A 93,976-nucleotide genomic window follows, 5' to 3' on the forward strand; every position below is an offset into this window, starting at 1 on the left:
CCGCCGAGTAGCCGTTGCCGGCCACCATGCCTTCGATGACCTCCTCTTCTGTGAGCTGCAAATGCTCGGCCAGCTCATTGATGGTGGGGTCCCGGCGCAGCAGAGTGGACAGCTGCTCCGTTGCCCGGGAGAGGTCGGCACGGAGTTCCTGCAGGCGGCGCGGGACGTGGACGGCCCAGCTGGTGTCGCGGAAGAACCGCTTGATCTCCCCGAGGATGTGCGGGATGGCGAACGCAGCGAACTCCGTCCGGCGTGAGCGGTCGAACCGGTCGATGGCCTTGATCAGACCGATCGTGCCGACTTGGACGATGTCCTCCATCTGGTCACCGTGGCCTCTGTACCGGGAAGCCGCATAGCGCACCAAAGACAGGTTCATCTCGACGAGCGTATTGCGGGCGTACTGATACTCGGGGGTGCCCTCTTCGAGCTCCCCCAGTCGCTCGAAGAACAGCGGCGACAGAGCCTTGGCGTCATGGGGAGCTACGCTCCCGGCGTCCTCGATGCGAGGAAGCGTGGTGGCGGATTCTCCGGTGCGCGGTGACGGCCCGTCAGGGGCCCCCTGCAGTTTCGCGTCCGATACGTCCTCGAAAACCGCGTTCATGATTCACCTCCGGAATTCAGGTCCTTTGAGCACGCCCATTGCCCGACGTCGCGGCTCTTATGCGTGCTGGCCGAACAATCACCCCGCTGAGTGGCGCAGCCGGTGTACGGGAGGACGTCAGCCGCGAATTCCCGGATATTTCCCGCGGAGTACGACCGGCGCAGCGTGGCATTCCGCGCGAGAGATCCGGCGTCGTGCCGGAGACGCTTCGATGACCTGTCGGCGGGCCCCGTTCCGGGGGGAGGCCGTCGATTGACCGAACGGGAGACCGCCTGGAAGCCGTGCCCGAAACTCGTGACATGCTGGCGCCCATGTACGTCCATACACCGGCCGTGGTGACTCATGCCGTCGAGGACGAGGTCTTTGTCGTCCGTGTCAGCGGGTCCCTCGATCACGACAGCGCCCCTCTCCTGGAAGAGGCATGTGCGCTGGCGAAGGACTCCGGCGCTCCACGTACCGTCATCGATCTGTCCCTCACCGACTTCGCCGACTCCACCGTGCTGCATGTGCTGCTCGCCGCTCAGCGTGCCCACGACCGGCAGGAGCGCAAGCTGATCGTCGCCGGCCCGTTCCACCGAGTCATCCGTCGGCTCTTCGATGTCACGTGCACCGCCGGGTACTTCACGCTTGCCGACAGCGTGCCCCGCGCCCTCGAAGCCTGAGTACCCCTGCGCCCCGCGTCCACCGGCTTCTTTGTCCTGCGGGATGCGTTCCAGCAGCCCTCGCAGGTCATCCGCGTGCTCTTCCTCCTGGGCCGGCAGATCTTCGCGATTGCTGTCGCTCCATCACCTCGCGTCCGCCTTGCATTTCGGCGAAGAATCCCACCTGACCACGGTCAGCAATGCGGCATCCCTGCTTTACGGACCCCTGCCCGCGCAGTGGGTGCCGGGGGCGCGGAGAGCGAGTGGCGGCTCAGCCCATGAAACCGTCCAGGCTCGTGGCCGCGCTGATCAGCGCGAGATGGGTGAATGCCTGCGGGAAATTCCCCAGATGTTCGCCCGTCATCCCTATCTGTTCCGCATACAGACCGAGGTGGTTGGCGTAGGTGAACATCTTCTCCAGTGCCACCCTGGCCTCGTCGACCTGACCGGTGCGAGCCAGCGCCTCGACCCACCAGAACGAGCAGATCGAGAAGGTCCCCTCGGTGCCGTCCAGGCCGTCGGGAGACTCCATCGGGTCATAGCGAAAAACCAAGCTGTCCGTGACGAGACTCTTGCCGATCGCCCGCACGGTGGAGCGGAATCTCGGGTCGTTGGCCGAGAGGAATTTGACCATCGGCATCACCAGGAGCGAGGCGTCCAGAATGCTCTCCGGTGGCTGCTCCGGGTCGCCACTGAGGCGTTGGACAAAGGTCTGCTCCTGCGCGCTCCAGCCTTGGTCCATGATCTGGTGGTAGATCTTGTCGCGTTCCGACATCCAGCGCCCCAGATCGCCCGGCAAGCCGCGTTGGCGGGCCATTCGGATCATGCGCTCCACCGCTACCCAGCACATCACCCGCGAAGAGGTATGGCGCTGGGGTCCGGCGCGGGTCTCCCAGATGCCCGCATCGGGACCGTCCCAGTGCTCCAGGAGCCAGTCGAGGATGGTGCACAGGTCCATCCAGCTCTCGTGGGAAATACCGGCACCATGCTTGTTGAACAGATAGATGGAGTCGAACAGTTCCCCGTAGATGTCCAGCTGGAGCTGGCCGGCGGCGCCATTCCCCACGCGGACGGGGGCAGACCCTCGGTAGCCCTCCCAGTGGTCGAGAATCTGCTCGGGCAGCTCGGCATGACCGTCGATGGAATACAGCACCCGTAGCGGGCCGCGGTCACCGCCGCGTACACCGCGCAGGCAGTCGGTCAGCCAGCTGATGAAGGCTTGTGCCTCACGGGTGAATCCCAGGCGCAGCAGGGCGTGGAGGGAAAAGGCCGCATCGCGAATCCAGACGTAGCGGTAGTCCCAATTGCGTTCCCCACCGACCTGTTCGGGAAGCCCGAGGGTCGGTGCGGCGACGATGGCGCCGCTGGGCTCATGGGTCAGGAGTTTGAGGGTCAGCGCCGAGCGGTGCACCACTTCGCGCCAGCGGCCGGTGTAAGTGGACTGGCTCAGCCATTGGCGCCAGAACCGTACGGTGGACCGGAACAGTTCCTCGGCAGCCTGGGCATCGACCAGGTCGACGGTCGGCTCGGCACAGGTCGGTTCGGAGGACTCCAGTACAAAGAGCACCGACTGCCCTTCGGTCAGGTCGAATTCGCTGACCGCGTCCTGGCCCTCGGCATGGAGGGTCACGCTTGCCTGGAGCGAGAGTTCCAGCGCCTCGCTCGTAAAGCGCACACCGTGTGGCTGGGATTCCACCTTGTGCGGGTCCCGGCCGTAGTTCATGCGCGGTGCGATGACTGCTCGGATACGCGCACCGCCCCGCACGCTGACCACCCGACGCACCAGACGTTGCCGATGATTCCGGTCCCCCTCCGTCCGTATCGGCATGAAGTCCTGGATCTCGACGATGCCGTTCTCGGTCAGCATCCGCGTCATGAGGATGTTGGTTTCAGGGAAGTAGTACTGCTGCCGTTTGGCCACCTCCCCGACGGGGCTGATGTGCCAGTGCCCGCCGTTCTGTGCGTCGAGCAGCGAGCCGAAGATACTGGGCGAGTCGAAACGCGGGGCACAGAACCAGTTGATGCGGCCATCGGTCCCGACCAGTGCGGCTGTCCGCAGGTCGCCGATCAGCCCGTGTTCGGCGATGGGGAGATACCCCTCGTTCCCCGCACCACCCGCCGGTGCTTGACGGCCGCTCACGCGGAATGCACCAGCCCGCCGCATGCGACCTCCTGCGGGCGGAGCGGCGCTCGGCACCCAGTTGCTGCGGGCGCCGGCGCGGAATCAGCCGCCCGGAGAATTCTGCCGCCGGCACCGTCCCCGAATCCCTCTCCGTCCGGAGGGGATATCGCTCCGTGCAGGACGGACGCCGCTCCTGCCGTGCGGTCGTCTTTCATCAACTGCCTCTCTCGGCAATGCGGCTGTCTGCCGCTGCGCCGCTCGGCAGGGCCCCCACCGACCGTATGCATCGACGGCTACGGGAGGGCAGTTTGCATTCCTGGGCGCCTGGTCCTTTGGGCCGGCCCGTCATTCACCGGTAGGTACGCGTCTCCTCGACGTCGACCACCGGAGCTCCGGGAGACGGCGGCTGGACACGCCGCCGCTTGAGGATGCTCACATAGGTCGCCAGACCGATCACTCCGACGGCCATCATGATGAGCCCGACCAGGTCGAGATTGACCCCGGACAGGTGCCAGTCCACCGCGAACGTCAAAATGGCACCCACCGCGATAAGCCCGATGCATCCGCCGATACCCATGATCGTCCTCTCCCTCCGGTACGCAAAAGCTGCTGAACTCCCGTATGCCCCGGCGGAGCACATTCATGAGTCGAGGCGCTTCCGCGTGACCGGAGGGTCGCCCTGCCGGGTACGAACGACCATCTTGCCGCTCGTTGCCGGAGCCACCGTTCTGCTCCAGGTCATCCACGAACTTCGCGGAGAGCGGCCTGACTTGGCGCTGTCGCGCTCCTATTACTCCGCCTTGGCGTCCTGATGGGCACCGGCCTGGCCGCGCGCGCCTTCAACGACACCGGCGACTCGCTCGGTGGCAAGTGGAGTTGACGTCCGAGGTGAACGCGGGTCTCCTGTTGCGATGTCTGACCTTCGCATCCAGCAGCCGGACGACGACGCCACCCTCAAGGACTGGCAGCACGTCCACAACGTGATCATTCCTACCCACCTCCTCTCGCTGGATGAGGTGCGGGAACGTGCGCAGCGCCACCACTTGGAAGTCGCGTATTTCGGTGGCGACCTCATCGGGTGCAGCACGGTGCGCGCGCCTACGGACGACACGCTGACGGTCACAGTGATCGCCCGAGTGCTCGCCGCTCACCGTGGTCAGGGGTTCGGCGAGGAACTCTATGCGCGCGGACTCAGCCGGGCGCAGGAGCTCGGCGCCGAAGTGATCGAGACCGTCGTGCTGTCCTCCAACGAGGACGGTCTGCGGTTCGCACGCAAACACGGGTTCGTCGAGACCGAGCGATACCTGCTGCCGGGCGACAGCATCCCCTGGATCGACTTGCGCCTTTCCCGATCCTGACTCTCCTGGAGCTCGTTGCTCCGGGCAGGGCGACAGTCGAGCAGCTGGTATCGGATGCGGAGTGGGGGTTCGACCCGGGCGAACCGTCCCGCTATCCGCTCAACAGGCCCTCGAACGCCTCCTGCCAGTGGGCAGGGTGAAGCCTGGTCCGCCTGCTGTCCGGCGCCCGGCCCGGCCGACGCACGACGGCGGGGTGGGGGGAGGGCATCAGACCTGGGCATCAGACACGGGCATCAGACGAGGCCATCAGAGGGGCAACGTCACACGGATGGTCTTGCCGGTCACGGTCACGGTGATGTCGATGGTGCGGGCCAGGCGTTGTATCAGGGGCCAACCGCATCCTCCGGTCGCGTCAGGGGCACGAGGCGCGGAAGCGGTGGGGCAGCGGTCGCTTCCGTCCTCGACCGCCACCTCCAGGTATCCCTCGGTGATCCGCGCGGTGAACCCGGTGAGCCCTCCCCCGTGCCGCTGGGCGTTGGTGACCAGCTCCGTGGTCACCAGAAGGGCATCGACGAGAGCCAGGTCATCGACCGGGCTGCCTGTCCTGTGCAGCATGTCGTGCACAAAGTTGCGTGCCTCGGCTGCTCTTACAGGTACTCCCCGCATCACACTCTTCCACCTCAATGCGCCCACGCCGTCCTGGCAGCGCCGTGTCCCGGGTCCGCCTGCCCGACGGGCATTGCCGGCCGGGGCCTTGTCGCACGGCAGGACGGCGGGACGGCAATACTCTCAGGCCCCCTTGCCGAGACCGCAGCGGGTACGGGTGCAAGCGGCGGCACACCGCCGACCAGGGTGAAGTGCCCGGCGGTGTCACACCGGCCAGGACCCCGGCCGTAGATCGTGAGCTTCATGATCGGTTCGCGGCTTGTCGGCGGCCATGGCCGGCCTGGGCACGGGCTCGGTGGCGGCGTCGCCCATCGGACCAGCTGAGCCGGTGGGTCAGGTCGTGGACCTGCTGGCTGATGAGCGTGGGGGTGAACAGGCGCTGGATCTCGTTGCAGCCGAGTCGAATCAGGCCGTCCGGTCCGGAATGTAGGCCGTGTTCGTCGGCTCGGACGGCGGCGAGGAAGGCGTGGACGAGCATGGCGAGGGTGACCAGCGGGTCCAGGACGCGAGGCGGGGACCTGGTGCTCGTCGAGTCCGGCCAGGCCCTTGGCGGACTGGAAGGCTACCGCCATCCGCCGTCTTCACACCGGACTGCGCAGCCACCATCACGATTTACGGCCGGAGTACTGGGACATTATTCGGGCGCGCGGTCGAAGGCGATCGGAAGGGTAACGGTAATGGCCTTACCGCCCGCCGTCGGGATGGTCAGCGCTGCTCTCGTGCCCATCCCCCTCGAAGGCGGGCGCGTCCTTGATCTCCTGCCTGGTGCGGCCGACGTAGATCTTCTCCTCGCCCTGGTCGATACCGGTCACCGTGCCGGCCGGCAGCACGACCCGCCTCGCGAGGATCCAAGGGCCGGTGTCGACGACAAGGTGCGCGGAATCGACCTCATCGGAATGCTTGTCGACCTTGCCGATACTCCCGTCAACGGCTTCGACGCTGTACCCCGCGAGGGCCGTGCCCGCCCGGTACCCGGAGTCGGGAAGGTATCCCCAGACATGGGAACTCATGCGAAATCCCTTCAGCGCGACGCGACAGCAGGCTCATCCCGCCCCTGTTCCTGCTCATCAACAAAGGGGAATTGTGACGGGCTCTTTCCAGCATGTCGGTCATCCCGACAGTGCTCTGCTGCCCCGAGACCTGTATCCAAAACAGCGGGCGAAAGCGCGGAGACCGGAGCCGTCCGGTGCCGCTCACCAGCAGATGCGGGAGCGGACCGGCCGGTTTTCGGCGAACGGAGTACCACGCAAAGGACCGGAAACGCCGCGCGCCTCCGACCGCACGTCAGCCCCCGTTTCGCCATGCACCCCCGCCCGCGGCAGGCGGACTTCGACCGACGCCGCACCGGGCCTCATCCGAGGGCGACGAGTCGCTCCTGAATGTCGCGGGTCAGCTCGGCTTCCTGGGGGATGAGGTAGAAGTGCCCCCCGGGAAATGCGCGCGCGTCACAGCGGGCCGAGGTCAGCTCCGCCCACGCCCGGACGTCGTCGGGAGCCGGATCGGGGTCGTCCGTCCCGAAGTAGGCGACCACGGGGATGTCAACGGCAGGTGCCTTGGGTTCCGCCACATACGCTTCGAGCAGCCGGTAGTCCGCACGGATCGTCGGCAGGAACAGCTCGCGCAGCTCGGGGTCCTGCAGGAACTCCGCCCCCGGACCTCCGAGCCCGCCGACCCTGGCGAGCAACTCCTCATCGGTGAGGTCCCCCTTGCCGAGGCGCCGCAGGCGATGGGGAGCGGCCCGGCCGGAGACGAGGAGCGCCGCCGGGCCCGCGACCCCGCGCCCGGTGAGCAACGCCGTGACCTCATGCGCCACGGATGCCCCCATGCTGTGACCGAAGAAGACCGTGCGGGGCGTCATATGGGGTGCCAGCCCGTCGGCGATCCGGCCGGCGAGTTCCGTCATGCTCGTGATGCCGGGCTCGGCCATCCGCGCCTCACGGCCCGGGTAGCACACCGCGCTCACTTCCCAGTCGGACGGGAGGTGCCGGGGCCAGGAGCGGAAGAAACTCGCCGAGCCGCCGGCGTGCGGGAAACAGACGAGCCGGAGCCGGGGTGCGGCCACCGCCTGGTAGGTACGCAGCCACGGCGTGGAGAGCGGGCCGGAAGAGAGAGGCATGCGGGGAAGCTTAGGTGCCGGACCTGGGTAAGTGCCCGGGCTCGCATACACCGAGCGGCCCCGGTACGCGTACCGGGGCCGCTCGCCTTCTTCCTTCCCGCCGTCGGACCACCCCCGTAGGCCCTACGGCAGATTGAAGAAGATCATCGGGTTGTGGTCACTGACGCGGACCGGCTCGTCCAGGCCCAGCCTTTTCTTGACGGCGGCGAGCTCCGCCGTCACCTGTGGGGCCTTGGCGGTGGAAGGCGTGAAGAACTCGATGCCCGTCTCGGCCAGCCATTTGACGATGACCGAGCCTTCGCTGAGCGGCTTCGGGCGCCGTCCGTGGAAGACGTCGTGGACGCTGGTGGGTGTTCCCGCGGGGACGGCGGGAAAGAGGTTGTCGATGTACCAGTGGGCGAAGCGCGCCCCGTGGTCGGCATCGATGAAGAGGTAGTCGGTCCTGGCGGGTATCTTCGCCAGGTTCTCCCGGACGTCTCCCATGGTGAACGTCCATCGCTCCCCCGCGAGTTCCGCCGGAACGTTGCGCACGACGTTGTCGACGATGTCGAACGAGTGGAGGTGACCGTTCCCGTTGTCGCGAAGCGCGCTCAGGATCCACCTCGTCGACCAGCCGTAGAAGGTTCCGATCTCCGCCACGACATCGGGGCGCAGCTCACGCAGCAGCAGGTACGTGATCTCCGCTTCGTAGTCGTCGAGCTGGGCCTTCATCGACTTGCCGCGATCCCGGAGAAACTGCCGCTGGGCGTCGCGCACCTTGCACAGGGAGTCCTGGTATTTCACATACAGGGCGCCGACGTATTCGGTCGTCATCGCTTGCATTTTTTCCTCCGTCGCAGCAGCGGGCACGAGGTGATCTGTCATGTCAGAGAGGTTCTGCACGCGGGCGGTTCACGGAACCTGGTTCCGGCTGCTCCGCGCGTCGACCTCCACGTGCTGGAAGGCTCGGCACAGTGCCACCAGCAGCAGGACGAACACGGGCACCCACACCAGGCGGGCCAGGACCCAGGCCGACGCGTCGGGGGCGGTGTGGAGGCCGAAGAGCGGACCCGTCAGCGGGAGAGTGACCGCGGTGACCGAGAGCATCGCGGTCTGGTGCCAGAGGAAGATCGTGATCACGGAGAGGTTCATCAGGGCCACCGCCGCCCAGGCGAACTGGCCGGGTGTGGCGGTCCGTTGCCCGCCGGGCGGGTGCTGGGCGGCGGACCGCGGCTGTCCGACCAGGCGCCGCAGCGGGCCGCACAGCAGGAGGGCCGCACCGCACTGGGCCAGGCCGAACGTGACAGCGGCGAGCGAGAGCGGGTTGAGGTTCGACAGGGCGGCGCCGGGGACACCGACCATGCTGGCGGGATAGCCGCCCCACACGATGAGTGCGGCGGTCGCCAGGACTCCGGTGACCAGCAGGCCGGCCGCGTGCCGGCGTCGGGCGAAGCCACCGGCGGCCCACACCGCGCCCAGGCAGTACGGCACCAGCCAGCCCGCGAGGACATTCACATTGCGGACCGTCTCGACCCAGGCGACACCACCGCTTGCGAAATGTGCCACGTCCAGCACGGCCACCACGGCACCTGCCCCGACGGCGATCCGCCCGGGTGCCCGCCGGACGAGGGGGGTGGCGGCGGTCAGCACGATGAACACCAGCAGGAACCACAGGGGCGAGACCACCAGGTTCAGAAGCGTGCTGATCGTCTCGTGAGCGACACCGGCGGCGGCCAGGCCGAGCACCACCAGCAGCCACAGGAACAGCAGCGTTCCCACCGGCCGCAGCAGCCGGCGCAGCCGCCGGGCCAGCCAGCGGCCGTGGTCCGGGCGTGCGGACCGTGCGGTGGCGTAGCCCCGGGCCGCGACCCGTCCGCCGACGAAGAAGAAGATCGCCAGCGGCTGCAGCACCCAGGACACCGGCGTCAGAGCCGGCAGATGGCGCAGCGGGCTGTCCCCCACGAGGTGGCCGTCGGCTCGCAGCGTCACCGCGGTCACCAGCCAGTGGCCGAGCACGACGCCGAGGGCCGACAGGGCCCGCAGGACATCGATCGCCCGGTCGCGGTCGGCCGGGGTCGCCGCGTCGATCCGGAGTACCAGCGCGTGCAGTCGGCCGAAGAGCGGCGGCGGACCGGCGGACACGCTACTGCCGGATATCGGCGCCCTGCTGGGCGGGGCCGCGGGGCGGAGGGGTACGGCGGGGCGGAGGCGTACCGCGGGGCGGAGGCGTACGTCAGCCACGGGAGACCTCCGACGTCCGCCCCGCGGCGATCAGCGCGAGGTTGCGCAACGGGAGACTGCCCGGCGCGAGATAGTCGCTGTGCCCGCCGGTCCCCGCGTCGAAGAGCTTGGCACCGAACGGCCGGGACACCGGGTCGGCACCGAAGCCCAGCGTCCCGCCGAATGCGGGCAGGCTGACGTGCGGGGCTCCCGCGATCCAGTCGTTCGCTCCCCGCCCCGCCCACACCGGGATGCCGTGGAACTCGGCCACGGACCCCACACCCATGCCGGGGCTGCCGAAGACCGCGAGGCCGGCGAGGGACGAGGGCGCCGCGCGGCCCGTGCCGCCGACGGCGCTGCCGCAGACCACGGAACCGTACGAGTGGCACAGGAGCGTCACACGTGCCGCGGGGCTCGCCGACCGCAACTCGTCCAGCAGCCGCCGCAACCGGCTGCCGCCCTCGGTGGCGCGTGCGGTGCTCAGCACATCCCGGCTCATGGTCCGGGGCGCGCGGTAGCCGTACCAGGCCACCACGGCCACCGGGGTGGTCGAGACCCGGCGCAGCTCGTCGTGGAGCGCACGGGCGCCGCCGCCGAGCGAGGCCCGGCGCGAGCCGAGGTGGTCGAAGGTGTCGATCGTGGTGTCCGACCCCGGCACCACAACGGCGATCCGGCGCGCCGCGGCGAGATCACCGAGAACCTCCACCGCCTGGCCGTCGCCTGCCGCCCCGAAGGACAGGAAGTGCCTTCCAGACGCGGCCAGTTGGTGCAGATAACGTTCCCGGTCGCGGTCCCCGATCCGGTGCGCGGCGCGCTCGGCCGCGGCGATGGAGGCCCGGTTCACGGCGTAGCGCGCGTCCAGCGTCCCGGCCGTGACCGCGGGAAGAGGTGGCGGTGAGGGCGTACCGGGAACTGCGGACCGGGCAGCGGCACTGACCGACAACACAATGGTTGCGGCAACGGCCACCAGCAGCCCACGTCTCCCCCATTTACGTGCTCGCATTGACAGCCGTTCCTTCCCGTCATTCGCTCAACTGACTGGAAGGCTAGGATTTTGCGATCGGGAAATCGTCACACTCAGGCGCCAACTGCATTTGTGGCTCTGAGGTATGACTGCCCCTCGTGAATCAGCAACAAGAGCTACTGATTCAACACCGGGCCGAGGACCACTGGAGTGCAGGACCGGCGCCCGGACCGCCGTCGTTCCGCATCGTCCAGGAGGGGCGCTGAACAGCGCCCCTCGCCGTACCACGGCTGCCAGGTCGAGAGTTCGAGCTATCCTGCGACCGGACTGACATCCGCCTACGTGTTTCCCACGACCCGGCAACCGGTGCGCGGCGTCAGGTGGGGAGGGGCACGGCGTGTTGGGTACGAGAGAGCGGGCTTCCGCACTGGGCGGCACTCTGGGGAGCGAGCCACGAGAGGACGACTGGTCCGCAGTCACGGCTTCCCGGCCCACGAGCGAGGGTGAGGGCGCATGACGATCCGCGTACTGGTCGCCGACGACCAGACCCTGATCCGGGAGAGTTTCGGCATCCTGCTCAATGCACAGCCGGACATCGACGTGGTGGGCGAGGCCGTGAACGGCGAGGACGCGGTCCGCCAGGTCGGGGAACTCACCCCGGACATCGTGCTGATGGATGTACGGATGCCCGTCCTCAACGGCCTGGAAGCAACGCTGAGGATCACCGAAGACAACCGGGACGTCAAGATCATCATCCTCACGACCTTCGATTCGGACGAGTACGTCTACGAGGCCCTGCGCGTCGGGGCGAGCGGCTTCCTCCTCAAGGACTCCTCGGCCCATCAACTCGCGGACGCGGTACGCACCGTCGCCCGGGGCGGAGCCCTGCTCGCGCCGACGGTCACCAAGCGCCTGATCGAGGAGTTCTCCCGGCTGCACACCCCCCGCCTCCGTAGCGAGCGCGTCGCGGACCTCAGCGAGCGCGAAACCGAGGTACTCCGCCTGATAGCCCAGGGCCTGTCCAACTCCGAACTCGCCGCCCGCCTGGTCATCGCCGAACAGACGGTGAAAACCCATGTCAGCCGCATCCTGGTGAAACTCGGCCTCCGCGACCGCACACAGGCCGCCGTCTTCGCCTACGAGGCCGGCCTGGTCGTCGCGGGCCAGTAAACCCCTGGACCTGTTCCTTCCGGCGTGGCCCCACCAAATCCCCGTGGAATGCGACCGGCACACAGCCCAAAGAGTCTCTTCGTGACATCGCCCGCACCGATGCTGTTGCGCCTGCCCCGGAAGGCATTATCTGCTGACCGCTGGCCTTTCAATGGAGCTCGGACCTGCCGGCGACGTCCGGCTTCCCCGCTGACCGCCGCGATCCACATCGATTGATGTGCCATGGGGTTCAGCTCGACGCGTGGCTGTGACGAGATGACGATGGAGGTGCCGACCGGCAAGGTGCTCGGTTCCGCCCTGAAGCTGCCGCGCAACTACTCGGGCAGCGTGCGGTGCCGAATCGACCCCGTACGTGAACCCCAGGTGCATTCGCTGGACGAGCCCACCACGGGCCGCCTCGGTCCCGAGCAACCCTGTCGAACTGAGGGAAATAGCCGGTCGTTGATCACCAGGGCCGAGCGTTGCGGCCTTCATCTTCATGCCAGGGTCTGCCAGTTGCTTCTCCGCGGTCTCATTTGTCAATTCGATGAGACGAATCCGGGAAGGCGCTCTAGCCTCTCAGACTATAAGTTGCCCCAGCACTTAGACTCGCCGGAGTGATTCAGTCGAAAAACTGCTCCTCAAATTCCTCCTCTGCCCGGTCCAGTTCCCTGTCAGACAGGGTAGCCGGGGTGAAGTTACGCCCCCTCACATGGTCGATAAATTCATCCGGGAGCTGCACCCCGTACTCCTGCACAAAGTATCCCCAGTATGCAGGCCACACCCATTCCCCATCGGTGCAGTACCCGAAAGGAACAACTGCCCCTTTTTCCGCATTCATCGGATCTTGAATATTTCCAGCCGCAAGCAGAGAGTACGATCCGGACAAGTACATTGCCAACGGCTCACGCAGGGCAGGAGCCAGATGCCCCGCCAGCTGGCTGAGCGAGGCCCGCTGGAACAAGCCTTGATTCTCCGCTTGAACTTCCTCAAAAACCGGAAGCATCTTCATAGGGCCCTCAACCAACCTCCCTAATCGGCAGCCCAGTCGGACCGTCCAACTTCTCTACACTACCGTCGGGGTTGTACCGATAGAAAACGCCAGGCAGGTTTCGAACCTGACTAGGGCAGACCTTGTAGTTCAACTCACGATCAACTCCGAACCACCCATGCCGACTGCTGTAGAGATATACATCCGGCGCAACAACCGGTGCTTTAATGTAGTGCGCCAGTCGGCGTGCAAAAGTCCCATCCGCGTGTCCCCTATTACAGGAAAGCAATCTGACCGGTGTTCCTGGCAATATAGTCGGGTCGTCGGCGGACGACGGCGAGTCGGTCACTTCAGCTCAATTCTCTTCGAGGGCGGCTCCTCGAAGAGAACCGAGATCACTCCTCGTCCAGAGCATTCAAACTCTTCTCATCGAGGTCGAGCGGAACCCGCTCCAACGCGTGCTCGATACTGCCCTTGGGGATTGCGGCGGTACCGACCTCAATGTGGCCAATGCCATCCAGACTGAATGCCCCACCCCGTTCATACATCTGCACAAGCGGCTGGAACGGCGAAGGGAGGTCCACGAGGTCCGCGCGGATGTCCGACAGCACGGCGAAATTGAGGGCCCACTCGATGGTCTCGAGGATTACCGGCTGTTGCAGGCCGATCTTGCCTGCAAGAACCTCCAAAATGTCGGCATCGATCCGAGCTTCGGGATCGATGTGGGCGGCGATGTCGAAGAACGGCCACTCACCGGCCCTCGTCTCCCCTGCCCAAAGAGCAGATCGCCGCATGAACTCACGCATGAGTGCCACACGCGAACGGGTCCGATCGAACGAGCCGTCCCAGTCGACTCTTTCCAGCCTCTCAGCAAGCATCAGCGCCGAAGCCGTCCTCATGGCTTGTTCCTCCGAATGTACTCAATAAGGTCGTCCAAGTTTGACAGATCGGGCAGGGGCTCGAACGGAGGCGGATCCATACCCAGTGTCCGCCATGCCGCATAGGGGTTGCGATGCGTCTCGTGCGGGCACACCTCATGTGCGCCGTAGTGTTCCCGAGTGAACCAGTTGACTCCGTCAGCGTCGTAATTCATGTCCCTGTACGGCATGCCTTCGGCCATGAGAACGCTCTCGACGGCTTCATGGATCATCAGTCGTCTGAAGGCGACTTGGCCTGCTTCGTCGAGCTCTCCCCTCTCTGCCTCCTGCCAAAGGTCGGCGATATGCGCCATGGGAGCCACCCGCCCGTTCCGGACTTGTCCGGGGCCGATAGGGAAGTCCTGGTGAACGGTGAAGAACAGATGTTGCTTCACCCGGTCCAAGACTTAATTGGAGATACCAGTGTTCTCAGCTATCCGTACCGTGTCACCTTCGTTGGCCCGGATCATGTCGTACGCCTCACCGGCCTTGGGCTGCGGTTCGTCCGCGTACGGCACGCCGTCCGAAGCGAAGTGCTCGGGGGGAACCGTCACCACGTCGGATCCGCCTGGCAGGTCAGGTTCCCGGCAGAGATGCGTCACCCGGACCCCCGGTCTCAGAGGCTGGGGGCGTCTCCCCTCCGCCTCCGCTGGAGGGGGTGTTGTCTCCGTGGCCGCCCGCAGTCGTGACGTTGTCCGCTCCACCAGCGCCTGGTGTGTGGGACGCGCCCTCGCCGCCGAGGGCGTTGTCACCAGGACGGCTGCCGACCGAATTGTTGTCCAGGCTGTTCGTTGCCTGCGCTGCCGCCCCCGGCGCCGTGGTCGCCCGCGTGGCCCACGGGGGTATTGTCACTCGGGCCGCTGCCGCCATGGCCAACGTTATTGCCGGCGCGGGCCGGTTCGGAGACGTCCGACACGACACGCGTGAAGTCATCGCCCCGTCCGCCGACGCCGGCCGGGACCGGCTGGTCCTGATGGACCGGGGTTTCAATCCGTGAGTTGTCGGCACCCGTGGCGGGTGGGGCGGGCTTGCCCTTGGGGGCGTCCTCGGCGCGCTGGAAGAGGCTTCCGTCCTCGTTGTAGAGATCACCTCTGCCGCCCATGTACTTCCCGGTGTAAGGGTCCTTCACCGTGTGCGGTGGGAGGGTGACGGTGCCCTTGGGCAGCTCGATGCGGCCGTCCGGGAGCTTGATCGCCCCGTCCGGAACTGCAGCACCCTTGGGCAGTTGCACCGTGCCGTCCGGCATCTTGACCGAACCCTCGGGCAGGCTGAAGGCGCCCTCGGAGATCTTCGGGGTCTCGATGTGGCCGGCGTCCTTGAGGTGGGCCATCACGTCGCCGATCTTCGACAGGCCCGCGCCCGCGCCCTTGAAGACGTAGGTCCTCGGGTCGATGGCATGGCCCACCTTGCGGGCGAAGGACAGGGCCCTGGCCGCTGCGCCGGCCTTCCCCGCGCCCTGCACCGCAGCACCGCGGCCACGGGCGAAGATGGCGGTGATGACGTTGAAGGTGTGCCATTTCGTCGTCCGTCGCCTCTGTCACGGTCGGTGAACCCTCGGCCCCTCGGCGATCACGCGCCGACCGTCAATCCTAGGTGCAACCGTATGACAGCCGCACTTTCACGTCAGTCACAGCACAGTCAGCTCATGATTCACCGTCATACGCCGTGCACATGCCTCCGGTTCCTCGGGGAGAGAGCCCCTTGTCGCCGCCCCACACAACATCCGTTGTTCGCGTATGACGCACTTCGTCGAGCCACCGCTCTCTGAGCACCCTGCCCTCAAGGGACCCGTGCAGCCAGACGTCAGTGACCAGTTCGTCGTCACTTCCCCCACGCACAGATGCCGTCACTCACCACTCCTGGCTTGCCGGGTCCGGCTGTGAAAGGGGAATACGCATCCGCGGGAACCCCGCGGAGCTCCCCACCGCCAAAAGTGGTCGGGAGCTCCGTCGTTTGTGGGGTGGAGTGCGTGGCCGGTACGAGGCACCGGGGAGCCCGGGCAGGCGATCTACCACAAAGAGGCCATGAACCTGCTGGGCGTTCCGCACACGTGGATGAGCAAAACCGCTCAGCACCACGAAGCTCCCGGCGACCTGCCACACGGAAGTAGTCAGCAGACCGTCTGACCAGCGACGCACTGCACCTGACGCCCCATCAGGAAAGCGTCAAGATGCCCGGAGAGCGTCATTTCAGCGTCAAGATATCGCCCGTAACGCCCACACCGCACACCACGCGCACGGGCGAAAAATCGCAGGTCAGGCGCCCTTCCACGCCTTCTCCAGGATGACCACACACTCCACATGATGCGTCATAGGCAGCAGTGGCTCGACCGGTACTTCCGCCGATTCCTCGGCACCACCTCCCTCCAGATCCACGACTGGACCACCGGGCACGCCGACCTGCACTGGGCGAACGTCACCCACGCCCCGCTGGTTGTCCTCGATTGGGAGGGGTGGAGCCTGCTACCGGTCCGCTACGACCTCGGCCTCCTCCACGCCTACACCCCGACCGCGCCCGCGACCGCAGCCCGGCTGAGGCAGGAGTAGCCAAGGTTCTGACCAATCCCGCGGGGCGGGCCGGGGAACTCGTCGCGGTTGGTCAGCTCCTCCAGGCGTGCAGCAGAGGCGTACACTCCCACCTCACCCCGCTCATCGCACAACGCGCCGAACACCTCACCGGCACACCCGTCCCCACGCCCTGACCAGGGTCCGTGGCGAGATCGACCAGCACGCTCGATCGGCCTTGACTGGCGAGTTCCTCCAGTACCGGCAGCAGGGTCTGCGCGTGACGGGATGGCCAGGAAAGCGCCACCAGCTCAGACGCGGGCACGGCGGAAGGGGTCGGAGTGCCTGCGAGACGGCTGTCGGGACGGATAGTTGTGAGCTTTCGCAGCCGGGCGGAGCGCTCCGGGTTGTACGGCGCCGGCGCACCAAGGGCATACGCGACGCCCGACCAGGTGACGGTATAGGCGCGGTACTCGCGGGCACTGCTGTCCCGCAGCCCAAGCAGCCCTTCGCACGGAGCAACGGTCACGGGCACGGGGGCCGCGGCGAACTCGGGCCACGCGCTCAGCACCAGGAGTTTCCGCACCAGCTGCGTGATCAGACGCCGTACGGGAACGTGCTGCACGTACAACCACGAGGCGCCACCCGGCGTCTCGGCGCGCCGCGAGCTGTACGCCTCCAAGGCGGACATGACGACGCCACCTCCGTCTTTGTCCTGCCCCATGCCGAAGCCGTCACCCGGGTCAGCCGGGACGAACAGCGCACCTCGATTCAACGAGCCATCGACCTCACCCGCTGGCTGGCCGGCCAGGGACTTGAGGTCACCGAACCACTCGCCGTATCGCAGCCCTTGGACATTCACGGATACGTGATCACCCTGTGGCGGCACTACCCGCAGCCCGATGGCCCGCCCCCCGGCCCGGAACACCTCGGCCGTTTGCTCAGCCGCCTGCACCGGCTCCCCGAGCCCCCCATCGAGCTGCCCGCCTATCGCCCCCATCTGGCTCTGCGTCCTGTCGTCGAGTCCAGCACTGCCCTTTCACCCAGCGATCGCGGCTCGGCTGCTCCGACGAACTTTTGGACGCCTACGCGCATCTCGACTTCCCCCTCGGCCAGGGATTGGTCCACGGTGACGCCTACCCGGGCAAGACTCTCCGGGACGGTTCCGCCGCCACGCTCGGCGACTGGGACGAAGCAGCGATCGGGCCGCGAGAGACTGACCTCGCCAACACCTTCCAGGGCGTCCGCTTCGGCCGCACGCCTGCCCAACTGCGCGCCTTCTCGGACGCATACGGCTACGACCTCGCGCGCCAGCTGGCCGCCGCACTCTTCGACGTCGAAGGCGAATGCGCCGACGACGCGTTCGACACTGCCCTTCGCTACGCTCACGTCGCGGGCAACGCCGCCCTTGGTGCGAACGTACTCGCCTTCTGGAGCGCCGCCGCCTACAACACCGGCCGTCTGCACGATGCCGCAAACATGGCCTCCACCGGACTCACAGCCGTACGCGGCCGAGCAACCCCCCGCGTCGGGAAACCGGCGGGGTTTCGTCGCGTCACCAGATCTCACACGAATCGCACAGACCCCAAAGACGCCTCCGCATCACAAGGCTCCGAGCTGGACTTACGCACCCCGCCCTGGACTCGCTGGACGCACTTGGACGGTTCCTACGACATGTGTCAGGTGGTCCCGAGCGCGGCGCCCAGTACGAGTACGGGGACGTCGTCGGGACCGTCGATCCGGTGCTGCAGGGCCTTCTAGCTACCGGCTCTCCGACGCGGTCCTGACGCCCGGGTCAGGAAGAGCCGCCGGGGTATGTGCCGCCGGTCGCGGCCGAAGCGAGGTACCCACAGGTCAGAGCCTCACCTTGGAGACGACGCAGACGACCGGGCGATCCGGCTCGTCGTGGCTCACCATGATCCTCTGGTACGGATGCAGCGCCACGCCCTCGGTGATCAGGGCCGGGGACTTTCGGCCCGGAGAAGCGGCGTTGCGGGGTCGGCGTCGACATCTCACTCACGCCCTGCACGCTCGAATCTCACCATTTCTCACATGCCGGGTCAAAGCCCCGTGCAAGCCATCCCATGCCGTGGCGGCTTCGCGAAGATCTTCCACGTCCGGCTTGACGTACCACCGCTTGGTGGTCTTCACGTTCGTGCTATGACGCTGACACCTTCCCACTCACGGAATCCTTAGGAAATTTTTCAGAATTCACAGGCTCGTCCACGTCGGGTTCACTGATCATCTGATGGTGCACCTTGGGAGAATAGAACCACAAGCCGATTCCGAGAAGAATCACAAGAGAGCCGATGATGCCGAAGTACGGTCCCGAGGTAGTCGCGCTGTAGTACTTCGAAACTTGAGCGATCAGCCCCTGTGCTGCAGAGTCAGAAGCGTAATTAAGACCTACGACCTGCGAGGCAAATGCGATGGGCGCGAGCTGTGTAGTGGCAGACAGTCCGACAGGGTTGACGAACAATTCGCCGATCGCAATCAAGCCAAGACTCGCCAAGAGCCAAGCCGGATTTGCGGGAGTGTGCGGCCCATCAAGGAACCAGGGCAAGAAGAGGAGGGCGAATCCGGCACCCGTGAGGATCAGGCCGACAGCGAACTTCTGCGGGGCTGTCGGCTGCCGGCGAAGCTTTGTCCAGAGGGAAGCCAGTACGGGTGCGAAGGCCAGCATGACAGCTGGGTTGATTGTCTGCACCAGCGTCGGGTCGAGATGGAACCCCCAGGCATTTAGGTCTGTTTGCTGGTCAGCGTAACTTGCCATGACAGTGAATTGTTGTTCCTCGACGAACCAGAACACCACCATGGCAATGAATAGAGGTATAAATGCCTTCACACGTCCACGCTCGACAGTCGTGACCTTGCTACTGCGCAGCATAACAATGAAATACATAGCTGGCACAACGAGCGCGAGCACGCTGACCGAGTTGACAATACCCTCGGCACTCAGATGGTCACTGACCACCAATATGACGATTATTATCGCCAGGACGAGGAAAGCGCCCCCGAGCGCCCCGTATACGCGGGTTCGATGGTGGACCTCTAGAGGGTTGGGAGCGTGCATACCAGCGTCACCCAGAGTTCCGCGGGCACGCAGTAGGTATTGAAGGAGGCCGATGGCCATACCGACCGCGGCGGCGCTGAACCCCCAGTGAAAATGATTTCCTTGCGAACTCGCCTGATTGGGGCTCGTCAAGACGTCCCCGACTATGATGGGAGAAAGGAAGGACCCCATTTGCACACCCATGACGAACAGAGTGAATCCGGCGTCACGGCGATTGTCGCCCTTTTCGTAAAGATCACCAACGTTCTTCGTGATGTTCGGCTTCAGTAGGCCTGTGCCCACGACAAGCAAGACCATGGAGGCATACAGGGCCAGGGGACCCCCACCCGGTATCGCCAGCGCGACGTGGGCACACATGATGAGGACGCAGCCCCATGCAATAGAACGACGAGCGCCCAGAATCCGGTCGGCTACCCAGCCCCCGGCGATGCCGGACATATAGAGAGCCGCGCCATAAATAGAGACGAGACTCATGGCCAGATTTTTATCTAATCCCAAGCCGCCGTGGGCAGCCTGGTAATACATATAATAGAGCAGAATTGCCTTCATGCCGTAGTAGGAGAAGCGCTCCCACATCTCAGTCATGAAGAGCGTGGAGAGTCCCCATGGGTGCCCGAAGAATCTCTTCTGCGAGTCTTCAACGATGTTGGGCTCGGGAGTATCTACTGCCACGGAACCTCTTTCCCTGTCAACCATTCACGCGGATCGGCATTAGGACCCGCGAGTGCTGCACAGCACCTGTCGCATCACCGCACCCTCAGAGGCCAAAACATAAGCGGCCCACGAGGCAGTCTACTTCGGCATGGAATCCATCCGTTTCATCCGGAGCCGCAATAGAGCGGTTCGAATCACCCTAAAAGGGTCACCCGCCATTACTTCATACGGATGCGGAGGGGGATTTTCCCCACGTTGCGTTGCACGATAGACATCCAGAATATGCTGCAGACTGGCAGACACAGAAACCCCCTAATTGCATACAACTCGCCTCCATTCACTTATGCGATCACGCCGCCATCGAAGTAGTCAAACTGACTTGCTAAAAACAAGCCAATAGCAGAAGCTGAGCAAGCTGGGCTGTTCGGCGCATATCGCCCTGTTCGAGCTTGAAGCGCTACGCGTGACCGCCGCCCTACAATCGAGCCCGCCCGAGGGGCAATCAACCAAGCAGCCAGCAGTAGCAAGTATCTCTAACCTCGCGCTTTCATAAAACGGGCGGTCCGATGGGTGATCGCCAACGCACGAAGTGCTCCTGACCTGCAATGCCGGTGAGTTAGGCCCGTGCGGGGGAAAGTGCGAGGAGTATTCACGCTTCGCACCGGCCGAGTAGGGCCAGCCTGGTGAGTTCGGCTTTGTTGCCCGCGCCGAGCTTGACGCGGATTCGTTTGACGTAGGTGTCGACGGTGTGCGAGCTGATGCCCAGCCGTGTGCCGATCTGACCATGGGTCAGTCCCTGCGTGATGTGCCACAGGACCTGCTTCTCGCGCTCGGAGAGGTGGAATGCGTCCACCGGCACCGCATCGGTGTCCGACCGAGCGGTGCAGCCGCACTGCGGCACGGCGGTCCGGGAGGCGACGGCCTTGACCGCCTTGACGATGCAGTGGCCCGACTCCCACCTGCCGAGTACGGCCGAGGCGCCCGCCATCAGGTACGTGGCGGCCTGTGCGGGGGCCTCGTGGTTCACGACGAGGACGGAGGTGTGCGCGGCCACGTCGGCGATGCGATGAAGGGCATCGGCCGAAGCCGCCTCCGCGTCGATAAGGAAGACGTCGGCGTGTGAGAACCGTCTTTCATCCAGGGTGGTCTTGGCCGCGAGCACCATGATGCCGACGTCGTTGAGGACCTGGACCAGCCCGACGAGATAGACCGGGGACCTTCCCCAGATTTCCGTGCGGATCACGCTGCCCCCCGTGCGGTTGGTGAGTTCCGGCATCAGGCTGCCAGAGGAGGGGGCGGCGCGGGGTCAACGAACGTGATCAGCAAGCTGCATGGCAGGCTGCTGCCTTTTCCCGGTGCCGGTGCGGCCGTAGGCGGGGACGGCTACCAGAGCGCCGGCCGCCGTTCGCGCCACGGCCGGGCGGCCTCCAGCTGCGCCGACAGGGACACGAGCGTGGCGTCGTCGCCGTAGCGGGCGGCGAGCATCATCCCGATGGGCAGGCCCGAGGCGCTCCAGTGCAGCGGCACGCTGACGGCTGGCAGGCCGGTCGCGTTGTACAGCGAGGTGAACGGGCTGAACGCCAGTTGGGCCGCGAACTCGGCGGCGGGGTCCTCGTCGTTCCGCAACCCGCCGATCATGGCGGGAGGCTGGGCGAGGGTCGGGCTGAGAATCACGTCGTACCACGAGAGAACCACGTCCGCGAGGTGCTGGCCGAGCGCGCGGAACGTGTGCAGGGCGTGGGCGAACTGCGGGCCGGAGACGGCACCGCCCCGTTCCCGCAGGGCGCGGGTGAGCGGCATCAGCAGGTGCTCCTGCCCAGGTCCGACGGGGAAGGTGCCGGCCATCACTTGCCACACGGTGACGAAAGCGCTGCGCAGGCTCCCGTCGACGGGGAGCTCCACCTCGTCCACCTGGTGACCCAGATCCCGGAGCAGTACGGCCGCGTCCTCGTGGGCTACCCGGCAGTCGGGGTGAACCTCGGCCTCCGGCACGGGCGGTTGCAGCACCGCGGCCACACGCAGGACGCCCGGATCGCGCCCCACGTATGTGGAGAAGGACTCGCCGGGCGGCAGCGAGGGCGCAGCGTAGGGGTCGCCCGGCATCGGTCCGGCCAGAGCGTCGAGCAGCGCCACCGCGTCTGCCACCGTTCTGGCAAGCGGGCCGTGGGTGCTGAGTCCGGTCACATCATGCTGCACCGGCCCGCCGCTGACCCGCCCCCGGCTCGCCTTGAAACCGAACAGCCCACAGGCCGATGCGGGGATGCGGATCGAACCTCCGCCGTCGGTACCCTGCGCAAGGGGGGCCAGTCCGCTCGCGACCGCCGCGGCCGCGCCACCACTCGATCCGCCGGCCGTACGCCGCGGGTCCCACGGGGTGCGGGCGGGCGGCGCCAAACGGTTCTCGGTGTGGCAAGGCAGGCAGAACTCGGGGGTGTTGGTCTTTCCCAGCATGACGGTGCCGGCCCCGCGGAGCCTGGTCACCACGTGGTCGTCGATGTCCGCCACGTGGTCCGCGTACGCCGCCGAGCCCATCGTGGTGCGGACCCCCGCCACCAAGTTGATGTCCTTCACCGGGACGGGCACTCCGTGCAGCGGCGGCAGTTCCCGGCCGTCGCGACGGGCGGCGAGGGCTTCGGCTTCGGCCTTCGCTGCCTGGTCGCGGGCCAGCTCGGGCGTGACGGTGAGGAAGGCGCCGATGGTGTCGTTCAGCCGGTCGATCCGGCTGAGGTAGTGATCGGCCAGCTCGACGGGGGAGACCGTGCCCGTCCGGATCGCGGCCGCCTGCTCCAGTGCCGTCAGATCGTGCAACTCGGCCATAGCCGCCACCCCTCGTCGATCGCGCAGTTCCCGCTCAATGCGCACCTCCTATGCGTTTTCTCGCCGATTGCGACGCCTTTTCCGTCGCTGCGGGGGAGGTTTTCTCCCGCGTTGCGTCTCGTCTTCCCGCGCGCCAACGGGCCCAGGTGCCCAGGGACATGGCGGCGGACAGGATCACGATGCCGACGAGAGTGTCCTGTGACTGGTGCAGCCGCGGGTCGAGGAACTGGGCGACGTAAGTGATCACCAGATTGGTGCCGAAGAGCATGGACACGGTGATCGGTTCGGTCCGCATGATGCCCTGTTGGAGCAGGTAGAGCGAGATGATCACGCCGAAGACGCTGATCGCGAGTATCGCCCCGATGCTCTGCGGGGTGTAGGACCCAAAGCTTCCCCGCGCGAGCATGAGGAAGAAGGTTGCGATGATCAGCAGCACAAAGCGCGAGGCCAGTATCTGCGGTACCGCCATTCCCGCATCGCCCAGTCGTTTCGTGTAATACGTGATGCCCGCCAGCGACGCGGACGCGAGCACGCACACCACGACTCCGAACACCAGCTCACCGCCCGACACGCTTCCGATGGCCGACGCTCCGCGCAAGGCCGCCGACAGCAGGAAGCCCATGGCCGCCAGGATCGCGGCGGCCGCCACGATCTCCAGGGGCAGCGCCTTGGTCCCCGGACGCAATTTGAGCCCGAGCAGAATCGTGAGCGCGGGCACCAGGCCGTTGATGAGCGAGTTGGCCACGGCGGGCTCGAAGACCGTGAAGGCGTAGAGCACCGCGATCCAGCAGACCGCGCTGGAGATATTGAGCATCACGACATTGGGCAGGTGCTGCCGGATCGCGTCCTTGAGAGCCCTCTTGTCCCTGAGCGTGAAGAAGTAGAACGCCTGGGCTATGACGAACGAATTGAAGACGAGGAACTCCGGTGACAGGTTCTGTACCAGAGAGCCTTCCAGTACCGACTTCATGGAGTTGAGGACGCAGTACCCGAGGACGAGCAGCGGTCCCACCAGGGCGGCGCGGCGGCTGAGTGACATCCTCACTTCCACCCCGGGAAATACGGGTCCACCCGGAAGCGGGGAACGGGCTCGGCGTTCTCGGGGTCGAGGGCGTTGAGGACGTGCAGCCACGCGCGCTCGTTGTAGATGATGCCGGCGTGTTCGCAGAGGTCCTCCGGGCAGCCGTCCTGGAGCAAGATGTTCGTGACCTCGTCGCCGTCGAGGAACGCCTTCTTGTACGGCGTGACGATCTGATCGTGCTCCGTCATGATCACGGTGTACTGCGGTCCCGGCCGGGTATCGCCCGCACCGTAGATCAGGTCGATCATTTCGGAGTCGGGCGCTCCCTGGTCACAGAGCGGAAACAGCTTGCGGGCCAGCACGTGGTACAGGCCGGGGGCGGCATTCCGGAAGACATAGGTCAGCGTGCTGAACGAAACGCCGTGGTTGGACGGGGCGATCGACACCGCCTTGTCGATGTTGGTGTACCCCTCCAGGACATTGAGGTAGTACTGCATCAGCAGACCGCCGCCACCGGAATGCCCCACGAGATCGATCTTGGGGACGCCGGTGAGCTGCTTGATGCGCTCAACCTCCGCGGCCAGTTCCGCTCCGGCGTCCCGCAGGTCCGCACACCCGTGAAAGGGCAGGTTCCACTTCTCCGCCCACGCCGGCTTTCCCCAGTTCATGGTGAACACGCAGTAGCCGTGATTACGGAGAAAAGGCGCTCCGGCCTGGAAGTTGAACGACTGGTTGGACATGAACGCATGCAGGAGGAGCACCGGCCGCGGATGATCCTCCGTCGGCCTGACATGCGGGTCGTTGGCGCCCGGTGGCGGTGTATTCGGGGTCCAGTAGGCGCGCACTCCTGCCCGCATGTCCCACGGTACGGGCAGCGGACCGTCTTGTGACGTGTGCAGCGACATCTGCTTCGGTTCCCTTTCTCGGTGCACGGCAGGGGTCTCTCGGCGGCGATGGGCCGTCGCGGGTTTCGGCGGGGCGTGGGGGGCGTGGCCGGCTCAGGCCGGAGGGTCGTAGCGCATCGGAGCGACGATCTGACGGTGTACGACGGAGCTCGGTGCATGCCGTAGGACGAGATTGCGCAGGCCCGCGGTGAGCGGATGCCCGAGCTGTTCCAGTCGGCTCAGGCGCCGTGCGGCCGACACGAGCCACCGGGTGCGGTCCCGGCGCGCCCTCTCGTACCGGCGCAGTGCTGTGACCGGCTCGGGCCCGGCCGCCAGGTGGTGGGCAAGCGCGTGGCCGTCCTCGATCGCCGTGCCGGCCCCCTGGCTCAGGCTCGTCAGCATCGGGTGGGCCGCGTCCCCGACCAGCGTGACGGGCCCGATGCCCCACGTTTCGAGGAACGGCCGGTCCTGGGCCGGCACGCTGATGACGGCCTCGTCCTCGGTCAGGGAGATGGCCTGCCGCACCTCGTCCGCCCAGCCCTCGTAGGAGTCGAGAATCCGGTCCTTGGTGCCCGCCCACCGCAGGGGACGGCGGGACGGAGTGTTCTTCGTCCCCCACCAGTAGGCGCGGCCGTCCCCGATGTCGATCAGGCCGAACCGCTGCCCCGTCCCCCAGTAGTGGGCGGCGCCACCGGTCGGCAGACGGGGGTGCTCGAACGGAACGGTCGCGATCCAGCAGACGTAGCCGTACTCGCGGACCGGCTCCCGGGCCGTAGACAGCTCGCGGACGGCGGAACGGATGCCGTCCGCGCCGACGAGCACCTCACCGGTGTGCGTCACGCCGTCGGCGCAGGTGATCGCCACGCCGGCCCCGACGCGGTCGCAGCGGGTGACTTCGGCGCCGTAGTGAACGGGGGTGTCGGCCAGCGCGTCGCGGAGCCGGGCGAGCAGGTCGCTGCGGCGCACGTTGACGACCGGAGAGCCCAGCTCCTCGGCGATCGGTCCGAACGGTATCTCCCGCATCGGCCGGCCGCGCGCGGTACGCAGAAAGAGCCGTTCGCAGACCCGCCCCACGCCGTCCTCCGGCAGGTCGAGGCCCAGAGCGCTCAGCACTCTCGTGGCGTTGCCGGCGATCCCGAGCCCGCCGCCCGACGTCGACGGCCCCGGCGCGGACTCGAACACCTCGACGTCGATGCCCCGCGCGCGCAGCGCGACGGCCGTCGTCAGACCGCCCACACCGGCGCCGGCCACCAGCACCTTCATCGCGTCCCCTGCTGACGGCGGCCGGACGGCACCGCGCGCACCGTGGTGCCACCGCGCGCGCCCGCGGCGGCGAACTGCCGCCGGATCACCGCGTCCAGGGCCCGGTCCGGCAGCAGCCGGGCCGCTACCGCGGCACCCCACGCGTCCGGTCCGACCCGGTAACGCGTACGGGGCCGGCAGGCCGTCATCGCGTGGCCGATGGCGCGCGCGATGTCCTCGGGGCGGGTCCTGCTGGCCTCGGCGCGCCCCTGGTTCAGGGCGACGAACTGCTCGAACCGCACCCGGTAGGAGTCGGCCACCTCGGCCGGGACCGCGTCGAGCACACGGCGCGCCCCCTCGGCGACCTTGGACCATATCGGTGTCATCACGGCTCCCGGCTCGACGACCGAGACGCTCACTGACCGCGGCGCCAGCTCCCGGCGCAGCGCGTCCGACATGCCTTCCTTGGCGAACTGCGAGGCGGCGTACGGGCCGAGGAAGGGTGCAGCGACGCGTCCGATACCCGAGCTGATGTTGACAATGCGCCCCGCCGGGTTCCCGGGAGGCGTCGTCGCCGGCCGGGTGCGCAGCAGCGGCAGGAACGCCTGGGTCACCGCGACGGTGCCGATGAGGTTGACCTCCAGCTCCGCCCGCAGATCGTCGAGCGGCACGCACTCCAGCGGCGCCGACACACAGATCCCGGCGTTGTTCACCAGGCCGTGCAGGCCCGCCCCGTCCGTTCGCTCGCGCACCTCCTCGCGGGCGGCGGCCACCGATTCGCCCGACGTGACATCGAGCGGCAGCGGGCGGATCGCCGGGCTCCGGCGGGCGATGTCCCGCACACCGTCTGCGGACCGCGCCCCCGCGTACACGGTGAATCCGGCGTCGGCCAGCGCCAGGGCGGTGGCCTCGCCCAGCCCCGACGACGCACCGGTGACGAGGACCGCGCCTCGGCTGTTCGACATGATCAACCTCTCGTTGTCGTGGTGCCCGGCACGATGGCCCGGTCCGGGTCCGGTGTGAGCGTCCCGGCGGGCCCGAGGCCCGACATCAGGGCGCGCACCGCTCGATGCGCGATCCGCTCGGCCCGGTCCCGGGGGACGGCGCCGTCGATATGGGTGAAGTTCCAGTGCAGTGAGCCGTGGCTGGTGTTCACCGTCGCGACCAGGTATCCGCTGACCGAGATGCCGGCGACGAACTGGGCGCCGGACAGTTCCCATCGCCCGGCCCGGTCGGGGAAGCCGTAGCGCCCGATGTTGGACAGGCAGGTGTTCCCCGGCCCCGACCTGTCGACCAGGGCAAGGACACGGGCGCTTCGCCGGACCGAGCGCGGCGCCATGAAACGCAGCAGAGAGACCAGCGCCAGGTGCTGATGGAGCCGCTTGCGGCGCCGTAGGTCCCGGTGGGCGCCGCGTGCCACGGCCCACAGGCCGCCGGCCGCGCCCACCTTGATGTGTGACGGCACGGTGGCGACGTAGGCGCCCGCGTCCCGCGTCCCGACCGGCGGGACCAGATCGGCACGGAAGTCCACCGGGGAGCCGACGGTCACGCGCGCGCCGCGCCCCGCCGGCCCCGCCGTGCCGGACACGGCCAGCGCCATCGCCGCTGCCAGCGCACTGTGGACCGTCACACCTTCCAGGCGGCACCGCCGCACCAGAGCGTCCAGCTGCGCGGCGTCCAGTTCGTGCCGGATGAGCCGGGTACGCCGCAGTGCGGGCGGCACCGGCGTGGCCGGCCACAGCCGGCGGGGCCGGGCCAGTGCCCCGGCGATCCGGTCGGCGACCAGCCAGGCGACGAGGTGGACCGTGCGGGGTGCCCCGTTGATCCGCCTCGGCAGCAGTGCTTCCGGTGGCGGCAGCGGCCTTCGCGGCCTCGGTGCGTCGACCGCCGGTGACGTGGCCGAGACGGCCGCCAGCTCCACCAGGCGGCGCAACAGCTCCATCAGGGTGGTCCCGTCGGCGATGACGTGCGACACCGTGAGGATCAGGTCATGGCATTCGCCGGCGGCCCCGGGAGTGCCCTGCGCGACATCGACGATGCGGGCCAGCGGTCCCTCGCGCCAGTCGAGCGAGGTCACCAACTCGACTTCGTCGACCTCCCGTTCCCACCGCTGCGGATCGGGCTCATCGCAGCGCACGGTGCGCACCGGTATCCGCGTGTCCTTCGCCGCGACGAAACACGGGCGGCTGTCCCCCGGGCCGGCGGCGACGGCGACGCGCAGCAGCGGATGTTCCGCGGCCAGCAGTGCGCCCGCCCGTGCGAGGGCCTCCCCGCTCACCGCACCGGTCACCTGCACCCGGGCGATCACATTGAGCGGGGAGATCCGGTCGCAGATCCAGTACCAGCGTTCCATCGGGCTCAGCGGCCGGCGGATCTGCCCCGCCCCGCCCCCCGCGGTCGCCGTCATCGGCCCGCTCCGCCGCGGTCCGCGGCGCGCTTGAGGACGTCGCCGAGACGGTCCGCCACGACACTCACGTGCGGGGCGGCCATCATCGTCAGGTGGTTGCCGGGGACCTCCACCGTCTCGACCCCGTCCTGCGCCCAGCGCTGCCAGCCGTTGTCGGGCCCGGCGCACATGGTGCCAAGGGTGCGGTGTGCGGTGGCGAAGCCGGACGGGAGTTCGTCGGCCGCCCGCAGCACGACGAGGCGCTTGCGTATCGGGCCGACGCGATAGTCCATCGTCGCCCGGTAGTTGGCCCGGAACACTCCGTACAGCCGGCGCAGTAGCCGCGGTGAGCCGTCCTCGGGAAGGATTCCCCGCTCCACGGCCTGGCGGAAGATCGCGTCGAACAGCTCCTGCGGCTCCCAGCCGGACGGATCGAGCGCGTCGTCGGACTCCGTCTCGCCGACCGCGTACCAGAGCAGTTCCCGGAAGAACAGGACGAGGAGCTGCTGCTCGTCAAAGAGCTGCCGTGGCCCGTCGCCGAGCGCCATGGTGTCGAGCAGCGTGAGCGTGGCGACCTCGGCCTCCCCCAGCTGACGGGCGATCTCGATCGCCACATAGCCGCCGAAGGACCAGCCGGCGAGGTGGCAGGGCCCGTCCGGACGCACTCGGCGGATCGCCGCGATGTACGCGCTCGCCAGCTCCTCCACCGAGGTCAGGGGCTGGGTGCCGGGCTCCGCGCCTGCCGCCTGGAGACCGTACACCGGCCGATCGCCGGCGAGCCGGTCGGCCAGTTCGCGGTAGCACAGGACGCTGCCGCCGATCGGATGGACCAGGAACAGCGGCTCGCCCTCGCCCGAGGTGCGCAGGGGGACCACGGGGTCGAAGGCGGGGCGGGCGCCGCGGGCCCGGATGACCGCCGCGAGCCCGCGAGCCGTCGGTGCAGCGAGGAACGTCCCCAGCGGGAGTTCCACCCCCCAGCGCCGGGCGATGGTCATCGACACGCGTACGGCTCCGATCGAGGTCCCGCCCGCGTCGAGGAACCCCGTCTCGGCGTCCAGGTCGTCGACACCTGCGAACTCCGCCAGCACGGCGGCGATTTCCTCTTCGAGGCCGCCTCCGGAGTCGCCGCCGGCCGCGGTGACGCCACCGGATCCGTGCGCGGTCAGGGCCCGCAGCGCGGCGTCGTCGCGCTTTCCGCTCGGTGTCAGGGGCATCGCGTCGATCCAGCGGTAGTGGGACGGCACCATGTACGACGGCAGCACGCGGTGCAGCTGCGACCGCAGCGCCTCGGTATCGGTCCGCTGTGCGTCACCGACGAGGAGGGCCTCCAGTACGGCGTCGGATCCGCCCAGGTCGCGTGGTACCACCGCCACCTGCTCGATGCCGGGGTACGTCGCGCCCAGACCGAGCACCGCGAGTTCGACCTCGGCGCACTCGACGCGGTAGCCGCGCACCTTGACCTGACGGTCCGCGCGGCCGAGGCACACGATCTCGCCGCTCGCCAGGGCGATGCCGATATCGCCAGTACGGTAGCGGACCTCGCCGTCCGGGCCGGTGACGAAGCGCTCGGCGGTCAGCTCGGGCCGCTTCTCGTACCCCAGCGCGACGCCGGGTCCCTGGACGTGGATCTCGCCCTTCACGCCCGGTGGGACCGGCCGCATCCGGTCGTCGAGGAGGGAGACGACGGTCCCCGAGACCGGGGTGCCGACGGGCGGCAGCGGCGGATGGTCCTCGGGAGGGCCGGACAACTGGTGTGCCAGGACGACATGGGTCTCGGTCGGGCCGTACTGGTTCTCCAGGACCGCGTCCGGGTTCGCGGCGCACAGCGCGCGGATCTCCGGGGTGATCCGCAGCTGTTCGCCCGAAGAGATGACCGCCCGGAGCGAGCGCGGGTACGTGCCGGTGGCCGCCGCCACCTCCGCCAGTGCCTGAAGGGCCACATACGGCAGGAACAGCCGCTGGACTCCGCCGTCGGCGACGGCCTTGAGCACAGCGACCGGGTCCTGGCGCGCGCTCTCGGGCACCAGGTGCAGGGTCCCGGCGCCGCACAGCGTGGAGAAGACCTCCTGGAAGAAGACGTCGAAGCTGAGGGGCGCGAACTGGAGGGTGCTCATTCCGGCCGCACCGGTGGCACGCCGGTTCTGCCACTCGATCAGGTTGGTCAGCGCGCGGTGCGGCATCACCACGCCCTTGGGTTCACCGGTGGATCCGGAGGTGAAGAGCACATAGGCGACGTCGTCGGCGCGCAGTCGCGGCAGCGGGGTCTCGTCGGTGCCGTCCGCTGCGGCGACGCTCCTGTCCGGCGCGAGAAGCGCCTCCGGGGGGAGAATCCGCGCCGCCCCTTCGAGCGGCGGGCCGGAATCCGGCTCCGCGACGACGAGCCACGGCCCGGCCGTCCGGAGCATCGCGCGAAGGCGCGCCTGCGGATAGTCTGGGTCGAGCGGGACCACGGCCGCCCCGGCGCGCAGCACGCCCAGCACCACCGCCACCAGCTCGGTCGACCGCCGCATACGGATCGCCACGCGGGCGCCGAACGGCACTCCTGTGCGCAGGAGTTCCACCGCCACGGTGTCCGCGGCATCGGACAGCCGGCGGTAGTCCCAGCGCTCCGCCCGGTCCGCGCCGCCGACGACCGCATTGGCCGTCGGGTGCTCCATGGCCACCCGGGCGACCGTCTCCGTGACGTCGCCGTACCGGATCTCCCCCAGGTCGGTCTCCTCGTCGGGGTGCCGGACGATCTCCCCGAGCACCCGGACGAAGAGTCGGCCGAACTCCAGGCACTGGGCCGCCGTGAGCGCGTCCTCACCGGTGCTGACCCGGACGGCGAGGCGGCCGTCGCGGGGGTCGACCAGCGCGGTGGTCAGCAGCGTGAAGTTGGTCTGCTCGCGCACCCCGACATCCACGAGTTCGATCCGCCCACCGTCCAGAACGCCGCTGAGCGTGTGGTAGTTGACGAAGTTGAACGCCGTCTCGAAGGCCGGCGCGCCCCGCTCGGACGTGAGCGCGCTGACGGGGAAGCGCCGGTGCGGGAAGGCGTCCCGCTCCCAGCGGACCACGTGTTCGACCGCGTCGCGCCAGGTGCGCTGCCGCCCGTCCAGGCGTACCGGCAGGGTGTTGAGGAACAGGCCCGCGCACTGTTCGACGTCGGCGCCGTCCGGCCGGGTGTGTGTCACACAGCCCGTGGTGACGTCGTCGGCTCCGGACAGCATCCGCAGCGCGAGGCAGTGCGCCGTTAGCAGGACGGACTTCATCGGTACGCCCTGCCGCCGCACGAACTGTCGCACGCTCCGGTCGAGCCACGAGGGAAGCGGCATCATCCGGTCGCCGTCCTCGTCGGCCGGGCGCACGACATGGGCCCGCTCCGACTCGATCGTGGTGGCCTTGGCCCCCTCCAGCGCCTCGTTCCAGAACCGGCGCGCGGCCTGCCCCCCGCACGAGGCGCGCTCGGCACGCACGTGTTCGGCGAGCAGCAGCGTCGGGTGCGGCCGCGCCGCGTCTGCGGGCGGGCGACCGTCGGCGACCGACAGGTAGTCCGTGAGCAGTTCGCTCATCAGGTGGGCGACGCTCCAGCCGTCCAGGATCGCGTGGTGGAAGCTGAACACCAGGTCCACACCGTCCGGCCGCACGAAGACCCGGGTGCGGTGCAGGGGGGTGGCCCGCTCCGCCCCCGCGTCGGCCGGCGGGTACTCGGTGCGGTGCATCCGCTCCGCATAGGCTTCGACGTCCTCGGCGCCCGGGGCGTCCACCGCAGTGATCTCCAGGGCGTCCGGGGCCTCCGGGAGGACGAGTTGCAGCGGTGTCGACCGGCCGGTGAGATCGAAGACCGAGCGCAGCGCCGGCTGCCGACGCACCATCCGCCGGTACGCCGCACGGAACGCGTCCTCGTCCCAGGGCATCCTCAGGCGGTAGCGGAAGACGTCCTTGTACAACGGGGAGTCCGCGCTGTGCAGGCTGTGGTACAGCATGCCCAGCTGCATCTGGGAGGCCGGAAAGGCATCCTCGACGGTCCGTAGTGAAGCCCGGTCGATCAGCGGTACGAGGTCGAGCGGGGCGGACACCCCCGCGCTCGGCGCAGGGGTGCGCTCGCCGGCCGACACGTGCGCGGCGAGGCCCGCGAGGGTGGGGCGGGCATGGAACCGGTCGAGGTCGAAGGAGAGTCCACGCTTCTCGGCCTCGGTCCGCACACGCAGGGCCAGGATCGAGTCGCCGCCCACCGTGAAGAAGTCGTCGTGCACGCCGAACGCGCCCGACCCGAGCACCTCCCGCCAGATCGCGGCCAGCTCCCGCTCGACAGGGGTGCCCGGCCGGTCGGTGCCTGCGCCGCGCTCGCGCCGTCCGAGCCCGGGCAGCGCCCGCCGGTCCACCTTGCCGCTCCGGGTCAGGGGAAGGTCGTCGAGCCACTCGAAGTCCGCCGGGATCATGTACGAAGGCAGCAGGCCGGCAAGGGAGTCCACGACGGACTCCGCGCGCGCGGACCGCGTGTCAACGGCCGTGCCGTCGTCCGCGACGACATAGGCGACCAGCCGCGTTCCGGCGCCGGTGTCCTCGGCGGCGACCGCCGCCGCCACCACGCCCGGGCACCGGGTCAGCGCGTTCTCGACCTCGCCGAGCGTCACCCGGTTCCCGCGGACCTTGACCTGGTCGTCCAGGCGGCCGAGGTATTCGAGGGTGCCGTCCGCCAGCCAGCGCGCGAGGTCCCCGCTGCGGTACCGGCGCCGCTCCGGAAGGGATTCGTCGACGACGAACGCCTCGTCGGTCAGGGCGGGTCGGCCCAGGTAGCCACGGCCGACGCCGACGCCCGCGATGTTGAGTTCGCCCGGCACACCGACCGGGCAGCGCCGGCCCGCGCCGTCGAGGACCATCAGGGCGATGTTGTCGAGGGGCTTGCCGATGGGCACCCGTCCGACGGGGCCCTGCTGCGGAATGTCGAAGGAGGAGACGTCGACCGTCGCCTCGGTCGGACCGTAGAGGTTGGTCAGCCGCACATCGGCCCGTCCGGCCGCGGCGAACACCGCGCGGAAGCGCTCCGCCAGCGCGGGTGAGAGCGCCTCGCCGCTACAGAAGACCCGCCGGAGCGTGCGGATCTGCGCGGCCGCCTCCGGGTCGTGTGCGAGGTGATCGAGGAACGCGGCGAGCATCGACGGCACGAAGTGCAGGACCGTCGTGCCGTGGCGGGCGATCGCGGCGCCCAGCTCCCGCGGATCGCGCTCGGCCCCCGCCGGCGCCACCGCCACCCGCGCGCCGGCCTGGGCCCACCACATGAGCTCCCACACCGACACGTCGAATGTCGCGGGCGTCTTGTGCAGGACGACGTCGTCGTCCTGAAGCGGATATCGGCGCTGCATCCAGGCAAGACGGTTGACGACCGAACGGTGCTCGATCATCACGCCCTTTGGAGTGCCGGTGGAGCCCGAGGTGTACAGGACGTAGGCCAGGTCCCTGGGACGGGACGCGGCCGGAAGACCGGGCACTTCGACGGGCTCGGCGTCCGCGTCGGAGGCGTCGCCCCGCACCGTAGCGGCGGCGGCCGGCACGGGCCGGATGCCGAGCGGACCGAGGAAACCTTCGGACTCCTCGTCACAGATGGCCATCCGTCCCCCGCAGTCCGTCAGCACGGACCGGACGCGCTCCCACGGATGCTGCGGGTCGACGGGTACGTAGGCGCCCCCCGCCGCATGCACGGCGTGCACCGCGATCAGGTACTCCGCGGACCGCGGCAGCAATACCGGCACGCACTCCTCCGGCCGCAGCCCGGCGTCCCGCAGCCGCTGTGCGAGCCGGGAGACGCGGCCGAGGAACTCCGCGTAGGTCAGCGTGTGCGTCCCGCCGTCGGCATCGGACCAGACGACTGCCGGGCGGTCCGGCGTGCGGCCGGCCTGCGCCGTCATCAGCCGGTCGAGGGTCGCCGTCTCGTCGAGTTCAGCCGTGTGCGGGCGTTCGAACGCACTGATGCGGGCGGTTTCGTCGGGGCCGAGCATCGACAGCGTACGCAGCGGTGCGTCGGCCGATCGCAGGCCCTCGTCGAGGAGCCGGGCGACATTCCCCATCGCCGCCTCGACACAGAAGGTGTCGTCGAAGACGTCGTCGGCGTAGAAGACGTCCACGTCGAGCGAGCCGTCGCTCTCGTGTTCGCGCACGACGATGTTGACGGCGTCGAGCGCGTACCCGGAGGAGAGCACGGTCAGCTCGACGTCGTCCCGCCGGTCGAGCGGATTGTCGGGGACGGTGATGTACGAATAGGTGACGTCGAACAGGCCCTGCGCCCGGTGGCCTTCATCGCGCAGCGCACCGAGCAGATCGCCCAGCGGAAACCGCTGATGGGACGTGAGGTCCCAGACGTCCGAGCGGATCCGGTGCGCGAGGTCGAGCAGCGTGCTGTGCTCGTCGACGGGCACGTGGAGGGGCAGGATGTTCGCGACGTCCGACATGGTCGCGAGGTCTTCCGGCGTCTGCCGGTTGAGCAGGGGGACGCCGAGGACGATGTCGCCGTCGCGGTGCAGCCGACGCAGGTAGCCGGCGAGGGCGGCCGCGGTCACCGCGAAGATCGAGCACCCGGTGGCCCGGACACGGTCGGCGAGGTGGGCGTCGACATGCACGGACCGCCGCAGTCGGCGGTGGCCGCCCACCGTCGCGGTGCGGGCGAAGAGCGCGGGCGTCAGCCCGCCCACCGCTCCGACCAGCGCGTCCCGGTCGGCCTGCCGGTCCGGCGAGGCGCGGTAGGCGCGGTCCGCCGCGACGACGTCAAGGCAGCTGGGCGCCGGGGCCGACGCGTCCGGAGCCCGGCCGTCGTGGGGCTCGAAGTCCTCGCAGATCTCCTTGAGCATGAGGTTGATGCCCCAGGCGTCGGCCACGACGTGGTGGAGACGGCAGTACACGATCAGCGAGTCGGCGTCGTCGATGAGGATCGTCGTCTGCACGAGGGGTCCGTCCAGCGCGATGACGGTCTCGGTGGTCCGGTCGATCCACCGGCGACAGGCGTCCCCCGGATCCGGGGAGTCGCGGAACGACACGACCTCGACGTCCGGGTAGTCGGGCAGCACCCGCTGCCGCCACTCGTCGCCGTGCGGTTCGAGCCGTAGTCGCATGGCGTCGTGCCTGCGCGCGGTGCGCAGGATCGCCGCCTTCACCCGGTCGACGTCTGTCGTGCGGCGCAGACGGAGGTAGCCGCTGGGCTGGGCGACGGGCCGGTCGGGGTAGGTCAGCGCGGCCGTGACGACGTCCTGCTGGTAGCCGCTCAGCGGCCACGTCGTCCCGGCTGCCGGAGTCCGTTCGGCGCTCGGTCGCGGTGCCGGCTCCGCAGCCCGGGGCGGGGCGGGCGGTGCGGCCGGAGCCGGGCCCGGCAGCGCGGCCGTGGCAGCCTGCGGCAGCAGGGCGAGCAGGTGCTCCACCAGCGCCGCCGGGGTCTTGTGCTCGAAGACGGCGTTGGTCGAGACGGGCAGCCCGGCCGCTTTCTTGAGCCGGTTGCGGAAGGCGACGGCGCCCAGGGAGTCGAAGCCGAGGTCCTTGAAGTTCACGTCGTGGCCGACGGCCTCCGGCGTGTCGTGCCCCAGCACGGTCGCGGCGACGCTCCGCACCAGGGTGAGCAGCGTCGCGCGCCGCTCGTCCGGTGTCATGCGTCCCAGGCTGTCGCCGAGCCGTGGTGTCTCGTCCGCGCGCCGGCCATTGCCCGCCGCGCGCAGTGCGGGCCGTACGAACCCGCCGAGGACCGAGGGCCACTCCCCCGCGCCCTCGGGCCCCCGGGACCGCCCGGACGGCAGGGCGAGACGCGCGGGGAGCAGCAGCGGACGACCGCTGCGCAGCGCGGCGTCGAATAGCGCCAGCCCCTCCTTGGAGGACATCGCCGAGAACCCCAGTCGGCGCAGCCGGGCATGATCGGTCCCGCTGAGGTGGCCGGTCATCCCGGTCTCCTGCGCCCAGACGCCCCAGGCGAGGGAGGTCGCGGGGAGCCCGCGCTGGCGCCGGTGCTCCGCGAGCGCGTCGAGGAACGTGTTGGCCGCGGCGTAGTTCGCCTGTCCGGGCGACCCCAGGATGCCGGCCGCGGACGAGAAGAGCACGAATGCGGACAGGTCCGCCCGGCCGGTCGCCTGATGCAGGTTCCAGGCCGCGTCGAGCTTGGGCCGCAGCACACGGTCGAGCTGGGCCGGCGACAGCGCGCCGAACACCCCGTCGTCCAGCACTCCGGCGGCGTGGACGACGGCGGTCAGCGGGTGCTGTGCGGGGACGTGGGCCAACGCCTCGTCGAGCGCGTGCCGTTCTGCGGCGTCGCAGGCGACGATCCGCGCCTGGGCGCCCAGCGCGCGTAGTTCGTCGCCGAGCTCGCGCGCCGCGGCCGTGTACGGTCCGCTGCGGCTGAGCAGCAGCAGGTGCCGGACGCCGTGGGCGGTCACCAGATGGCGTGCGAGCAGCGCGCCGAGCACACCTGTGCCACCGGTGATGAGCACGGTGCCCGCCGGGTCCAGAGCCCTTGGCAGGGTGAGCGCGAGCTTGCCGGTGTGGCGGGCCTGGCTGAGGAACGTCAGCGCCTCCGGCATCTGCCGGACGTCGCGCACCGAGACCGGCAGCGGTTGCAGCACGCCGCGGTCGAACAGCGAGCCGAGCGCGGACAGCGTCTCCCGGATGTCGTCCGGGCCCACGCGCGTGAGGTCGAAGTGCCGGTAGCGAACGCCGGGGTGGGTCCGCGCCATCTGCTGCGGGTCGCGGATGTCGGTCTTGCCCAGCTCGATGAAGTGGCCACCGTGCGGCAGCAGCCGCAGTGAGGCGTCGACGGACTCGCCCGCGAGCGAGTTGAGGACGACGTCGACGCCGGCGCCGCCGGTCGCTTCGAGGAACGCGGAGGCGAAGTCGCAGGTGCGCGAGTTCGCCATATGGTCGTCGCCGAATCCCAGGTCGCGCAGTGTGCCCCACTTCTGCGGGCCGGCGGTGGCGAACACCTCGGCTCCCCAGTAGCGGGCCAGTTGGATCGCCGCGAGGCCCACCCCGCCGGTCGCGGCGTGCACCAGCAGCCGCTGCCCCGAGGTCAGGGTGGCCAGGGTGCGCAGGCAGTGGTGGGCGGTCAGGAACACCGCCGGAGTGGCCGCCGCCTGCTCGAAGGACCATGTGGCGGGGAAGCGGGTGAAGTACCGCTGGTCGCGAACCACGCGTGGACCGACACCGTAGAACATGCCCATCACGCGGTCGCCGGGCCGCAGCGTCCGCACATCGTCGGCCACCTCCACGACCACGCCGGCCCCTTCATTGCCGAGGTCGGCGCCGGGGTCGGGGTAGAGCCCGTACCCGATCATGACGTCGCGGAAGTTCAGTCCCACCGCGCGCACCTCGGCCCTGACCTCACCCGCGGCCAGCGGCCGGGCGGCCTCGGCCCACGGCATCAGGGCCATGTTGCTCGCCTCAAGCGCGCCCTCGCCCCGCGTGCGCAGCTGCCACTCGGGCTCCCGCAGCCGGTCGAGCCCCCCGATGCGGGACCGCTCCGCCCGTACGACACGCGGCACCCGGGCAGTTCCCTGCCGGAACGCCAGCTGCGGTTCGCCGCTTGCCAGCACGGCAGGGACCAGTTCCCGCCAGCCGGTCCAGTCGTCGACGTCGGCCAGGACGATCCGGCCGGGGTTCTCCGTCTGCGCGCTGCGCAGCAGCCCCCACACGGGGGAGTGCACCAGGTCCACGACATCGTCACCGGCGCCGGTGGAGACGGCACGCCGGGTGAGGACCACCAAGGTGGCGTTGTCGCGGGCCGGGTCGGTCAGCCAGCGCTGCGCCACCCGGAGCACGTCACCGAGTGCCTGTCGCGCACGCTGCGGGAGCTGAGCCCCGGGCCGGTCGTCGACGGTCTCGCAGCGCAGCACCGCGGCGGCCGGGGTGCCGGATGCGGACACCGTCTGCCATTCGGCCCACTCGGTCAGGGTGGCGGCCGTGTCCGGAGGGGGGAGCTCGGTCCAGTCGAGCCGGAACAGCGCATCGGACGTGCCGGTGCCGGCCGCGAGCAGCCGGTCCCGCGTGATCGGCCGCAGCGTCAGTGCCCCGACCGTGCACACCGGCCGGCCGTCCGGGTCGAAGAGCACCAATGCGTAGGTGTCGGGCCCGGTCGAGGTAAGGCGCACGCGCAGTGCGCAGGCGCCCACCGCATGCAGCCGGATCCCCGACAGCTCGAACGGCAACCGCACTTCGCCGGGGGTGACTTCGCGGTCGAGCTCGACGTATTCGAGTGCGTGCAGGGCCGCGTCGAGGAGCGCCGGGTGGAGGCAGTAGCCGTCGCCCTCGATGCCGTCGGGCAGGGCGACCTCGGCGTAGACGTCGCCGCCCCGGCGCCACACCGCGCGCAGCCCCCTGAAAGCGGGCCCGTACTGGTACCCGCGCGCGGCCAGCCGCCGGTAGGCGTCCGAGACCTCCACCGGCTCGGCACCGACCGGCGGCCAGACCGCCGCGTCGGCACCGGCGTCGGCCGGCGCCGTACCCAGGAAGCCCTCGGCGTGCTTCGTCCAGGCGGGCCGGGCGTCGAGCGGCCCGGGGGATTCGGTGCGGGAGAAGATCCGTACGCCGCGTCCCTCGTCGGACTCGTCATCGACGACGACCTGGACCTGGACGGCGGCGTGCTCGGGGATCACCAGCGGCTCGTGCAGCACGAGTTCCGTCACGGCGGAGCAGCCGATCTGCTGGCCGGCGGCCAGGGCCAGCTCGGTGAGCGCGGCACCAGGCAGCAGGACCACCCCGTTGACGGCGTGATCGGCCAGCCAGGGGTGGGTGGCCGTCGCGAGGCGGCCGCTGAACTCCAGCCCCTCGCGCTCGGGGTGGTGGTGCACCGCGCCGAGGAAGGGGTGATCCGGCCCGCCCCCACCGGGCGGGAGTACGGCGGTCGCCCTACCCGCCGTCGGCGCCAGCCAGAAGCGCTTGCGCTGGAAGGCGTACGTGGGCAGATCGACGCGCCGCGCACCGCGGTCGGCGAGGTGCCGATCGACGGCAAACCCGCCTCCCGCCACGTGGACTTCCGCGACCGACGCGAGAAGCCGGGCGAGGCTTCCCTCGTCGCGTCGCAGGCTGCCGACCACCAGGCACGGCTCGACGGCGCCGGGTCCGGCGGCGTCCTGTAGCGACTCCTCGACCCCGACGGTCAGGACCGGATGCGGGCTGACCTCGACGAAAACGCGGTGGCCCCGGTCGTACGCGCTGCGCACCGCCTGCTCAAAGCGCACCGTCCGGCGCAGATTGCGGTACCAGTAGTCGGAGCCGAGTGCGTCGCCCGCCATCGGCTGTCCGGTGACGGTGGAGAGGAACTCGATGTCGCAGGGGGCCGGTTCGACTCCCGCCAGCGCCTCGTGCAGGTCCTCGCGGAGTTCCTCGACGTGGCCGGAGTGTGAGGCGTAGTCGACGGGTATGCGGCGCACCCGTATGTTCTCGGCCTCACAGCTGCGTACGAACGCGTCGAGTGCCGCCGCCTCGCCGGACACCACCGTCGTACGCGGCCCGTTGACGGCGGCGATGGCCAGGCGGTCGTCCCAGCGCTCCAGGTGGGGTGCCACTTCATCGGCGCCCAGCGCCACGGATGCCATGCCGCCCGTACCCGCGATGGCCGCGATGGCCTTGCTGCGCAGGGTGACGATCTTCGCCGCGTCCCGGAGTGAGAGCGTGCCGGCGATGTGGGCCGCGGCGATCTCCCCCTGCGAATGCCCGATCACCGCCCCGGGCCGGACGCCGAACGCCTGCCAGCAGCGCGCGAGGGAGACCATGACGGCGAACAAGGCGGGCTGGACGACGTCGACGCGGTCCAGGCCCGGCGCGTCGGGCCCGCCCCGCAGGACGTCGAGCAGCGACCAGTCGACGAACTCGGCGAAGGCGCGGTCGCACTCCTCGATCGCCGCTTCGAACACGGCGCTGGTACGGAGGAGTTCGTCCGCCATCCGCGTCCACTGCGAGCCCTGTCCGGGGAACACGAAGACGACGTCCCCGGCCGCGCCGGCCTTTCCCGTGACCGTGGCGAGGTGCGGCCGGCCCTCGGCGAGTGCGGCGAGCGCCTCCAGGGCCTGCTCGCGGCCGTCCGCCAGCAGGACGGAGCGGTGGTCGAGGCGGGCCCGGCCGGTGGCCAGGGTGTGGGCGACGTCGGCGAGGCGGAGTTCAGGGCGCTCGGTGAGGTGCGCGAGCAGCTTCGCGGACTGTGCTCGCAGCGCCGCCGGGGTCTTCGCCGAGAGGACGAGCGGCACGACTCCCCGGTCCTCCGGCTGCCCTTCGCGCGCGGCGTCCGGGTCCTGCTGCGGGGGCGCCTGCTCCACGATGATGTGGGCGTTGGTCCCGCTGATGCCGAACGATGACACCGCTGCGCGCCGTGGGCGGGGTGTCGCGCATTCGCCCCGGGCCGGCCAGGGGATGGTCTCGGACGTCACCCGCACGGATCCCGCGGACCAGTCGACGGCGTCCGTCACGCGGGACAGCAGCGTCCCGGGTAGCTCGGCGCGGCGCAGCGCCTCGACCATCTTGATGACGCCGGCGACGCCCGCCGATGCCTGGGGGTGGCCGATGTTCGACTTGATCGACCCTACTAAGAGCGGGGCGCCGGCCGTCCGGGCGACTCCGTAGGCGGCGATGAGGGCGCGTGCTTCGATCGGGTCGCCGACCTTCGTGCCGGTGCCGTGGGCCTCCACTGCGTCGATGTCGGCCGGGGTCAGTCCGGCGTCGGCGAGGGCGTCGCGTATCACGCGACGCTGGCCTGCCTCGCTCGGGGCCGACAGGCCCTCGGACGCGCCGTCCTGACCGATCGCGGTACCGGGCAGCAGCGCCAGTACGGTGTGGCCGTGGCGCCGCGCGTCCGAGAGCCGTTCCAGCACCAGGACCCCGGCCCCTTCCGACACGCCGAACCCGTCGGCCTCCGCCGAGAACGGCTTGCTGCGGCCGTCGGGGGCGAGCGCCCCGAGCTGCCCGAATCCGACGAAGATGCTCGGCGCGCAGACCACGCTGGCGCCGCCCGCGAGGGCCAGCGAGCACTCCCCGGCCCTCAGCGCCCGCACCGCCAGGTGGACGGCCACGAGAGAGGACGAGCAGGCGGTGTCGACCGTGACGGCCGGCCCCTCCAGGCCCAGCGCGTAGGAGACACGCCCCGAGGCCACGCTCGGGGTGGTGCCCGTCGTCAGATGCCCGGCGTGGTCCGCTTCCCCGGCGAACACCCTTGGGCCGTACTCCTGGGCAACGACGCCGAAGTAGACCCCGGTGCGGGTGCCCGCGAGCCGCGTCGGATCGATCCCGGCCCGTTCGAGCGCCTCCCAGGAGGTCTCCAGAAGGATCCGCTGCTGCGGGTCCATGCCCAGCGCCTCACGGGGGCTGATGCCGAAGAACGACGCATCGAAGTCGCCGACACCGTCGACGAACGCCCCGCCCCGCGCATACGTCGCCCCGGAAGCTCCCGTGTCGGGGTTGGTGAGCGTCCGCACATCCCAGCCGCGGTCGGTGGGGAAGTCTGGGACCGTGGCGCTGCCGCCGCGCGCGAGGAAGTTCCACAGCTCTTCCGGTGAGGAGAGCGACGGGGGAAAGCGGCAGCCCATTCCGACGACGGCAATCGGGTCCGCGGACGAACGAGGTGTCGGCATGGCTGCGACACTAACCATCGCGATCAAGGCTGTGATGTCCCTGGAAGAAGGGACACCCGGTGTGGCCGGACGTCAGCGGGAGAGCTGCTCGCCGACCGCGGCCAGCGCGTTGACCGTGGCCTGTACGGAGGGGCGTACCGACCCCTCGGCCCGCCACACCGCATAGACACGGCGGGTCAGCTCCGGCTCGACGGGCACGACTCGGATGCCCGCGGGGAGCGGTGCGAGCCCGAGGGAGGGCACCATGGCCAGTCCCACCCCCGCCGAAACGAGGGCCAGTTGCGTGGGGTGTTCGTTGACCGTGTGCACGATACGCGGCTCGGTGCCCTGGCCCCGCATGGTGAACAGCAGCCACTCATGACACGTCGAGCGCCGGACCCGGCTGATCCACCGCTCGTCGACCAGCTCGCCGATCCGCACCGTCGGCTGGTCGGCAAGCCGGTGGTCCTGGGGAAGAGCCACCTGGGCCGTGTCCGTCATGAGCAGCTTCTTGCGGACCGTGTCCGGCCAGCCGATCGGTACGTGGTCCCAGTCCTGGACCAGCCCCACGTCCAGGTCCCCGCGCTCCACCTGGATCAGCGGTGAGTCGAAATCCATCTCACGTATGTGGAGCTGGAGTTCCGGGGCACGCTCGGTGAGCAGGCGCAGAGCGTGTGGCACCAGGCCGCGGGCTGCGGTGGGGAAGGCGCCGAGCGTGAGCTCGCCCAGAGGCGCGCTGCGGTACGCCTGGAGCTCGGCCTCGGTCTCGTCGACCAGAGCGAGGATCTGCCCCGCGCGAACGGCCAACAGCTGGGCCATGGAGGTCAGTTCGACCCCGCGGCCGCTGCGTTTCACCAGTTGGTGCCCGGTCTCCTGCTCAAGCTTGCGGATCTGCTGGGAGACGGCAGAGGTGGTGACGTGCAGGACCTCGGCAGTACCACTGACCGAGCCGTAGGTGGCGATTGCCTGCAGGGTGCGGAGACGTTCGAGGTTGAGCATGTTGAAGCAACCCTACAGCGAGATCTCAGTTTTTCTCGCTTGTGCTTCGATGTAGCTAACATCAGAGTTCTAGCCATGGACTCGCTCCCCCCTGTAGCCGAGGGAGGCGGAGCCGTTGCTCCCTCCCTCCCTCCCCCCGCAGCCCGTTCCGGCACTGCACCTGTGCCGGCACCCGGACCGCGCTTCGACTGGCGGTTACGCTTCGCGCTCCTCGCACTGCTCTGGGGGCTGAGTTTTCTCTTCGTCAAAATCAGCGGTGAGGCGTACGCCCCTCTCCAAGTGGCTTTGGGCCGTGTCGTCTTCGGGGCACTGACGCTGCTGGGTGTGCTCGTGTACAAGCGCGAGTCGCTCCCGAAGAACCTGCGGCTGTGGCTGCATCTGGCCGTCGCCGCCTTCCTCCTCAATGCCCTGCCGTTCACACTCTTCGCCTACTCCGAGGAACGGATCACCTCGGCGCTCGCCGGCATCTGCAACGCCACCACCCCGTTGTTCACCCTTCTCGTGGCAGTGAGCGTGCTGCCCGGCGAGCGCCCCAACAGGAACCGGCTCGCGGGCATGGCCATCGGATTCCTCGGTGTGCTGGTGGTCTTCGGGATCTGGAACGGCGCGGACGTCGGCGACCCGCTGGGGGCCGGCATGGCATTGGGCGCCGCGCTGAGCATGGGTGCCGGATGGGTCTACGTCCGCCGTTTCCTCACCGACTCGGGCCACTCCAGCGTGGCGCTGTCGGCCGCCCAGGTCACCGCGGGCGCCGTCGAACTCGCCGTGGTCACCCCCTTCCTCACCTCGGCGCCCGCACACTTCCCCGTCGTGCAGACGCTGTCCCTGATCGTGCTCGGTGCGCTGGGGACCGGTGTGGCCTTCTTGATCCAGTACGGGCTGGTGCGGGACGCGGGCGCCACAGTGGCGTCCATGGTGACCTACCTGGTCCCCGTCGTCTCCACCGCCGCGGGTGTGGTCATCCTCGGCGAGGTGCTGAAGTGGCATCAGCCGGTCGGCGCACTCGTGATCCTGGCGGGCGCGGCACTGGCGCAGCGCTCGGCCTCTCCTTCGGCCGCGAAGAACGGCGGACGAGGTTAACCGTCCGATGGGTACGAGGCCGTGCGGCCGGCTTCGGCGCACCTGCCGTGATGAACGCTGCCGCCGGTCGGGCGGCAGCCCCGCCATGCCCTTGGGAAACCGTGTGGCGACACGACCTTGACGTTATTTTTGCGCCCGGCAACGCGACGGAAACATTCGGGAATTCAGAGCGGACACATAGTTCCACTACGACGGATTACCGACCCGGTGAATGCCGAATGAGATCTATCCCACGTCTAAAGCATTTGACGGACCAGCTTGGTCGACTCTAGCTTGGAAAAGCCCTCAGGTGCCTTGAGTGGTTAACCTTGTTCACTTTCACACGCCATCTTGCGCGCACATTCTGCTGCAATCCCGCTTCCCGAATTTCCGATTTCGGGGGAACCGGAAAGGCTATTCCATGTCCATTGCAGACACCATCAAGAACATTCTTGTCGCCCATGTGTACGTCGAGGTTCCGATCGACCAGATGGGCGAGCAGGACAGCCTGCGAGACGTATTGGGCGTGGACTCCCTGGGCTTCGTCGAGCTTCGGGTGCAGATCGAGGAGGCGTTCGAGATCGCCATCTCGGACGACGACTTCACGCCCGAGCACTTCGCCACCATCGCGTCCCTGACCTCGCTGATCGAGCGTCAGCAGGCTACGGCTTCGGCTGCCTGACCCCGGAGTGACGCCGGCCGTCCGACACCGGACGGCCGGCCTCGTACATGACAGCGGCGTCCGGCTGCCCGGTGCCGCCGGACACCGCGATCGATCGCATCGCGTTCCACCCAAGGGGGAAACGGGGATGAATAACTTAATCGAATCTGCCCCACCGGACTCTTGCTTAGTCACCGGAATGGGCTGGGTCACTCCGCTCGGGAACTCTGTGAGCGAGGTGTGGAGTGATCTACTGAAGGGTGAATCCGGCGTGCGGGAAACGCCGTCGGATATTCCGGTCCGCAGTAATCTGACAGCCGTCGTGCCGACCGTCCCACTGAACGAGAGTCCGCACCTGCGCCAGCGTGAGTTCACGGTTTCCGCGGTGAATTCCGCGCTTACGGACGCCGGAATTTCCCTGGCTGCGGACGGCGTTGAACTTATTCTCGGCACGAGCTATGCGGGAAACCTCGACGACCCGGAAGTCCCCTCGCTGTACGAGTGGGCCCAGCAGGCCGCGGCGCGGCTGGGGTTCCCGCGAGCGCCGCTGTGCGTCACCACTGCTTGCTCCGCCGGATCGGACAGCATCCTCATGGGGGCCGAGCTGATCCGCTCCGGCCGTCGCACCGTCTGCGTCTGCGTCGGCTCGGATGTGGTCACGCCCGCCAAGCGGCTGGGGCACTCCTTGCTCGGAACCATGACCGACGAAGCGCTCCGCAGCTTCGACAGCCGCCACAACGGCATGGTGCTCGGCGAAGGCGCCGGCGTCATCGTGCTCGAATCGGCCGCACACGCCCGTGCGCGTTCGGCTCCGGTGCACGCGATCCTGCGTGGCGAGGGGTCCGCCAACGACGCTGCGGGGATGACGGCCCCGGACCCCAGCGGGACCAGCGTCGTGCTCGCCGTCGAGCGGTCCCTGGCCGGCAGTGGGATGTCGGCGGACGACATCGCGGTGGTGAGCGCGCACGGCACCGGCACGCCCGTCAACGACGCGGTCGAGGCCACCAGCCTGCGGAGGCTGTTCGGTTCCCAAGAGCACGGTCCGGTCGTCTACGGCACCAAGGGCGCTCTCGGCCACAGCCTCGGTGCCTGCGGAACCATCGAGGCCATCACCCTGATCAAGGCGCTGGAAGAGGGGCTGGCACCTCCCGTACAGGGACTTCAGACCCCGATGGACGACTTCCCGCACCAGCTGGCCATCGGCTCACCGACCCCGGTCCCTGGATCGTCGGGCCTCAGCCTGACGCTGGGATTCGGCGGCTTCAACACGGCACTGCTCTTCTCACGTCCCGGGGGAAGCCATGAGTGAATCCCGCGCTATGGCCACGATCTCGCGCCATCCCCTCGTCGCGGCGGGTTACGGCGAAGTGGTCACCACGACACCTGCCGGCCACTCGCGCAACGGCTCGTCCCTGTTCGCGGACCCGCTGGCATGGCTCATGGCCGAGGCGGTGGAACGTGCCGCCGATGACTGCGGCACGGACCTGTCCGCCGTCGGCGATCAGGTCGGCATGGTCGCCATCAGCGACGCCTGCACTTTGGAGACCATGCGGGCCATCGCCAAGGCCACGCCCCGAGGACGGCTCTCACCGTTGAAGTTCGCCGGCGCCAACCCTGGTTCCGTCGCCGGACTCCCCTGCATCCGGAACGGCTTCCGCGGCCCGACGCTGACGCTGTCCATGTCCCCCGCGCCGGCGCTCCCGTCGGCCCTCGCCATGGCGGAGGGCTGGATCGCCCGGGGAAGTGCACGCTACGTCCTCATCGGATCCCATCGACGCGACGGGGACGTCCACGGCGCCCGCTGCTATGTCCTGCAGTCCTCCCCCACTCCGGAGCCGTACACGGAGCCCGATCTCTCTCGGCTTGCGGCCCCGGTCCACATATCGGCCACCGCGGACCTCTGAAAGAGGAGACCGTCTGCCACGCTTACCGAAACCCTGGCCCCGGCCCTGGGTATCAGCCGCGACGACGTCGTCGCCCTGCTGTCCCGCACCACCGACCTCAGCCGCCCGGAAGGTGCCGACGCCGGCCCGGCCTTCGACGATGTCCTCGCCGACTTGCAGCGGCTGAAGCTCGCCGAGGGAACCCCTGTGGTCATCGCCCTGTCCAACGGCGCGCACCTGCTCAAGCAGTACTTCGCCGTACTGCTGAACGGCTGTGTCCCCCTGGCCGTGTCACCCTCCACCTCGTCCGCGCGGATCACCGCCCTCGCCGGGCACCTGAAGGCCGGCGCCCTGATCGCCGCCCGTATCGACCCCAACCGCTACGGCGCGAGCTTGGTGCACCAGGTCGGTGCACAGCAGGCCGTCAGCCTGTCCATGGGAGGCCCGCAGGGCGCCTACCGGGCGGGCGAGGTGATGATGCTGACCTCGGGCACCTCCGGGATGTTCAGTGCGTGCCTGCACCGGGTGGACTCCCTGCTGCGCAACGCCCGCCGGCACAGCGCGGCGGTCGGTGTCGGCGCCGATGACCGGCTGCTGATCAGCCTGCCGCTGTACTACTCGTACGCGATCGTCGCGCAGGCCATGACCGCGCTGGTGACGGGCGCCGGGCTGGTGATCTCCGGCCCGCCCTTCAACCCGGCCGCCTACCGCGCGACCATCGAGCGCCACGGCATCACCTCCTCCTCCATCACCCCGACCATCGCGCGGCAGCTGCTGGAGATCGGCGACGCGCTCCCCGCCCCGCTGCGTTCCCTGGCGGTCGGCGGTGACCGGATCACCCCCGAGCAGGTGTCCGGCCTGCTCGAACTCAACCCCGGCGGCGAGCTGTATCTCACGTACGGGCTCACCGAAGCCGGCCCGCGGGTGGCCACCTTGGCGGCCCACCGCGAGCCGGTGCACCGCCACACATCGGTCGGGCTGCCGATGGACGGCGTCACCGTTAGCCTGCGCAACACCGATGCCGACGGTGTCGGGGAACTGGTCGTGGCCACCGACACCGCGCTGCTGCGCAAGATCGGCCCCTCGGCGCGCCAGCCCCTCCTGGGCCAGGGGCTGGTGGCCACCGGCGACCTCTTCAAGCGCGACGCGGACGGCTACCTCTACTACCAAGGGCGGCTGTCGGACTTCGTCGTGATCCGCGGCGAGAAGGTGTCCCTCTACTCGATACGCCAGGCCGCACAGACGATCCCCGGCGTCGCACGCTGTGTGCCCAGGGTCGGCCAGGACGACGACGGCGAGAACTGCATCGATCTGGAGATCCACGCGCCCGAGCCCGTACTGGTCACCGAAGCGATGGTCCACGATGCCCTGCGCCCCCTGCTGATGCGCAGCGAACGCCCCCGGCACGTCACGGTTGTTCCCCTCGCGGCGACCGCTCAGCACAAGTGACCGCACAGATGCGAGAGAGGAACGGCACCGTGCCGAACACACCACGCACCCAACTCTTCTGCGTGCCCCACGCCGGAGGCTCGGCCGGAGTCTTCCGCCCCTGGCAGCGCAGCTTCCCCAACGACATCGAGGTGATTCCGCTGGAGCCCGCAGGCCGCGGAGTGCGCCGTGGCGAGGAGTTCTTCACCGACCTTCCGGCCGCCGCCGCCGATCTGTCGGCCACTTTGCTGGACCGTCTGGAGGGCGATGACTTCGTCATCCTCGGCCACTGCATGGGGGCGCTGCTGGCGTACGAGATGGTCTGCCACCTTGAGCGTCACCAGCTGAAGACCCCGCGGATCCTGATCGTCTCCGGCCGTAACCCTCCGCACCTCCAGACCGCCTGGGGCAAGCGGGTGGCGGGGCTGCCCGACGACGAACTCTTCGCGGAGCTCTCTTCCGTGGGGGGCGTCCCGAAGGGGCTGAGCCGCGCCATGGCCGAGGGCTTCCTGCACATCATCCGCAACGACCAGCGCATCGTGCACGGATACCTACCGGCGCAGCCCGTACACCGCATCACCACTGCGGTGCATGTCCTGGCAGGCCGCGAGGACGAGATGACTCAGGCGGACCAGCTGCCCGGCTGGTCCGGCTACACCACCGGCCCGGTCGAGGTCGAGTACCTGACCGGCGGCCACTATTTCCTCTACGACTGGCCGGAGCACGTCGCCTCGCGCGTGGCCGGTTCGACGGCGCCGGGGGTCGCCACCGTATGAAGTACCGCTATCTCGGCACCACAGGTGTGCGCGTCAGCCAACTGTGCCTCGGCACGCTGATGTTCGGGTCCTGGGGCGGCAACAGCGCCGATGACTCCATCCGGATCATCGAACGGGCGATGGGCGCAGGCATCAATTACCTCGACACCGCGGACTCCTACTCGCGCGGTGAATCCGAGGAGGTCGTGGGAAAGGCACTCGCCCAGTCCGGCAAACGCGACCGCGTCGTGCTGGCGACCAAGTGCCACGCCCCGATGGGCGCCGACCCCAACTCCCGGGGAAATAGCCGCCGTTGGATTCACCAGGCGGTGGAGAACAGTCTGCGGCGGCTGGGGACCGACTGGATCGACATCTACCAGATGCACCGCCCGGACCCGCACACCGACATCGAAGAGACGCTGGGCGCGCTCACCGATCTCGTACAGGCGGGAAAGATCCGATACCTGGGCAGCTCGACCTTCCCGGCGCATCAGATCGTCGAGGCGCAGTGGGTGGCGGAGCGTCGCCACCGCGAACGCTTCGTCAGCGAGCAGCCGCCGTACTCGCTGCTCGCCCGCGAGATCGAGGCGGATGTGCTGCCGGTGTGCCAGAAGTACGGAATGGGCACGGCGACCTGGAGCCCGCTGGCCGGCGGCTGGCTGACCGGCCTCTACCGCAAGGGGCAGGAGATCGCCCGCACCCGCCGGGCCGGCCGATGGGGCAAGCGGTATGACATGTCGCTGGAGGCGAACCAGCGCAAGCTCGACGCGGTCGAGCAGCTGGCCCTGCTGGCCAAGGACGCCGGGATCACGTTGATCGACCTGGCGCTGGCCTTCGTGACGGAGCACCCGGGCGTGACCTCGGCCATCATCGGGCCACGCACGATGGAGCAGCTCGAAAGCCAGTTGGGTGCCGCGGACATCCGGCTCTCCCAGGACGTGCTCGACCGCATCGACGAGATCGTGCCGCCCGGCCACACACTGAATCCGGAGGACGGCGGGTGGACGGCACCGGAACTGACCGATGCCGCGCTGCGACGCCGTGGCCACCACGCGAGTGGAGCGTGAGATGACCACGAGCGAAGCACACCAGGCTCCGGCCGACCTCAACGACCCGGCGGCCGGGTTCTCCCTGGTCAGCTGGGAGTCGATGGGTGAGCACCGCTTCGAGGTCAGGGCACGCTATACACACGGACGGCAGCCACTGGCCCTTGCCCACGCCGTCCGGCAAAGCGCCCTGCTGGTGGCGCACGAGGCGTACGGCATTCCGCGCGGGCACCACTGCGTCTTCCGGTCGGTGTCGTGCATGATGCCGGCCGACGCTGCCGGACCGCCATCCGCCCTGGAACCGGGGGTGGAGGTGTCGCTGGGTCTGCGCCTGGACCCGGAGCTGCGCCGCGGTCAGCTGGTGGGCGCCAGGTTCCGGGCCGACGTGGTCAACGGCGCGTCGGCGGTCGGCCGGGCCGAGGTCGACTTCGCCTTTCTCTCGCCGGCGGTCTACCGGTTCGTCCGTCGTTCCGCCCGTGACGGAGGCGGAGAGGAAGCCCGCGAGACCGGCGCGGCCGCCCTTGAACTGAAGGTCACCGACGAGCAGTTGACGTTCCGTGGCCTCACGGTCGACCACATCCCCGGCATGGTGCTCGCCGGTGCGGCCCTGGAAGCGGCCGCCCAAGGGCCCGGACCGGTCAGGACCCCAGTGGGCCTCACCGGCACGTTCACCGGCTACACCACCCCTGACGAGCCCTGCGCCTTCTACACCCGCCCTGCCCCCGAGCCGGACGCGGCCGACGGCGGGCAGCAAAGCACCACCGAGGTGTGGGCGGTCCAATCCGGCAGGCGCGTCTTCGAAGGGACCGTCCGCACCCCCCAGAGGTAGGTGAACCCACCCCCTGTCGAGGTTCCACTCGACATCGGCGTGCAGCCGGAGCCCCCGGGACAGGGGGCTCCGGCTCCTGCCGTGGTGTCCCTGGAACAAGGGACAGCGGGCACCACGGAATTCGCGTTAGATCGGGTCGCGGGAGGTCGCACACATGACGAAACGACAGGAAGGTCCGGGCGACACCGAGAATCTGCGTCTTGTCGCGATGGACACCTCGCACTGGTTCGACACGGTGCTCCGATCCTTTCCCCCGCGGGCCGGCGACCTGGCCGCCCCGCCGGCCGGCAGCGGCCTCTTACCGGTGCGCGGGGACCGCGGACTTCCCTTCGTGGGATTCGGCATTCATACGCTGCGCTACGGCCCCGCCTATCAGCTGCGACTTCTGCGCCGTCATGGACCGGTGTCGTGGTGTCAGGCATTCGGCCGGAAGATCGTCATGGTTTCCGGGCCCGACGCCGTACAGGCGGTTCTCGCCAACAAGGACAAGGCATTTGCGACCGGGTGGCCCGATGTCATCGGGCCGTGGTTCGACGGCGGTCTGCTCGCGATGAACGCGCCCGAACACCTCGGGCACCGCAGGCTCCTGCAGGCCGCCGCCTACGCACAAGAGGCACTCGACGGCTACCTCCGGCGCATGGCCGAGGACGCGCACACCGCCCTCGAACGCTGGCCCACGGGCCGGCGTTTCGCGGCCGTCCCCGCTCTCCGCGAGCTGTCGGGGCAGGTCACGACGAGAGCGATCCTCGGTGTGCCGTACGAGCCGGCGGGCCGGCGGATCATGCGCGCCGTCGAGGAGTGCATCCGCGCCGAAACCGCAGCGCTACGCCTCAGGCTCCCCGGCACCCTCTGGCACCGGGCGCACCGGGCGCGCCGGCGGCTCCTGGCCTCCCTCACCCGGGCCGTGCCGGGGTCCGGGGTACGCGAGGGCGACGACTTCCTGTCGGTGCTCAGCCGGGCCGGCGGGGAAGACCAGGGCCGGTTCGATTCCCGGCAGATCGCCGAGCACACCCTGTTCACGCTGATCGCCTCACACGACACCACCGCGGCCGCCACCATTGCGGCGGTCTACTTCCTCGGTCGCCACCCCGAGTGGCAGAAACGGGCGAGAGCGGAATGCCTCACGAACAGGGAAACGCCCCACACCGCGGCGGCCTTGAACCGGCTTGAGACGCTCGATCTGGTCATCAAGGAGAGCATCCGGCTCGTCTCGCCATCGCCCATCAATATGCGGGTCACCGTCAAGGACACCGAGGTCCTGGGCCATTACCTGCCCGCCGGACAACTCGTGTCGGTGTGCACGGCGGTCAATCAGCTCCTCCCCGAACTCTGGCACCGGCCACAGAAGTTCAACCCGGAACGCTTCGCGGAAGGGCGCAACGAGGACCGCGTCCACCGTATGTCATGGGCACCGTTCGGCTCGGGACACCACAAATGCATAGGGATGCATCTCGGCATGCTGAAGGTCAAGGCCACGCTCGACGCACTGCTGCGCGGATTCGAGTGGCGCTTTCCGGACGGTTATGAGGCCCCTTGGCGCTTTACGTCGCTGCCGGCGCCGTCCGACGGGCTGCCCCTCGTGCTCCGGCCGCTGCGAGAGTGACCGGAGCGCGCCGGGCGGCGTCTGCACGGCAGCCAGGAACCGGATCGGACCGGTGTCAGTGAGTGCCGGACAGCAGGGAGTGGAAACAGTCCGCCCCGAATTCGAGGGCGGAGACGGCGAGGCGTTCGTCGGGGCAGTGCAGAAGGTCGCGGTAGACGACATCGGGGTCGTGCCGCAGGGGCATCCAGCCGAAGCACTGGATCCCCAGCCGGCTGCTGAAGAGCCGGGCGTCAGTGGACGCCGTGGTCACCATCGGCAGGGGAATCCCCTCCGGGTCCTTGGACCGGAGCACCGCGGCGAGCCTGTCGTAGAAGGCGTCGAGCCGCGGCGGTGGGCTGGTCTCCCCCTCCACGAAGAGCTCCATGTCGAGATCCGTTCCGACCTGCTGCCGCAGCAGGGTGAGGAAGTCCTCGGTGGTGAATCCGCCGGGGAGGACCCGGCCGTCGAGTTCGAGCGTGATCTCCGTCGGGTGCACATTCGTCCCCGTGCCGCCGTGCAGCACGGTGGCGCTGACGGTGTGCTGCACAAGGGAGCGCAGGTAGCGGGCCGTGGTCTCTTCCAGACCGTCGAGGACACCCGGGTCCGTGGGATCGCTGCGGAAGGCGTCGATGCGCTCCCCCAGGCCCGGGGGCAGGGCGTTGGCCAGCTCCTTCAGCATGCGGTCGACCACCGGGGTCTGCTGTATGCCCAGGCCGCCGCTGGAGAGCGACTCCAACACCCGTCGCAACCTGTTGACGGCACCGTCGTCGGGCGCCACGCGGGAGGCGTGACCGCCCGGCCCCCGCAGGGTCAGCCGCACCCAGCACGTGCGTTTCTCCGCGACCACGACGGGGTGGATACGGGCATGGCGGCCGACTCCGAGCTCGGCCCCTCCGTCCTCCCCGATCGCGTACCGCACGCCGTTGAAGAGCTCCGGATGCCGCTCGACGAGGAAGCGGGCCCCGACGTCACTGCCGGTCTCCTCGTCGGGCACGACGGCAAGGATGACGTCCCCCGCGGGCACCTCACCGCGCGCCTTCATCCGCAGCAGCGCCGCCATCATCATGGCGAGCTGGCCCTTCATGTCGACGGCGCCGCGCCCCCAGAGCTCCCCGTCGACGATCTCCCCCGCGAAGGGCGAGCGGGTCCACTTCTGCCCCTCCACCGGCACCACGTCGACATGCGCGTGAAGGAGCAGCGGCGGTTCGAGGCCCCGTCCGGGTAGCCGGGCGATGAGGTTGGGACGGCGCGGGTCGCGGGCCACGATCCTGGTCTCGATACCGGCCCCGTCGAGCACCCCGCGTATCCATTGGACGCATTCGGCCTCGTCGCCGGGCGGGTTTACCGTGTTGAACCGAATGAGCCGCTGGGCCAGCCACACCGGGGAGTGGCCCTGGGCCGGCGAGCCCCCCGGCCCGGAGGCGTCGGGGGCGCGCTCCGGTGCGGTTTCCGTGATGTGCATTGCTCTCTTCTCCTTGAGCGAGCGGTCCGGTTCGCCGCCCGCGCAGCTGTCAGACCGTTGGTGAAAGCGCCCATGCGTCACGCAGCCTCGTCAGCGCCTGACCCATCCGCGCCTCGTCGTGGACGAGCGCGATCCGTACGTAGGGGGTACCGGGATTCGTTCCGTCCGGGCCGTCGGCGGCGAGGAACCGGCCCGGCATGACGGAGAGGGCCTGTTCGCGCCACAACCGCCTGGCCGCCTCCTGACCGTCCGCGACGGGAAGCCACAGGAAGAATCCCGCTTCGGCGCGGCAGTACCCGGGCACATCCCGCAGGAGTTCGTCGGCGAGCGCCCAGTTCCTCGCCAGCGCCCGCCGGGCGGCGACCACATGCGCGTCGTCCGCCCAGAGGCCGGCCGCGACGGCGTTGACAGGGGCGGCCGCCGACACCCCGCAGGCGCGGTTGAAGCAGGCGTAGGCCGATACGCTCGCGCTGTCGCCGGCGAGGAACCCACTGCGCAATCCGGGCATTCCCGATCTCTTCGACAGGCTGTGGAGTACGACGTGCGGTACCGGCTCCACACTGCCGTCGGACACACAGGACAGATAGCCCGGCGGGGCCGAGGTGTGCCACACGTCCGTGTAGCACTCGTCGACGATGAGCCACGCCCCCGCCGCCGCGGCCAGCTCACTGAGCCGGGCCAGGGAGGCGGAAGGCAGAATCTCCCCCCGGGGATTGCCCGGATTGCACACGATGACGGCCGCCGCCCGGCCGCCCGCCGCGCGTACGGCGGCCTCCACGGGCGACACATCGTCGGGATCGTCCAGCGTGTAGTAGGCGGGGTGCGCCCCCGACGCTTCGGCGGCCGCGCGGTATGTCGGGTAGTACGGGTTGGGCATGACGACGGCGGGAGTGTCCGCCCCGCGGTGACGCCCCACCGCCAGCGTGATCGCCGCCGCGACCGCCTGCTTGGTGCCCGGCGTCGGCTCGAAGCGCACGCCGTCTTCGAGGAGTCGGTCCCGCAGCCGGAACCGGCGCTCCAGCCAGCCGGCGTAGGCGGCCCGCAGCTCGGCCGAACCGCCGAGCTGCGGATAGCGGGTCCAGCCCTCCGGCTCGGCCAGCGGCGCCGTGTCCATCGCGGGGTTCGCCAGCCGGGACTCCCCGAGGTGCAGCTGGACGGGGTCGAGACCGTCCGGTGCGGGTACACCGTCGAGCAGTTCCCGCAGCCTGGCGAACGCACTGCGGACAGGGGTGGTCATCGCTCAGTCCCGCACCAGGTCGTTTAGCGCGGTCTTGCCCCGGGTGCGCTCGTCGGCGTATTTGACGATCACGGCCGCGTACACGGAGATCTCCGGCCGGTTGCGGTCGGTCCGCGCTCCCGCGACGACCACGGCGTTCTCCGGCACCTCGCCGTAGAACACCTCACCGCTCGCCCGGTCCACGATCGCGGTCGAACGTCCCAGGTAGACACCCATGCCGATCACCGCACCGCGCCGGACCCGGACGCCCTCGGCGATCTCGCTCCGTGCGCCGACGAAGACCTCGTCCTCGATCACGACGGGGTCGTCACCGATGGGTTCCAGTACGCCGCCCAGACCGGCGCCGCCCGAGATGTGGCAGCGCTCGCCCACCTGCGCGCAGGATCCCACGGTCGCCCAGGTATCAATCATGGTTCCCGAGCCGATGTGGGCGCCGATGTTGACGAAGGAGGGCATGAGCACGGCGCCGGGCGCCACATGGGCTCCGTACCGGACCACCGCGCCGGGAACGACGCGCACCCGCGCCTTATCGAAATCGCTCTCCTGCCAGTCCTCGAATTTCAGGGGCACCTTGTCGTAGCTCTGCGGCCTACCGGGGCTGGGCTGCGCCGCGGCGTTCCGGTGGGTGAGGAACGACAGCAGAATCAGCTTCTTGACGAAGGTGTCGACCTGCCAGGATCCGTCTACGGGGTGCGCCGCCCGCAGCTCACCGCGGTCGAGAGCCAGCAGGCCGGTCTCGACGTGCGGGGTGAGGGCGCGCACTTCCTCCTCGGTCAGCTCGGCACGCCGCTCGAAGGCGTCCTCGATCAGTTCTCTCGTCTTCGCACTGCTCATTTCGCTCCTTCTGCTTCGTGTGCCGGGTGGGAGCCGCAGCCCCTCACCACGGTCCGCGGCTGCCACCGCGCAGTGGCCAGATAGTCGTCGAAACTCTCGGCGCGCCGGATTTCGACGATGTCTCCGCTCTCGGTCAGGAGGAGTTCCGCCGGCCTGAGTCGCCCGTTGTAGGTGAATCCCATGGCGTGCCCATGGGCACCCGTGTCGTGGATGAGCGCGATATCGCCGACCGCCGGGTCCAGCACGGTGCGGCCGATCGCGAATTTGTCCATGTTCTCGCACAGCGCGCCCACCACATCGACCTCCACCTCCGGCCGGCCGGCGGCGAAAGGAAGGCTGAAATGGTGGTAGGCGCCGTAGAATCCGGGCCGCATCAGGGCTGACATCGAGGCGTCCACGCCGGCCATTTCACGGGCCTTGTGCATGCGGTTGATCACTCTGGTGACGAGAACACCGTGCGGTCCGGTGACATAGCGCCCGCACTCCATCAGAATGCGCGGCCTGCTGTTGCCGAAGCAGCGTCTGCGGGCCTGCACGATCGCATCCGCGTAGGCTCCGAAGTCAAGGGGCTTGTCCTCGGGGCGATAGGGGATGCCGAGGCCGCCGCCGACGTTCACATAGTCGAGCTCGATGCCCGCTTCGGCGGCCACCCGGGCTCCCAGCTCGATCACATCGACCGCGGCCCGGGAGGCGCGTTCCAGGTCCAGCTCATTGGCGCAGATCATGCCGTGAACACCGAAGCGGGTGGCGCCCCTGCGTCGGGCCTCGCGATAGACCTCTACGAGTTCGTCCGCAGGGACGCCGAATTTGGTGTGCGCGGCATCACCCATGAGCGTCGAACCGGCCGCGAGACCGTGCGGCGCGATGCGGAACGACACGGTCTCGGGCAGGTTTTCCACGCGTTCGAAGAACGCCCGGTCGTCGAAGGTGATCAGGGCTCCCACGTCGAGCGCCTGGCGGTACTCGGCCGGGGAGGTGTTGTTCGAGGTGAACACCACGTCGTCCGCGCCCGCTCCCAGCCGTGCCGCCAGTTCGAGCTCGATGGGTGACGCGCAGTCCAGGCCGCTGCCCTGCGCCAGAAGGAGGGACAGTACCGCGGGGTTCGGCAGCGCCTTCACCGCGAAGTACTGGCGGTAGGGCTCGCCCGCGAAGGCTTCCACCATGCCGCGGTAGGTATCCGTGATACCGCGGGCATCGTAGATGTGGAACGGCGTTCCGTACGCTGCGACGATCTCTTCGAGAACCGGCAGCAGCCGGCTGGCGAACTCATCCGATATGGGCACTGCGCTCCCTCTCCTTTCGCCTTACGGGACGCGTACGACGCAGATGGTGCGGTTGCGCAGGCCGCTGATCGGGCGCTGGTAGGGGAAGTAGTAGCTCTCCACTGAGGAGAAGCCGAAGGCTTCCAGGCTCTCCCGGAGGTAGTCCTTGGAGAGGAACCAGAAGTCCTTGACCCGATGGTGCGGTTCAAAAGCGGCCGCGGAGTCGAACGGGGCGTCGTTGGAGAAGACAAGCCGCGTACCCGGCTTCAAGCCGAAGCTCGCCAGCTTTTCCAGTGCCGGACGGAGTTCGTCCTGCGCGTCGAAGAGGTGCCCGAGGAATCCATCGGCGTACACCGCGTCGGTGCCCGCGAGATCCGCCGCGGTGAGTTCGTAGTAGTCGGTGCGGAAGGCGTCCACGCCTTTCGTCCGGGTCAGTTCGACCGCCTCTTCGTTGAAGTCGATCGCGCGGACCGCGCGGCCGAGGTTCGCCAGATCCCCCTCCACGAAGCCGTTGCCGCAGCCGAGCGAGAAGACGCTGGCGTCGTCTTCGGTCAGTGACATCAGTTTGAGCAGCATGTGGGACCGGTACTCGGGCACATACGTCGAGGGGGTCACGGAGTCATTGAATGCCTCACCGCGTTCCCAGATGGCGTAGATGCTCTCCTCGTCCTGGCTGACGGAGCGCTGCGCGGTGTAGTAGTCACGCACCACGCCGAGGTCCTGCTTGGTCTGCATCATCGTTCTCTCCTAAGCGGCAGAAGTGCCCGTGACGTGAATGTGCTCTTGGGTGTACTCGACCGATTTGGACGGCCGTTCGCGAAGCTGGTCGACGCATGCCCGCAGCGGGCTGCCCGTGGCCGGGCCGAAGTTCCGGTGGAATGCGGTCGCGTCGTCGGCCTTGTCCGCGAGCAGGGTCTCGGCGAGCACCCGGGCCAGGGACCGCAGACCGGCCAGGACGGTCTCGGAGGTGCCGACCAGTTGCTGTCCGTCCCGCTCTTCAACGGTCAGCGCACCCAGCTGGACGAAGTAGGACAGCTGTAGGAACATGCCGTCGCTGTCGGGGAAATGGCCGAGGCCGCGATCGACGTAGCGCAGGCATTCCGCCAAGTAGTAGGCCACGACATCGCCGGCTTCCAGACCCAGCTTCTCCGCCCAGACATCGGCGAGGATCAGGATGCCGAAGACATCCGCGGCGACTTCCTGGAGCACGACCGAGGCCCAGCGCCCCTCCTCGTTGAGCCTCTTGTAGTCGGTGACGGGGCGGTGCACGAAGTGGCCCAGTTCGTGGCTGAGGACGCCCAGGATAGGAATGGCCTCGAAACGCCGGTCGGCCGGGTCGAATGTCACGCCGGTTCGGACGTACCGCGCCGCCAGCGGCGCCGAGATGCTTTCCAACAGTGCGCGGTGCGTGTTGCGGAAGTAGAACGTCTTCTTGAACGGGGAGTACTTGACGCCCTCGTCCTCCGGCAGGAAGTAGGCGATGTGTTTGGGGTGGAGATTCCCCTCGCCGGCCATGTGGAAGAGGTTGCTCACGCCGAACGCCGGCAGATCGCCCAGGCGGAGATCGGGGTGGAGCCGGCGCAGATAGCCCTCGACCTCGCCCTTGTCCTCCAGGGCGCGCTCGACGTGGGCCTGGCCGTGCTCGTCCCGACGGCAGGCGAGGGCCGTGGGCAGGCCCCGGACCTCCTTGCCGTACCAGGTCGAGATCTGGCCGGCCACCACCGTGAGATCCTCTTCGAGACCCTTGAGTTCCTCCAGGATCTCGTCGGTGTAGCCGTTCTCGACCGCGTCGGACCGCAGGGTGAGGGCCCGCTTGTCCGCCTCTCCCGGCAGATGCGGAATGATCGCGCGCATGGCCGCGGCGATGGCTCCGGGGTCATTGAAGCGACGCCGGGCCGGGATGCCTATCTCCTTGACCGTCTGCCACTCGGCTTCCACCGCGGACTTCAGCGCGGCGAGACCGCGGAGGAAACCGGGCCCGAGGTCCGGAGTCTGCAGCGCCAGGTCGAGGCATGACACCTCATAGCCGGACACGGGTGGCCAGAAGCTGCCGCGGTACTTGCGGTAGCTGCCGGCCTTGGGAAGGTTGTGGGCGTAGTCGAAGCGATCGACATGGTTTTCTTCAGACACTGAATTCCCCTTCTGAAGAAGCTTTTCCTGATGCTGCTGAATTCGCTTGCAGTTGCGGCTAACCGACCGTGAAGAGCCGCCCCTTGCCCTCCCATTCACGTACGGTCTCGTAGTCACGCTGGAGGACTTCGGTATCGGCATGCGTCATGAAGACAATGCCGGGGCTGGAGAAGAGATCGGTCGTGACGCTGACCGGGTCACCCGGGGACGGCGCCTTCTGTAGCCAGGTCCGGCTACTGAGGGTGGCAAGCAGCTCGGCGTAGCAGGACTCCTTCACCACACCGGCCTGATCGGAGATGAACTGCACCTGCCACAGCGGATACCGGTGGACACGCGAGGTGTCGAGGAAGCCGCTCACATACGACGGGCCCTCGTCGACCAGGTTCGCCAGCAGGTCCAGCATGCTGATGCCGACCGCGTGGTCGGCGGCCGCGCGGTTCAGCCCTCCGGAAAGGCGCCCGGCGCACTCGATGAGCGTCGGACCCACGTCGGTGACCATGAGTTCGGTGTGGTGCGCACCCCACTGAACACCGAGGGCGTCCAGGACGTCATGGACGTAGCCGACGATGTCCTTCATCTCCGGAGTCGTGGGATCCAACAGGACACTGCGGTCGTAAATCGCTCCCGCGCCGGGCACGTTGACCTTTTCCGTGCGCCAGATCTCCGTGATGACATGCCGGTCGTTTCCGCTGATCCCGTTGATGAAGTATTCCTGTCCGGACAGGAACCTCTGGGCGAGCACCGCTTCGTTGCGCTCACCGATCTGGTTGACGGCTCCGTGCAGCCGGTGGAACGCCGCACTCAGTTCGGCCTCGTCCTTGCAGAAGGTGACCGAGTCCGTACCCGCGCTCGCCTGCGGCTTCAAAACCACCGGCCATGCCCCGGAGTTCGCCCAGGAAAGCAGCCCCGCGAAGTCGTGGGCAAGGTAGTGATCCATACTGCGCAGGCCCGCCGCCTTGAGGCGGTTGTGCATCTCGTACTTGTCACGGAGGGCGTTGCTGCGATCCGGGGCGTTTCCCGGAACTCCGAGCTCTGCCGCGAGGAGACTTGCGACGATGACGCCGCTCTCCGTGCCGGGAACCACCGCGGACGGGCTGTGCCCGGCCAGTTCACGAGCGAGGCCGACGACATCGCCCGCATAGCTGAAACGGCCGATGTATGCGTCCGGGTCGAACGTCTCACGATAGTAGTCAGGAATGTCGGGGAGCGCGGACACATGAATGCACTGCCAGCCGCGTTCCGCCATGACCCGTGGAATCTGTGAGCCTGATGAGTACCCATCAACGACGACCAGCACTTTGGGTGATGCCATAGTCATGCGAGATTTCCCTTGTGGGTGATGCGTGTTCCGAAAACCGTGAATACTGCCACCACGGCACATCCGACCGCCGAAAGAGCGGACCAGTGCATTCGTGCGTCAAACCCTTGGAACACGTAGGTCAAAATGGGGGCCAGCGCCAGGAGCGCCGCGACGGTGAACGGCTCCGAAAGGATGATTCCGCGCTGTAGCGGCCAGAGCGGGGCGATGACACCGAGTACGGTCGCCACCGCGAGCAGACCGGCCTGTGACGCCCCGTCGACCGCCAGGCCGGGGCCACTGAGGGCAAGCCCGGCAGCGATGACGAGCAGCAGGTAGAAACGGTGCGTCATGATCCTGGTGGCGCTCCACGCGCGGTCGGCCAACTGCTTGGTCGCCACGGTGTTCAGCGCCTGTGAGACACCGCCCACCGTCGAGGCGAGCAGCCCGATAACGGAGGCCGTCACGCTGATCTGAGCGAGTCCGGACTTTCCCATCAGCGAGGCCCAGGCCAGCATTCCGGCGCCGAACAGCACGCCGGCGGCCGGCACATACACCCGTTTGGGGAAGCGTCGCTTCCGCAGAAAACGTTCCAGCACGATGGTGACGAGCGGGCCGAGCCCGCCCATCATTGCGCTCACGATGGCCGGCTCGATGAAGTGCAGGGCGTAGAAATAGCCGATCCAGTTGAAGGCGGTGGTGCCGTTCAGGATCAGCAGCGGCAGCGCCGAACCCCGTTCGATCTTCAGTGCAGCGAGCCCGTTCCGCGCGACCAGCACGATACCGAAGAACACCGCACTGACGAAGAAGCTCCAGAACAAGAACGTGAACGGATGCATGCTCTGTAGCAGATTCCCCGAGAACACCGCATTGGCATTCGCCAGTACCAGGAAGGCCGAGACATAAGCGATACCCGCCCGGGCAGGACCTCGGACTTCCGGCGAGCCGGGTGTTTCCACCCCCGCATGCCGGGTGCCCGTGGCGTTCGCCGGGGCGCCTCCTGCCGAAGGAACCGCGCCTTCCCGGTGATCCATCTGCGCGTCACTAGTCACGCGGCGCGCCCCTCGCGGTGGTCCTCCAGAACCATGGCCGCGCCCTTTTCGCCGATCATCAGGCTCGCGGCATTGGTGTTGCCCGAGACCATGGCCGGCATGACCGAGGCGTCGATGACGCGCAGCCCCTGCACACCGCGTACGCGCAGCCGCTGGTCCACCACGGCGCCTTCATCGCTGCCCATGCGGCATGTGCCGACGGGGTGATAAGAGGTGTCACCGTGCTCACGCGCGTACGCGAGGATCTCCTCATCGGTCTGGACATCACGCCCCGGCACCAGTTCGTACTCGCGGTACGGATCGAGGCCCGGGCTCTCGATGATCTTCCGGGCGATGCGCATGCCCGCTACCAGCTTGGTGCGGTCGAGCTCCGAGTCGAAGAAGCGTGGCCGGATGGCGGGTGCGGTCAACGGGTCGCGCGACCGGATGTGGATGGATCCCTTGGACTCCGGGCGCAACGGGTAGACGCCCAAGGTCATTCCGGGGGAGGTGTCCAGCCGCCGGCTCGATCCTTCTCCGTAACTGGCCGGTGCGAAGTGGAACTGCAAGTCCGGACGGGTCTCCTCCTCCGAGGACCGGACGAAGCCGTGCGCCAGGGCGATGGGCAGGCTGAGCAGCCCGTGCCGGTCGCGTGCGTACCTGGCGACCTCGCGGACGAGGCCGAACCCGCGGGAACGCTCGTTGAAGGTGATCGGCTGCCGCACCCGCCAGCGCAGCCGGGCGGCGAAGTGATCCTGGAAGTTCTCGCCGACGCCGGGCAGATGGTGCACGAGGGGCACCCCGCTGTCGGCGAGTACGCTTGCCGAGCCGATCCCGGAGAGCTCCAGCAGCTGCGGGGACTGCACGGCACCGGCGCTGACGATCACGTCATGACGACTGGTTGCCTGCTGCGTCCGGCCACCATGGCGGAAGTCGACACCGATGCAGCGCTTGCCCTCGAAGCGGAGTCGGCCGACGTGCGCCTCCGTGAGCAGCGTCAGATTCTTTCGCTGGCGCGCCGCCCTCAGATATGTGCCGGCTGCCGAGGAGCGGCGCCCGTACCGGTGGTTGACCTGGTAGTAGCCAAAACCTTCCTGGTCACCGGAGTTGTAGTCAGGGTTCTGCGGGTAGCCGGCCTTCACGGCTGCCTTGAGGAAGGCGTCGCACAGTTCGTCCCGGTCACGCGGAAGGCCGATCGAGATCAGACCGTCGCGGCCGCGGCTGTCACCGCCGACCCCGGCCGCCTCCAGGCTCTTGAAGTAGGGCAGAACATCGGCCCAGGCCCAGCCCGCGTTGCCGAGCGCCGCCCAGTCGTCGTAGTCCTCTTTCTGGCCGCGCACATAGAGCATGCCGTTGATGGAATTGGACCCGCCCAGGAGACGGCCGCGAGGAATCCGCACACTGCGGCCCTCGATCGTCGGGTCGGCGTCGGTCTCGAAGCACCAGTCGTACTTCGGGTTCCCCATGAGGACCGTCTCGGCGGCCGGAATGGAGAGCAGCGGGCTGTGCCGTTCGCGGCCCGATTCGAGCAGCAGCACGCTGATCGACGGATCCTCGGTCAGCCGGCCGGCCAGCACACAGCCCGCGGCGCCGGCACCTGCGATGATGTAGTCGTATGTCTTCATAAACCCTGCTCAGGCCGCAGAGGCGACCGAATGCCGCCCCGCGATCGTGGTCCGATGCATGACGCGGGTGTGGGCGACATGGTCGTAGTACGTGGCCCGGTGCATGGCGCAGCGGTTGTCCCACAGGACGATGTCGCCCGGCTGCCACTTGTGGCGGTAGGTGAACTGCGGCTGGACCGCGAACTCCTGGAGGAAGGTGATCAGCGGGAGGCTCTCCTCCTCGGACATCCCCTCGATCCGCCACGGCACGTTGCCGCCCACCATCAGCGCCTTGCGTCCGGTCTCCTCGTGAACGCGCACGATGGGGTGGCTCACGTCCACCCACTCGGCCTGCTCCTCGGAGGTGGGGGCAGGGCGGTCCGGGTAGTTGTACGGACGCGACTGGACGCGGCTGATGATGACCTTCAGGTCGGCGATCCGCTCCTTGACGCGTTCGGGCAGCGCGTCGTAGGCCGCGTACATGTTGCCGTACCACGTGTCACCACCTACCGGCGGCACCTCGCGGGCGTACAGCATGGAACCCACCGGAGGAGCCGTCAGGAAGTGGCCGTCGCTGTGCCAGACCCGCCCGCTGTAGGCCGAGCCGATCGGCTTCCCGTTCTCCTTCTGGTTCGAGAGGATGAGGATTTCCGGGTGGTCCTGGTAACTGAAATTCGAGCGGGTGTAGGTGTAGATCTCACCGAACCGCCGGGTGAACTCCACATGCTGGGCCGGCGTCATGGTCTGCCCGCGGAAGACCAGAATGGTCGTGTCCAGCCAAGCCTGGTAGATGCGCTCGAAGTCACCGTGGGAGATGTCGGTCGTGACATCGACCCCGCGGATCTCGGTGCCGATCAAATCGGTGATGGGTATCAGCTCAAGCATGAGTGCTCCGTCTGGATTGCTGTGGACGTGACGGCGGCCCGTCCCGGTCAAGGCAGCGATACTCCGTACTCGTCGACCCACTCGTGGAGTTCCACGAGCTGGATGAGGAGCGCCGCCTGGTTCGACCCGCCGGGAAGTTCCACGTTGACGGCGTTGCTGCTGATCTCATCGATCAGTCCGTTCAGCCGTGGCGTGTCGAACAATTCGGCCAGAGGTGACGATCTGTCATTGGCAATCCGTGTCGCCGCGGCGATGAGCGTCTGGTCGTAGGACGGGTTCTGAACGTGCGGGTAGGCACTCTTCTTCCGGTTGACCGTGCTCGGCGGCAGGACATCGGCCATGGCCGCCTTGAGGAGGCCCTTCACACCCCCCTGCGACTTCACCGTCCAGGGCACGTTCCAGACGTACTGGAGCAGGCGGTGGTCGCAGAACGGAACCCGCACATCAAGACCGACGGCAGAGCTCATCCGCTCCTTGCGATCGAGGATGACCGACAGGGGGCCGGAGAGACCGAGGTAGAAGATCTCGCGCATGCGGGCGTTCTCGGCGTCCTCTCCTGGAAGACGCGGGACCTGCGAGATCAGCTGGGAGTACCGGGCGTGTTCGTCTTCCTCCGGGTTGACGAGCGCGGTCACTTCGGGGGCCAGATACCGTGACAGCTTGGGCCCGTCGCCGAGCCAGGGGAACGCCTGCCGCTCGACCACGTCCCGCTTGAAGAAGTACGGGTATCCGCCGAATACCTCGTCCGCGGCCTCACCGGTCAGCGCCACGGCGGAGTTGCGCCGGATCTCCCGGAACAACAGGTACATCGACGCGTCGAACTGCCCCCAGCCCGGCAGATCACGGGCCCGGCGGGTGGCCGGGATGACGTCGAGGAGATCCTCCACCGCGGCGGTCAGCGTGTGGTGCCGAGTTCCCATGAATTCCGCGGCGGCTGCCGCATACGGCGCGTCGACGTCCGGCCGCAGCTCGGTTGCGACGAAGTGCGCAGGGTCGCTCTCGAACTGCACGCAGTACGTGTCCAGAGCACGGCCCGGCTCGATACCGCGCAGTCGCCCCATGGCCAACGCGGCGACCGAGGTCGAGTCGACACCGCCCGAAAGCATCGCGCCGAGTGAACCATCCGTGGTCATCTGCCGGCCGACGGTGTCGTCGAGCAGGTCCCTGACGCGGCGCGCGGTCTCGTCGAAGGAGTCGCTGTGGGGTTCACTGGTCAGCTGCCAGTAGCAGTCCCGCGTCAGCCCCGACTCCGTGAACGTCAACACATGGCCCGGCGGCACCTCTCGCAGCCCTACGAGCGGGGTCTCCCCGGGCAGGGCCAGACGGGGCTGCAATGCGACCGGGAGCGCTTCGGGATCGAGCCGCGCCGTGAAGCGCGGATTGGCCATGATCCCCTTCGGTACGGAAGCGAAGACGATGCCACCGGCGTATTCGTAGTAGTAGAGCGGCTTGATGCCCACGCGATCGCGCCCCAGCACGATGCGCTGCGTCCGGCCGTCCCAGATCGCGAATCCGAAGACTCCATTGACCCGCTCGACGAATCGGTGGCCCCACAGCAAGTACGCCTTCAGGAACAATTCCGCAGCGTCCTGACTTCGGAGCTTTCCACCCGCGCCTTCGATTTCGGCAGCGAGTTCCCTCGGGTTATAGACGCTGCCCGCAACGGTGACGGTGACCGAGGTCTCGCCGACCCGGAACTCAAGGGGCTGCGCTCCGTGAACCGGCGAGGCGTCCAGACCACAATGCCCCAGAGCGGCATTCTCGGAAATCCACGTGCCGTTCGTATCAGGACCGCGGCTTTGTATCGAGTCCGTCATCCCCTGGATGACGTCCCCCTCCCTACTCAGGTCCTGGCGGAAGTCAACCCAGCCCACCAAGCCACTCACTAGATCATCTCCTGTGGCACGGCCCGCCCGTCCGCTGCAATCATTTACGGCGAAGCAGAGCGGGAAATCTAACTGTCGAAAGAAGGAATCCGGCTGCGTTACCGGTAGCAGCGGTGTGCTGAAGAGCGGTGCAGTGACGTCAATTGCAGGGATCAGCTCTCCGGGTGCGATGAAGACGACCTTCCCACACGGGACTGCGCACATCAGCTGTGCACTCGATCAGCAAGCTGCGTGACAGCTTGGTGCCTGCGGAACCAATCGAATTGTCCGATACAAATCACCTATAGGGCGTCAGATCGCCTCTGTAGCTTGCCGGTCGGGGCCTGCCGCCCTCCCGTTGCAGCCTTGCGAAACACCACCGACCCACCCCAGAAACTTGCCGGTAACAAGAGGGACAGGTTTCCTCGCCGCGTCATTGAGGCCGCCCATACGAATGGGCCGAGAAAGATCCAGCAAGACGCAGGGCCGCTCACCGACCAGCGATCAAAACACGCCAAAAGGATCTCTTCTAAAGGAAGTGGCGTGTGCCCTCAACTCGCATGGTTGCTCACTGACGAGCGATCAGAATGCGCCAAAATGAATCTCTCAGGATGTGGACGGGGCTGTGCACCCGGCCGCCCATGCGTAATGCTGTCCGAAAGGGCTGCGCTAGTGGCAGTGGAGAACAGGGGGACGAGACCACATGAACCGGGAAGCAATCGAGTGCGACACGCTGCACCACCTATACAGGTACGCCCTGGCTCATGGCGCCGGCAGCGGCGTTGCGCTTACCGAACTCTCCGCGGCACTCGTTCTCCCTTCGTCCGAAGCCAAGGCCGCGGCGGACCAACTGGTCACCATGGGGCTGCTGCGCAGCCAGCAGGGAGAATGTTTCGTCGCGGTGTCTCCGGAGGAGGCGGCAGAGGCCGCCCTCGGCCCGTCGGAGCGTGACATTCGGCTGCGGCGCTTAAACATCGAAAAATCACGCAAGCAACTCATGTCGTTCGCAGCGGACTTCGAGTCGTTTGTGACCCCCACGGACGAGCATCACACCCAGTTCCAGGTGCTCGACCAGCTCACTGAAATACGTGCGGTCATCGAGGATCTCACCCATCAATGCCGTGAGGAGATCCTCACGGCCCAGCCCGGTGGCCGGCGTGAGGAGAGCGTCCTCGAGGAGGCGATGCCGCGCGACGAGGCGGCCCTCAAACGGGGCGTCCGTATGCAGATCCTCTACCAGCACACCGCGCGGTTCAGTCGCGGCACCACCGTCTATGTGGATCACGTGACGCAGCTCGGGGCTCATGTGCGCACACTGGACGACCACTTCACCCGACTGCTGGTCTTCGACCGGAAGACCGCCCTGATCGCAGTGCCCGGCAAACCCCAGGCCGCCGCCTTCATCCGGGAACCTCATGTGGTGAACTTCGTGACCGAGACCTACGAAAGGTTATGGCTGTCCGCCGAGACCTTCGAGGGTAGTGCGGCTACACGGACAGTGATCACCGATGACCTGCGGCAGAGCATCATCCGGCTCCTCACCGAAGGCATGACGGACGCCTCGATAGCCAAACGGCTGGGTATGTCGGTGCGCACCTGCCGCCGCTACATCGCGGAAATCATGGCCGAGCTGGGCGCCCAGAGCCGATTCCAGGCGGGATATACGCTCGCCGCCCGGGCAGCCGTCAACACCTGCCCCCCGGACAAGCCCTAGGCGTCCATCGGTTCATGCGCGCTCTCCGGAAGCCGGAGGTAGACGATCCCCGACACCAGACAGAGCGCAGCCACGTACCACGGAAAAGCCTCCGCCACCCCCATGGCGTTGAGAGCCGTCCCTACATAGGGGGCCGTCCCTCCGAAAACGGCCACTGTGATCGAGTACGGAAAGCCGATGCCGGCCGCGCGGACCTGCGCCGGAAACACCTCGGAGTTCACCGCTGCCGCAATCGAGGTGTACCCCGTGAGCAGCAACGTTCCCGCACACTGCACAAGGAGCAGCGACAGCACGGACCCGGAGGTGATGAGGCCGAGAAGCGGCACGCAGAGGACGGCAGTCCCCACCCCGAAGCCCACCAGGAGTGGGCGCCGGCCCACCCGGTCCGAAAGGATTCCGCCCAGCGGTTGCATCAGGGCGAAGAAAACCAACGAGACAGTACCGACCAGCAGCGCCTGCCTCTTGTCGAAACCCTCGTTCACCTGCGCGTATGTAGGCAGATACGAGGTCCACGTATAGAAGGCGATGGTTCCGCCGAGCGTGATGCCACAGATCAGGAACGACTCCCGGGGATGCTTGCGCAACGCATCGAAGAGGCCGGGACGGTTCTCCAACTGCCACTTTCCGCGTGGCTCCTCGGCGCCACGCCGGATCCAAAGGCCCACAAGGCTGAGTGCCGCGCCCAAAAGGAACGGCAGCCGCCACCCCCAATCGCGCATGGCTTGCTCGGAGAGGGAGAACACGACCAGCGTCGCCGTGCCTGAGGCGAGTATCTGCCCGACCGTGGCGGACAAGTAGTGGAAGCTCGAAAACAGGCCGCGTCTGCCATGCCCCGCAGATTCCACCAGGAACGTGGTACTGGCGGTGAACTCGCCGCCCGCCGAGATCCCTTGGAGCAACCGTGCGACAACCAGCACGATGGGCCCCAGCACGCCCGCCATGGCATAGGTGGGGGTCACCGCGATCATCAGGCAGCTGACGCCCATCAACAACACCGTCGTCGTCAGCGCGATCCGACGGCCGTGCCGATCGGCTATGGCGCCGAGCAGCAGCCCGCCCAGGGGCCTGGCGAAGAAGCCGACGGCGAATACGGCGAATGTCGAAAGGAGCGGCACCAGCGGATTTCCGGCACCGTGCGGAAATATCTCATCGGCGATGTAAACGGCCAGAAACGTGTACGCATGCCAGTCGTACCACTCCACCACGTTGCCCACGGTGCCGGCGATCAGTTGCCGGACCCCGCTGGCGGGGGGACGCGTGATGGGGGTGTCCGGCACCGGCGACCAGTACGTCATATGCACTCATCCAATATGCGCTTCTAGTGGGACTCATTCGGCCGGCACGCCAGGCGTACCGAGCCGGCCGCGGGAGCGTTCGCGAGCATGGACTCGGCGCCGTACACAGAACCATCCGCCGGCAAGGGCAGCCGCGATCAAAGGAATCACCATGACGGTCTTGCGTCCGACCTCCGGCTCACACCACATCAGCGCCAGAATTCCCAGCAGGAAAACGATGGTGGAGATCTGCGTAATGGGCGACAGAGGCAAACGGAACGCGGGGCGTTCCACCAGACCGGCCTTGGCTCGTCGGACGAACGCCAGATGACAGAGCATGATGATGCTCCAGGTGCTGACGGCGCCCAAGGAGGAGATGTTGAGGACGATCTCGAAGGCCCGCTGCGGTACAACATAATTGATCCACACACCCAGCACACAAACCGCCGCTGTGCAAAGTATTCCGGCATAGGGAACCTGACTGCGGCTCATACGCTCGGCAAATCCGGGAGCGGAGCCGTTCATCGCCATGGACCGGAGAATGCGCCCGGTGGAGTAGAGCCCGGAGTTGAGGCTCGAAAGGGCCGCCGTCAGTACGACGAAGTTCATCACATCACCGGCGGCCGGCGCTCCCACCGCTGTCAGCACGGTGACGAACGGGCTCTCATTGCCGCTGTACTCCTGCCATGGCATGAGGAGGACGAGCACGAGTACAGCCCCGATGTAGAAGAGCGCGATCCGCCAGATGATCGAATTGACGGCACGCGGGACGACCAAATGCGGCTGCGCGGTCTCGCCTGCGGTGATACCCACGAGCTCGACGCCCGAGTACGCGAAGACGACACCTTGCATCACGAAAATCACGGGAATGACACCGTTGGGGAACAGCCCGCCATGCCCCAGCATCGTCGCGGCCCCGGGCGTATACCCGCCCACCTCGTGTTGCTTGAGGAGCAGGAAGACGCCTACGACCAGGAAGGCGGAGATGGCCACGACCTTCAGCAGGGCGAACCAGAACTCCAGCTCTCCGAAGATCTTGACCGAGATCAAGTTGACGGAGAGCACGATGGCGAGGGCGAGCAGTGCCAGCACCCACTGCGGTATGTCGGTGAACATGCCCCAGTAGTGCGCATAGAGAGCGGCAGCGGTGATGTCGGCTATGCCACCGGTGGTCCAGTTGAGAAAGTACATCCAGCCCGCGATGTACGCGCCCTTTTCCCCAAAGAATTCCCGTGCGTACGACACGAAGGACCCTGAAGAAGGGCGGTACAGGATGAGTTCGCCCAGCGCTCGGACGACGAAGTAGGCGAAGAGTCCGCAGATCACATACGACAGCAGCAAGGCCGGACCTGCTTGTGCAAGGCGCCCGCCTGTGCCCAGAAACAGCCCGGTGCCGATGGCGGTTCCTATCGCCATCATCTTGATGTGCCGCGCCTTGAGCCCCTTGCGGTAGCCCTGGTCACCGCTATCGGTCGTGATGTCGAAAGGTGCGGACCGACTACTTGTACCCGGTTCGGATGCAGGGTCATGGACGAGTTGGTCGCTCACGTGTCATCTCACTCACATTCGTCGTCCGAAGAGACCCGCGACGCCCCCGGATAGAAAGGACCAGCGCAGGCAGTGATGTCGACGGCGACACCACTGCCTGCGGACGGGAAGGAGCTTTGGGGTGCGCTCTGGGCTGTCCTGCCTCATACCGGGAAAGGCGCCCCGTCACCCCCAGCCGGTGTCCTCACCCGAATCCATACCGCCCAGGCCGATCGTTGGGCCGCTCACAGCAGCGGTGGCAACCGCTCGGCCCCGACCGATGTCATCCAGAACTGCGGAAGGCGGTTCTCCGAAGGCCGCAACGGCCAGAAAGAATCCGGCGAGCAGGGGCTTACTCAGACGACTCACAGCATGTTCCTCACACATCGGTGTTTGTTCGTATCGCGTACCGCGATGTCCGGCCAGGCTGATTGCGTACGAAGCGATGCACAGCGGCAGGCGTGCATCACACTGCCAGGAATTGCAGGAAAATGGGATCCGCGAGGCGATCAACAAGCTGCATGGCAGCTAGTTGCAGTACGAGAAACCCCGGGATGACGGCACTGTTGATGCCCTCTTGATAATCGCCGAACCAGCAGAATCGAACCCTGATTTCTCTGGCCGGGGAAGCACCGGCGCAAAGAATTCCCCTGTTCCGGTTACGGGGGCCGAGCCGCCAGGGCTCGCTGTGTGTGCCCCGAATTCTCCGCACCAGTGGGTCACACCGATTCCGCCGTCGCGGCCCGTCCTGCGACGCGCAGACGCAGGGCTGTCTGCGCCCGGTCAAGGGCGGCATGGAGTTCCCGCGGAGATGAGGCCACCGCGGTCGCGAAGGCGACGCGGCCATCGATCAGGGCCTTGCGAGGCGGGGAGACCACATCGCCGGGCGCCACTAGTGGCACCAGCAGGTCCATCTCGGCGGGCAGACCGGCCCGCTCGAAGTCGACCGACTCGATCAGTGAGTCGTTGTGCGGCGGGTAGAAGAAGCGGACACCGGCCACCGCTTGCTTCGAGGCGGCCGTTCGCGGCTCCCCGCCGCAGGCCACGGTCGCCGCGGCAAGGCCGGGATCAATTCCCGAGGCGCGCATCCCCAGGTACGGGATGAGGTCGCCGCCCAGTCGTCCGTTGACCTCGATCACCTTGGGACCCTGCGCCGTGAGTTTGAGTTCGGTGTGCGTCCATCCGTCCGTATAGCCCAGCGCGGTGTGCACTGCTTGCAGCATGTTCCGGAAGCCCGGGTCGGCCAGCAGCGGTTCATCGCTGTCGACGGTGTGCCCGGTCTCCTCGAAGTACGGCGCGAAGCCCACCTCCTTCCGGGCCAGGAACAACGGGGTCACCCGGCCCGCGCGTACCACCGAGTCGACGCTGACTTCGGGACCCTCCACGTACTCCTCGACCAGCACGCCCTGGTCGAAGACGGGCGTATGCGGGACCGGGACGTCGCGGGTTGCGGTGAACTGATCGCCCAGCTGCGCGCCATCCTGCACCAGGACCACGCCCTGGCTGCCGCCAGCGGCCCGCGGTTTGATCACCACCGGGTAGCCCAGTCCGTCCGCCGCGGCCAACGCCGCATCGAGGTCCGAGACCACGTCGAACGCCGGCTGGGGCAGGTTCTGGGCGGCCAGCGCGGACCGGGTCGCGAACTTGTCACGGCACCGCCGCACCGCATCCGGCCTGGTGCCGGGCAGACCGAGTTCCTCGGCCACCAGGGCAGCCTGCACGATGTGCTCCTCGTGCCAGCTCATCACCCCACTGACCGGCTGCTGTGCCGCGATCCGCCGGGCAGCGGCCCGCACGGCGTCTGCGCCGGTGTCCGGTACCTGTGTGAAGCCTGCCAAGTAGGGCCGTTCCCAGGTGGGTTCGGCATTGTTGATCAGGTGGACGCAGTAGGAGGTGGATATCGAGCGCAACAGGTATTCGCGATATTCACGTAACCCGTTCGTGACGAGCAGCAGCAGCGGCATCTGGTCAGGCAGTGTCATGTGAAAGCGTCCTTCGTCTGCCGGAATAGTGGCGAAGTGGTCAAGACAGGCATTAATTGAGCTGCCGGCGGACGACCGGTGCGGCGGTTTCCGGCGCCGGTTCAGCGGCCGCCACCCTGCGCGCGCACACCAGACTCAGCAGGCCGGGCAGGGCGGCAAGCGCCATCATGACCACCACCATCGCGGTGTAGTTGCCGGAGTCGAGCAGGGGTCCGGCGATCACCGAGCCCACCGGCAGCGCGCTGAGCATGAGCGTCCGCATCAGGGTCATGGTGCGGCCGCGCAGCTCTTCCGGGGTGTGCGCATATCGCACGGTCTGCGATGACACCGTCACCATAGCGTCGGGCAGGCCGAAGACGGCCTGCCCGAGGAGCACCAGGAGCGGATGGGCGCCCAGCAGCAGCAACAGGCCGGCTGCGGCGGTCAGTTGAAGCAGACCGATCCGCCGCATCGGGCGCGCCGCGGGCCGGATGACGCCGGCGATGACCGAGCCGGCCAGCTGGGCTCCGGCCAGGACGCCCGCCAGCGCACCGAGCATCGTCGCGCCGCCGGGCAGCCGTTCGTGGGCCAGCCATGGCTGCGCCACTGTCAGCATGCCCAAGGAGATGTTGAACAGCGTGAAGGTGACCGTGATGACCAGCATCACCTGGTCGCGCCGGATGAAGGAGACCACCGGCGCCCAGGCGGTGGGACGGGCCACGGCCTCGTCGTCCACAGCACGCTCCGGCCGCGCCAGCCGGGCCTTCATGCTCAGTACCGTCAGGGCGAAGGCGAAGTAGCTGGCCGCGTCCACGGCCAGCACCCAGTTGGCGCCGATCAGCGGAACCAGCGCCCCGCCGACCATCGGGCCGAGCAGACCGGCCGCGCCGGTGGCCGCCGCTTCGAGCGCGACCGCGGTGCTCAGGTGGGGTGCAGGTACCAGGTCCGGGATGACCGTGGGGATGATCCCGATGGGCAGGATCTTGCCCAGACCGTAGACGGCGGCCACGACGTACAGGTGCCAGAGGGCGAGTTGGCCGAGGACGGCGAGCAGGGGGATGCAGAGCATCACCATCCCGCGGATCACACAGTCGGTCACCAATAGCACGCGCCTGGAGAACCGGTCGACGAACTTTCCCGCCAGCAGGCCGCCGACGATGACCGGGGCGAAGTAGCACGCGCCCAGTATCGTCAGGCTGCCCGCGCCCCCGGTGGACACCGAGAGCCATGACATCGCGATCCAGCTGGCGCCATCACCGATCAGGCTGACCACCGCGCCCAGCCATAACTTGCGGTAGTCGGCGATGCGCAGCACCGTCAGATACGCCTTCACCGTTCGCGCCTCGGAACACGCTCGGCACCGATCCCGACGAAGCACATCAGCGCCGGCCTGTCACCGCGGTTATGCCAGTTGTGGCGGGTGCCCTGCTGCACGACGCAGGTGCCCGGGGTCAGCAGGACCTCCGCACCGTCGTCGAGTTCCAGGTATAGCTCGCCCTCCAGGCAGATGGCGTAGTCGAGAGTGTCGGTGGTGTGCATGCCGGAGCCGTCCGGCTCAAGGACGTCGATCAGTCCGGGTAGTTTCGTGGACACCTCGGCCGCGAGCCGGCCCGGGTCCCCCAAGGGCTCGGGTGTGGTCGACTCCGGTGCATAGCGTGCCAGCAGGAACCGGGTACCCCCCGTACCGGCGAAGAAGGGAAGCGTCTTCGGCTGCTGTGGCTCATTGCCGACAATGGCGTGTCCGTCGTCCGTCCCCCACAGCAGATAGAACTCTGAGCCGGGTATGGCGCCGACGGCAATCGGTTCCACTTGCTCGTCACGGAGCACCATGGAGCTGTCGTCGGGGCGACGACCGGTGACGACGAGGCGGGGTTGAATCGTCATCCTTTATCTACTCCTGCGTGAGGGATGGCGGGGGAAGGGCACGGCACAGCGGCGCGTTCGTCGACACCGGACGGCGCCGACCGGCCTGCTCACGAACCCGGCTGGCAGCCTGTCTGACCGGTTCTTGGGGGCAGGCGGAATCCGGCCACTTTGTTGCGTACCCGGCTTGTAGGGAAGGCCCACCGGCCCGGCGTCCGTCGTGCCGCCGTCGTGGCGGGTGAAGACCTCGCATGGGGTCAAATGCACGAAACCGCACGGCCATTCACAGGCTATGGGGCATTGATCACCGCTCTCAAGGTAGCGCATGTCACAGCACGGCGATGAGCGGGAAGGGGGAAGGGAAATAGGCAGGGTAGCGATCAGCCACAGGACGATTGCAACCGACCGGCGGGCGGTTACGTTGGCTCCATGACCGCCCTGGATGATCTCGCAGAGTCCTACGTCGAAGAGTTCGCGCGCCTGGACCCGTGTCAGGCCGCGATGATGGGCGTTGCCGGGCAGGAGTCGGCGCTGACCGACTACTCGCCCGACGGCTGGGCGGCCAGGACCGATCTGGCGCGCCGCACACTGACCGACCTCACCGCCCTTCCGGTGGCCGGCGAGCGGGAGCGGATCGCGGCGCAGGTGCTGCGGGAACGGCTGGAGCTGGAGCTCGCGCTCGCCGACGCCCGGATTCCCGATGCGGACGTCAACGTCGTCGACGGCCCGTTGCAGCGGCTCCGCCAGGCCGTCGAGCTGCTCGACCAAGGCGACCGGACGGCCTGGCCGGACGTGGCCGCCCGGCTCCGCGGCGTCCCGGCCTCGCTGATGGGCCATCAGGAGAGCCTCGCCGCCGCGCGCCTGGACGGCCGGATCGCCGCGCGACGGCAGATCGCGGGCACTGCGGGGCAGTGCGCGGAGACGGCCGGCTACTTCACGGAGCTGGCCGGCCGCTGCCCGGTCGCCGGCCATCAGGAGGAGGTGCGCCGGGCCGCGCTGGCCGCCGGGCAGGCCCTCGCCGGCTTCGCCGGCTTCCTCACCCGCGAACTGCTGCCGCACGCTCCGGCCCAGGACGGCGTCGGCAGGGACCGGTACATCATGGAAGTCCAAAAGCACCTGGGCAGCAGCGGTCTGGACCTGGAAGAGACGTATGCCTGGGGTTGGGAGGAACTGGCCCGGATCGAGCGGGAGATGCAGAACCTGGCCGGGCAGATCCTGCCGGGCGAACCGCTCACGGCCGTGTTCGCCGCGCTCGACGCCGACCCGGCCCACCAGGTCCACGGCACCGAGGCGTTCCGCCACCACCTCCAGGACCTGGCCGACCGGGCCCTGGACGAGCTGGACGGTGTGCACTTCGACATTCCGCCGGCGCTGCGCCGCATCGAGTGCCGCATTCCGCCCACCGCCGCCGGTGGTATCTACTACCTGGCCCCCACCGAGGACCTCTCCCGGCCCGGACAGGTCTGGTGGACCGCCCCCGGCCCGAACGCGGCGATACCCACCTGGACCGTTCCGTCGATCATGTACCACGAGGGGGTGCCGGGCCACCATCTCCAGCTGGGGAGTACGGTGCTGAACCCCGCGCTCACGCGTTTCCAGCGCGTGGCGTCCGAGCTCCATGTCGCCCACGCCGAAGGGTGGGGTCTGTACGCCGAGCACCTCATGGCCGAACTGGGCTTCTACCCGTATCCGGCACACCGGCTGGGCGCCCTCGCCGCCGGCCAGCAGCTGCGCGCCGCACGCGTCGTCTTGGACATCGGCCTCCACCTGGCACTGAAGATCCCGCGCGGGACCGGCTTCCATGAAGGAGAGCGCTGGAACCGGGAACTGGGCCGCGCGTTCCTGGGCAGCCGTGTCCCCGAGGCGGACACCGTCCTGGACTTCGAGATCGACCGCTACCTGGGGCTGCCCGGCCAGGCACTGGCCTACAAAGTGGGTGAGCGCGCGTGGCTGGAGGCGCGGGAGGCCCAGCGGCGGGCCAAGGGCGCCGGGTTCGACCTGAAGGCGTTCCACCAGGCCGCGCTGGATCTGGGCCCGATGGGTATGGATCTGCTCGCCGTCGAACTCGCCCGGCTGTGAACCTTCTACGCGTCGCCTGGAAAGCGTGACGCGGGCTCTGGCGCGGCCCGGACACCTCACCGCGGCGTTTCCCGGCCCGAGGGGCCGTCCGCCCGGCCCTGGCTCGCCCCGACGGCCCGGCCGCCCGGCACGCGCACCTGCCGGTGCTCGTCCGGCGGGCCCATGCCGTCCTCCGGCTTGGCGAAGTACCGTACGAGCGGCCCGGTCATCACGGTCGTGACCACGGCCATGACGACCATGACCGCATAGAGCCAGCCGTCCAGCAGCCCGGTCTCCAAGCCCACGCTCAGCGCGATGAGTTCGGTCAGTCCGCGCGTGTTCATCAAGGCGGCCAGCAGGGCCGATCTCCTGGGCGTCAGCCCCTGTGACCTGGCGCCGAGCCAGGTGCCCGCGAACTTCCCGGTGACCGCCACGACGAGGATGAGCGCGAAGTCCCACCACCCGGACGAACCGACCTGCGAGAGATCGACGTTGAGGCCCGCGACGATGAAGTACACCGGCAGCAGCAGCGTGGTGGGGAACTGCATACGGTGCAGGAGGGCCGCGCGGAACCCGACGTCATCCCTGCGCGGCATGACCAGGCCGAACAGGAACGCACCGATCACGAAGTGCAGTCCGAGGGCCTGTGTCACCGCTGCGGAGGCCAGCACCCCGATCAAGGCGATCGCAAGACTTCCGGTGGAGTTCGGCCCATGCACCCCGTTTCTGCTCAGCACCCTCTCCAGCAAGGGTCTGACACAGGTGAACAGCACCACCGCGTAGGGCATGGCCAGCAGTACTCTCCAGTGATCCGCTCCCCCTCCCCCGGCGATGACCTGCACAGCGGCGAGGGTGAACCAGGCGGCGAGGTCACAGACGGCCGCCGCCGACAGCGCGACCGTCCCCAGCCACGTGCCGCTCATCCGCCGTTCCGCGAGAATGCGGGCGAGTACGGGGAACGCGGTGACCGACACCGCGACCGCGATGAAGAGGACGAAACCCGGACGGCTCGCGGGGTGCCGGTCGCGGAGGAGGTGGAGCGCGAGCACCGAGCCGAGGACGAACGGCACGAGCGTGGAGCCGATGACGGTGCCCACGGCTATCCGGCCGCTTCCCCGGATCCTGCCGAAGTCGCATTCAAGCCCGATGGCGAACATAAAGAGCACCAGTCCGAGATTGGCGAGTGCGCTGAGGTAGGGCCGCACGTCGACCGGGAAGAGCGTGGTCGCCACGGCGCCGTGGAACAGCGTCGGGCCCACGAGGAGACCGCCGATGATCTCGCCGATGACCGCGGGCTGGCCGAGTGCCTCGGCGACCCGCCCGGTGACCCGCGCCATGAGGAGGATCAGGGCGATATCCGCCAGCAGGATCGCCGTATGGAATTCGGTCACCGCTCCCCCGGGCGCACTCCGTGGAGCGTCCGCAGCAGGTCCACCAGCTTCTCCTCGGTTTCCTTCAGTTCGAGGGCGGCGCACCGTATCTGGCTCACGTCCACGGTTCCGGTCACCTTGCCGAGCAGCAGCTGGTTCTGCACGCCGAGGGCCTGGGCCACCGCTCGGCCGGCCAGTGCCTCGGCCTGCGGGTCACCGGACATCCGCCGCACGTAAGCCTGGAGCAGGGTGCGCGAGCCCTGATAGAGCGCGAAGGCGTCGTGCAGGAGCGCGATGGCCCTCTCCCGCGCGATCCAGGGGGAGGTGAGCAGGTCCTCGATGTCCGAGAACAACGCACGGCTGTCCCGGTGGTTCCGCAGGACCTCGGTGAACGACTCCCTGGTGCCGGGTTCGGCCTCGGATGCCTCGAACGGCCGGCTGGTGAGGTACCGGACGCAGCGCAGTTCGCCGTTGTCAAAGCCGCTCGCGATCGTCTGCTCGGGATAACGGTACCGGCACAGCAGGCTCGCCGGATTGTCATCGATGATCGACCACTCCGCAGTGTCGGCGTGGTACTCCCGCAAGATGACGGTGTGGGTCAGGTGCTTGGTACGGAATTCAGGGCAATGCGGCCAGTAGAAGACGTCCCCCACCATGGCCACGCACCCTTCCGTGCGTACGGTTTCCAGGATCAGGGGACGGGCCTCCGCGTACGTCTCGAAGGTGACTTCCTGCGGGGCGAACCCGATCCTCGCCAAGTCTTCGGGGGCGAAGTAGCCGCTCTGGAAGGCGAATTTGGGACGCTGCTGCCGAACGATCTGGTCGAGGATTTCGTCCGTGCTGACGAGGCACCGGTGGAACAACTGATGGAGCCGCGGCGAGCGTTCGGCCAGCATCACCGAGGACTGCCGCTGGTGGCAGTTCAGAAAGAGCCGACTGTACAGCTCCCGGTCGTAAGGGTAGATGGCATCCTTCATTCGCTGCGCCCTTCCGGTGTGGCAGCACGACGGGTACGGGCGCGGATCACAGCGTGCGGGTCATGAAGACGCTGTTGGGGTCCTCGCGATACTCCGAGAAGGGCGGGCAGTAATCGAACCCGAACTTCTTGTACAAGGCGCGGGCAGGTTCGAAGGGCTCGGTCGATCCCGTTTCGAGACTGAGCCGGCCGTAGCCCATCCGCTGGGCTTCGGAGATCATGTGCGTCAGCAGTTGGGAGGCCAGACCCGAGCGCTGGCATGCGGGCGCGGTGCGCATCGATTTGATTTCGGCATGTGTGCCGTCCAGCCGTTTGATGGCGCCGCAACCGACCACGGTCCCGTTGTCCCACCCGGTCCAGAACGTGACCTCGGGCCGCCGCAGCCCGTCGAGATCGAGGGCGTGCTTGCTCTCCAGCGGGGTGATGAGCCGCATCTCCCGGACATGGTCTTCGAGGAATTCGGCGATCTCGGGTCCGGACAGGTCGTCGACTACGATGTGCATTTCCGCAAGCCTTTGTTTGGTTCGATGGATTTGACGATCACTGCGCCGGACGACCGGTGGTTCATGTCGTCATGCTCCTGCGAGGAGCGCGCATGCCGAGAGCCCCGGGGCCGAGGACTGGGCCAGGTACGTCTCTCCCGCATGAATTCCCACCCGATGCCGGTAATCGACGAGGTTGATCAGCCAGTCGGAGTTTCCGCAGTGCCCGTAGGAGCGCAGCGTCTCCGTGAAGTGCAGCTTCTCCCTGCCGATACCGGCGGCCATCGCGCTGAACAGCGTCACCGGTTGGTACAGGTTGGTGGGAAAGACCTTCGTCACGTCCTCGATCTGCCGGCCGCTCCCCCGCAGGACCTTGTCGAGCGCCTCGTGGGCGACCTTCTGCCGTGAGGCGAAGGAGTCCTCGCCGATGAGGCCCAGGGGGTCGGTGCGGGCGTCCGAGGAGAGCAGCCGCAGAGCCCCGGGGTGCACACGGCTGATCAGGCAGCTCACGACCGCGTCACTGAAGAGCGCGAAGGATCTGACCCGGGCCCGGTCGGAGGGGGTGAAGTCCAGTGACACCAGGACGACGTTATTAATTCCCGGGTCGGCGAACAGGTCCCAGCCGTACTTCAAGGCCGTCAGGGAACTACAGCATTGCCGGCCCGAGAGGATCAACGGGGTGCAGTCCGTCATGCCCGCGGCCGTGAGGACCCTGACGGCGAAGTCGGGCGCGAGGGCCCCGAGTACCGCGTCGCTGGTCGCGAATACCACCTGGTCGACGTCGGCGGCCGGCACCGCGTGCTCCTGGAGGGTCTGCCGTAGCGACTCGACGACATATCCCTCGACGGGGCCGGACATCTTCCGGAACGTGCCGCAGCCCATCGCGCCGAAATCCGTGTCCGGGGATTCCGTCTGCCATAACGCCTCGAAGTCCGGTATGTCGTGAGGCTTCACTTCCAGATCGCCGAACGTGCAGGCAAAGGAGCCTACGCTGACGCTGTGCTGATCAGGAGTCATTCTTTCCCTCGCGCGATGGAGCGGCCGGGTCGGGTTCGGTTGCTATGCGGACGACGCCGCGTGGAATTCCTCGTCTATTTCCTGGAACACCGATAGGATGCCGTCCACGTCGTTCAGCCTGGACACCCAATCCGGCTTGAGCACCACGGTGTTGCCCGCGTGCTCCTTGATGTAGTTCGCGACGATCAGGATCATGTTGAGCGAGCTGATGCCGAGCTCGTCCCTGGTCTTCGCCTGAGCCACATCGTCGTACGTCACCTCGCGGGCCACGGGCTGGGTGCCCAGGAAGTCGACGAACTTCCGCAGGTTCGCGTTGTCGGACACGGTGGGCTCCAGATCGGCTCGCTGATCGGTGCTCATCAACGACCAACCTTCCGGAAGGGGAATCCGTTCAGATTCTTCTCGTGGATCCGGTTGTGCCCGTACCGGTCCTCGCCGGAGACCAGCACGCTCCCGTGGTAGTCGAGGTTGATCGTGTCCCCGAACTCGTTCAGCTCACTGACGTTCTCGTACACCTTGACCGAGGGGGAAACGTACCGGGAAGCGAATCCCAACCGGGTCGTGTCGCTCACATTGGGCAGCGACCCATGGATGCACTTGGCCAGGAAGATGACGAACTGCCCCGGCTTCATCTCCATGTTGACGATGTCTTCCTGGTCCGGATCCCAGTCCTTGTCGAGCTGGAGCTCCGAGTAGTCATAGCCGAAGAAGTCATGGGACTTGCTCTCCACGTTCCTCGTCAGGCTCTTGCTCTCGTCGTAGTACCACTTCTTGTGGCTGCCCGGGATGAACCGCAGGCAGCCGTTCTCCTTACTGGCCGGGGAGAATGCCGTCCACACAGTCAGTTCCTGCGTGAGGTACGTGCTCTCCTCGGTGTACTTCAGGGAGGGCGTCGCATCCGTGGTGGTCTCGCCGACCACGAACGTCTCGACCTGGTGCCAGCCCGTGCCCGTGGCTCCCGGCTCCTTCTGGAAGATGTTGGTCTTCCAGGACAGGATGTCGTCACCGATGAGGCTGCGTAGCTTGTGTACGATCGCCGGCTGGCTGACGTGTTCGGACAGCGTGTTGCAGTCCAGGTGCCGGTCGTAGTTGATGATCGTGGAATCGTGTGGCTTGTTCTCGGACATGACCATCTCGATCATCGCCTGGTTCCAGAGCAGCGGCGCCTGCTCGGCCGGGTAGAGATCGAACGGTCCGACGAAACCGTTCTCCTTGAAGAACTCCACCTGCTCGTCGGTCAGTCCCAAGGGGGTGTTGTCAGTCACCTTCGTGCCCTTCTGTGGTCGGCGCTCCGGATTACCTCACCGAATGCGCGAACGGACTTGGACTTGCACTGTGAGATTCACGCAGCGAGCACGCACTCTCGCGATTGTTCGGGTTCCGGCATGCGGGACAACGCATCACGCGGACAGCGGACGGCGCGCAGGGACCGGTCCGCCGGGAACCGACGTCATCCCGCCGTGTCCGCCGACGACTTCAGCTTGTTCTTGCCCAGCAGACGTTCCGCGTTCTTGAAGAAGAACAGATCACGGTCCGCATCGGACATGGTCTCCGGGAACGCGCCCTCTTTGGTCAGCTTCTCGACGAGGTCGACCTGGCGGCCTTGGAGACGGAAGACCGGCCAGTCCGTCCCGAAGAGGATCTTGTGATTGATTCCCCGTCGGAAAAGGGTGTTCAGGGCCGCGGTACCAAATGCCTCGTAACCACTCACGTCCACATAGACATTGGGCCGGTTGTTGCACAACATCGCGCATTCGTCCGGATAGTGGACGCTGCCGTGCGCCAGGACGAAGTCGATTCCGGGGAAGTCCCTGGCCGCCTTGTCGACGAAGATCGGCTGTGCGATCTCGAAATCCAGAACCGGGGAGGTCGCGCCGATGTGCGACAGCACTGGCAGGGAGTACTCGGCACAGATCTCGTAATACGGGTACAGCAGATCATCCGACAGCTTGTATCCGCAAGGCGGGTACAGCTTCATTCCGTCGAAACGGTAGTCAACGATCGCCTTCTCGAACAGGGCGATGCCGTCCGCACCCCACCTAGGGTCCACCCCCACCAGGACCCGGAACCTTCCGGGGTGTCGTTCGACGACCTCTTTGTGGTGGTCGATGATCTCGGCGATGCTGTGCGTACTGTCCTTCAACGCGTAGGTGAAGTCAGGAACCAGGAGAACCGCCTCGCTGATCCCGGCCTCGTCCATCTGCTTGACCAGTTCGTCGCACAGCGGGTCCCCGAGCGTACTCGCGTGCATCTTCGCGACCTTGTCCGTGGTCACCGGCAGCCCTTGGCTCGCCAGTGCCACCGTCATGTTGTCGACGACGCCGCTCTGAAACGACCGGGGGAAGCACATCTCAGAGGCGATATGGCAGTGGAAGTCGATGACTTTCGGAGCGTTGCTCATGACCTGGGCCTTTCAGCTCTTGCGTACGATGTCGATGATGTCGGAAACATCCTCGGCGCCGATGAACCGATCCACCTTGCTGAAGGCATCGATTCCGGCCTGCTCCTCCAGGACGAAGACGATGCTCATCAGGGCGAGCGAGTCGATGCCCAGGTCTGCCCGCAGGTTCATCGACGGCGTGACACCCCCCTTCGCCGCTGCCTTGGGAAGGACACTGCCGATGATCTGGCATATCGCTTCATCGGTAACCGGGCCCTGATTCATTCTCACACCTGCTTGCTGTCGGCCAGAATTTTCCGGACGACCGCGTTTCGGTCGACCTTAAGATTTCTCGTGAGCAGACCGGACTCCACCGTCAGTTCTGCCGCCGGCCGGTGGACGAAATCCACAATCTGGTGTGATGCGGCCCGCTTCTGGTTGGCGCCGCGGACATACGCTTCCACTTCTTCCGCGTGCTGCGCGAACTGTTCTTCCTCAAGCCAGGAGATGCAGGTCAAGAGACCGTCCTGGCCCAGCGACGCAACGACCGCCTTCGTCGTCCGGCAGTTCTTCTCGATGTCCTCCTCAAGTTCCTCGGGATTGATCTTCACCCCGCTCCGGGTGAAGATGACGTTCTTCTTCCGGCCGATGAGGTGGAGGAATCCGGAGGCATCGATGCGCCCCAGATCACCGGTGGCGACCTTTCCCTCCGTGAGGAAGACACTCTGCTGGGTTTCCAGCCCTTCGAAGACGTAGCCCACGGCCTGCCGGGCCTCGGTGGTGACGACGATTTCCCCGTCGTCGGCAAGGGTGACGTCCACCCCGTCGACCGGCCGGCCCGCGCAGCCGATCCGGTGCCTCCCCGGCAGGTTGAAGGCGATCCAGCCGACCTCGGTGCTGCCGTACACCTCGAACAGCGGCGCCCCGAGCTGCTGGAAGAGCTTTACGGTCCGCGGTGGAACCGGGGCGGAGCCGGTGAGCATGAGGCGTACGCGGGAGCCGTACATGCCCGTCCATCTCCGGCCCAGCCGGGACCGCACGCCGAGGCCGAGCCGGCCTGGCGCCAGGGCGTGCAGGATGGCCGCGAGATGGTATGGCAGTTTGTCCCGGTCGCCTGCCGAGTGCACCCGGTTGTGGACGACCTCGAAGAAGGACGGCGGGCCGAGGATGATGGTCGGCTCGAATTCCCGCAGCTTCTGGAACATGCGCTCCGGGGCGACCACCGTGGCGTCGCAGCCGAACCAGACCGCCGTATACAGCAGATACCGCTGCTGGAAGTTGGAGAACGGCATCACGATGAGGATGTTGTCGTCCTCGCGGACCTGCCAGGCCCGGCCCGAGGTCCGAATGGTTTTCTCGACCCCCTTCTTGGACATCATCAGGCCCTTTCTGGTGCCGGATGTCCCCGAGGAGAAGGCGATGGAGAACACGTCCTCGGGCAGGCGGGGGTGAGCCTGTCCGGTCTCCTTCCGCTTCTGGAGCCGCAGCGGCCGGTCGCCGAGTACCGCTGCCTCCGGCGGGAGTTGCGAACCGGCCGCCGGAGGCGCGGTGAGCAACAGCGCGCAGAGGTCGTACTTCTCACACAGGTGCGCGGCATCGACCGGCTCCCCGCGCTCGCCCGGAAGGGCAACGGACACGCATTCCAGTCCGAGGAGCGCGAGGTCGGCGACGACCCACTCGTAGGAATTCGGCCCGATCAGTCCGACCTTGTCCCCCGCCCCGATCCCGCAGGTGCGCAGTTCCGACACAAGCCGGTCCACGTCCTCGTGGGCCTCGGAGAAGCTCCTGGTGACCGAGGTTCCGTCGAGGGAAAGGAAGCGCATCTTCCGGCCCGGGCGGGCCGCCAGCCGCTGGTGCAAACCGTTGATGGTCAATGGTGATCCTTGGCCGTGTCTCGGAGCGAACTCCGTTATCCGTCTTGTTCTGTTCCGGCTCGGTGCCCGTGAATTCCTGCGGCTGCCCGTCCGGCAAGCGTCCGGCGACTGCCCGCGCCGGGCTCGGTCGGCCCCAGCCGGTATCGGGTGCTTCGGCCACGGCGTGCCGCGACAAAGCAGCCGCGCGCCCGGTTGTCCGGCCCCTGCTCAGGTGGTCCACATGCCCCCCACGCTTGCCGTCAGGCACTGTCCGCCCGCCACACCTCCTCACGCATTGCGCGGTCGCTGCACCGACCGGCATCAGGCTGCCAGAATTCGCACCCCAGACGATCGGCATCGGCAAGCATCAAGCTGCATGGCAGCAAGATGCCCGCGCCCCCTGCCGCGATGAGTTCCGAACGGATAGCGCGTCTGTACCGGTGACCGCCGGGCAGCGTCGCACGACGCTGCCCGGTGCTGAGGGCTCTGCGGCCGTTGATGCCTCGGTGCTGACTTCGTACCGCTCGGGCGGGGGAGATGCGAAGTCCTCGGTGAAGGGCGCGTCGTCCAGCAAATTCTCGGCGTCGATGTCCCCTGTGCCGCCCTCGGTGACCAGCCGCCGGAAGAGCTTGCGTACGTCGTGGTGGGAGTGAGCAGCGATGAACAGGTTCACCTCCGCGATGGCGACTCCCCCAAGCGCAGATCGTCCAATGGTCCGTGGGTGGAGTGACGTCCTGCCCCTGGCAGTCCCACGGCGCCGGGTCTGGAGCCGTAGACGTTCTGCGAGTGTTCGGGGTCGGCCGGCGCCTTCTTTAGGTATCGGGCGTAGACCGGTTGCGCCAGCCGGTACAGCGCCGCGTCAGCCGGGTCAACAGCGATGTCCCAGTGACCAAGGCCGGCTTCTTCCAGCAGGCCGCCCGTGACCTGCCCTCCGGGGCCGAGCCTGAACCGGGCTCCGGGCCGGCAGGCTACGGCCGGGACCACCAGAAGCGCGCCACGTTCCGTCGTTGCCCGGCGAGTGGATGCTCACTCGGAGCGCAAGCACATTCTCAAGAAGGGCGTTAATAGCGGCCGGATTCCGAAAATCGAGCCTGCACAGCAGCCCGACATCCGAGGCCATCCGTCCTCCCGAACCCACGCCACGCGACCGGGCGGACGTGACATGCCATCAGGTAGAGGTGGCACTACGTCATCAACGTCAGCAGCGAGTCAGCATGCACCCTGTCAGAGGTGATGACAGCTGGCGGCAAATGCACATGCTTCAATCCGCCCTACACCGCCCCTGAGCTGCAAAAATGCTGGTCGCCCCGCTACATCCACAACATCGCCGCCGACCTGGCGCCAGTGTAAGCTGAAGAGGCGCCGCACCCAGCGCCTGGCGGCTTGCCATGCTCATACATCTCCACACCAGCACTGCTTCTGATCAGGCGGCTCACGGCCTGACGTCAAGTCGACTTCCAGGGCAGCACCGACATCCCAGCTCAGCCTTCAGGAAGCTGTCGTCGAACGCAGGGCCCTCGCCGGAGCCAGCCGACGGAGGTCCCTCACCTGTTATCACAGGCGTCTGACCAACAGTGCCGACGCACCTGGACCACAAGGACCTGGACAGCGAAAACGCTTCTGATCTAGGCCACCTGGACCGCGCAAGACGCTTTCTACAACCTGTGCCAGGTGGGACCGTCAGCTCGGAGCGGGCGGCTGCGGCCAATCCAACAGAGCCGCAGCCCTAAGGTCTGCATCAGCCAAGATCCGGACCATTCCTGGGCCAGCGGTCCCGGCAAAGTCCCCACCGCTGCCATACCCGCAGGTCAGCGAGCTGCTTGCGCTGTACCCCCAGCAGACGAAGAACCTGCTGAGCGTTCCGGACACCTGTACAGCCGACTCCACTCAGCGCCTCGAACTCTCAGCGCCCCACCGTACTCACGCAGCCAGCGGGGCGCCTGACCAGGACACAGAGCACCTGACGACCCATCAGAACGAGCGTCAAATGAGCGTCAAGATGCCTCGGAGAGCGTCATTTCAGCGTCAAGATATCGCCCGTAACGCCCACACCGCACATAACGCCCACCACCCAAACCCGCAGGTCAGGCACCCTTTGCCGCCCTCTCAAGGATCACGACGCACTCCACATGATGCGTCATAGGAAACAAATCAAACGCCCGCATCCGCCGCGGTACATACCCCGCCTCCGCGAAGTACTTCAGGTCGCGGGCCAAGGCTGCCGGGTCGCAGGCGACGTAGGCGATGCGGCGGGGGGTGAGGGAGGCGAGGTGGGTGACGGTCTTTTTGCCGGCGCCGGCGCGGGGTGGGTCGAGGACGACGAGGTCGACGTCGGTGATGCCGGTGCGGGGGAGGATCTGGTCGACCTTGCCGAGTTCGATGCGTACGCGGTCGAGGTCCTCGAGGTTGTGGCGGGCGTCCTCGACGGCGCGCTTGCCGGACTCGATGCCGAGGACCGCGCCCTTGTCGCCGACGCGTTCGGCGAGGGCGCCGGCGAAGAGGCCGACGCCGCAGTACAGGTCGAGGGCCATATCGCCCTTCTTCGGCATCAGGCCCTGCATGACGGCCTCGACGAGGAGGTCGGCGGCCTTCGGGTGGACCTGCCAGAAGCCGCCGTTGCCGACCCGCCAGGTGCGGTCGGCGGCGCGCTCGCGGACGAAGGGGCGGCCGTGGACGCGGTGGACGCCGCCGTCCTTCTCGCCGATGCGCAGGACGGAGACCGGCTTGTCGAGTTCGACGATGGGCAGGCGGCCGCCGGGGCGCGGGGTGAGGATGACCTGACGGTCGTGGGAGCCGGTGGCGGCGATCGCCTCGACGGTGGCGATCTGGGGCCACTCGCGCTTCTCGATGCCGAGTTCGGAGACTCCCGGTGCGGCGATCATGCAGTGGGTGACCGGCTCGACGTCGTGGGAGCGGTGCTTGCGGAGCCCCGCGTGACCGTCGGCGTCGACGGCGTACTGGACACGGGTGCGCCAGGCGGGGACCTCGCCCTTGGCGACCTTGTCGCCGGGGGCGGGCTCGACCGTGCCGTCCCAGTGGGCGTCGTCCGGCGACAGCCCGGCCAGTCGTTCCAGCTGTTCGGCGATGACCGAGGCCTTCAGGCGGCGCTGGGCGCCGGGGGCGGCGTGCTGCCAGTCGCAGCCGCCGCACTTGCCGGGACCCGAGAAGGGGCACGGGGCCTCGACGCGGTCCTTGGAGGGGCTGAGGATGTCGACGGCGTCGGTGCGCAGGAAGCGGGCGCCCTCCTCGCCGTCGGTGACGCGGGCGATGACGCGCTCGCCGGGCAGGGCGTGCCGTACGAAGAGGACCTGGCCCTCGTCGTTGCGGGCGATGCAGTGGCCGCCGTGTGCGACCGGGCCGACCTCGACCTCGTACTCCTCGCCGACCAGCGATTTCTTCGGTTCTGCCTGCATGGCGGGAGGGCTCCTGAGGTGGGTGGTGCGGGGGTGGTACGGCGGGACGCCGACCGTCAAGTCTACGTCCCACCGTGTCATGCCCCGGCCCCGTGCCGTGACGGGGCCGGGGCTGCGGCTCGCGCCTCGTCGGGGCATGTGGTGGCACCCGTAACTCGACGTGGTGTCCGTCCTGCCGCCCGTGCCTCCCCCGGTGTCCCGCCGAGCGGTGGCGCCGCTACTTCTTGGTGGCGGCCTTTTCCTTCTTCGGCTGGGCGACCGGGCCACGGCGGACCGCACCCGGAGCGTTCCACTCCGCGCGCTTGCGGGCGCGCAGCTTGGCGGCCTCGGAGGAGTCCAGCTGCCAGGGCACGGAGGTGACCATGACGCCGGGGGTGAAGAGGAGGCGGCCCTTGAGGCGCAGGGCGCTCTGGTTGTGGAGGAGGTGTTCGTACCAGTGGCCGACGACGTACTCCGGGATGTATACGGAGACGGCGTCGCGCGGGCTCTCCCGGCGCAGCGACTTGACGTAGTCGATGATCGGCCGGGTGATCTCGCGGTACGGGGAGGCCAGGACCTTCAGCGGCACCTCGATGCCGCGGCGCTCCCACTCCTCCCGCAGGGCCTTGGTGTCGGCCTGGTCCACGTCCACGCTGACCGCTTCGAGGCTGTCGGAGCGCATCAGTTTGGCGTAGTTCAGGGCCCGCAGAGTGGGCTTGTGCACCTTGGAGACCAGGACGAGGGAATGCACCCGGGAGGGGCGGACCACATCGTCGTCGGGGGTGTCCTCGGCGGCGATCTCGTCGGCGACCCGGTCGTAGTGGCGGCGGATCGCGGACATCGTCACAAAGAAGATGACCATGCCGAGCAGCGCCACCCACGCGCCGTGGGTGAACTTCGTCAGGAGGACGACGACGAGGACGAGGCCGGTGAAGAAGGCGCCGAAGGCGTTGATGGCGCGGGAGCGGTGCATCCGGCGGCGCTTGGCCGGGTCGGTCTCGGTGAGCAGATGGCGGTTCCAGTGGCGGACCATGCCGGTCTGGCTGAGCGTGAACGAGACGAAGACGCCGACGATGTAGAGCTGGATGAGGCGGGTGGAGTCCGCGCCGTAGAGGTAGACGAGGATCGCGGCGGCGCCGGCCAGCAGGACGATGCCGTTGGAGAACGCCAGGCGGTCACCGCGGGTGTGCAGCTGGCGCGGCAGGTAGCGGTCCTGGGCGAGGATCGAGCCGAGCAGCGGGAAGCCGTTGTAGGCGGTGTTGGCGGCGAGGAACAGCACCAGTGCGGTGGCGGCGGCCAGGATGATGAAGAGGAAGGAGCCGTTGCCGAAGACGGCGGAGGCTACCTGCGAGATGACCGGGTCCTGGGTGTAGCCGGCGCCGAGCGGCTTGCCGTGCTCGAACAGGTCCTTGGCGGGGACCTCCGCCATCCTGACGTGGGTGGCCATGGCCAGGCCGATGATGCCGCAGAACATGGTGACGGCCAGGCCGCCCATGAGGGCCAGGGTGGTGGCGGCGTTCTTGGACTTCGGCTTGCGGAAGGCCGGGACGCCGTTGGAGATCGCCTCGACGCCGGTGAGCGCGGCACAGCCGGAGGAGAAGGCCCGCAGCAGGAGGAAGACCAGGGCGAAGCCGGCCAGCCCGCCCTGTTCGGCGTGGATGGTGAAGTCGGCGGTGGGGGCCTTCATCGTGTCGCCCATGACGACGCCGCGGATCACGCCCCAGATGATCATGATGAAGACGCCGGCCACGAAGACATAGGTCGGGATCGCGAAGAGCTTGCCCGATTCCCTGACGCCGCGCAGGTTCATCAGCGTCAGCAGCACGATGATGGCGATCGCGCACAGGGCCTTGTGCTCGACGACGAACGGGATCGCGGAGCCCAGGTTCTCCACGCCGGAGGAGATGGAGACCGCGACGGTCAGCACATAGTCGACGAGCAGTGCGCTGGCGACGGTGAGACCGGCCTTGGGACCGAGGTTGGTGTTGGCGACCTCGTAGTCACCGCCACCGCTCGGGTAGGCGTGCACGTTCTGCCGGTACGACGCGACGACGGTGAACATCAGCACCACGACCGCGACCGCGATCCAGGGGCTGAAGTTGTACGCAGACACACCCGCGACGGACAGGACGAGCAGCACCTCGCCCGGCGCATACGCCACGGAGGAGAGCGGGTCGGAGGCGAAGACAGGGAGTGCGATGCGCTTGGGAAGCAGGGTCTCCCCGAGCTTGTCGCTGCGCAGTGCGCGCCCGATCAAGATCCGTTTGGGCACGTCGGTCAGTTTGGACACGCAGAGGATGCTAAGCCTTCGTCAAGGTCTGCGCCCACCCGCTACCGGATCGGGTGGCTTCGACGGGGAGCACAGCGCGGCGAACCGGGCGCGTCTGCCCTGCTGAGGGGCCCAGTACAGCCCGTCGCCTCCACAGGATCCGCACGTCGCGCGCACGTCACGGCTCCGACAGGCCGACTCCGTGGCGTTCGTCACGTGGATGACCCGGCCCGTCACGGAGATGACCCGATCCGTCACGGGAACGGCGACGTCCGTCACGAAATGACGCTGCCCGTCACGCAGCGCGAGGTCAGATTCGCCGTGAAGAGGGGTAAGGGGTCATGGCGTGGTCATGGGTGGGCGGTCATGGGTGGGCAGTCATGGGTGGGCGGTCCATGCGTGGTCATGCGGAGGGGCCCGGAAGGCCGCTGCCTGCCGCAGTCACGCCTGCCGGGCGGCTCCGGCCCCGGTGCCGGCGGCTTCGGTGCCGGCCGCTCCGGTGCTCGCGGCCCGTGGGCGCCGGGCGTGGAGATCGCCCAGTCCCTGCCGGGTGGCGACCAGCAGCACCCGGTCCTGCGGCCGCAGGACGTAGCCGTCACCGAGCTCGTGCACCAGATGTGCCGGCTCGCGCTCCGCGTCCGGCGGTGGCGCGGCTGCCGCGCCGTCCGTCTCCGGGTCGTCGGGCGCGGAGGTGTCGACCGCCAGCACCCGTAGCCGGCCCGGCCGGAGCACCTCGGCGACCGTACGGCCCTCAAGCGCCACATGGCCGCGTGCCTCGACCCGGGCGACCAGCAGCACTTGGCGCTCGACCGGAATGGCCCCGAGGATCTGGCGGCCCATCATCGCGCCGGCGAAAGCGGGCGCGGCGAGGTAGGTGACGCTCCGGCTGCGGGTCAGCGCCCGCGGATGCGCGGCACGCAGGGTGCGGTAGACGGCGGTGGCGAACCGGTCGTCGAACAGCCGCAGTGTCACCCGCAGCCGCGGCTTGACCGAGCGGGCGTAGAGGGCGGCCTCCAGGTTGGTGGTGTCCTCGCTGGTCAGGGCGAGCAGTGTGGCCGCGCGCTCGATCATCGCGGCTTCCAGGACACCTTCCTGTGTGACGTCGCCCAGTACGGTCGGCACCCGCAGCCGGCGGGCCAGCGCGATCCCCCGCGCCTCCGGGTCCCCTTCGATGCACACCACGGGGATGCCCATCTCGTGCAGCCGTGCCAGCACCCGGGTGCCGACCTTGCCGAGGCCGAGCAGCACCACATGCCCCGACAGACCGCGTGGCGGGCGGCGCAGCGCCGAGGCGCTGCGGAAGGTGCCGAGCCCCTCGAACGCCGCCGCGACCAGCACCGGCAGCAGCAACAGCCCGGTCAGCCCCGACAGCAGCTGCAGCACCTTGCGGGGTGTCGGATCGTGGATCGCCGGGTCGTTGATCGCGAAGAGGTCCAGCAGCGAGAGATAGGCGGCGTGCAGCGGATCCTCGCCGGTGGTCAGGGAGCCGGCGACGGCCAGCGCCAGCACCGCGCCGACGACCGCGGCCAGGGACCAGCGCAGCCGCCGGGAGAAGAGCGAGGCGAGCGGCGCGCCCCGGCCGCGCAGTCCACGGGGGCGCACCGGCCGCCCCGTGTAGGAGACGGTCTCCAGGACGACGGTTCCGCAGCCGACGGCGCCCGCGGCCGCGGCGTCGTCCGGCAGCAGCACGGGACCCTCGTCGCCGGCCGCCGAACTCGGTGCGTGCTCGGGGTCGTTGGCGGAGGCGGAGAGCAGCGCCAGGGTGCACAGCCCCGGATCGCCGGGCCGGCCCGGTGGCACCGGCGCACGCTCCACGGCCCGCAGCAGCAGCCCGTCCGCCTCGATGACCTTGCTGGTACCGGCGACCGCGGTGGCCGCCAGCGCGGGGGCCACGGTGTCGGCATCGGAGAGCACGGTCGTGGAGGCATCGGCGGCCTCCGCGTCCCCGCCGTCCTCGGAGCCCGGTGCGGCGACCGCCGCCGCCTGGTCGAGCAACTCCTCCAGATACTGGCCGAGTTTGCGGTTGTAGAGCCGGATGACCAGCCGCAGCCGGGGGTTGAGCCGGCGGGCTCGCAGTGCGGCATGGATATTGAGCTCATCGTCGTCGTAGACCAGCGCCAGGGCGCCCGCCTCGACGATGCCCGCCTCGATCAGCGCCGTATCGTCCGGCTGCGACGCCTCCAGGAGCCGGACGGTCTCCTCCGGCGGTTCCGCGCCGTCATCGAGGCCCTCGGACGGCAGCGGTGTCGTACGCGTCATCGCCGCCGACATCCGGCCCAGCAGCGCGGTGGCCCGGCCGAGCGCACGAGCCGGCGACGGGATGCGGGGGCGGTGCGGCTCCCGGGCGGAGGGGACGACGAGCGTCACCCGTTCGCCGTAGACGTCCCGGAGCTCGGCGGCGAGCCGATGCGCCAGCGCATCGTCGCCGCAGACCACCATGTGCGGGGTGCAGGAGCCCTGTTGGGGCTGGAGAGGCAGGTTGGGCACACCTCTTAGCGTGCCTTACGGGTGCCGCGCGGCGCAGCCCGGCGCGAGATGCCGTCGCGCGGACGGCGCGGATCCGCATCCGACCACGGCCCACCGCGCCCCCTACCGGGAGCGTCATTACGGCTACGGTTGTACCGGACCACGGTGCGCCCAGCGCCTCCGCTGACGCGCCCGGTCCTGTCGCGAGCCGTGGCTTCGTGTCGCCGGTACTGGGAGAAGAAAGTAGTGAGCAGGGTGTTTGTGCAGGTCAGCGCGCTAGTACAGGGCACGGGGTAATCAGCATGCACATCGTCATCATGGGGTGCGGGCGCGTGGGCTCCGCGCTTGCGCAGACCCTGGAGAGCCAGGGTCACACCATCGCCGTGGTGGACCAGGACCCGACGGCGTTCCGTCGCCTGGGGTCGTCCTTCGGCGGCCGCCGGGTGACCGGCGTCGGTTTCGACCAGGACACCCTCCGCGAGGCCGGCATCGAGGAGGCAGGCGCGTTCGCGGCCGTCTCCAGCGGTGACAACTCCAACATCATCGCCGCCCGGGTGGCCCGTGAGATGTTCGGTGTCGAGAATGTCGCGGCCCGTATCTACGACCCGCGCCGCGCCGAGGTCTACCAGCGCCTCGGCATCCCGACCGTCGCCACCGTCCGCTGGACGGCCGACCAGATGCTGCGCCGGCTGCTGCCGTCGGGCGCCGAACCGCTGTGGCGGGACCCGAGCGGCGGCGTTCAGCTCGCCGAGGTACACACCGCCCCCTCCTGGGTCGGACACAAGATCAGCACCCTCCAGGAGGAGACCGGCGTCCGCGTCGCCTTCCTCACCCGGCTGGGCGAAGCGATGCTGCCGACCTCGCAGACGGTGCTGCAGGAAGGCGATCTGGTGCATGTGATGATGCGCACCGACGAGGTCGAGAAGGTCGAAGCGGCATTCGCCACGGGTCCTGAAGGGGCGGACGCATGAGGGTCGCGATTGCGGGCGCCGGCGCGGTGGGCCGTTCCATCGCCGGCGAGCTGCTGGAGAACGGGCACGAGATCCTGCTGATCGACAAGGCGCCGACCGCCATCTCGGTCGAGCGGGTGCCGCTGGCGGAGTGGCTGCTGGCCGACGCCTGCGAGATCACCTCGCTCGACGAGGCGGCGCTGCAGCGCTGCAACGTCGTCATCGCGGCGACCGGCGACGACAAGGTCAACCTCGTCGTCTCGCTGCTCGCCAAGACGGAGTACGGCGTGCCGCGGGTCGTCGCCCGGGTCAACAACCCCAAGAACGAGTGGCTGTTCAACGAGTCCTGGGGCGTCGATGTCGCGGTCTCCACGCCGCGTCTGATGTCGGCCCTGGTCGAGGAGGCGGTGAGCGTCGGTGACCTGGTACGGCTGCTGCGCTTCAGCCACGGCGACGCCAACCTTGTCGAGCTGACGCTGCCCCCGGAGGCCGCGCTGGCCGGCACCCGGGTCGGCGATGTGGAGTGGCCCGAGGACACCTCCCTGGTGACGATCATCCGCGGTACCCGGGTGCTCACGCCCAACAAGGAAGACGCGCTGGAGGCCGGCGACGAGCTGCTGTTCGTCGCGGCCCAGTCGCGCGAGGAGCAGTTGGAGGACCTGCTGTCGGTGCGGCGCGAGGAGGCGTAGCGCCGGGCCGCGGCAGCACCCGGCGGCCGTCCGCCGCCGGGGTCGCACCACCGGCCGTACGCAACGCCGGGGGCCCGGGAACCAAGCGGTTCCCGGG

72 protein-coding genes and 1 pseudogene (1 of these 73 only partly in view) are annotated in these 93,976 nt (G+C 68.1%); 18 read left to right on the forward strand and 55 right to left on the reverse strand.

The annotated features are described in order from the left end of the window. A protein-coding gene (locus tag ACWGI6_RS19020; protein ID WP_453268571.1) for a SigB/SigF/SigG family RNA polymerase sigma factor crosses the window boundary here: on the reverse strand, positions 1–601 show its 5' portion. It extends 293 nt beyond the left edge of the window; only the first 601 of its 894 coding nucleotides appear in the window; the start codon lies at positions 599–601; its stop codon lies beyond the left edge, outside the window. Between the two features lie 299 nt (positions 602–900). Here ACWGI6_RS19020 and ACWGI6_RS19025 point away from each other — a divergent pair, with 299 nt between their 5' ends. Continuing rightward, positions 901–1,263 (forward strand): STAS domain-containing protein, encoded by a 363-nt coding sequence (locus tag ACWGI6_RS19025; protein ID WP_453268572.1) that lies wholly within the window; start codon positions 901–903, stop codon positions 1,261–1,263. A 250-nt stretch (positions 1,264–1,513) separates the two neighbouring features. Here the strand turns inward: ACWGI6_RS19025 and ACWGI6_RS19030 are convergent, their stop codons facing one another. Both ACWGI6_RS19030 and ACWGI6_RS19035 read right to left on the reverse strand, forming a co-directional pair. Then, positions 1,514–3,406, reverse strand: coding sequence for a glycoside hydrolase family 15 protein (locus ACWGI6_RS19030; RefSeq protein ID WP_453268573.1), 1,893 nt, complete (start codon positions 3,404–3,406; stop codon positions 1,514–1,516). Between the two features lie 307 nt (positions 3,407–3,713). Then, on the reverse strand, positions 3,714–3,941 hold the full coding sequence (locus tag ACWGI6_RS19035) for a DUF6458 family protein (protein ID WP_393903633.1): 228 nt from the start codon (positions 3,939–3,941) through the stop codon (positions 3,714–3,716). A 334-nt stretch (positions 3,942–4,275) separates the two neighbouring features. Between ACWGI6_RS19035 and ACWGI6_RS19040 the strand changes: the two genes are divergently transcribed. Then, on the forward strand, positions 4,276–4,722 hold the full coding sequence (locus tag ACWGI6_RS19040) for a GNAT family N-acetyltransferase (RefSeq protein WP_453268574.1): 447 nt from the start codon (positions 4,276–4,278) through the stop codon (positions 4,720–4,722). Between the two features lie 246 nt (positions 4,723–4,968). Here the strand turns inward: ACWGI6_RS19040 and ACWGI6_RS19045 are convergent, their stop codons facing one another. The 7 genes and pseudogenes from ACWGI6_RS19045 to ACWGI6_RS19075 form a co-directional block, all read right to left on the reverse strand. After that, positions 4,969–5,328, reverse strand: coding sequence for an ATP-binding protein (locus ACWGI6_RS19045; RefSeq protein WP_453268575.1), 360 nt, complete (start codon positions 5,326–5,328; stop codon positions 4,969–4,971). 241 nt (positions 5,329–5,569) lie between these two features. Next, positions 5,570–5,894 (reverse strand): annotated as a pseudogene (locus ACWGI6_RS19050) (IS701 family transposase); the annotation flags it as partial. Positions 5,895–6,011: 117 nt separating this feature from the next. After that, entirely contained in the window at positions 6,012–6,338 is a 327-nt protein-coding gene (locus ACWGI6_RS19055; protein ID WP_453268576.1) for a PRC-barrel domain containing protein, read from the reverse strand. A 341-nt stretch (positions 6,339–6,679) separates the two neighbouring features. Continuing rightward, the gene (locus ACWGI6_RS19060) at positions 6,680–7,444 is read right to left on the reverse strand and encodes a thioesterase II family protein (protein ID WP_453268577.1); all 765 of its coding nucleotides are present in this window, start codon (positions 7,442–7,444) and stop codon (positions 6,680–6,682) included. Positions 7,445–7,567: 123 nt separating this feature from the next. Next, positions 7,568–8,257: a class I SAM-dependent methyltransferase gene (locus tag ACWGI6_RS19065; RefSeq protein ID WP_453268578.1), complete on the reverse strand. Its 690-nt coding sequence runs from the start codon at positions 8,255–8,257 to the stop codon at positions 7,568–7,570. A 78-nt stretch (positions 8,258–8,335) separates the two neighbouring features. Next, positions 8,336–9,565: an acyltransferase family protein gene (locus ACWGI6_RS19070; RefSeq protein WP_453268579.1), complete on the reverse strand. Its 1,230-nt coding sequence runs from the start codon at positions 9,563–9,565 to the stop codon at positions 8,336–8,338. 91 nt (positions 9,566–9,656) lie between these two features. Beyond that, complete coding sequence (locus ACWGI6_RS19075) at positions 9,657–10,646, reverse strand: alpha/beta hydrolase (RefSeq protein WP_453268580.1); 990 nt, start codon at positions 10,644–10,646, stop codon at positions 9,657–9,659. Positions 10,647–11,120: 474 nt separating this feature from the next. Here ACWGI6_RS19075 and ACWGI6_RS19080 point away from each other — a divergent pair, with 474 nt between their 5' ends. Next, positions 11,121–11,777: a response regulator gene (locus ACWGI6_RS19080; RefSeq protein ID WP_453268581.1), complete on the forward strand. Its 657-nt coding sequence runs from the start codon at positions 11,121–11,123 to the stop codon at positions 11,775–11,777. Between the two features lie 601 nt (positions 11,778–12,378). Here the strand turns inward: ACWGI6_RS19080 and ACWGI6_RS19085 are convergent. From ACWGI6_RS19085 to ACWGI6_RS19105, 5 genes are all read right to left on the reverse strand, one after another. Then, positions 12,379–12,768, reverse strand: coding sequence for a hypothetical protein (locus ACWGI6_RS19085; RefSeq protein WP_453268582.1), 390 nt, complete (start codon positions 12,766–12,768; stop codon positions 12,379–12,381). A 374-nt stretch (positions 12,769–13,142) separates the two neighbouring features. Continuing rightward, on the reverse strand, positions 13,143–13,646 hold the full coding sequence (locus tag ACWGI6_RS19090) for a hypothetical protein (RefSeq protein ID WP_453268583.1): 504 nt from the start codon (positions 13,644–13,646) through the stop codon (positions 13,143–13,145). Further along, complete coding sequence (locus tag ACWGI6_RS19095) at positions 13,643–14,068, reverse strand: hypothetical protein (protein WP_453268584.1); 426 nt, start codon at positions 14,066–14,068, stop codon at positions 13,643–13,645. The genes ACWGI6_RS19090 and ACWGI6_RS19095 overlap by 4 nt, the downstream gene beginning before the upstream one ends. Positions 14,069–14,071: 3 nt before the next feature. Further along, positions 14,072–14,221 carry a hypothetical protein gene (locus ACWGI6_RS19100; protein ID WP_453268585.1) on the reverse strand — a complete coding sequence of 50 codons (150 nt, stop codon included), beginning with the start codon at positions 14,219–14,221 and terminating at the stop codon, positions 14,072–14,074. 191 nt (positions 14,222–14,412) lie between these two features. Continuing rightward, the gene (locus tag ACWGI6_RS19105; protein WP_453268586.1) at positions 14,413–15,126 is read right to left on the reverse strand and encodes a hypothetical protein; all 714 of its coding nucleotides are present in this window, start codon (positions 15,124–15,126) and stop codon (positions 14,413–14,415) included. 838 nt (positions 15,127–15,964) lie between these two features. On the opposite strand from ACWGI6_RS19105, the gene ACWGI6_RS19110 reads away from it, so the two are divergent. Beyond that, the gene (locus tag ACWGI6_RS19110) at positions 15,965–16,210 is read left to right on the forward strand and encodes a hypothetical protein (protein WP_453268587.1); all 246 of its coding nucleotides are present in this window, start codon (positions 15,965–15,967) and stop codon (positions 16,208–16,210) included. A gap of 52 nt (positions 16,211–16,262) precedes the next feature. Here the strand turns inward: ACWGI6_RS19110 and ACWGI6_RS19115 are convergent, their stop codons facing one another. Beyond that, positions 16,263–17,030, reverse strand: a complete 768-nt coding sequence (locus tag ACWGI6_RS19115) for a hypothetical protein (protein WP_453268588.1) — start codon at positions 17,028–17,030, stop codon at positions 16,263–16,265. Between the two features lie 17 nt (positions 17,031–17,047). On the opposite strand from ACWGI6_RS19115, the gene ACWGI6_RS19120 reads away from it, so the two are divergent. Continuing rightward, on the forward strand, positions 17,048–17,929 hold the full coding sequence (locus tag ACWGI6_RS19120) for a phosphotransferase family protein (protein WP_453268589.1): 882 nt from the start codon (positions 17,048–17,050) through the stop codon (positions 17,927–17,929). A 397-nt stretch (positions 17,930–18,326) separates the two neighbouring features. On the opposite strand, the gene ACWGI6_RS19125 is transcribed toward ACWGI6_RS19120, so the two are convergent. The 10 genes from ACWGI6_RS19125 to ACWGI6_RS19170 all read right to left on the reverse strand — a co-directional run bounded on the left by ACWGI6_RS19125 (position 18,327) and on the right by ACWGI6_RS19170 (position 42,788). After that, on the reverse strand, positions 18,327–19,913 hold the full coding sequence (locus ACWGI6_RS19125; protein ID WP_453268590.1) for a peptide MFS transporter: 1,587 nt from the start codon (positions 19,911–19,913) through the stop codon (positions 18,327–18,329). Positions 19,914–20,544: 631 nt separating this feature from the next. Then, on the reverse strand, positions 20,545–21,138 hold the full coding sequence (locus ACWGI6_RS19130) for a response regulator transcription factor (protein ID WP_453268591.1): 594 nt from the start codon (positions 21,136–21,138) through the stop codon (positions 20,545–20,547). Between the two features lie 140 nt (positions 21,139–21,278). Next, positions 21,279–22,712 carry an amidase gene (locus ACWGI6_RS19135; RefSeq protein WP_453268592.1) on the reverse strand — a complete coding sequence of 478 codons (1,434 nt, stop codon included), beginning with the start codon at positions 22,710–22,712 and terminating at the stop codon, positions 21,279–21,281. Between the two features lie 34 nt (positions 22,713–22,746). Then, positions 22,747–23,751 carry an EamA/RhaT family transporter gene (locus ACWGI6_RS19140; RefSeq protein ID WP_453268593.1) on the reverse strand — a complete coding sequence of 335 codons (1,005 nt, stop codon included), beginning with the start codon at positions 23,749–23,751 and terminating at the stop codon, positions 22,747–22,749. 2 nt (positions 23,752–23,753) lie between these two features. Then, entirely contained in the window at positions 23,754–24,638 is an 885-nt protein-coding gene (locus ACWGI6_RS19145) for an esterase/lipase family protein (protein WP_453268594.1), read from the reverse strand. A gap of 93 nt (positions 24,639–24,731) precedes the next feature. Then, the gene (locus ACWGI6_RS19150) at positions 24,732–25,880 is read right to left on the reverse strand and encodes an FAD-dependent monooxygenase (RefSeq protein ID WP_453268595.1); all 1,149 of its coding nucleotides are present in this window, start codon (positions 25,878–25,880) and stop codon (positions 24,732–24,734) included. Continuing rightward, entirely contained in the window at positions 25,877–26,824 is a 948-nt protein-coding gene (locus ACWGI6_RS19155) for an SDR family oxidoreductase (protein WP_453268596.1), read from the reverse strand. The genes ACWGI6_RS19150 and ACWGI6_RS19155 overlap by 4 nt, the downstream gene beginning before the upstream one ends. 2 nt (positions 26,825–26,826) lie before the next feature. Then, positions 26,827–28,266: a phthiocerol/phthiodiolone dimycocerosyl transferase family protein gene (locus tag ACWGI6_RS19160; protein WP_453268597.1), complete on the reverse strand. Its 1,440-nt coding sequence runs from the start codon at positions 28,264–28,266 to the stop codon at positions 26,827–26,829. Next, positions 28,263–41,810 carry an amino acid adenylation domain-containing protein gene (locus ACWGI6_RS19165; RefSeq protein ID WP_453268598.1) on the reverse strand — a complete coding sequence of 4,516 codons (13,548 nt, stop codon included), beginning with the start codon at positions 41,808–41,810 and terminating at the stop codon, positions 28,263–28,265. Before ACWGI6_RS19165 ends, ACWGI6_RS19160 begins: the two co-directional genes overlap by 4 nt. A gap of 72 nt (positions 41,811–41,882) precedes the next feature. After that, the gene (locus ACWGI6_RS19170) at positions 41,883–42,788 is read right to left on the reverse strand and encodes a LysR family transcriptional regulator (RefSeq protein WP_453268599.1); all 906 of its coding nucleotides are present in this window, start codon (positions 42,786–42,788) and stop codon (positions 41,883–41,885) included. A gap of 162 nt (positions 42,789–42,950) precedes the next feature. Between ACWGI6_RS19170 and ACWGI6_RS19175 the strand changes: the two genes are divergently transcribed. The 9 genes from ACWGI6_RS19175 to ACWGI6_RS19215 all read left to right on the forward strand — a co-directional run bounded on the left by ACWGI6_RS19175 (position 42,951) and on the right by ACWGI6_RS19215 (position 52,052). Continuing rightward, positions 42,951–43,868 (forward strand): DMT family transporter, encoded by a 918-nt coding sequence (locus ACWGI6_RS19175; protein WP_453268600.1) that lies wholly within the window; start codon positions 42,951–42,953, stop codon positions 43,866–43,868. Between the two features lie 400 nt (positions 43,869–44,268). Next, positions 44,269–44,529 (forward strand): acyl carrier protein, encoded by a 261-nt coding sequence (locus ACWGI6_RS19180; RefSeq protein ID WP_453268601.1) that lies wholly within the window; start codon positions 44,269–44,271, stop codon positions 44,527–44,529. Positions 44,530–44,707: 178 nt separating this feature from the next. Beyond that, entirely contained in the window at positions 44,708–45,817 is a 1,110-nt protein-coding gene (locus tag ACWGI6_RS19185) for a beta-ketoacyl synthase N-terminal-like domain-containing protein (RefSeq protein ID WP_453268640.1), read from the forward strand. Next, positions 45,810–46,412 carry a hypothetical protein gene (locus tag ACWGI6_RS19190; RefSeq protein WP_453268602.1) on the forward strand — a complete coding sequence of 201 codons (603 nt, stop codon included), beginning with the start codon at positions 45,810–45,812 and terminating at the stop codon, positions 46,410–46,412. Before ACWGI6_RS19185 ends, ACWGI6_RS19190 begins: the two co-directional genes overlap by 8 nt. A gap of 153 nt (positions 46,413–46,565) precedes the next feature. Beyond that, on the forward strand, positions 46,566–47,840 hold the full coding sequence (locus ACWGI6_RS19195) for a class I adenylate-forming enzyme family protein (RefSeq protein ID WP_453268603.1): 1,275 nt from the start codon (positions 46,566–46,568) through the stop codon (positions 47,838–47,840). A 29-nt stretch (positions 47,841–47,869) separates the two neighbouring features. Beyond that, positions 47,870–48,595 (forward strand): thioesterase II family protein, encoded by a 726-nt coding sequence (locus ACWGI6_RS19200; protein ID WP_453268604.1) that lies wholly within the window; start codon positions 47,870–47,872, stop codon positions 48,593–48,595. Continuing rightward, a complete protein-coding gene (locus ACWGI6_RS19205; protein ID WP_453268605.1) occupies positions 48,592–49,641 on the forward strand; it encodes an aldo/keto reductase in 1,050 nt (349 codons plus the stop codon). Before ACWGI6_RS19200 ends, ACWGI6_RS19205 begins: the two co-directional genes overlap by 4 nt. Position 49,642: 1 nt before the next feature. Continuing rightward, entirely contained in the window at positions 49,643–50,449 is an 807-nt protein-coding gene (locus ACWGI6_RS19210; protein ID WP_453268606.1) for an AfsA-related hotdog domain-containing protein, read from the forward strand. Between the two features lie 154 nt (positions 50,450–50,603). Continuing rightward, on the forward strand, positions 50,604–52,052 hold the full coding sequence (locus ACWGI6_RS19215) for a cytochrome P450 (protein ID WP_453268607.1): 1,449 nt from the start codon (positions 50,604–50,606) through the stop codon (positions 52,050–52,052). 55 nt (positions 52,053–52,107) lie between these two features. Here the strand turns inward: ACWGI6_RS19215 and ACWGI6_RS19220 are convergent, their stop codons facing one another. Genes ACWGI6_RS19220 through asnB form a run of 11 tightly spaced genes read right to left on the reverse strand, consistent with a single transcriptional unit; the run spans position 52,108 to position 65,863 of the window. Continuing rightward, positions 52,108–53,493: a M20/M25/M40 family metallo-hydrolase gene (locus ACWGI6_RS19220; RefSeq protein WP_453268608.1), complete on the reverse strand. Its 1,386-nt coding sequence runs from the start codon at positions 53,491–53,493 to the stop codon at positions 52,108–52,110. Between the two features lie 49 nt (positions 53,494–53,542). Beyond that, a complete protein-coding gene (locus ACWGI6_RS19225) occupies positions 53,543–54,730 on the reverse strand; it encodes an aminotransferase class I/II-fold pyridoxal phosphate-dependent enzyme (RefSeq protein WP_453268609.1) in 1,188 nt (395 codons plus the stop codon). Between the two features lie 3 nt (positions 54,731–54,733). After that, positions 54,734–55,564, reverse strand: a complete 831-nt coding sequence (locus ACWGI6_RS19230; protein ID WP_453268610.1) for a 2,3,4,5-tetrahydropyridine-2,6-dicarboxylate N-succinyltransferase — start codon at positions 55,562–55,564, stop codon at positions 54,734–54,736. Continuing rightward, positions 55,561–56,847 (reverse strand): diaminopimelate decarboxylase, encoded by a 1,287-nt coding sequence (locus ACWGI6_RS19235; protein WP_453268611.1) that lies wholly within the window; start codon positions 56,845–56,847, stop codon positions 55,561–55,563. The genes ACWGI6_RS19230 and ACWGI6_RS19235 overlap by 4 nt, the downstream gene beginning before the upstream one ends. A 21-nt stretch (positions 56,848–56,868) precedes the next feature. Continuing rightward, positions 56,869–57,564 carry a class I SAM-dependent methyltransferase gene (locus ACWGI6_RS19240; protein WP_453268612.1) on the reverse strand — a complete coding sequence of 232 codons (696 nt, stop codon included), beginning with the start codon at positions 57,562–57,564 and terminating at the stop codon, positions 56,869–56,871. Between the two features lie 9 nt (positions 57,565–57,573). Beyond that, entirely contained in the window at positions 57,574–58,956 is a 1,383-nt protein-coding gene (locus tag ACWGI6_RS19245) for a hypothetical protein (RefSeq protein WP_453268613.1), read from the reverse strand. Between the two features lie 58 nt (positions 58,957–59,014). Beyond that, entirely contained in the window at positions 59,015–60,337 is a 1,323-nt protein-coding gene (locus ACWGI6_RS19250; protein WP_453268614.1) for an ATP-grasp domain-containing protein, read from the reverse strand. Continuing rightward, positions 60,271–61,305 carry a DMT family transporter gene (locus ACWGI6_RS19255; protein WP_453268615.1) on the reverse strand — a complete coding sequence of 345 codons (1,035 nt, stop codon included), beginning with the start codon at positions 61,303–61,305 and terminating at the stop codon, positions 60,271–60,273. Before ACWGI6_RS19255 ends, ACWGI6_RS19250 begins: the two co-directional genes overlap by 67 nt. Beyond that, complete coding sequence (locus ACWGI6_RS19260; protein WP_453268616.1) at positions 61,302–62,909, reverse strand: GMC family oxidoreductase; 1,608 nt, start codon at positions 62,907–62,909, stop codon at positions 61,302–61,304. Before ACWGI6_RS19260 ends, ACWGI6_RS19255 begins: the two co-directional genes overlap by 4 nt. A gap of 9 nt (positions 62,910–62,918) precedes the next feature. Beyond that, the gene (locus ACWGI6_RS19265; RefSeq protein ID WP_453268617.1) at positions 62,919–63,773 is read right to left on the reverse strand and encodes a TauD/TfdA dioxygenase family protein; all 855 of its coding nucleotides are present in this window, start codon (positions 63,771–63,773) and stop codon (positions 62,919–62,921) included. Positions 63,774–63,820: 47 nt separating this feature from the next. Further along, positions 63,821–65,863 (reverse strand): asparagine synthase (glutamine-hydrolyzing), encoded by a 2,043-nt coding sequence (asnB, locus tag ACWGI6_RS19270; protein ID WP_453268618.1) that lies wholly within the window; start codon positions 65,861–65,863, stop codon positions 63,821–63,823. Positions 65,864–66,341: 478 nt separating this feature from the next. Here asnB and ACWGI6_RS19275 point away from each other — a divergent pair, with 478 nt between their 5' ends. After that, on the forward strand, positions 66,342–67,352 hold the full coding sequence (locus tag ACWGI6_RS19275) for a helix-turn-helix domain-containing protein (protein WP_453268619.1): 1,011 nt from the start codon (positions 66,342–66,344) through the stop codon (positions 67,350–67,352). Here the strand turns inward: ACWGI6_RS19275 and ACWGI6_RS19280 are convergent. From ACWGI6_RS19280 to ACWGI6_RS19300, 5 genes are all read right to left on the reverse strand, one after another. After that, complete coding sequence (locus tag ACWGI6_RS19280) at positions 67,349–68,647, reverse strand: MFS transporter (protein ID WP_453268620.1); 1,299 nt, start codon at positions 68,645–68,647, stop codon at positions 67,349–67,351. The two genes, ACWGI6_RS19275 and ACWGI6_RS19280, sit on opposite strands and share 4 nt — an antisense overlap. Before the next feature lie 33 nt (positions 68,648–68,680). Then, a complete protein-coding gene (locus ACWGI6_RS19285; RefSeq protein ID WP_453268621.1) occupies positions 68,681–70,174 on the reverse strand; it encodes an amino acid permease in 1,494 nt (497 codons plus the stop codon). Between the two features lie 698 nt (positions 70,175–70,872). Continuing rightward, on the reverse strand, positions 70,873–72,135 hold the full coding sequence (locus tag ACWGI6_RS19290) for an ATP-grasp domain-containing protein (RefSeq protein ID WP_453268622.1): 1,263 nt from the start codon (positions 72,133–72,135) through the stop codon (positions 70,873–70,875). Positions 72,136–72,187: 52 nt separating this feature from the next. Then, positions 72,188–73,447 carry an MFS transporter gene (locus ACWGI6_RS19295; protein ID WP_453268623.1) on the reverse strand — a complete coding sequence of 420 codons (1,260 nt, stop codon included), beginning with the start codon at positions 73,445–73,447 and terminating at the stop codon, positions 72,188–72,190. Then, a complete protein-coding gene (locus ACWGI6_RS19300; RefSeq protein WP_453268624.1) occupies positions 73,444–73,998 on the reverse strand; it encodes a cupin domain-containing protein in 555 nt (184 codons plus the stop codon). Before ACWGI6_RS19300 ends, ACWGI6_RS19295 begins: the two co-directional genes overlap by 4 nt. Before the next feature lie 408 nt (positions 73,999–74,406). Between ACWGI6_RS19300 and ACWGI6_RS19305 the strand changes: the two genes are divergently transcribed. Beyond that, positions 74,407–76,056, forward strand: coding sequence for a DUF885 domain-containing protein (locus ACWGI6_RS19305; protein WP_453268625.1), 1,650 nt, complete (start codon positions 74,407–74,409; stop codon positions 76,054–76,056). A 56-nt stretch (positions 76,057–76,112) separates the two neighbouring features. On the opposite strand, the gene ACWGI6_RS19310 is transcribed toward ACWGI6_RS19305, so the two are convergent. From ACWGI6_RS19310 to ACWGI6_RS19370, 13 genes are all read right to left on the reverse strand, one after another. Continuing rightward, positions 76,113–77,426 carry a cation:proton antiporter domain-containing protein gene (locus ACWGI6_RS19310; protein WP_453268626.1) on the reverse strand — a complete coding sequence of 438 codons (1,314 nt, stop codon included), beginning with the start codon at positions 77,424–77,426 and terminating at the stop codon, positions 76,113–76,115. Further along, complete coding sequence (locus tag ACWGI6_RS19315) at positions 77,423–78,382, reverse strand: hypothetical protein (RefSeq protein ID WP_453268627.1); 960 nt, start codon at positions 78,380–78,382, stop codon at positions 77,423–77,425. The genes ACWGI6_RS19310 and ACWGI6_RS19315 overlap by 4 nt, the downstream gene beginning before the upstream one ends. Before the next feature lie 46 nt (positions 78,383–78,428). Continuing rightward, on the reverse strand, positions 78,429–78,884 hold the full coding sequence (locus tag ACWGI6_RS19320) for a GNAT family N-acetyltransferase (RefSeq protein ID WP_453268628.1): 456 nt from the start codon (positions 78,882–78,884) through the stop codon (positions 78,429–78,431). Between the two features lie 69 nt (positions 78,885–78,953). Further along, entirely contained in the window at positions 78,954–79,817 is an 864-nt protein-coding gene (locus tag ACWGI6_RS19325) for a hypothetical protein (RefSeq protein ID WP_453268629.1), read from the reverse strand. Positions 79,818–79,922: 105 nt separating this feature from the next. Continuing rightward, positions 79,923–80,240 (reverse strand): hypothetical protein, encoded by a 318-nt coding sequence (locus ACWGI6_RS19330; RefSeq protein WP_453268630.1) that lies wholly within the window; start codon positions 80,238–80,240, stop codon positions 79,923–79,925. Next, complete coding sequence (locus ACWGI6_RS19335; protein WP_453268631.1) at positions 80,240–81,145, reverse strand: phytanoyl-CoA dioxygenase family protein; 906 nt, start codon at positions 81,143–81,145, stop codon at positions 80,240–80,242. The genes ACWGI6_RS19330 and ACWGI6_RS19335 overlap by 1 nt, the downstream gene beginning before the upstream one ends. A 185-nt stretch (positions 81,146–81,330) precedes the next feature. Beyond that, on the reverse strand, positions 81,331–82,281 hold the full coding sequence (locus tag ACWGI6_RS19340; protein ID WP_453268632.1) for an amidohydrolase family protein: 951 nt from the start codon (positions 82,279–82,281) through the stop codon (positions 81,331–81,333). 12 nt (positions 82,282–82,293) lie between these two features. Beyond that, positions 82,294–82,545 carry an acyl carrier protein gene (locus tag ACWGI6_RS19345; RefSeq protein ID WP_453268633.1) on the reverse strand — a complete coding sequence of 84 codons (252 nt, stop codon included), beginning with the start codon at positions 82,543–82,545 and terminating at the stop codon, positions 82,294–82,296. Positions 82,546–82,547: 2 nt separating this feature from the next. Next, positions 82,548–84,134, reverse strand: coding sequence for an AMP-binding protein (locus tag ACWGI6_RS19350; protein WP_453268634.1), 1,587 nt, complete (start codon positions 84,132–84,134; stop codon positions 82,548–82,550). 346 nt (positions 84,135–84,480) lie between these two features. Further along, positions 84,481–84,786: a hypothetical protein gene (locus tag ACWGI6_RS19355; protein ID WP_453268635.1), complete on the reverse strand. Its 306-nt coding sequence runs from the start codon at positions 84,784–84,786 to the stop codon at positions 84,481–84,483. Between the two features lie 1,411 nt (positions 84,787–86,197). Then, the gene (locus ACWGI6_RS19360; protein WP_453268636.1) at positions 86,198–87,526 is read right to left on the reverse strand and encodes a class I SAM-dependent RNA methyltransferase; all 1,329 of its coding nucleotides are present in this window, start codon (positions 87,524–87,526) and stop codon (positions 86,198–86,200) included. A 217-nt stretch (positions 87,527–87,743) separates the two neighbouring features. Further along, entirely contained in the window at positions 87,744–89,795 is a 2,052-nt protein-coding gene (locus ACWGI6_RS19365; RefSeq protein ID WP_453268637.1) for an APC family permease, read from the reverse strand. 420 nt (positions 89,796–90,215) lie between these two features. Further along, positions 90,216–92,213: an NAD-binding protein gene (locus tag ACWGI6_RS19370; protein ID WP_453268641.1), complete on the reverse strand. Its 1,998-nt coding sequence runs from the start codon at positions 92,211–92,213 to the stop codon at positions 90,216–90,218. A gap of 329 nt (positions 92,214–92,542) precedes the next feature. Here ACWGI6_RS19370 and ACWGI6_RS19375 point away from each other — a divergent pair, with 329 nt between their 5' ends. Together ACWGI6_RS19375 and ACWGI6_RS19380 are read left to right on the forward strand one after the other, a co-directional pair. Then, on the forward strand, positions 92,543–93,211 hold the full coding sequence (locus ACWGI6_RS19375; RefSeq protein ID WP_393903603.1) for a potassium channel family protein: 669 nt from the start codon (positions 92,543–92,545) through the stop codon (positions 93,209–93,211). Beyond that, on the forward strand, positions 93,208–93,879 hold the full coding sequence (locus ACWGI6_RS19380) for a potassium channel family protein (RefSeq protein ID WP_393903602.1): 672 nt from the start codon (positions 93,208–93,210) through the stop codon (positions 93,877–93,879). The genes ACWGI6_RS19375 and ACWGI6_RS19380 overlap by 4 nt, the downstream gene beginning before the upstream one ends. Positions 93,880–93,976 lie beyond the last annotated feature (97 nt).

The organism is Streptomyces sp. NPDC054786 (genome assembly GCF_053611685.1).

Bases quoted from the DNA above. Each gene is read 5' to 3' on its own strand.
- ACWGI6_RS19165 (WP_453268598.1), bottom strand. From the start codon at position 41,810: ATGCCGACACCTCGTTCGTCCGCGGACCCGATTGCCGTCGTCGGAATG.
- ACWGI6_RS19080 (WP_453268581.1), top strand. From the start codon at position 11,121: ATGACGATCCGCGTACTGGTCGCCGACGACCAGACCCTGATCCGGGAG.
- ACWGI6_RS19345 (WP_453268633.1), bottom strand. From the start codon at position 82,545: ATGAATCAGGGCCCGGTTACCGATGAAGCGATATGCCAGATCATCGGC.
- ACWGI6_RS19150 (WP_453268595.1), bottom strand. From the start codon at position 25,880: ATGAAGGTGCTGGTGGCCGGCGCCGGTGTGGGCGGTCTGACGACGGCC.
- ACWGI6_RS19375 (WP_393903603.1), top strand. From the start codon at position 92,543: ATGCACATCGTCATCATGGGGTGCGGGCGCGTGGGCTCCGCGCTTGCG.
- ACWGI6_RS19055 (WP_453268576.1), bottom strand. From the start codon at position 6,338: ATGAGTTCCCATGTCTGGGGATACCTTCCCGACTCCGGGTACCGGGCG.
- ACWGI6_RS19040 (WP_453268574.1), top strand. From the start codon at position 4,276: ATGTCTGACCTTCGCATCCAGCAGCCGGACGACGACGCCACCCTCAAG.
- ACWGI6_RS19240 (WP_453268612.1), bottom strand. From the start codon at position 57,564: ATGATGCAGACCAAGCAGGACCTCGGCGTGGTGCGTGACTACTACACC.
- ACWGI6_RS19170 (WP_453268599.1), bottom strand. From the start codon at position 42,788: ATGCTCAACCTCGAACGTCTCCGCACCCTGCAGGCAATCGCCACCTAC.
- ACWGI6_RS19320 (WP_453268628.1), bottom strand. From the start codon at position 78,884: ATGCACATCGTAGTCGACGACCTGTCCGGACCCGAGATCGCCGAATTC.
- ACWGI6_RS19290 (WP_453268622.1), bottom strand. From the start codon at position 72,135: ATGACACTGCCTGACCAGATGCCGCTGCTGCTGCTCGTCACGAACGGG.
- ACWGI6_RS19360 (WP_453268636.1), bottom strand. From the start codon at position 87,526: ATGCAGGCAGAACCGAAGAAATCGCTGGTCGGCGAGGAGTACGAGGTC.
- ACWGI6_RS19305 (WP_453268625.1), top strand. From the start codon at position 74,407: ATGACCGCCCTGGATGATCTCGCAGAGTCCTACGTCGAAGAGTTCGCG.
- ACWGI6_RS19060 (WP_453268577.1), bottom strand. From the start codon at position 7,444: ATGCCTCTCTCTTCCGGCCCGCTCTCCACGCCGTGGCTGCGTACCTAC.
- ACWGI6_RS19280 (WP_453268620.1), bottom strand. From the start codon at position 68,647: ATGACGTACTGGTCGCCGGTGCCGGACACCCCCATCACGCGTCCCCCC.
- ACWGI6_RS19065 (WP_453268578.1), bottom strand. From the start codon at position 8,257: ATGACGACCGAATACGTCGGCGCCCTGTATGTGAAATACCAGGACTCC.
- ACWGI6_RS19075 (WP_453268580.1), bottom strand. From the start codon at position 10,646: ATGCGAGCACGTAAATGGGGGAGACGTGGGCTGCTGGTGGCCGTTGCC.
- ACWGI6_RS19190 (WP_453268602.1), top strand. From the start codon at position 45,810: ATGAGTGAATCCCGCGCTATGGCCACGATCTCGCGCCATCCCCTCGTC.
- ACWGI6_RS19380 (WP_393903602.1), top strand. From the start codon at position 93,208: ATGAGGGTCGCGATTGCGGGCGCCGGCGCGGTGGGCCGTTCCATCGCC.
- asnB (WP_453268618.1), bottom strand. From the start codon at position 65,863: ATGTGCGCAGTCCCGTGTGGGAAGGTCGTCTTCATCGCACCCGGAGAG.
- ACWGI6_RS19085 (WP_453268582.1), bottom strand. From the start codon at position 12,768: ATGAAGATGCTTCCGGTTTTTGAGGAAGTTCAAGCGGAGAATCAAGGC.
- ACWGI6_RS19025 (WP_453268572.1), top strand. From the start codon at position 901: ATGCTGGCGCCCATGTACGTCCATACACCGGCCGTGGTGACTCATGCC.
- ACWGI6_RS19045 (WP_453268575.1), bottom strand. From the start codon at position 5,328: ATGCGGGGAGTACCTGTAAGAGCAGCCGAGGCACGCAACTTTGTGCAC.
- ACWGI6_RS19185 (WP_453268640.1), top strand. From the start codon at position 44,708: ATGGGCTGGGTCACTCCGCTCGGGAACTCTGTGAGCGAGGTGTGGAGT.
- ACWGI6_RS19260 (WP_453268616.1), bottom strand. From the start codon at position 62,909: ATGAAGACATACGACTACATCATCGCAGGTGCCGGCGCCGCGGGCTGT.
- ACWGI6_RS19220 (WP_453268608.1), bottom strand. From the start codon at position 53,493: ATGCACATCACGGAAACCGCACCGGAGCGCGCCCCCGACGCCTCCGGG.
- ACWGI6_RS19340 (WP_453268632.1), bottom strand. From the start codon at position 82,281: ATGAGCAACGCTCCGAAAGTCATCGACTTCCACTGCCATATCGCCTCT.
- ACWGI6_RS19315 (WP_453268627.1), bottom strand. From the start codon at position 78,382: ATGAAGGATGCCATCTACCCTTACGACCGGGAGCTGTACAGTCGGCTC.
- ACWGI6_RS19180 (WP_453268601.1), top strand. From the start codon at position 44,269: ATGTCCATTGCAGACACCATCAAGAACATTCTTGTCGCCCATGTGTAC.
- ACWGI6_RS19370 (WP_453268641.1), bottom strand. From the start codon at position 92,213: ATGGTGGTCTGCGGCGACGATGCGCTGGCGCATCGGCTCGCCGCCGAG.
- ACWGI6_RS19275 (WP_453268619.1), top strand. From the start codon at position 66,342: ATGAACCGGGAAGCAATCGAGTGCGACACGCTGCACCACCTATACAGG.
- ACWGI6_RS19210 (WP_453268606.1), top strand. From the start codon at position 49,643: ATGACCACGAGCGAAGCACACCAGGCTCCGGCCGACCTCAACGACCCG.
- ACWGI6_RS19330 (WP_453268630.1), bottom strand. From the start codon at position 80,240: ATGAGCACCGATCAGCGAGCCGATCTGGAGCCCACCGTGTCCGACAAC.
- ACWGI6_RS19035 (WP_393903633.1), bottom strand. From the start codon at position 3,941: ATGGGTATCGGCGGATGCATCGGGCTTATCGCGGTGGGTGCCATTTTG.
- ACWGI6_RS19090 (WP_453268583.1), bottom strand. From the start codon at position 13,646: ATGAGGACGGCTTCGGCGCTGATGCTTGCTGAGAGGCTGGAAAGAGTC.
- ACWGI6_RS19205 (WP_453268605.1), top strand. From the start codon at position 48,592: ATGAAGTACCGCTATCTCGGCACCACAGGTGTGCGCGTCAGCCAACTG.
- ACWGI6_RS19155 (WP_453268596.1), bottom strand. From the start codon at position 26,824: ATGTCGAACAGCCGAGGCGCGGTCCTCGTCACCGGTGCGTCGTCGGGG.
- ACWGI6_RS19110 (WP_453268587.1), top strand. From the start codon at position 15,965: ATGATGCGTCATAGGCAGCAGTGGCTCGACCGGTACTTCCGCCGATTC.
- ACWGI6_RS19145 (WP_453268594.1), bottom strand. From the start codon at position 24,638: ATGTCGCTGCACACGTCACAAGACGGTCCGCTGCCCGTACCGTGGGAC.
- ACWGI6_RS19030 (WP_453268573.1), bottom strand. From the start codon at position 3,406: ATGCGGCGGGCTGGTGCATTCCGCGTGAGCGGCCGTCAAGCACCGGCG.
- ACWGI6_RS19225 (WP_453268609.1), bottom strand. From the start codon at position 54,730: ATGACCACCCCTGTCCGCAGTGCGTTCGCCAGGCTGCGGGAACTGCTC.
- ACWGI6_RS19215 (WP_453268607.1), top strand. From the start codon at position 50,604: ATGACGAAACGACAGGAAGGTCCGGGCGACACCGAGAATCTGCGTCTT.
- ACWGI6_RS19250 (WP_453268614.1), bottom strand. From the start codon at position 60,337: ATGTGCCGTGGTGGCAGTATTCACGGTTTTCGGAACACGCATCACCCA.
- ACWGI6_RS19300 (WP_453268624.1), bottom strand. From the start codon at position 73,998: ATGACGATTCAACCCCGCCTCGTCGTCACCGGTCGTCGCCCCGACGAC.
- ACWGI6_RS19265 (WP_453268617.1), bottom strand. From the start codon at position 63,773: ATGCTTGAGCTGATACCCATCACCGATTTGATCGGCACCGAGATCCGC.
- ACWGI6_RS19230 (WP_453268610.1), bottom strand. From the start codon at position 55,564: ATGAGCAGTGCGAAGACGAGAGAACTGATCGAGGACGCCTTCGAGCGG.
- ACWGI6_RS19160 (WP_453268597.1), bottom strand. From the start codon at position 28,266: ATGACGGCGACCGCGGGGGGCGGGGCGGGGCAGATCCGCCGGCCGCTG.
- ACWGI6_RS19135 (WP_453268592.1), bottom strand. From the start codon at position 22,712: ATGGCCGAGTTGCACGATCTGACGGCACTGGAGCAGGCGGCCGCGATC.
- ACWGI6_RS19140 (WP_453268593.1), bottom strand. From the start codon at position 23,751: ATGTCACTCAGCCGCCGCGCCGCCCTGGTGGGACCGCTGCTCGTCCTC.